Source organism: Deltaproteobacteria bacterium (genome assembly GCA_029210625.1).
Taxonomy (GTDB): Bacteria; Myxococcota; Myxococcia; order SLRQ01; family SLRQ01; genus JARGFU01.
On sequence record JARGFU010000002.1, the window covers coordinates 115,344 to 227,189 of the forward strand.

Sequence of the window (111,846 nt, forward strand, 5' to 3'; positions counted from 1 at the left end):
GCCGTGGGAGAGGCCGACCAGGGTGATCGGGCTCTCCTCTCCGTGGCGCGCGCGGTGGAAGACCGAGAAGAGCGCGGCGCTGGCCAGCCCATCGAAGCAGCGATCGTGGAAGAGCAGGTGCAGCTTCATGCGCGCGGGATCACTTCACCAGGCGAAGCCGCGGGGGGCTGCTCTCACCCGCCTCCCGAGCCTGCTCACCCTCGGTGTCCTCTTCCGTCTCCACCGCCGGCGGAGCGCCGCCGTCGATGACCGAGAGCTTCGGCCGCTCGGGCACGGCCGCCTCGGTGGCGGGCACCTCCGAGATCGCCCCCTCGCCGTCCTCGAGGGCCGCGGCGAGCGCGGCCAGCGCCGAGGGGGGCGCCTCGGTGGGGAAGAAGAAGCCCTCGCCGGTGTCGTGGGAGACCATCGCGTAGACGGCGTCGAAGGGCAGGGCGCAGGCGTAGGGCTCGCCGGAGAAGGAGAGGGTCGCGTAGACCCCGGCCTCGTCCACGGCCAGCGGGCCGGCGAAGCGATAGGAGAGGTTCAGGCCGAGCTCGTGCTCGTCGCGCAGCCCGGGAGGGACGTCCACGCCCGGGTTGCTCGCGTCGAGGTGGATCAGCACCATGCCCTCGGCGAGGAGCGACTCCAGCAGCTCGCGCTTGCTCGGTTGGTTCTCTCGGTCATCCATGCTCGACCTCAGTCATAGCGCATCCGAGCGGCTCGCGCAGTCGAGTCCGGATCGAGGGGAGTCGTCCCCCCTTGACAGCTTCGAGCGGAAGCTACTTGCCGCCCTCGACGACGTAGGGCGCGGCCTGCTCGCCGAGGCCCCGCTCGGTGGCGATGGCGCGCATCGCCTCGAGGACGTCCGCGGGCTGCGGCACGGTGGCGTGCTCGAGGTTCGGGTGGAGGCCCACGCCGGGGACGTTGGCGGCCGCGAGCAGGCGCGGGCGCGCCTCGAGCACGTAGAAGAGCTCGTCGACGATCCGGCGGATGAGGTGCTCGCCGAAGTTGGTCACCTCACTGTCCTCGTTGATCACCAGCACCCGGCGGGTCTTCTCGACCGACTGGCAGATCGCGTCCCAGTCGTAGGGGAAGAGGGTGCGCAGGTCGATGACGTCGAAGGTGTAGCCCTCCATGGCCAGCTGGTCGGCCGCCTTCGCGGCCATCTGGGCCTGCCGCGAGTAGGAGAGGATCGTGGCGTGCTTGCCCTCGCGCATCAGCTTGGCCTTGCCGATCGGCACCCGGTAGAGCTCGAGCTCGGGCCAGTCGGGCTCCCACTGTGCGCCGTCGGCGCCCACCGGTTTGTCGATGCGGCGCGAGAGCTCACGGGCGTCGGCCGGCTCGCCGGGGATCAGCTCCTTGCCCTTCACCCGCAGCAGGCCCTTGGGCTCGAGGTAGAGCACCGGGTTCGGATCCTCGATGGCCGAGAGGAGCAGGCCGTAGGCGTCCAGCGGCGTCGAGGGGCAGACCACCTTCCAGCCGGGGAGGTGAGTGGCGATCGTGTCGAAGGAGTGCGAGTGGTAGATGGAGCCGTGGATGCCGGCGCCCACCGGCGTGCGCACCACGATGGGCAGGTCGAACATCCCGCGGGTCGCCCAGTGGATCATGCCGGCGATGCGGAGGTGATCGATGGCGTTGAGGATGTAGTCGGCGAACTGGATCTCGGCGACGCAGCGCTGGCCGGTCAGGCCGATGCCGATCGCCACGCCGATGATGCCGCGCTCGTCGAGGGGAGAGTTCCAGGCGCACTTGATGCCCTGGGTGCAGGTGAAGGCTCCCCCCAGGGGAGGGCCGACGTCCTCTCCGAAGACGTCCTTGAGCTCGAGGTGCTCCTCCGCCATGTGGAGGGCCATCCGGATCGCCTGGGCCATGTTCGCCATCGTCTCGTCCTCTCTTCTCTCTTCTCTCTCGCTGCCTAGGCGTAGATGTTCTCGTAGATGGTCTCGGGCCGCGGGAAGGGCTCCTGCCGTACCTCCTCGAGGTCCCGGGCGGCCTGCTCGCGCTCCTCGATCCAGGCGGCGGCGAGCTGGTCGGCCTCGGCGACGCCCCGCTCGATGAGCTGGGCCTCGAAGGCGAGGATCGCGTCCTCCTCGTCGTGGGTGCGGGCGGCGCCCGAGGCCGACGAGTGGCCGTGGAGGCGGGAGACGTTCGCCTGCAGGGCGTAGGGCTTCCGCTCCCGCCGGCAGTAGGCGATCGCCTCGTGGAGGGCGTCCCAGGACTCGAAGAAGTCGTTGCCGTCGATCATCTTCCAGGGGATGCCGAAGGGCTCGGCCCGGGAGATGAGCTCGCGCATCGGCCACTGGGTCTCGCGGCGGGTGCTGATGCCGTACTCGTTGTTCGTCATCAGGATGAGCAGGGGGATCTCCTGCTGCGGCCGCGACGACCAGATCAGCGCGGTGGCGAAGTCGCCCTCCGCCGAGCCGGCGTCGCCCCCCGTCACGATCGAGATGCCGGTGCCGCCGTGGCGCCGCTGCACCCAGGCGGTGCCCGGGGCCTGGGAGTACTGGGTGCCGATGGTCGAGGTGGTCGGCATCCAGTTCCAGTCGCGCACCGCGATGTGGTTCACGAAGTTGCGGCCGCCCGAGAAGGGGTCGGTCGCCGTGTTGCGCATCTGGCGCATCAGGTCCTTGGGATCACCGCCCAGGGCGAGGTAGGTCGCCGCCTGCCGGTAGTGGAAGTGCAGGTAGTCGTGGTCGGGGCCGAAGCCCCGGTCGATCTGCAGCCCCAGGGGCACGTTGAAGGCCTCCTCACCGGGGCCTCCGATCCAGAAGAAGCCATCACCCCGGCGGTAGAGCGAGATGACGCTCTCCTCGGTCACCCGCGCCCGCACCATCACCCGGTGGGCGTGGAGGAGCTCCTCCGCCGTCAGCTGGTCGGCCCTCTTCTCGCGAATCTTCTCTCGGTCCATCACTCACTCACCTTCGACGCAACGCGTTGAAATCACGAGGCTTTGCCGTATCGAGACCGCAACTTGGGTCCGGCCTCTCCGATGCGCAAGCCCCCGCGCCGGGTGGACCGGCGCCGCGGAGGGTGGACCGTGGTGAATCTCGACACCCGGCCGCCCCGATCCCACGCCCGCCCGGCCCGCAGACCTCGAAGACGGGCCGCCAGGGCCCGATCCGCGAGGGGAGGGAGCAGGCCCCCGCCTTGCAGTGGCGAGGGAGTGTAGCCCGTCGGCAGGCAAGAGGCCTGACCGCGAGGGCTGCAAAAAAAAGGAGGCAGCTCATGCGCGCCAACTCTCCGCTCCTGCGAGCCGCCCGGATCACCGGGCTGGCCGTGGTCTCCCTGCTCATCGTCACCCTCGTCGTCCTCCCCAGCATCCTGATCGGCGCCTTCTTCCTCCGGCCGCTGGGGCTGCTCCTGGCCATCGTGGGCATCGTCGCGATCGCCGCCAGCCCGGGCTTCCGCCGCTGGTTGGGGCTGGAGAAGGCCGAGCACCCGGTGCCCGAGGGCCTGAACCTGCCGGTGGACGTCGCCATCCACCCCCACCACGCCTGGGCCGCCCGGGTCGACCGGGACCGGGTCCACGCCGGGGCGGATCATCTCCTGCAGCGCGCGCTCGGCCCGCACGAGAGCATCGCGCTGCCCCTGCCCGGCACCCGGGTGGAGCAGGGACAGACCCTCTTCACCCTCGCTCGCGGAGATCGACGCGTCGACGTCCAGGCGCCGGTCTCCGGCAAGGTCCTGCGCACGAACCCCGAGCTGCAGCGGAGCCCGGACCTCCTCGAGGCCGACCCCTACGTCGACGGCTGGGTGGTCGAGCTCGAGGCGCCGCACTTCGAGGAGGAGCGCGTCACGCTGCTGCGTCACCCCGACGCCTGGTCCTTCCTCGCCCGTGAGCAGGAGCGCCTGATCCACCTGGCGCACGCCTTCAAGGGCCAGCCGGTCCTCCTCGCCGACGGTGGCGAGCTGGTCGGCGGCTTCCACTCCCGGATCGACGACCGGGCCTGGCGAAAGATCCTCGTGCGCCTCTTCGGGGCCGAGGCCTGACCCCTCTCTTCTCTCGTCTCGAACGAAGGAGCCCTTCCCATGAAACGCCGCACCTTCCTGTCCTTCGTCGGCCTGGCCGGGGGCACGGCGCTCGCCAGCAAGCTCGCGAGCGCCCGGCCCTCGACCGGCGAGGCCGCGCCCGATCCCGAGATGAACGGGATCCTCATCGACACCACCCGCTGCGAGGGCTGTCACACCTGCGAGGAGGTCTGCGCCGAGGCGCGGGGCTTCCCGGAGCCCGACCTCTCCGACGAGGCCCTCGCCAGTGTGCGCGACACCACCACGAAGAGCCTGACGGTCGTGAACACCTTCGAGGTGGACGGCGAGGAGATCTACGTGAAGCGGGGTTGCATGCACTGCTCGCAGCCCGCCTGCACCTCGGCCTGCCTGGTGAACGCCATGCACAAGGATCCCACCGGGCCCGTGACCTGGGACTCCCGTAAGTGCATGGGCTGCCGCTTCTGCATGATCTCCTGCCCCTTCGACGTGCCGAAGTTCGAGTACGACGAGGCGGTCCCGAAGATCCTCAAGTGCACGATGTGCCTCGATCGCCAGCAGGCGGGCGAGGTGCCCACCTGCGTGGAGAACTGCCCCGGGGAGGCGCTGAAATTCGGCAAGCGCCGCGAGCTGCTCGAGGAGGCGCGCCGGCGCATCTACGGCAGCCCGAAGGGGACCTACTTCCCGCACATCTACGGCGAGCACGAGGCCGGCGGCACGGGGGTCCTCTACCTCTCCGCGGTGCCCTTCGAGAAGCTCGGCTTCCCCACCCGGATCGGGAACGAGGCCTACCCCGGCTACAGCCGCGGCTTTCTCTACTCGGTCCCCTTCATCTTCATGGTCTGGCCGCTGGCCCAGCTGGGCTTCCGCCAGGCCGCCGTCGCGCGTGAGGAGGAACAGGAATGAGCCCCCCGACCCAGACCCTCGCTGGCACCCCCGGCTCCCTCCTCGGCTTCGTCGGCCGGGAGCTCAAGCCCAAGGGGAAGATCTTCACTCCCTTCAACCTGATCTCGGCCCCCCTGATCCTCCTGGGCCTGGTGCTGATCGTCATCCGCTTCGCCTACGGGCTGGGCTCGGTGACGAACCTCTCCCAGGCCTACCCCTGGGGCCTGTGGATCGGCTTCGACGTGATCACCGGCGTCGCCTTCGCCGGCGGCGCCTACGTGCTGACCTTCATGGTCTACATCCTGGGGATGGAGAAGTACCGGCCCATCGTGCGGGCGACGGTGCTCAACGGCTTCCTGGCCTACGCCTTCTACGCCGGCGCGCTCCTCCTCGACCTCGGCCGCCCCTGGAACATCGTCAACCCGATCATCGGCAACTCCTTCGGCTACAGCTCGGTCCTCTTCCTGGTGGCCTGGCACTTCCTCCTCTACATGGCCGCGCAGTTCCTCGAGTTCTCGCCGGTCGTGGCGGAGTGGCTCGGCCTGAAGCGCGCGCGGAAGATCCTCGCCGGCCTGACCGTGGGGGCCGTGATCTTCGGCGTCACCCTCTCCACCCTCCACCAGTCCGGGCTCGGCGCCCTCTTCCTGATGGCCAAGGGGAAGATCCACCCCCTCTGGTACTCGGAGTTCATCCCGGTGCTCTTCTTCTGGTCGAGCATCTTCGCCGGGCTCTCGATGGTCATCATCGAGGGGTCGATCAGCCACCGTGTCTTCCACGACCGGCTCTCCCCGGACGTGAAGCGCTCGAACGACGCGATCCTCGTGGGCCTCTCCCGCATCTGCGGGGTGGCGATCTTCGGCTACCTCTTCATGAAGGTGCTCGTGCTGATCCACGACGGCGGCTTCGCCGAGCTCGCGAGTGGCTGGGGCGGCTGGTTCCTCCTCGAGGTCGTGGGCTTCGTCGCCGTGCCGATGGTCCTCTTCCTCTGGGGCGCCGCGAAGCGCGGCCTCTGGATGATCCGGATCGGCGCGGGGATGACCCTGATCGGCATCATCCTCAACCGGCTCAACATCTCGGTGATCGCCTTCAAGTGGTACGAGGTGAACCGCTACGTCCCGAGCTGGGAGGAGATCGCGGTCACCCTCGCGGTCATCCTGGCCGAGATCTGGGTCTTCCGGTGGGTCATCCGCCGCATGCCCGTCCTCTCCGAGTCCCCGAGCTGGGCCCAGGAGCAGGGCCACTGATTGCACCTCCAAGGAGCCAACCCCATGGACGCCTTCCACTACATCGACATGTTCGCCACCAAGGGGGTCGAGTACCTCCTGGTCATCGCCTTCCTCGCCGCGATCGTCCCCTTCTGGATCTGGCTGCAGCGCTCGAGCAGCGAGGAGCGGCCCCGCCGGCTCGTCCTGGAGACGGGCGCCGGGCTGGCGCTGATGCAGCGCCCCTTCGCCCCGGCCGACGTGCTCATCGACGCGGGCCACACCTGGGTGCGCCCGGCCCGGGCGCCGGGGCTGCTGGCGGTGGGGATCGACAACCTGGTCACCGAGGTCCTCGGGGATCTCGACGCCATCGAGGTGCCCCCGGCCGGCACCCCGCTGAAGGTCGGGGACCCCCTCTTCACCCTCCGGCTGGGGGAGCGCGCCTGGGTGCTGCCCGCCCCCGTCGACGGGGTGGTCGCCAAGATCGACGACGACGCCATCGCCCGGCCGCGCTCGATCATCGCTGACCCCTACGGCGGAGAGTGGCTGACCCTCGAGCCCGGAGAGAGCACCCCCGAGCCCGGGAGGCTGCGGGAGGGCGAGCGGGCCAACGCCTGGCTCGACGACGAGTTCGACCGGCTGATCGACCTGCTCACCTCGCACCCGGCCCAGGCCACGCCCTACTTCGCGGACGGCGCCTACCCGGCGGTCGGCGTCCTGGCCCGGACCGACGACGCCCTCTGGCAGGCCTTCCAGGATCACTTCCTGACCCAGCAGAGGAACGAGTGATGAACGCCACCTCCCTCATCCTGGCCCTCGTCGCCCTCGGCCTCGCGCTCCTGGCGCTCGTCTTCCTGCTGCCGCGCCGCAACCTCCTGCCGCGGGCTCCCGAGCCCCGGCCGGGGGTGCCCGGGATGCGCCCCCCCCACCTGCCGAGCGGGACCTTCCTCGACGCCGGGCACACCTGGCTGCGGATCGCCCCCGACGGCTCGCTGCGGATCGGGGTGGACGCCTTCCTGGCGGAGGCCCTGGGGCGGGTGGAGCGGGTCCACCTGCCGGCGCCGGGGCGCTGGGTCGGCCGGGGTGAGGCGCTGCTCGAGCTCGAGCTGGGCGGGCGGCGCCTGCGCCTCTTCTCACCGGTCGAGGGGGAGGTGCAGCGGGTGAACGAGGCGCTCGAGGAGCAACCCGGCCGGCTGACCGACGATCCCTACGGCAACGGCTGGGCGCTCACGATCTGGAGCCGCAACCACAAGGCGGCGATCCGTCCCCTCAAGATCGGCCCGGTGGCCGTCTCCTTCCTGCGGCGGGAGCTCGAGCACCTGCTCGACTTCCTCCCCCGCACCGAGGGCCGGGCGGCCTCACCGCTGCTGGCCGACGGAGGCCTGCCGCGGCGGGGGGTGCTGGCCGAGCTCGGGGAGCGGGGTTGGCCCCTCTTCCAGCAGGAGTTTCTGGATCCGGTGGTCCGTCGCGCCTCTCCTCCCTAGGTTGGGAGGGAAGGGCGGTGCAACATGCGGCGACTCCTCGCCAAGCTCCGCTGGGACACCCTCGCGAGACACCTCTCGGGCACCCTGATCGTCTCGGTGGCGTTCCTCCTGGCGGCGCAGGCGATCATCCAGATCCAGCTCCAGGACGGCTACGCCCGCCGCAGCCTCCAGGACAGCGCCCTGCGCCTCTCGGACGTGCTCTACAGCGCGCTGCACAGCGCCATGCTGGCCAACGACCGGCAGCGCCTCCACGACGACGTGCACGCCATCGCGGAGCGCTCACCCACCACCCGGATCCGGGTGCTGAACAAGGAGGGCGTGGTCGTCTTCTCCTCGGCCCACGGCGAGGAGGGGAGGGCGGTCGACCTGAGCTCCGAGGCCTGCATCCGCTGTCACGGCGACGAGCAGCCCCTCTCCGAGCTGGCGCCCGGCGACCGCGTCCGGCGCTTCGCCTACGAGGGGCTGCCGGCCATCGGGGTGATCCGGCCCATCGACAACGAGCCCGCCTGCGCCGTGGCGGGCTGCCACGCCGGGCCGGAGAAGCAGCGCCTCCTCGGGGTGCTCGACGTGACCCTGCAGATGACCGAGGTCGAGCGCCGGCACGAGCCGACGGTGCTGCTCATGGGCGGGACCGCCACCCTGGCCCTGGTCTTCATCGTGCTCATCGTCCTCGCGGTCGTGCGCAACGCCGTCCACCGCCCCCTGGGGAGGCTGATCGACACCCTCGATCGCATCGGCAAGGGCGACTACACCGCCCGCCACACCCCAGAGCGAATCACCGAGTTCGACCGGCTGGGCGACGCCGTGAACCAGGCGGCCCGCGACCTGGAGAAGGCCAACGCCGATCTGGTGGTCTGGGCCCAGTCCCTCGAGCGGCGGGTCGACGCGAAGACCGAGGAGCTGCGCGTCGCCCAGGAGCAGATGCTGGCGGTGGAGCGGATGGCCTCCCTCGGCCGCCTGGCCGCGGTGGTCGCCCACGAGATCAACAACCCCCTGGCCAGCGTGCTGGTCTACTCCCGCCTGCTCCTCAAGCGGGTGAAGGGGCGCAGCGCCTCGCCCCGGGTGGGGGAGGAGGACCTGGAGATCCTCGATGGCATCGCCTCGGAGTCGGCGCGCTGCGGGGAGATCGTCTCGAACCTCCTCACCTTCGCCCGGCAGGGTGACACCCGGATGGAGCCCACCGAGATCAACCCCGTGATCCGCCGGGTGGTCTTCCTGCTCAAGCACATGATGGACCTCGAGGAGGTCGAGCACCGGCTGGAGCTGGACCCCGAGGTGGGGGAGGTGCTGGTCGATCCCTCCCGCTTCGAGCAGGCCCTCCTCGGCCTCTGCGTGAACGCCATCGACGCCATGTCCGGGGGCGGCGTCCTCACCCTGAGCTCGCGGCCCGAGCCGCCCTCGGGGGTGCGCATCGAGATCCGGGACACGGGGGTGGGGATCCCCCAGGGGATCCTCGACCGGATCTTCGAGCCCTTCTTCACCACCAAGGATCACGGCGACGAGCGCGGGCTCGGCCTCGGTCTGGCGGTGGTCTACGGGATCGTCCAGCGCCACGGCGGGACGATCGATGTCGAGAGCTCGGTGGGGCAGGGCACCCGCTTCGTGCTGGTCTTCCCCGGCCGTCCCACCCCCGACCTGGAGTGAGCCATGGAAGATCCGATCCGGCTGCTGGTCGTCGATGACGAGGCGCACGTCTGCATCTCCCTGGAGGGCTGGTTCCTGGAGGAGGGCTACGCCGTGAGCACGGCGCGCTCGGGGCTCGAGGGCCTCGAGGTCGCCGCCCGGGAGCAGCCGCAGATCATCCTGGTCGACTTCAAGATGCCGCAGATGGACGGCCTCACCTTCCTCACCCGCGTCCTGGAGGTGCTGCCGAACGCGACGGTCGTGCTGATGACCGCCTTCGGCTCGGTGGACAGCGCCGTGCAGGCGCTCAAGGAGGGGGCCTACGACTACATCCTCAAGCCCTTCGATCCCGAGCAGCTCTCGCGCCTGGTGGCCAAGGCGGCGGCTCGCTACGCCACGCCGACCGCGGCGCGTGCGGTGGAGGAGCGCCTCGAGGCCGCCTTGCCCCCGGTGATCGCGGCCGAGGGCGGGGAGATGGCGCAGGTGCTCGAGCAGCTCGAGCGGGTCGCCGGCTCCCGGGCCTCGATCCTCCTGCGGGGGGAGAGCGGCACCGGCCGGCGGCTGCTGGCCCGGCGGATCCACGCCCACAGCCCCCGGCGCTTCGGCCCCTTCGTCACCGTGGACTGCTCCTCGGTCTCGGCGACCGACGTCGGCTGTGATCTCTTCGGTGACGGCGAGGGGCGGCAGGGCGGGATGGAGCTGGCGCGAGAGGGGACCCTCTACCTCGCCTCCCTCGACCGGATGATGCCGCGGATCCAGATCGAGCTCCTGCGCCGCCTCGAGGCGGCGCGGGAGGCTCCTTCCGAGCTGCGGCTGATCAGCGCCACCGAGGGCGACCTCGAGCTCGAGGTCGCGTCCGGGCGCTTCCGGCGGGATCTCTTCCTGCGGGCGGCCGTCTTCACCGTGGACCTGCCGCCCCTGCGCGAGCGGCCGGAGGACCTGCCCCTCCTGGCCCGGCACTTCCTCGCCGGGCTCGGAGAGGGGCGCGCCCGGCCCGTCGAGAGGATCAGCGAGGCCGCCCTCGAGCTCCTGCTCCACCACTCCTGGCCGGGCAACGTCCGAGAGCTGCAGCAGGTCATCGAGGCCGCGGTGCTCCGCTGCGAGGGCGCCGAGCTGAAGGCCGAGCACCTGCAGCTCGCCGATCCCCTCGCCACCCGGGACCTGCGCCTCGCCACGGCGGAGGCGCGGCACCTGCGCCGCGTGATGCTGCTCTGCGGGCACGACGTGGATCGGGCCGCGCGGGAGCTGGGGCTGGAGCTGCCCGCGCTGCTCGAGAAGCTTCACCATCACGGCATCGCGCAGCGGTGAGGATCGACCTCACCCTCATCGGGCGCGTTCCCCGGGAGGCCGCCGAGGAGGTGCTCGCGCGCCTGCCGCCCCCCTGGGTGGCGGGCAAGATCGTCCCCTCCCGGCTGGTGCCCGACGACTTCCTCGATCCCGGGCGGGGGCAGGTGGACGCCGGCCAGCTCCTCGAGGCCCTCCCTCCCTCGCGGGCGGGGGTGCTGGTCGCCCTGACCCACCAGGACCTCTTCCTGCCGGTCATGGCCCACGTCTGCGGGCTCGCCCCCCTCGACGGGGCGCGGGCCGTCGTCTCGATCGCCCGCCTCGATCCCGGCGCCCGGGAGGGCCGGCGGCGGGAGAAGCTCCTGCGGCGCCGGATGCTGGTCGAGGTCGTCCACGAGGCCGGCCACGCCCGGGGGCTGGTGCACTGCCCCGTCCCGGCTTGCGCGATGCACGCCTCGCTCACCCCCGAGCTGATGGATCTGAAGAGCCCGCGCTACTGCCCGAGCTGCCTGGCCGGCCTGCGGCCGGGGGAGCCTCAGGGCTCGCCACGTCGCAGCCCGTAGCGCTTCATCTTCGCGTAGAGGGTGGTGCGATCGATGCCGAGGATCCGGGCGGCCTGGGTGACGTTCCCGCAGCCGGCGAGCACGCGCTCGAGGTGGGCCGCCTCGATCCCGGCGAGGGTGAGGTCCCGGTGGTCCTCGCCGAAGGGGAGATGCCGGGCCTCGATCCTCCCCTCGGGGCAGAGCACCACGGCCCGCTCGATGACGTTCTGCAGCTCGCGGACGTTCCCCGGCCAGCGGTGGGAGCAGAGCAGCGCGAGCGCCTCGTCGCTGAAGCCCTCGGCGCGGCGGCTCATCTGCCGCGAGAAGCGCTCGAGGAAGTGCCCCGCGAGGAGGGCGACGTCGCCCGGCCGATCACGCAGCGGGGGGAGCCGGATGCGGAAGACGTCGATCCGGAAGTAGAGGTCCTGGCGGAAGCTGCCCTCCTCCACCATCGCCTCGAGGTCCCGGTGGGTGGCGCAGAGCAGGCGGAAGTCGACCTCGACCTCCTGGTTGCCGCCCACCCGCCGCAGCTGGTGCTCCTCGAGCACCCGCAGCAGGTCGATCTGCACCTTCGGCGGCACGTCGCCGATCTCGTCGAGGAAGAGGGTGCCCCGGTGCGCCTCCTCCAGGCGGCCCTTGCGCTGGTGGCCGGCGCCGGTGAAGGCGCCCTTCTCGTGGCCGAAGAGCTCGCTCTCGAGCACGCCCTCGGCCAGCGCGCCGCAGTTCACCACGATCAGGGGGGCGAAGGCGCGCTCGCTGGCCGCGACGATCCGCCGGGCCACCAGCTCCTTGCCCGTGCCGCTCTCCCCGGTGACGAGCACGCTGGCCGTGGTCGGGGCGACGAGAGCGATCTGCTCGAGCACCTCGGCCATCGGCCCCACGCCCGCCGTGACCAGGGTCGGCGCCTCGGCCTCCAGCCGCTCCTTCAGCTGCCGGTTCTCCCGGCGCAGCCCCTGCCGCTCCGCCGCCTTGCGGACGAGCCGGGACATCGCCTCGGGCTCGAAGGGCTTGACGATGTAGTCGTAGGCGCCCTCCTTCATCGCCCGCACCGCGGTGCCGACCTCCCCGAAGGCGGTCATGATGATCACCGTCGCCGCGGGCCGCTCTCGCGCCAGCCGGCGCTGGAGCTCGAGTCCGTCCATCCGCGGCATCTTGATGTCCACCAGCAGGACGTCGGCGCCGTCGGCGAGCACCCGCTCCAGGGCCTCCTCGCCGTCGGCGGCGGTGGAGACCTCGTAGCCTTCGTCCGTGAACCAGGCAGAGAGGGAGTGGGAGAGGCGCGGGTCGTCGTCGACGATGAGGAGCCGGATGGGTGAGGGCACGAGGAGACCTCCTCTGCCCCCACCCTAGGAACGCCGCCCTAGAAGTCGACCACGCCGTTGATGTGGGTGGCCGGATCGTCGGGGAGGAAGCCCGTGAAGGGGTGGCAGCCCGAGCAGTCGGTGCCCGGGACCACCGGGTGGACCCCGCCGGGGGGCACCGCGTGGCAGGCGCCGCAGACGTCCTGGCTGCCGTCGACCTGGGTCCAGATCGGCGTCGGCACGGTGCCCCCGGGGATCAGGGTCTGGCCGTGGCAGTAGTTGGAGCAGGTGGCGCCATCCCAGGCGGGGACGGCCCCGTCCGCGTTCGCCAGCGGACCCCAGGTCAGCTCCGCGGGCAGGTCGGTGTCCATGTGGCCCGGGTCGCCCTCGGCTGTGGGCAGCACGTGGCAGGCGTCGCAGGGGATGTTCGCCCGCCAGTTGGTGGGGGCGCCGTGGCGCTGGTGCGCGCCGACCCCGGTCGCGGTGGTGAGGGCGTTGCCGGAGGTGTCCATCGGCGGCGCGATGTTGCTCGGCGAGCCGTGGCAGGTGTTGCACTGGAGCGGCACGCGCTGCACCACGCCGTCGATGTGCTGGGCCGGCGCCGAGAAGGTGAGGCCGGGAGCGGCGTCCGGGTGGCAGCTCTCGCAGTCGGCCCGCCGCACGTGGGGGAAGGCGGGGGGCAGGCCGTGGCAGGTGCCGCAGGCAGCCTGGCTGCCGTCGACGGTGGTCCAGGTGGGGGTGGTGAGGCTCCCGCCCGGAAGGAGGGTCTGGCCGTGGCAGTAGGTCTGGCAGGTCCCACCGCTCCACTGCGCCGCCGCCCCGTCGGCGGTGGCCACCGCGCCCCAGGTGAGCTCGGCCGGCAGCGGCGTGTCGTCGTGACCCGCCTCGGTCGGCGTCGAGGGCACGAGGTGGCAGTCGGCGCAGACCACCGCCCGGTGCCAGGTGCTGTCCCCCGCGAGGTGGCTCTGGTGGGCGCCCACCCCGGTGGCGCCGGGCAGGAGGTTGCCCAGGGTGTCGGCGGGGGGCGCGGCGCTTGCCGCCGAGCCGTGGCAGGCCGTGCAGCTGAAGGCGAGATCGACGACGCCGTCGACGTGGCGTGCGGGATCGTCGGGGATGGTCCCGGTGAAGGGGTGGCAGCCCGAGCAGTCGTCGGACGCCACCGCCGGGTGGACGCCGCCGGTGGGGGGCAGGCCGTGGCAGGTGCCGCAGGCGGCCTGCGATCCGTCCACGGTCGACCAGCGCGGGGTCGTGAGGCTGCCTCCGGGGAGGAGGGTCTGGCCGTGGCAGTAGTTGGTGCAGGTGCCGGCGGAGTGGGTGGGCGTCGCGCCGTCGGCGCCGGGCAGCGCGCCCCAGGTCAGCTCGGCGGGGGGCAGGGTGTCGGCGTGGCCGGGATCGGAGAGGGCGGCGGGGACCACGTGGCAGTCCGGGCACTGCCCCTGCCGGTGCCAGGGGCTGGCGGCGAGGTGGCTCTGGTGGGCGCCGAGGTCGGGGGCGGCGTTCAGCGCCGAGCCGTGGCAGGCGTCGCAGGCCAGGGGGAGCAGATCCAGCGCGCCGTCCACGTGCCGGGCCGGCTCGGTGAAGCCCACGCCGGCGCCCATCGTGGGGTGGCAGCTCTCGCAGTCGCTGCGGGCCGGGTGGGGGAGGGAGGGCGGGACCGCGTGGCAGGTGCCGCAGGCCGCCTGGCTGCCGTCCACCGTGGTCCAGGTGGGGGTGGTCTCGCTGCCGCCCGCGCTCAGGGTCTGGCCGTGGCAGTAGTTGGAGCAGGCCCCGGCGGTGTAGCTCGCCGTCGCGCCCTCCGCCTGTGGCAGGGCCCCCCAGGTGAGCTCGGCGGGGAGCAGCGAGTCCATGTGCCCCGGCGCCGCCCCCGCCGTCCGGCTCGCCACCGTCGCTCCCCCCGTCGGGATCACCGCCGTCGGGGAGGCCGCCGTCCTCGGCGCCCGCGTCGGGCGGGCGCACTTCCTCCTGCCAGCCCTCGCAGCCTCCGGCCGCGAGGATCAGGCAGGCAGCGAGAGCGAGGGGGAGCAGCACCTCTCCAACCTACGCGAATCCTCGGGACGGAGTCAGTCCCCCGGGCCGGTGAACCATCCCTCCGGGATCGTGCCGGCGAAGCAGGAGATCGTCCGGGGCTGCCAGGGCGCCGAGACCTTCGCCCGGCGGGGGTTGCCGGGATCGCCCTCGGCCAGCCCCTCGGTGGGGGACCAGTGCGGGGCCTCACCGGCGCGCAGGCCGTGGAGCCCGCTCTGCCAGAGGTGGATGACGAAGGTGTGGCCCGCGGCGCGGCCGCCGAAGAAGTCGGTGAAGGCGCGGGCGAAGTCCTGGCCGGGGAGGGCGCCGAAGGTCTCGCAGGTGCGGAACCACCAGAGGGCGTCCCCGGTGAGGCGCTCGCGCACCGCCTCGAGGTGCGGGCGCAGGCGGTGCCCCGCCGCGAGGCTGCCGCGATCGAGGAGCTCGCTCCCCACCCGGGCGTCGCCCCAGCGGCCGTGCCCCCAGAACTGGATCTCGGCGAGGGGCCGCTCCGCTTCGTGGGTCGCCAGGAAGCGCAGGCCCTCCTCCCAGCTCTCGATCCCCCTCCAGGCGTCGAGGCGGGCGAGGCCACCGTAGAGCCGGCCGCCCGCCGACCAGGTGTGGGAGAGGCCGGGCAGCCCCGGCCGGCCGCGGCAGGTGCGGTCGAAGATCATCAGGCGCAAGGGGCGAGGCGTCACCTCTGCCAGGCTACCCCAGCGCTTGCGGGGCCGGGGGCGCGGGCTTTGCGTGAGGCGGATGCGAACCCCCCCTGCGGTCCTCGTCCTCGCGTCCTCTCTCTCCCTCCTCGCCGGCTGCGCCGCGCCGCAGATCGGGGTGATGCACTTCGCCGAAGGTCAGGTGCAGCACGCCATCCACGCCGGGGACATCGCCTGGAAGCCCTGCCCTCCGGGCCTGCCCGAGGGCTGCGGCATGGCCGTCCTCGAGGGCGACCCCCGGGGCGAGGGCCTCTTCACCGCCCGCTTCCGTGGTGACGGCAGCAACACCGCCGTCGTCCCCGCCCACTGGCACCCCAAGGACGAGCGGGTGACCATCCTCGAGGGCAAGGCCTACGTCGCCTTCGGCGAGGGCGCCACCCGCGAGGACGCCACCGAGTTCGGCCCCGGCGACTACTACGTGAACAAGCGCCACGCCATCCACACCGTCTGGATCGACGGCGACTGCGTCCTGCAGATCACCGGCCTCGGCCCCTGGAAGGCCGTGCCCATCAGCCAGCAGGCGCCTCCGACTCCCTAGGGGGACTCGAAGCTCTCCACGTCCCGGGTCCACCGCTCGACCGGCCCGGGGGCGGGTGGACCGGGCTGGAGCAGGGGCTCGGCGCTCAAAGGCCGCACCGGCTCCTCCGGCTCGGGCTCGTCGAAGCAGTGGCCCGGCAGGGGCGCGGCCCCCTCGAGGCTCTCCTCGAGCGGCGCCAGGGCGACCCGGCCGAAGTCCATCCTGTCCCGGTCGGGAGGAGGCGCGCCAGGGGGCCAGTCGCGGGGATGGTGGGAGCAGACCACCGAGCGCAGCGCGTACGCCGGGTGGTGGAAGCGCAGGGTCTTCATCGGCGGGAAGTGCTCGGCGATGAGCACGTGCACCCACTGGCGCTCGTAGGTCGGCGGCGTGTCGAAGCGCCCCTCGGCGTCGCTGCGCAGCGCCCGGCCCCCGGACCAGGCGGTCTCCTCCACCACGACCCCCTCGATCGGCTCCCCCGAGCGGGCGTCCAGCACGGAGCCATGCAGTCCCATCGAGGTCCGCACCTGCATGGGGCAGATGCAGCAGCCCGTCGCCGAGACCGCGAGGAGAAGGAGCAGCACCGCGCTGGTCAAGACCCGGATCACCCCCCGAGTCCGCCACGAGCGTGTCTTGCAGGCAAGCTGCATGCGCGATTCAGAGGGGCCTGTCGCGCGCCCGGAGGGTTCGACTCCGCACGGCGCGAAGCGCCGCCTACCGGCAGAGGGCGGAGAAGCCGCCTTTCCATGCGGAGCGAGTCCCGATGCCGAGGGAGATGCCTGGGAACCCGTCGATCCTGGAAGTACATCTGCGCGCCCGGAGGGACTCGAACCCCCGACCCTCGGATCCGAAGTCCGGTTCCAGTGGTGCAACGTCTTGGAATTGCTGTCCTGAGTGTGCCGAACGATGCAGGAGATTGCACGGGAATGCAGGGGGTTCTGGTGAGCCCCCGGCACAGGCAACCGGCACAGACGGTACCGTGAGGCGGAAGAGCGGGGGAGGGCGCAAGTGACGAGTGACACGCCAGCCCACACCTGCCACCGCTGCCAGGCTCCCCTCCCCCTCACCAAGGCGGGACGACCCCGCCAGGGCGCCAGGTTTTGCTGCACGGCCTGCCGCCAGACCCACCACACCAAGCGCCGTCGCCGAGCCCGTCAGCGCCTGCCAGAGGCCCTGGCCTCCCTCGACGCCAGCCTGCGGGAGGTCAGGGAGCTGCTGGCCGTCCTGGGGCAGCCTGGCGGTCTGGGGGAGGTGGAGGACGGGAAGACGTCCGGCGAGGGGCCTGTGGAGCGCTAGGAGGCGTGCTGCACGCCTTCGGAGCCCGGTTGGCTGTCGGCGGTCCACCAACAGGACCTGGACGGTAGACGGAGGGTAGACGACCTCAGGGCTCCAGCAGAAGAAGTTGCTCCCCTACCACTAGGGCTCGCGCCCCCCCGCTGCCAGGTCACAGACCTCTCTGAGTATCTCGCGGGCTATTTCCGGAATCGCTTGCTCGTCGATCCTCTCTGCAAGGACAGCTGCCATTCGAGGCTTGCTGCCCTCTCCGACCTCCGCCTGGATCGACTCCATCAGTTCGCGCTGACCTGCTGACACCATCAACTCCTCAAACTCCGCTCCCCAGTACCTGAATCGGTCCAGGTACTGCTGCGGAGCGCCGCCTCCTTCTTGGTCGCGCTGACAGAGGTAGGGGATTTGGAGGCCCTCCAGAAACCTGATCCACGGAGCGTAGTTCGACTGCCCAGACACATCGATCACGCTCACACCTGCGGCATCCAGGTCCATGCCGATTCTAGGGGCGATACCGCAGAGGAAAGCTGTCTCTGTTGGGCCCTCTACCAGAAGAGCCGCGCGCGCAAACGGAAGTTCTCGGTAGCGAGGATCGGCGAAGCGACGCTCGAACATGACTTGCTCCCCAGGCGTCTCCGGCACTAGGGCTCGGCAAATGCTGGACCCCTCGACGCTTGGAGCGATTCGATACAGGAAGCGCAAACTGGATTCCTCTATCAACCCAGGATCGTGCGTTATTAGAAGCACTTGGTTCCGCTCCGCTGCATCCCTGATGGTGCGACGCAAGCGACGCTGTGCCTGCGGATGCAGGTGCAAACCAGGCTCCTCAAGCACCAGCACTTTCCCTTCATGGTGTGCCAGGTTGGCCAGAATCGTCAGCACCTCGACCACGCCCATGCCGATTCTCTGGTGAGGAATCGGCGTTTCGCTGCCAGCCCGATAGAACATCAGCTGGGCAGGGGTCCCCTGTGACCCCATGGTTTCAAACTGCAGATCGGGAAAGAAGTGCGAGAACTCTTTCTCCACCGCTTCTAGGCGCTGTCGCCCTGGGCGCAAACCATTTGCAAGGTTGTACAGAAGGGTGGCCAGGGCGCCCCCGTCGAGGGCATCCCGTACACCTTTCCCATCGTCAACAGCCACCGTTTCGGGGCGTTTTCGGATCTCCCCCAGCACCACAAACGCGTTCATGAGAACACCGTTCAGCCACTGTCGAGGATCTTGACCCAGAGCGAAGGCCCCACTGGAGGCCCTCAGGTCCTCAGCAGAATCCGTCCGACGAAAGGCCTTCGCGAGGTGTACGGTATCTGCAACCGCTTCTCCCCCGTTGAACCGGATGGCCGTTCGACCCAAGTATACGTGGTACCCGTCACTATGGCGTATCCTGATCTCCGACTCATTGGTCTTGGGCGGGAAGACGGCTTCACCACAGAACATCCCCGAGAACTTTGAGCTAATCTCCTCGGCCAACGGCCGGCCAGACTTGCGCTCCACCGCCGCAACCTGCCTCCACATCTCCATGCGGATCGTGCTGTCATCCTCTTCGTCGAACTCGATCTCCACCAGAACCTCTGCTTCTCGGTCTGGACGGAATCGCTCCGCCTGTGGAGGCAGGTATTGGCTGGTCCTCGTAGCCGCCTGCAGAGCCGCGATGATAGATGATTTTCCAGCGTTGTTTTCGCCGAGGATCTGCGTCAAACCCGCAGAAAGCTCGATCTCCTGCCTCTCCCGGTAGCACCGGTAGTTGTCAAAAATGATCTTGCGGACCCTCATTCGTCTCCTCCACGACCAGCCCTAGGTCCCAACGAAATCCTTCAAGGGCGGCAATTCGGCTGCGGCCAACTGGGTGAGCTACTGCCTCCCATTTCGCACTCTCCGTGCATCAAACCTTTCGACCTCGCCACGACGAATGGCGGAGTTGAGTGCACTCTTGAGAGCCTTCTGCGACGGTTGCGAAAGCCGAGCGAAGCCGAGGTGCTCGACCACCAGGCGGAAGACCTCTTCGCGCTCGTAGAGGCGCCCCTTGGACATCGCCGAGCCGATGGCTTTCCGCAGCACCTCTGGCTCCATGTCCGACAGCCGGGCCGCCGACAGGAAGTAGACGCCGTCTTCGCTCTCCAGGATTCCTCGACGGACGGCGGCACGAACGTGGCCGGATAGGGCCTTCTTGATGTTCTTGCCCAGGCGCAGGTAGCCGAGCGCATTGGCCAGGTCCCGCAGCAGATCGTCCCGCTCATGCCCTGCGCGGGTCGCGATCTTTCGGATGAGCGCCATCGCTGCGGCCTGGGTCAGCTCCTCAGGCGCCTGCTCAGGCGCCTTCGATGTCTTGGGCTTCCGCCTCGCAGTAGCCTTGCCCTTCTTCGGCTGGTCGGCGAAAGGCTCGGCTCGTGGCTCGGCCTTCGAGTTGCGCTTGCGCCGAGCATTCTTCTTCGGCGCCTGCGCCTCTCGCTCGGCCCTGATTCGTTCCAGCAGCACGCTGGCGGGCTCGTCGTTCGGGTCCTGGGGGACGAGTTCACCACGGAAGGCCTTAGCGAGAGTCGCCTGCTGGAGGTTTTCCAAGTCCCTATTGAGAGAGGCAGATCGCTCTTCTGCTATCTCAATGAACTCAAGCATGTCGTTGAGTTTCGTGACGAGCACTCGCTGTTCGGCGATTGGAGCCAAAGGCATCGCGAGACGCTTGATCTTTCCCTGGAAGAGGTTGCTCTGCGCCGTCTGAGTCTTCGCTCGGTCCATCTGCGATTGGAGCACCGGTGCCCGAAAAGCCAGCGACTCGAAGTGGTCATCAACGAGAACCGGTCGAACTACAGCAACGCTCCGAACGAGCGAGAACCGTAGACCTTCGTCGACGGTGCAGGATCTACCCACAGTGCCCGAACAGGAAAGAAGAACGTCGCCTTTCTGAACCCTTAGACGCTTCGAAAGGAGGCGATGAGTCTCCTGCGAGATGTAATCTACTTTCGCGAGGCTCAAGTGCCCGTTTCGGACATTCCTGGCGGAGAGCAGAAACACGCCGCTTCCGGTTCGCTTCGGGGTGGCGTGTTCACCGTCAGTCACGAAATCGCTGGTCTCCTCAACGCTTGCCCAGCACCACCCGTCCGGCAGCTCAGGCAGCCCCTCTCTATCGACGGGCTCCGGCTCCCGGTACTTCTTGGCTGCCTTGGCTCGTTCCTTCTCCAGCACGGCCGAATCGTCATCATCGGACCAGGGCTTCCGGGCGCTCCTTGCCTTGGCTTCGGCCTTGGCGCGGGCCTTCTCGGCGGCGTCTTCGATCCAGCGGGTGCGGCGCTCGGTGCGGATGCGCTTGAGCAGCTCGGAGGCAGGCTCGACGTCGGGGTTCTGGGCGCGCCAGGCCTTCGTCAGGTCGCCGCGAAAGGCTGCGGCCAGGACCGACTGGCGGAATTTCTCCAGCAGCGGCGGGATGGCGTCGAGTGCCTCTTTGGCGGCCTCGGAGCGAATCTGTAGGGACTCGATCTTGGCGACGATGCGCTTCTGCTCGTTGAGGGGGGCGACTGGCACCAACTTCGTTGCGAGCGCCTTCTGATTAATCTTCGGCAGGACTGTACGGCCCTGGCTCCTTGAGACCTGGGCGGTGAACATTGACGAAATCAACCACTGATGGAGAAACACCGCTTCGATGTAGCCCCTAACCGGGTACATGTCGGCGCTGCACAGACCCTCGAAGTTCGCCAGGACCGCCTTGGCCAGATAGGGCCGGATCTTCGAGTAGAGGATCTGCCCGGCGTGAAACCTGTGCTTCGGGCTGGTTACGCCATCCTCAGCAACCGTTCGGTAGGGCAAAAGCCTGCCAGTGCCCGACTCGATGTGGTTCGGCGCAATATGCGGCTTCTCCGGATGGCCGGAAGGATCAACCAGATCGGACTCCACCGCCGCCACATCCGCGAATGCTGCCCAGTTCCACGACCCAGGTAGAGAGTGGTGCTCATCGCTCATTCAGCGACCTCAGCCGTGACTCCATTCCCATTCGGATCGAGCATCTCCATGAGCGCCTGCATCTCCTCGGTCGCGGTCTGCAGGTGCACGAGGATCTCGGCGGCGACCTCGTCGGGCTCGGGCAGGTCCTCGGCCCGATCTACCGACTCGTCCCGCAGCCAGGTGATATCGAGATTGTCGCCGCGCTTGGCGATGAACTCCCGGTCGAACTTCCGGAAGCGCCCTTCCTCGCCCTCGTCTTTGCGCTTCGAGCCGCCATTCGGGTCCTTGCCGTAGGCATCGACGAAGGGCTGCAGGTGCTCCCTCGTGAAGGGCGTGCGCTTGCCGAAGGAGGGCATGTTCGCGCGCAGGTCGTAGATCCACACCGCCTTGGTGTTGCCGGTGTCCTTCTTCTCGCCCCGCTGAAGGAAGAGCACGTTGGTCTTCACACCCTGGGCGTAGAAGATGCCGGTCGGTAGCCGCAGGATCGTGTGCAGGTTGCACTTGTCCATCAGGTCCGAGCGGATCTGCTGGCCGGTCTTGTCCTCGAAGAGCACGTTGTCCGGAAGCACCACGGCGGCCCGGCCGCCCGGCTTCAGGTTCCGATAGATGTGCTGCAGGAATGCCAGCTGTTTGTTGCTGGTCGGGAAGGTGAAGTCGTCCCGGGTGGGCTTGCCGCCGCCCTTCTTGGTGCCAAAGGGAGGGTTCGTCAGGATGACGTCCGACCTCGGTACGCCGGAGCCGAGGGGAGAGAGCGAGTCCCCGAGCAGGATGTCGCAGTCGATGTCGTGCAGCAGCGCGTTCATCAGCGCGAGACGCTGCGTGTCGGGGACTAGCTCGATGGCGTAGTAAGCCTCCTTGCGCTGGAAGACCTGCTCGGCCTCCGAGAGGTCGAAGAGATCGTCCGTGGCCGCCTTGACGTGCCGGTCGGCGGCGATGATGAAGCCCAGGGTTCCGGCCGCCGGGTCCGAGACTCTCTCGCTCGCCTGGGGCTTGATGATGTCCACCATCGCCTCGATGAGCGGCCGGGGCGTGAAGTACTGGCCCGCCCCGGACTTCTTCTCGTTCGCGTTTTTTTCCAGCAGACCCTCGTAGAGGTCGCCGAGGCCCTCCTGGCGGGCGCTGTACCAGTCGAGAGAGTCGATGCTGCTGACGAGCTTGGCGAGGTTTCGCGGCTGGCGCAGGGAGGTGTTGGCGTTCGCGTAGATCGCCTGGATCTTGCCGCTCACCTCCGTGCCCAGGTGGATGAGCAGCTCACGGTAGAAGGTCAGCTGCTCGGTGCCGTCCTTCGAGATCAGGTCACTCCAACGCCAGCCCTTGGGCAGGCTCTTCTCGGTGCCCGTCTCCTGGGCCATCTTGAGGAAGAGCAGGTAGGTCAGTTCGGTGACGTACTCGTGGTAGGTGATGCCGTCGTCGCGCAGCACATGGCAGAGATTCCAGAGCTTCGCGACGATGTCGTGCGTGTTGGTCATGCTGCGTCTTTCCAAACTTCTTCCTGGAGGTCGCCGAGCAGCTGCTCGAGTTTTCCTCCGAACACCTTGTTCATGCGGGCGAAGCCGCCCTGGGCCTTGAACTGGCCCCGGTCGAGGGCCTCACGGTCCACGATGGTCTCGACCTTCAGTTGCTTGCCGATGCGTTCCAGCCACTTCTTCTGTGGCGGCGTCCACTGCTGCATCGCCATGATCTTCTGCAGGGCCCGGTCCACCCGCTGCTCGTAGGGCACCAGAGGTGAGCCAATGGCCTGCTGCCGGATGAAGCCGATGATCGAAGCCGCGATGTCTTGGTTCTTCACCTGTGAGTACGCTGTCCGCAGCTTCGTCTCGCTGTAGCCAGCCTCGTCGAGCTTGAGCTTCAGCTCGCGCAGCTGCTGCCGGGTGAGGTCGCGAGGCCGCTGGGTGACGACCTTCAGCGCCTCGATGGCGTTCGCGTTCTCCTCGATGTAGGCCCGGAAGCCATCGAGGTAGTCCTCCGGCTTCGCGTTGCCTTCGCCGTAGCCTCGCCCCGTCTCGATCAGCTCGTCATCGTGGTCGGAGTAGAGGACGTTCCGTCCGCTGCTGGTCTTGAACTTGTCGAGGAAGGCCGCGACACCTTGGTGCTCCTCGAAAAAGGCCACGACCTCGGCCACATCGCCGGTCTGGAGCAGCTTGCTCACCTCCGCCGGATCGGCGCCCGCCAGCGTCTCGAAGGACTCCAGGTGCTTGCCCTTGATGCGGCCCTTCTTGGCCTGGAGCTTGGCGGTGATCTCGTCGATCACGCCCTTCTTGTGCCCCTCGTCCTCGACCGTCACCAGCTCCTCGACCAGCTGCTCGAAGGTGATGTGCGGACGGGTCACCACCGGCTTCATCGAGGTGTAGGGCTCCAGCGCCGAATACAGGTCCACGGCGTCGTAGATGCGGAAGACCTCCTTGCCGATGTCGGGGCACAGCCGGGTCGCTCGCCCCATCATCTGCTCGTAGAGAATGCGGCTCTTCACCCGCCGGATGAACACGAGGTTCGTGATCTCGGGGACGTCGATGCCGGTGGTCAGGAGGTCCACGGTCACGGCGACCTTGGGCAGCCGCTCGTTCTTGTAGCGGCGGATCTTGTCCAGGGGCTTGTCCGCCGCCCCGGTGATCTTCTGTACCGCGTCGTCCTCGACCTCGCCGTAGGCCTCGGTGAAGGCCTCCTTGAGCAGGTCCACCACCATGTCCGCGTGGGCGTCTGTAGCGCAGAAGATCATGGTCTTTCCGTCGAGCGACGGGTCGATCTGCTCGGCCAGGACCTCGCAGACGACCCGGTTGAAGCTCTCGGTGACGACCTTCGTGTTGAAGCCCTCGACCTCGATGTCGATCTCATCGGGGGTGTTGAACATCTGCAGCTGGCCCGAGGCCGTGTTGTAGACGCCGACCTCCTCACCGGTCTTCCAGTGGATGCCCTCCTGGCCGAGCTTCGTGACGATGCGGATGGGCGGCTCGTGGTCCACGAGGTAGCCATCGATCACCGCCTGCCGGTAGCCGTACTCGAAGATGGGCTTGCCGAAGATCTCGGTCGTGTGCAGGGCTGGCGTGGCGGTGAGCCCGATGCGGATCGAGTCGAAGTGGTCGAGCACCCTGCGGTACTTGCTGATGTACTCGGCCTCCGAGCGGAACTCGATCTCCGAGTCCGACATCTCCCGGTCGAGGTTGTAGCCCCGGTGGCACTCGTCCACGACGATGCAGTCGTACCAGTCCACCGGCACTGCCTCAGCGTCGTCCGAGGCGTACATCAGCCGCTTCACCATGCCCTGCACGGTGGCGACGTGGAGACGGGTGTCGGGCTCGGGCTTCAGGTCACCCAGCCCCTTCACGTCGTAGATCTCGGTGAGGCTCTGGAGGTTCTCCAGGCGCACGTCCTTGAAGGCATTCTCGGCCTGCTCCCCGAGGGCCGAACGATCCACGAGGAAGAGCACGCGGCGGAAGCGCCCGGCCTTCAGCAGCCGGTAGATGAGGCAGAGCGCCGTCCGGGTCTTGCCCGTGCCGGTTGCCATCGCGACCAGCATGTCCTGCTGGCCCTTCGCGATGGCCTGCTCGACGCTCGCCAGGGCGTCGTGCTGGTAGTCGCGGAGCGGCAGGTAGTCGGAGGGCTCGGTCTTCAGCTTGTCGTCGGCCTTCCCGTGGTCCTGGCCGAGCAGGTCGATGAGACCCTGCGGCGTGTACCAGCCTTCGAGTGGGCGAGGATGGTTCGTGGAGCGCCGGGCATCGAGGTACCAGATCCCGCTCTTCGTCTTGAGTTGCCGGAGGAAAGGCCGTCCGTTCGTGGCGAAGAGGAAGGGGATGACGTAGTCGCCCCAGGGCGAGCCCTCGGGCACATGCTCCTCGGTGGCCTTGTAGTCGCGGCTGTAGCGCTTCGCCTGCTCGATGGCGCCCGCCACGTCCTTGCGCTTGCGCTTGGCCTCGACCACAGCCACGGGGGTCAGGCCCACGAAAAGCACGTAGTCGGCGGGACCGGAGGCCGTCGGCCACTCGGCAATCGCCATGTTGCGACCCTTCGCCGGGCGGGCGCCTGCCTTGTAGGCAAGTGCGACGGTGTCGGCCTCCCAGCCTGCCTCTCGCAGCTGCTCGTCGATGAGCAGCCGGGTCTCGGACTCATCGAGATCGAGGTCGTCAGCGGCCTCCTGGGCCTGCTGGATGGCCGCCTGCACCGTCGCCCTGGGGGCAGCGGCGGTCTCGGCCTGGAGGGCCTCCATCTGCTGCGCGTGCTCGGCGTGCATCGCCGTGGCCCGCCCCTCGGCCTCGCCCGCAAGCTCAAGGGCGGCGGCGGCCTCTTCATAGGCAAACCGGGCGCGCTCCTCGGCCTCGACTCGCAGCTTCGCCTCCTGCGCAGCCGTCGCCTTCAACTTCGCGAGCTTCGCCTGCTGCTCGACCTCGCGCTGGCGCATCTCGGCAAGCTCGGCCTTCAGTGCGTTTCCGGCCTGGACCGGGTCGGGCGGCGGCACGAAGGGCCCCGACTTGAAGGCCTTGCTCTTGAACGCCCGCTGGAACCACACGCCGAGGCGCCAGGCCAGGCGTAGCTGGTGCAGAGCCTCCCGCTGTGTGCCCTCGACGTCGTGCACGGCCCGATTCCCGGCCTTTCGCAGCGAGTGGAAGAGGTCGCCGACCTCATGGTCTGTCACGCCGGAGTCTCGCAGCCGTCGCAGGAGGTCGATCTGCGCCTCCTCCGACGACGTGTAGATGCCTGTGCGTGCTGCGGCCTCACGAGCGAGCACCTCGCCGAGTTGCCGAAGCTTGATCAGGGCGACGCCAGGGTCCTCGAAGACGTAGCGCTCAGCACGGGCTCCTAGCTCGGCGAGCAGCGGATCGACGGCCGCAAGATGGCCGAAGTTCGGCGACGCCTTCGCTCCGGTCCCCGGTGCTTTGCCGCCCTGCCCCGCCATGATGCTCCCCGATTCCCGCGTGTGGATCGTCAGCCCGAAGACCCAAGGTATTCGTCAAAAGCCCGGGGGGAAACCCCACCAACGCGCTCGATCGCGGCCGAATGTCAGTTCAGGACAGAGGCGAGGTGCCAGGACCATGAGCGGGCAGCCTGCCGTCAGTTAGTCGGCCACCACCTTGGTGATATGTGGCCCGCCCCTCATCCTCAGGGCATGAGCATGCACTCGCGTTCCGAGGCCGCCGACCTGCTCGGCATCTCCGTGTCCAAGCTTCGCCGCCTACAGGCAGATGGCGACATCGAGTCCGAGGTCGATGACAGCGGCCGACACCACTTCGACCTCGACGACCTGCGTGAGCTAGCCGACGAGCGCGGCTTTGACTTCGCCGAGCCCGACGAGGAAGACGACGACGACGAGCCCGAGGTGCTCTCGCCGCCCAGCCCGACCCTCGAGCCACAGCCAGCACCCGTGGCCGGTGACCTAGCCGCCCGGGCCTTCAGGCTCTTCCAGGACGGAGCACCGCCAGTCGAGGTTGTGATCGCGCTGGAGATCACACCAGAGACCGCTGAGGCCCTGCAGGACGCCTGGGTCCGTATGACCGCGCGGGAGTTGCCGGTGTTGGGAGCCGAGGTGCGCCTGGCGGAAGTCGAGGACGACGTGGCCGGGCAGGCCGCGCAGCTGCGGGCCCTGGCGAGCGCTGTGGCCGATGTGCGGCGCGACCTGGAGGCGGTTCGGGCCGCTGCCTCGACCAGACGGGCTGGGTCTCATCCTCTGGGGCCGTGCCAGTGCGGTCGGGGCCTGGTCGTGCCCGCGAAGGTGGCCGTTTGCAGCGGCTGCCACGGGAGCTACTTGATGCCAGGCAGCTGACCTGCCGCCAAGCCTGTCGCGACAGCCGTCCGGCAGGGGCTCAGTCACCCCCCCTAAGGGGGGTGACTGCCACTCATCCGACAGGTGGCTGCCGGGGGTCTTGTCAGTTAGTGGCCAGATCGCTGGACCGATCCAGATCTGCAGCCGACCATGGAGGTACCTCTCGATCGAAAGGAAACCCATGCCCAAGACCCTCGAAGAGATCTACGCGGATCTGATGAACTACAGCCAGGAGCGTGTCGCCTCCTGCGAGACCACGCCCGGCGACGCCTGCGAGGCCGCCCGCCTGGAGGCCGAACGCCTCGCCCAGGCGGCTGCCGTCCTGCACCCGATCCCCACGAACAACGAGGGCGAGTAGTTGCGCCCTCGGGGGGCCGGGGGCGCCAGGCTTCATCGCCAGCTGCAGCCCCCGGCCCCTTCTCCTCCGTCATGCCTCGCCCGGTCCCCTTCAACGTCCCGCGTGACGAAGCGCAGCGCGTCTGCGCCGTGTACCTACGGGTGAGTACGGGCGAACAGAAGCTCTCACACCAGCTGCGCGAGCTTCGGCACGAGGCATTCCGCCGCCGCTGGCGCATCACTCACATCTACCGCGAGCGCCGAAGCGCAGCGAAGGCACGGCCCGCCTGGGAAGACCTCCGCGAGGATGCCAGGCGCCGCAAGTTTGGCGCGGTCCTTGTCTGGGCAATGGATCGCTGGGCCAGAGGCGGCGTCGCCGAGACCCTCACCAGCATCGAGGAGCTTGACCGTAGCAACGTCCGCTTCGCCTCGCTGCGAGAACCTTGGGCGGACACCGACTCGCCCGTGCGCGACCTCCTGCTCGCCGTCTTCGGGTGGGTGGCCCAGCAGGAGCGCCGGAGGATCTCGGAGCGCACCCGCGCCGGTCTCGATGCTGCCCGGCGCCGTGGCGTCCGCCTCGGCCGCCGACCCAAGGACGTAGACGCCGAGTTGATCGACCAGGTCGTCGCCGGGCACACCTCGGTGCGCAAGGCCGCCGCCGAGGCCGGGGTCTCGCGCGATGCCATCCGGCGCCGTGTCCGAGAGGTCCAGGCCGTCGCGCAGGCGCAATAGACCCCCTGGCGGGAATGCGACTGCGGCTGACCCCAGTGGATGGCGCCTACGAGAGCGCTACGGGTACCAAGGAGCGGCCGCCTGGCCCTGTCGGGATACTTCCGATTTGCCGCCCACTCCATTGGGCAAGAATAGAGGAGACGGCCCGCGAGGGAGTCGAACCCTCTTCCTCAGCCTAGCTATGGCCGGGACCTGTCCACCGGGCGGGCCGCCCCTCCCGACCGAGGCCGGTTGGGCCGTCCCTCCTCGTTCACAGCAGACCGCCTCCAACGACAGACTAGCCACAGGAAACCGCGAGTCAATACTTCCGCATTGCGCACACTCTGCAGTCGGCAACCTAGGTGGGCTCCCCTACGGCCTCTCCAATCCGATCTCGTCTTCGATCATCGCCAGGTTCGACGTCACTTCCTCCATCGTCCCGTCTAGATCATGCGCCTGTTGCAACAACTCCCGCGCCTCTCCAAGACGCCCATCCATCCTGTGCCGAAGCGCCTTCAGGTTAAGGACAGCTGCACGCTGCTTCGGGGTGAGATCCGCTGCGAGGATCGCCCTCACCTCGCTGTCTACCATCTGAAATTCGCCAGCGCGGAACAACAGACAGGAATAGTAGATGCGAAGATCCATCCCGCCAGCGACCAGCTTTCCACGCTCGATGCTCTCACCCGCCGTAACTCGAAATATCGGGGCAACGGACTCCGCCGTGAATAGCGGTTGTTCCATCCTTACTGCGGCCACCTTAACCCCGTAAGCGACCAGCTCGATCTCCATGCCGTCTACAACATGAAGGTCACTCCCCTCGTCGATATCGAGCCCGTACATCAGCAGCACCTGATGAAGGAGGTGCTGACTGTTGTGTCTCCTGGCCATCTCCATTTGCCCAATTTCCGAACCATGCGCATTCGCGGCCCTATAGATAGACCGCGCCTCCTCCTCGAACAGCAGGTGGTTTGCGGCGCGCGGAGACACCCTAGCAAGGCGCCTGAAAAGCCGCCCCAACTTTTCATCAGGGTCGCAATGAAAGTGGGCGCTCACTAAGTTCATGAGATGGCGCTCGGTACCGCGCGCGAAGTAGTCAGATAGAAGGAGAGGCTTCTCCTTTCCCGCACTTAGCATTCGGTCACAAATCGTGAGAAACGCCAGTTCGGTTTCGGCAAGACTCGCGGAGCCGCCTGATAGATCTAGCAGACCTCTCCGCGCCAGTTCTTCTGCCGTGGCGTCTACTTCTTCCTTTTCAGACGACAAATTCTCGGCAAGCTCACCGAGCCCTACAACGCCGCCATTCAGCATCGCGTATAGCAGCGCATCGCCGGCCTCTGGAATGGCCGAAAACGACGTGCCCTGCCCCTGCAGCAGCTTGTGCACCTCACCGGAGTGAATAAGCGAAGCCAGGTCATTCTCGATTCGTTCCCCGAGATTCCTCGCGCTGGTGAACTCCTGAAATAGGCTAGTGCCGGACACAGAAGCACGAAACTCAAGCACAGCCGCGAGCTGCTCGTCTGGGTCTTCGACCTCGCTGTTTGGAAGCCGCTTGAAGTAGAGCTTGATTGCCGGCCCTCCCCCACCGTCAAACCTCTCCTTCGCAATCCCATACTCCTCGGCCGTTCCCGATGCCGCTACTCCGTTTGGTGTTCCAAACCGACGCCCCATTAGACCGATAAAGACATCGGCTTGCTCCACGGCCGGGTTGATCAACTCCTGGGTTCGCTCTGCCGTGCCAGCAGGTAGATCTTCCCACCCAATCGGCTCGAACAGCACATCATTTGCGGTCGCCAGGAGCTCGTTGATGCGACGCACCGCCCGCTTTGCTGCCCGCCTCTCTGAATGCAGATCGCCCGGTGAGGCGATGAAGACCTTGATCACTTGCATCCGTTCCCAACCTCCCGGTACGTGCCCTAGGCGTAGAGGACCATGTCGGCAGCCTGAAATAGCTTCAATCCCTCTTTCCCGTGCCGCGCCGCCAATGAGGAGGCATACATCGCCAACGCTCCAGCGATCGCCCCATCGTCGTCGTCCTCAAACCCGATCCAAGCCAAAACAACTTCAGAGTATTCGTCGGCCTCATATCCTCCAACAACGCCAAATGACGCGAGCCGTTTGAATACCCTAGTCCCACGGCCCCTGCTCCACGCCCACATCTTTAGCGTTTCTTCATCCATTTCGACGCGCTCCCCGTTCAGTGCGCCGTAGCGACCAAACACCCAAAGCGCCTTCACTAGCTCCTGCTTGCTTGTTGCTTCTGACTCAATGATCCGAGAGAGCAGCCCATGCAACTTCTTCAAGCCCTCAGTGACCCACGCCTCTTCCTTCGGCTCAGCCTTGATCTCATCTGGAAGCGACAGGAGCTTTCCTGGAAAAGGAATGACATCGCCCATCTCTTCGCTAGAGCCTCCCGACGGGTTCTTGGCTCTGACGATTCCCTCCGAGAAGAGATATACAATATGCGCAAACTGGGCAGTAAGTTCATGGCAAACATCTCCTCCGTTCTCGAACGGCCATATCCAGTTCGACTCGGAGGCAGAATGCACAAGGTCAATGAAATCAAAGACCCGCACATCCTCAACCATGCTCGACACGTTTGCCTTTGCGCTGTCGCGGTAGATCTTCTTTGCTGTTTGAACTTCTTTTTTTACGAAGGTGAATATTGGAATTCTCCGTCTAGCTGCTCTCGTGTACTCCTCGTTCGTAATTGAGTTCTCGTTCCCAATATAGGTGCCGCCCCTTCGGCCACCGATGATCAAGACTAGGTAGTCGGACCGGTCAACCTCATCGAGGCATGCGTTGTGGGAATGTGAAACCGGAGCCACACCAAATCCCGGGTGATCGGAGGCCACAACATCCATCCCGAGATCTTCTAGATGGCGCCGAACCACATCTCGAACCTCTGACAAATCGAAGCAAGTCGAACTCAGGAAGATCCTCGGCTTTGTCACGGGGTGAGTTTCTCCATAGATGCGCCGTAAGCAAGCAAGGCACGTCCGCCCGGCGCGCAGACGCTCGCAGTTGTCATTTCCGCCCGTCGGAACCGAGCCTCTCCGAAAGCAGTCGCAGAATCAACTCCTCCTGGTGCACACAGACGATAACTTCTCGACCGTCCAGTCTCTGAAGACGGTGGCGTAGGATCGCCTTTCTGTCGGGAGGCGCGAGTCGCTCGCATATCTCGCACAGGTATTCGTATGGCTCCGCGGCGGCAGACCGTGGCGACTCGGGTTCGCCTGGTGGCCTCCAACCCGTTTCGCAAGTGGCCGAAAAACCAAGTGGATCGAAATCGCCTCGCAGCAATCGGCCTACGGTCTCTCCACTGTCTTCAAGCTCGTTGCCTGCGACCTCGGCAACGCTCGCGCGCCGGATAGAGGCCTGTTTCGCACGACTGTACGCCTCTGCCGCGACTCGCAACGCCGCAAGCACCCTCCCGCCCGCTCCCTCTTGCACAACCTCTATTTCGCCCGAGGCACCCATGGCCTCTGCAGTTGCGGCCAGGCGCTCCGCCTCAAGTTCTGACTCGCGAAGGCCATCCACTCTTGCGGTCTTCTTCTGGACGCTGCGCGACACTCGCCGGCAAACCTCGGCCTCTGCCCCGAGCAACTGTTGCTCCGCGAAGATCGACTCGACCTCGCCGCGACGATCGGTCGGCCCGTCAAAGGGCGCGCCGACGTCAACCAGATCTGCACCCGCGAGAGCCTCCGAGGCCACACCCAGTGCGCGAAGGAGCCCTTCGGCACCGCTCTCCTGCCGGAGCTTGTTCCACACCCACGACCAGCCCTTTGACCTGAGCAGAGGGCCGAGGATCTGCTTCACCCACCCAGGCAACTTCAAATAGACGCCAAGCCGGACTGCGTCCTCCTTGGACAGCTGCAACCGTCGCCCGTCAGCCCGTCTTCGGTACGCCTCACGGCGAAGGATGTACGCCGAGAGGAACTGGCCAGAAGTTGCTGGCTTGCGCTTCCGCCCGGCTCCTTTCCTGGCGCCGCCGCGACCAGTCTTTGAATTTGTTCCACGGTCCCGAGGCATAGGCAGGAGGTGCGACTCATGATTCGCAGCCACTTGCCCGATCCTAACACCTGGATGACGCCCGAGGAGGTCGCCGCAGCCGCAGGGATCTCCCTTGCCACACTGTGGCGGCGCGTCCGGGCTGGTCAGATTCAGCCGATCCATGCCCGTGGCCGGGCCTGGTTCACGAAGTCCGCTGCCGAGGCCCTGGTGGCCAAGGAGCAGTTCCGGCGGTCCGGCGCGTCGCGCTAGCTCGCCAAAACAAACGGCGCCCGGGTGCGATCCGAGCGCCGTGAACCCTCACATGGAGGAACGTATGTCTGTTTCGAACAATAGCACTGCCTGCACGAACGTGCAGCCCCTCGCATTCCTGGATGCCCTCTTCGAGGACCTCGACGGAGTCATCGAGGTGCGCATCCTCGGTGACTCCGCAGGTGCGGTTGTCCACCGCCGCTGGTTCGACAGCGCGGAAGACCTGGTAGAGGACCTGCCCGCGCTCACCGCGATGGCCGAGAGCGCCGGCGCCGGGATCTTCTTCGGCGTCCTGCCTCGCGGTGGTACCAACCAGAGTCGCGCCGAGCACGCCCTGCCCGGCCGTGTGGTGTGGGCCGACCTCGACTTCGACAAGTACGAGGGTGGCGAGGAGGAGGCGCGTGTGCGTCTGCACCAAGTTCCCTACCATCCTGTCGCCCGTGTGCACTCTGGTCACGGCCTCCACGCCTACTGGCTTCTCAACGAGACTCGGTCGCCGGAAGAACTGGTCGCGTTCTCCCAGACGATCCGTCGCATCCTGGGCAGCGACGCCGTTGCCGATGCGGCCCGCATCATGCGCCTGCCGGGCAGCGTGAACCGCAAGGATCCGGACAACCCCGTCGAGACGCACATCGAGATTTTCGAGTCGTACCAGCACTTCAATCCCGAGGAGTTCCGCGAGGCGCTGGAGGAGACCGCGCCCATGGCCTCCGAGCGGCCCCAGCACACCAGCTCTCCCCCGCCTCCGGTGGAATACGATGACGAGCTCCCCGCCGAGGTCGCCCGGCTCATGGTCGAGGACAACAAGCTGCGCAACCTCTTCCGTGGTCGCGGCAAGACCGGGCGGGACCGGCAGGGCAACCCGCTCGACGAGTCCAGCTCTGGCTACGACTTCAGCCTGGCTCTGCACCTCATCGAGGCCGGTATCACCGAGCCCCTGGCAATCGGGACGACCATCGCGTGTCGGCCCGACGGTGCGGCCTTGGCCAAGGGTGATCGCTACATCGCTCGGACCGTGGCCCGTGCTCTGGAGGCCGCCACCGCCGCCGAGGAGGACGATGCGGACGTCGAGGTCGATGCCGTCACGATCTACGAGTCGGACCCGGTGGTCGTCCTGTTCGAGGTCGAGGGTCGGACCTTCGAGGTCAACGCGTCGCAGCTCGCCACTCCGACGAAGTTCCGGGAGCGCTTCATCAACGCGGTCCACCGTGTGCCGACCTTGCAGAAAGGGCACGCCTGGACCGAGTGGGTGAACAGCGTCCTCGAGAATGCCGAGCGCGTCGAGCAGCCGCCGGAGGCTTCGACCGAGGCGGCCTTGCGCGAGGCGGTCCAGGACTTCATCAGCGGCCTGCCTGATTCGGACGAGCCTACGGCCTTGGACTCGCGGATCTACAGCCAGGACCGCGAGCAGTTCATCAGCCTCAAGATCGTGTTGGACGGCGTCAAGGAGGACCACGACGTCACGCGCACTACGCTCGCCGCGACGATGCGCGGCCTCGGCCACACCGGTGGCCACCGGATCCGCGTGGAGGTCGAGGGTCAGCGCACCCGCCAGGTCCGCGCCTGGCGCCTGGCGCCTGGCAGCAATCGCTCCGAAGCGACGGAGTCGCCCGAGCCGGTGACCGATGCCGGTGAGGAGCAGGAGGCGCAGCCGGACGAGGAGCAGGCCGACCAGGACGACTCCGAGGCGACGCCGAGCGACGGCACGGAGGCCGGTGACGCCTAGACACGCGCGTACGGGTTTTTTCAGTGCACTTCTTCTTCACCAAAAATCAGGTGTCACAGCGTCACAGTGTCACACCTGGCAGCATCTGCCGCCGGGGGGCGCGCGTGTGTGGGGTGATCTTCTTGCAGTTCGAAGACCATCGTGTGCGCGTGTGTTCTCCGGCGGCGCCATCTTCGGAGACCTGCTGATGCCCATGCCGGCCCACACTACGGTCTTTCTCGGACCCCCGGGCACAGGGAAGACCACCCGCCTGGTCGCCGTCGTGGCTGACCTGCAGCGGCGAGGTGTGCCCCTGGCCAGGACCGCCTTCCTGACCTTCACGGTGGCGGCCGCGAAGGAGGCTGTCGACCGGCTCAACCTTTGCGCAGCCGAGGAGGAGCCTCCGCCCTGGTTCTGCACGATCCACGCTGCCGCGAAACGCATTCTGAAGGTGCTTCACCCGGCCATCATGGACGCGGAGCAGTGGCTGGAGTTCGGGCACCTGCACGGCTACGAATTCACGCCCGGCATCTGGAGCAAGCGAGGTGTCGTTGAGGGTGGCAGTCGCCGCATGACCCGCCACGACGAGCTTCGCTACGTCTACGGGTGGGGTCGGGCACGAGGCCTGAATCTGCGGCGCTGCCTCGCGATCTGCCCCACCGTTGTCGATCGCTTCGACGCGGCCGTCTTCGCGCAGCGGGTCGAGCGGTTCAAGGCTGACCGCGACCTCGTCGACTTCCACGACCTGCTCTTTGATGTGCTCGCCTCCGGCACGCAGCTGCCCGTCACTGCTCTCATCATCGACGAGGCACAGGACCTGTCGCCCCTCCAGGCGCAGGTCGTCGAGCAGTGGGCCGCCTGCTGCGAGGAGGTCTACGTCGCCGGCGACGACGACCAGGCCATCTTCGGCTTCCAGGGCGGCGACGCCTCCTGGCTGCGCCGGTGTGCAGAGGGCGGCCACGTGGAGGTCCTTGGGCAGTCCCACCGTGTGCCCCACGCCGCCCACCAGATCGCTGGACAGATCATTCGCAGCAATCGCACACGCATCCCCAAGCGCTATGAGCCTACAGACTCGCCCGGGACTGTCGAGGTCATGACCCTGGATGAGGCCCTCGGCAGCCTAGACGGCCAGCAGCCCACGCTCGTGCTGGCCCGCAACTGGCTCTTCCTCCGTGGTGCCGCGAAGCAGCTCATCGAGGGCGATGTGCCGTTCATCGGCGAGGGCACTGACATCTGGCCGAACCCGTTGGCGAAGACCGGTCTCCTGCAGGCTCTGCGCGCGGCGACCGCCATCGTCTCGGGTACTGCCGTCGCTGCGGCCGACCTCGCCGCGCTCTCGCGGTGGCTGAAGGTGCCTGGTGGCTCAGGGCCCGGCAAGCGCACCCTTGGCGTTGTCTCGCCCGAGCGCGCTGGCGAGCTTCTCGGCCCCGGGCGGGTGTGCCAGCTGCGCGAGCACGGTCCTGCCGTGGTGGCACAGGGCCTGCCCGACCGCGAGTACGCATACATCGGTCGGATGGTTGCCAAGTACGGCGAAGTGCCCGAGCCGTGCATCCGTCTGACCACCATTCACCAGGCCAAAGGCCGCGAGGCCCCGACCGTGGTCGTGCTATCCGACATGACACGCGCGTCCCACGATGAGTTGCTCGACACCCGGCACGGCGGCAACGAGGCCGAGAATCGCGTGGCCTACGTCGCTGTGACCCGGACCAGTGACCGGCTCGTAATCGTTCGGCCGACCACGAGACGCTACTACCCATACCCGGGTCTGGGCGGTAGCGGCGTGCAGCTGGGTAGGGCCCTGCCGTGACCTGGGTGGCTCAGAGCGGCCTGGAGCCCTGCGTGGCCAGCGTTCAGACAGCCCCCCAGGATCAGTGGGCGTTCGGGCGCCGCCGGGGCCCCCAAGAGGGGATTCCGGCGCTCCGGTGCTGCCATGGCAGCGTGGACCCGCGCACCAGCAATGCCCGCCACCAGGCCCGGGTGGCCCGGTCCCGAGGGGCCGTTGTGGTTGGTAAGCGATCCGAGTACAGTCGAGTACATGGCTACTACTGTCATGCTCACCCTTCGCGTCCCGCCCGAGGTGCGCGATGCGCTGGACGAGGTCGCTGCGGACGAGACCCGCAGCCGCTCTCAAGCTGCCCTCCTCATGCTCGTCGACGCCCTGGTGGCTCGGGGCGCGATGAAGGCCGAGGAGGCCAGGGAGGCGCTGCGGCGCGGAGGGCCTCGTGGTGAGGGGCGCCGTGGCAAGAGGGGCGGCAAGTCGTGACCTGGACCTGCGCAGCCGGGGGTGGCGATCTTGAAGGCGCACCCCGATCTGCTGACCCGCAAGGAAGCGGCGGACTACCTGGCCGTGAGCAACTCGAAGCTCGCCCACGGATGGGGTCCACCACCGCTTCCGGGGTACGCGCGGCCCAAGATGTACTCGAAGGCGCACTGTGACGCCTTCATCGAGAGGCAGAAGGAGGAGGCATGGGCAGCAATAGCATCCGCGTCCACGGCGTCTACCTCTACCAGCGTGAAGGCTCGCGGTACTGGTGGGCGCGGTGGTGGGTCGACGGCGTCGAGTACCGGCGGAGCACGAAGTGCATCGATCAGGAAGCGGCTGCGGTCGAAGGTCGCCGACTCCGAGTCGAGTCCGAGCGGCCCCACGCTCGTCGTCGTGGACTAGGCCCGAGCCTGGAGGACGCAGCGGTCCACGACATCGCTCGAAGCGAAGCTCGGCAACACCATCCTGGCTACTCCAAGACGCTTGAGAGTCGCTGGGCAAAGATCATCGGGAAGCTCGGGGCGGGGACCGAGCTTGCCAGCCTCGATGGCGCCAAGCTCGATCGGTACGAGGAGCAGCGCCTCGCCGAGGGCATTCGCGGCCAGACCATCCGGCTGGAGATCGGCTGCTTGAAACGGGTGTGGCGCGCGCTGCTTCCGGGGACGCCCGAGCCGCGATGGCCGGTCGTTCGACGGTCGCCCAAGGATTCTCGGCTTCGTGGCCACCTCCGGCCGCTGGAGGACGTGAAGGCTGTCCTAGCCAACCTCGATCCCTACATTCGTGATCGCGTGCTGGTCGGGCTTCTGACTGGCTTGCGTGACGGCGAACTCGCGCGACTGCGCTACGACTGGGTCGAGCCCGCGCCCCCCGGGATCGGGGTACCAGCCATCCTCCGACTCCCTGACGACGCCACGAAAGATCGAGACGAGCGAATCGTGGGGCTGCCCGGGGCCGCTCTGGCCGCCATCAAGCGCCGCATGGAGGCCGACCCTGGACAGCCCGGGGTCTTTCCGGTTCGCAGCCACAAGCGGGCGCTGGCCACAGCATCGAAGAACGCTGGACTCACCTACAAGCTCACCTGGCGCGACCTGAGGCACACTCACGCGACACTCGCCCTGGTCGCAGGCGGCGACGTGACGGCCGTCAGGGATGCGCTGGGGCACGGTTCGCTGGAGGTCACGGACCACTACCTTTCCTCTACGCCAGCGCGGGTCGCTCAAGCAGCAGCGGCCGTCGAGCTACTCTTGAACGAGGCCGAATCGGCACAGCAAACCGGCACAGCTGACGAAGAGACCGACGACGAAAAGACGAAACCCCCCGACATCGCGGAGGGTTTCTGGCGCGCCCGGAGGGACTCGAACCCCCGACCCTCGGATCCGAAGTCCGATGCTCTATCCAGCTGAGCCACAGGCGCGTGGCCGGGGACTATCTGCGAGGGCCGGGGAGGGGTCAAGCGGGGGTCAGCGATCCCGGGGCAGCAGCCAGGCCAGACGCCGGATCGAAATCCCGAGGGCTGCCCAGAGGAGCGGCCCCCACAGCGGAAACGTGAAGAGGCTCGCTCCCTCGTAGCGGTAGAGCCCCGCCCGCAGCAGCATCGACTCGAGGAGGGCGTCGAGGAGGAGCAGCGCGCCGGCCAGGCGTAGATCGCCGAGCACCAGCCGGTCGCCGGGCTCTCGCTGGAAGACGAGGCGGAAGCCGAGGTAGGCGAGCACGATCAGGGTGAGCCAGCCCTCGGCGGTCGGCAGCAGCGCGGGCAGGAGCACCAGGGCCGCGACCGAGGTGCCCTCGCTGATCAGCAGGTTCAGCGCCGGGGTGGCCGGGCGGGGGGCGTCTCCCTCCAGCCAGGGCAGGGTGGCCAGCAGGGCGACCAGCGCGAAGAAGTAGACCGGCGCGATCCAGGCCGGGAAGCGCACGCCCTCCGGCAGGCTCCAGACGCCGGCCTGCAGGTGCACCCACTCGAGGGCGGCCCCGCCGGAGGCGGCGAGGGCGGCGCCGATCACGAGAGCGCCGAGACTGGGTCGAGGGGCGTGACGCACGACCTCCAACCTAGTCCATTTTGGGATTCCGCCCGAGGGGGCCGGGTCCTATGCTTCCCGCCGAGTATGCAACGCATGGAGATCGAGGTCTTCTCGCCGGGCGAGTTCGATTCGGAGCGGCACTACTACCCCCGCACGCTCAACGCCCAGATCCACCCGCAGGTCGCGGCCTTCCTGAAGATGTCGGTGGAGCGGGTGATCAGCCGCTACACCCACCTCCACCCGCGGGTGGACCCCGAGGCGCTGCGCAGGGTCCTCACCACCGAGCCGCGCCACCTGCGCTGGTCGGGCAGCGACATCTTCAACGTCTCCACCGAGGAGGGCGTGAAGCAGAAGCTCGTCATCGAGACGAACTCCTGCCCCTCGGGGCAGAAGTCCTTCCCTCTCCTCGAGGAGCACCACGAGGAGGGCGGCTACTGGCGCCTGCTCGAGCACACCTTCCTGCCCCTGGTCTCGGGCACCCTGCGCAAGGCGGACCGGGAAGGTACGGATGGCATCGTCGCGGTGCTCTTCGACAAGAACCGGATGGAGGCCTCGGGCTACGCCCAGGTGCTCGCCACCCTGATCGAGCGGCCGGTCCACCTGGTCCCGGCGCTCCTCTCCGACGAGGACCCGCCCCTCGTGGTGCGGGACCGCGAGCTCTACGTCCGGATGGACGGCGCCGAGCGCAAGGTGCTCTGCGCGTTCCGCTACGTCACCCAGCGGCCCTGGACCCGCCTGCCCCTCGACCTGAAGACGCCCCTGCTCAACCCGGTGGTCGCCTGCCTGGCCGGCGGCCGGAACAAGACCACCGCGGCCAAGGCCTACGAGATGTTCAACAGCGAGTACCGGGGCACGGGGCTCGAGATCCTCACCCCCGAGTCCTTCACCAACGTGCGCAAGCAGGCCGTGCCGCTGCGGGTGGAGCAGCTCGGCGGGCGGGCGGTGGTGAAGGTGCCCTACCTCAACGCCGGCCAGGGCATCTTCACGATCGTCAACAAGGAGGAGCTCGACGCCTTCATGGCGGAGAACCACCCCTACGACGAGTTCATCGTGCAGCAGCTGGTGGGCAACCACCGCTGGTCCTCGGAGGGACGCCGGGGAAAGGTCTTCAACATCGGCACCGTCCCCGACAAGAAGTCCCGGATCTACGTCTTCGATCTGCGCCTGATGGTGGGCTGGCAGGGCGAGTCCTTCGCGCCGATCGCCCTCTACGCCCGCCGCGCCCCGCGCCCGATGGAGGAGGAGCTGCACGCGGGAGAGGACTCCTGGTCGGTGCTGGGCACCAACCTCTCCATCCGCCTCGGCGCGGATCAGTGGGACACCGAGCCCGGCCGCCTGCTGATGATGGACCGGCGAGACTTCGCCCGCCTCGGCCTGGGGCTCGACGACCTGATCGACGCCTACGTCCAGGCGGTCTGCGCCAACCAGGCCATCGACACCCTCGCCCGGCGGCTGACGAAGCGCGGCGGGGGGCTGCGCCGGGAGCTCTTCCGCTCCCTCAACAACGATCAGGCGCTCCTCGACGAGATCGCCGCGGGATGAGCATGCAACCGATCACCCCCAAGCCCTCCCGCCGCTCCGAGCCGACCTACGAGCCCATCGACGTCGAGGCCTTCGAGCCCGGGACGCGCGCCGACCTGCGCCTGCCCCTCTACCGGGACGCGCTCGCCGCCGAGGTGAAGGCCCCCTTCGTGGTGGTGCGGGGCGCTCACCCCGGGCCGGTGGTCGGCCTCTGCGCGGCGGTCCACGGGGACGAGCTCAACGGCATCAACATCATCCACCACGTCCTCGAGTCCGCCGACCCCACGCAGATCCACGGCACGCTCCTCTGCGCGCCGGTGGTGAACGTGCCCGCCTACAACGCCGGTCAGCGCCGCTTCCCCGACGACAACCAGGACCTCAACCACCGCTTCCCCGGGAAGCCCGCGGGCACCCCCTCCGAGCAGTACGCCCGGGCCTTCGTGCGGACCTTCCTCGGCCCCTGCGACTACCTCATCGATCTGCACACGGCCTCCGAGGGCCGGGTGAACTCCCTCTACGTCCGCGTCGATCTCCACAACAAGAAGGCGCGCCGGATGGCCCTGCTGATGGGGCCGGACATCATCCTCCACGGCCGCAGCGGCGACGGCACCCTGCGCAACGCGGCGCGGGTGCGGGGCATCCCGGCGATCACCGTCGAGGCCGGCAACCCCGCCGTCTTCCAGGGGAGGATGGCGATGGAGGGCGAGGAGGGCATCCGCGCGATCCTCGCCGACCTCGGCGTGCTGCGGGGCAAGGAGGCCTCGGTGGACGCGCCCCCCGTGATCTGCCGCGCCTCGCGCTGGCTGCGGATCCGGGTCGGCGGCCTCCTCGAGAACCGCTTCTCCCTGCGCGAGAAGGTGAAGCAGGGGCAGGTGCTGGCCGCGGTGCGCGACCCCTTCGGCCACACCATCGCGACCTACAAGGCGCCGGCCGCCGGCATCGTCATCGGCATGAGCCGCTCCCCGGTGGCGGTCCCCGGCACCCGCTTCTGCCACCTCGGCGAGATCGGAGAGCCGCCTCCCCCCAGGAAGAAGGGCTAGGCCGTGCGCCTCTGGATCCTCTCCCACCTGCGGGACTCGCCGGGGGGCGCCTTCGCCGCCGCCGCGGCCCGCCGCCGGGGTCACGAGGTCGAGAGCTTCTGCACCGGTGACCTCGACCTCTACCTCGACGCCGAGGCGCCGCGCCTGCTGCGGGCGAAGGGGGGAGGGGAGCTGACCCTCCCCGAGGTCGCCTTCATCCGCATGGGGGGCTCCGCCCCGGAGGCCGCCTACGGGGTGCCCTGGGCCCTGCAGGTCGCGGGGGTGCCCTGCGTGAACACGGTGGCGACCAGCCGCACCTGCCGGGACAAGGCCCGCACCCTCACGGCCCTCTCCCTGGCCGGCGTGCCGATCCCCCGCACCGTGGTGCCCGGCGGGGAGGCGCGCTGGGAGGACTTCATCGCGCGCGTGCCCGGCCCGCCCTGGATCGTGAAGCCCGCGCTGGGCACCCAGGGGCTGGGGGTGGTGCTGGTCGAGAGCGAGGAGGCCCTCGAGGTCTCCCTCGCCGCCTACCGCGAGGCCGGCCTGCGAGTGATCGTGCAGGAGATGGTCGAGAGCTCCCGCGGCCGGGACGTGCGGGTGCTCGTCCTCGACGGCGAGGCGCGCCTCGCCATGCAGCGCAAGGCGGCGGGGGGCGACTTCCGCTCGAACCTCCACCAGGGCGGGACGGGCGAGCCCTTCGAGCTCACCCCCGAGATCCGGCGGGTGGCCGAGGCCGCGGCGCGCGCCGTGGGCGCGCAGGTGGCCGGCGTCGACGTGCTCTTCGGGCCCGAGGGGCCGCTGGTCTGCGAGGTCAACGGCTCGCCGGGCCTGCGGGGGATCGAGCGGGCCACCGGGGTCGAGGCCTCCGCGCTGGTCATCGAGGTGCTGGAGCGGGCGGCGGCGCGCTCTGCAGGCTGACGCTCCACCGGGCGCCCCGCGAGCGGAAGTCGCTCGAGAGCTCGAGCTCCCAGGCGGCCTCGATCAGGCAGGCGAGGGCCTTGCCCTCCTCCTCGCCGGAGGCCACCCCGCGCGGCGCCACCTCGACCACCTCGTCGAGGGTCGACTCCAGCGAGAGGGTCACCGGCCGCTCGCCGCCGCAGCCGCGCCAGGCGGGCTCGAGGCGCTCGCGCAGCCAGGCCACGTGGTCGAAGAAGACGCCCCCCATCGCGCAGCCCGCGCCGCCGATGCCCATGCCCCGGGCGCCGAAGCCGCCGAGGCCCATCCCGCCGTGCCAGTCGAGGCCCTCGGTGGAGGGGCGCACGCCGGGCTCGATGGCGAGGTAGGAGGTCACCGGTGAGACCGCGCCGCCGCGCATCGCCAGCACCATCATCTCCTCCTCGCCGAGCTCGTCGAGGAGCTCGGAGCCGAAGAAGAGGGCGGACCAGAGGTCGCCCGCCGGCTCGGTCGGCCGCACCATCCGCACCACCGGCTCGGTCCAGAGCAGGCCGCTCACCGAGAGGTAGGGCACCGCCCGGTCGGTGATCTCCAGGTGGGTGAAGCCCTCGCCCTCCTCGAGGCGGCCGTCGAGCTCGCCGGTGAGGCTCCCGCCTTCCTCCACCGCCGGCAGGCCGGGCGCGTGCACCTCGAAGAAGTCGAAGGCCACCGGCCGGGCCAGCTCCTCCCAGGTGTCGCGCAGGTCCAGCTCGTCCGCGGGGTCGGCGCTGGCCCGGGCGTCCCAGACCAGCCCGCCCGTCTCGCCCACCACCTCCGACCAGGCGTGGTCGTCGATCCGCCGGACGCCGCTGCCCTGCGGCTCGACGAGGCCGACGTGGACCAGCGCCTCGCTGCGGGGCAGGAGGGGGTGGGTGGACTGCGGCGTCACCGCCTCGCGGGTCAGCAGGTCGGTGAGCACCAGCACCCGCCGCTCGGCCCGGGCCGGCGCGGCGGCCAGCAGCTCGTCCGCCCGCTTCAGGGCGGCGTCGAGGTGGCTGCCGTTGCGGCGGAGGGGCTCGAGCTCGTCGAGCAGCCGGGCGGCGGCGGGGACGCCCACGAAGGAGGGGGCCCGGGCCGTCGGATCGCGCACCTCCCGGTCGAAGGTGAGCACCTTCACCCGGGCGTCGGGGAAGTGGGAGAGCCAGGCCCGGGCGGCGGCGGCCTGCGCGCGGACGGTCTCCTCGGAGAGCGAGCGGGAGTGATCGAGGATCACCACCAGGTAGGCGCCGCGCGGGACGCGGGAGAGGCGCGGGGCCGCCGTGCTGCGCAGGTGGGTCACCCAGCGGCCGTGGCGGGTGCTGGCCACGGCCAGCTCGCTGTCGAGGCGGGGGACGTCCCGCGGCTCGAGGGAGAGCTCCACCGGGGCGTCGGTGTGGCCCTCGGTGAGCAGGAAGCGATCGTCGGTCTGCAGGGGCTGACCCTCGAGCTGCACCCGGTCGCCGGTCTCGGCCGCCCGGGCCGTGACGACCGCCGGCCGCCCGGCCAGGGTGAGGCCGGAGAGCTCGAGGCGGTAGCGGCCCTCCTCGTAGGGGGTCGGGAGCTCGAGCTCGTACTCGAAGGTGAGCTGCCCGTGGGCGGGCACCGGGAAGACCTGCAGGAGCAGGTTGCGCTGGTCGCGCCAGGAGAGGAGGGCGGGGTCCTTGGGGTAGGCCCCGCCGATGCCGGTGAGCTCGCGATACTTCTCGGCGGCGGCCTCCGCCTCCATCAGCTCACCCTCGAACCAGCGATCCTTGCCCTTCGTCCGCAGGGCCGTGGCCACCGCGCCCTCGGGCAGCTCCAGGCTCAGCAGGGCCTGATCGCTCTTGCCGCCGGGGTTCGCCACGGTGCGCCGCACCCGCAGGTGGGCGTGCCCCCGGTGGAGGGTCACCTCGATCCGGTGCGCCACCTCCGAGAGCTCGAAGCGCGAGCCCGAGAGCCGGTCGGCCGCGGCCCGGGAAGGAAGGAGAAGCAAGGGCCCGCAGAGGACCAGGAGAACCACCCGCCAGTGTCTCATGGGGTCTTCGACCGCCAGAGCGTGGGGAGGTTCCGTCAGTAGAAGAGGTCGAGCAGGTGGATCAGGCCGTCCAGGATCGAGGGCCCCCCCTTGCTCCCCTCCGTCAGGCCGGTGGTCGTCGGGAGGTAGGGGTTGCCGCTGCCGTGCCGGCCCGGCATGAGGGGGACCGAGGTGGCGAAGTCCTGCCGCCCGTAGCACGAGCCGCAGGCCAGGCCGTTGGTGGTGGCGGTGAGCAGGTCCGGGCTGAAGACCTCCCCGCAGCCCACGCAGCGGGTGGTGTAGCGGCTCACCTGGCTCTGGGCCGCGCCGCTCTGGATCTTCTTGCGGGTGGCCGGCTCGAGCTCGCTGCTGTCGAGGTAGACGCCTCCGCAGCCGCCGCAGAGGTCCACCGGCACCACGCCGAGGTTGGCCGCGCCCATGGGGGTGTCCTCGCAGCGGGCGCACTGCCGCCCGAGCCCCCGGCCGCTGCCCGTGAGCGGCAGGGGGTGCTCGAGGATCAGCTCGATCTCCCCCCGATCGAAGTAGGTCCCGCCGCAGAAGAGGCAGTAGTCGACCTCGGCGGTCTCCAGCTGGAGGACCTGCATCAGGCTCTGGCAACCGGGGCAGACGACGCGCTGGGTGCTCATCCCTCCTCTATAGCCCGGCCGGGAGGTCGGGAGGGCAAGACGCCCCTCCCTTGGGCTATGCTGGTGATCGTCTGGGAGGACGTCTTCGATGCGATACCTGCGCCTGCTGCCACTGCTCTTGCTTCTGCTCTCCGCCGCCTGCGGAGAGGACATCGTGCCCGAGTGCAAGTGCCGGGCGGACACCACCTGCCAGGCCGGCCAGTACTGCGAGAACTGCGCCTGCCGCGACTTCTGCACCGACAACGCCGGCTGCCCCGTCGAGCAGCCCAACTGCAACGTCGCGACGGGGCGCTGCTTCGGGACCTGCGCCACCGACGCCGACTGCCTCGATCCCGATCTGCCCGTCTGCGATCCCACCAGCGGGCTCTGCCAGGGCGCCTGCCCGGCCACCGCCTGTCCGTCGGTGAAGCCGAACTGCGATCCCGCCACCGGGCGCTGCGGCGGCCCCTGCGTCACGGCGGCCGACTGCCCCGACCCGGCCTTCCCGGTCTGCGATCCCGACACCGGCCTCTGCCAGGGAGCCTGCCCGGGGGTGGCCTGCCCGGTCGCCCTGCCGATCTGCGATGCGGCCACCGGGGCCTGCCTGCCGCCCTGCACCGACAACGCGGGCTGCCCGGACGCGGCCCAGCCCAACTGCGATCCGACCCCGGGCTCCTGCTACGACGCGTGCACCACCCAGGCGGGCTGCCCCCTGCCGGCCGTCCCGAACTGCCAGAGCTCGGACGGCGTCTGCCAGGCGCCCTGCGCCACCGCGGCCGACTGCCCCGACGCCGCCTGGCCGGTCTGCGATCCCGGCTCCGGGATCTGCCAGGGCGCCTGCCCGGCGACCGCCTGCCCCGCGGCGCTGCCGATCTGCGATCCCGCGAGCGGCGCGTGCCTGCCGCCCTGCACCGACAACACCGGGTGCCCCGACGCGACCGAGCCGAACTGCGATCCGACGCCGGGCGCCTGCTACGCCGCCTGCACCGATCAGGCGGGCTGCCCCCTGACGGCGGCGCCGAACTGCCAGACCTCGGACGGCGTCTGCCAGGGGCCCTGCGCCACGGCGGCCGACTGCCCGGACAGCACCTGGCCGGTCTGCGATCCGGCGACGGGGATCTGCCAGGGCGCCTGCCCGGCCGCCGCCTGCCCCGCGGCCCTGCCGGTCTGCAACCCGGCCACCGGCGCCTGCCTGCCGCCCTGCACCGACAACACCGGCTGCCCCGACGCCGCGGCGCCGAACTGCGATCCGACCCCGGGCACCTGCTACGGCGCCTGCGCCACCAACGCCGACTGCGTCCTCCCGGCGGCGCCGAACTGCGACAGCAGCAACGGCGTCTGCGGCGCCCCCTGCGCCACGGCGGCGGACTGCCCGGCCAACGCCCCGGTCTGTGATCCGACGAGCGGCCTGTGCCAGGGCGCCTGCCCGGCCACCGCCTGCCCGGCGGCGCTGCCGGTCTGCAACCCGACCACCGGCGCCTGCCTGCCGCCCTGCACCGACAACACGGGCTGCCCCGACGCCGCGGCGCCGAACTGCGATCCGACCCTTGGCACCTGCTACGTCGCCTGCACCGACAACGCCGGCTGCCCCCTGGCCGCCGCGCCCAACTGCGACAGCAGCAACGGCGTCTGCGGCCCGCCCTGCGCCACCTCCGCCGACTGCCCGGCCAACCTGCCGGTCTGCGATCCGAGCTCCGGCATCTGCCAGGGGTCCTGCCCCGGCACCGCCTGTCCGGTGAGCATGCCCGTCTGCGATCCCTCCACCGGGGCCTGCCAGCTCCCCTGCTCGGACAACAGCGGCTGCCCGGATCCGGTGAACCCCAACTGCGGCTCCGCCGGCACCTGCTTCCCGGCCTGCACCGCCCACGCCGACTGCACCAACGCCAGCTACCCCAACTGCCAGCTCGATCCGGCCCTGGCCAACCAGGGGCACTGCCTCCTGCCCTGCGCCCAGAACAGCGACTGCGCCGGCACGGCCTACCCCAACTGCGACGTGCCCGCCGGCGGCGTCTGCATCCCGCCCTGCACCACCAACGCCGACTGCCCCGGGGCGCTGCTCTGCGAGCTCGCCACCGGCCTCTGCGTGGATCCCCAGTGCGCCATCGACAGCGACTGCAACCCGCCGACCGAGGTCTGCGAGGGCGGGTGGTGCGTGCCCGGCTGCAGCGCCCACACCGACTGCGCCGCCAGCGACCGCTGCCGCCTGCGCAGCGCGCCCCTCTACCACTGCGAGCCGAGGGACTGCACCACCGACGCCGAGTGCAGCCCGCCGATGACGGTCTGCGACACCGACGGCCTCGTGCAGCCGGCCGGCGGCGGCTACTGCGACCCGGGCTGCGCCGACGACTACGACTGCCCGGTCGGCTACGTCTGCAACGCCGGCACCGGCGCCTGCAGCCCCGGCAACTACGGCGACGTCGGCCAACCCTGCCCCTCGGGCAACTGCGCCAACTGCGCCTCGGGCCGGGGCATCGACGACGGCACCGGCAGCGTGGTCTGCACCGCCTACTGCTGCGAGCAGCGCTCCTGCCCCGCCGACTACGCCTGCCGGCCGGTGGATGCGGGGGGCGTCAACATGTACGTCGACGTCTGCGCGCCCCTCGAGGCGGGCAACGGCAATCGTCGCAAGGGGGCGACCTGCAGCGTGGCCACCGACTGCCGCTCGAACGTCTGCCTCGGCACCCAGTGCGAGGAGACCTGCTGCGAGGACTCCACCTGCGACGTCGGCCGCCACTGCGGCGCCCGGGGCGCGCAGGTCACCTCCTGCTCCATCGGCACGCCCGCCACCGATCTCGGCGGCCAGGGCTGCCTGGTGCCCGTCGGCTCGCCCACCCGGGTCTGCAACAGCCGGATGTGCTTCGGGCGCTTCCAGCCCGACACCGCCTGCACCGACGTCTCCCAGTGCACCGATCAGGCCTACGACTACTACTGTGGGCCCTTCCAGGGCGATCCGACCATCAACGACTGCGTCTACGACTACTGCACCGCCCACTGCTGCACGACCGCCGACTGCGGCGGGGCCATCGACGGTGAGCGCTACTTCTGCGGGAAGCGGCAGTTCGGCAGCGCCGGCGAGGTCAACGTCTGCCTGCTGACCACCACCACCGGCACCAAGGTCGAGGGCGAGGCCTGCGCCGGAGCGGGCGAGTGCCTCTCGAACTACTGCAACGGGGTCTGCCGCGAGCGCTGCTGCACGGACGCCGACTGCACCAACGGCACCTACCCCCGCTGCGGGGTCGAGCTGCTGCCCTCGGGGCAGGGGTCGCGCTACGTGAACGTCTGTGTACCCTGATGGGCTGTGAGCTTCGAGCTTTGAGCCTCGGGCTCGGTAGGCCCGGAATCCCACCTGATTCTCGCTAGTTGCTCGTAGCTCACAGCTCGTAGCTCGCAGCCCGAAACGGCCCGCTTGACGGCCGCGCTCACAGCGCCTACGTACCCGGACTTCGTACGTAAATTCAGGCGAGCGTGGCGGAACTGGTAGACGCGCCAGATTTAGGATCTGGTGACTTGACGTCGTGTGGGTTCGAGTCCCTCCGCTCGCACAATAGGTCCCTCGAGACAGGGGAAGACGAGAGATGACGGCAGCAGAGACTGGATCCCAGATGAAGATCACCGTGGAGGAGCTCTCCCCCATCCTGCGCAAGGTCGAGGTGGAGGTGCCGGTGAGCACCGTCGACAAGGCCCTGGACGCGGCCTACCGGGCCGTGGGCAAGCGGGCCCGGATCAAGGGCTTCCGGCCCGGGAAGGTGCCCCGGCGGGTCCTCGAGCGCTACTACGGCCACGACGTGGCCCACGAGGTCGCCGAGCAGCTGGTCCGCGACACCTGGCCCGAGGCCGTCGAGCACGAGAAGCTCGAGCCGGTCGCGACCCCCGAGGTCGAGGAGCCGGGCCACGTGACGAAGGGCGCGCCCTGGACCTACGTGGCCAAGGTCGAGGTCCTGCCGCCGATCAAGGTGACCGCCTACCAGGGGCTCTCCGGTGAGACCCTGAAGGTCGAGGTCGCCGACACCGAGATCGACGGCGAGATCGACCGCCTGCGCGAGGCCATGGCCCAGCTGGTGCCGGTCGAGGACCGCGAGGAGGTCCAGGAGGGCGACTACGTCGCCGCCGACGTCGAGGCCACCCTCGAGGGGGAGGCCTTCCCCCAGGGCAGCGGCGAGGAGATCGTCTTCGAGGTCGCCGAGGGTGAGGTCACCCGCGGACGCCTCCCCGAGGCCGCCGGCCGCAAGGTGGGCGAGGTCGTGGAGCTCGACCGGGACTTCGAGGAGGACCACCCGGCCGAGGCCGTGCAGGGCAAGAGCGCCCACTTCGCCATCACCCTCAAGCAGATCCGCAAGAAGGAGATGCCGGCGGCGGACGACGAGCTGGCCAAGGACCTGGGCGAGGATGGGGTCGACTCCCTCCTGGCGCTCCGGGGCCACATCCGCCAGCGCCTCCTCGACCAGCGCAAGAGCGCGGCCGAGCGGCGCCTGAAGGACAGCCTGGTCAAGGATCTGGTCGAGAAGAACCCCCTCGACGTGCCGGCCAGCCTGGTCGACCGCACCGCCGAGGCCATGATCCGGCCCTACCTGAGCCAGATGATGCAGGCCGGGATGGACCCCAAGGCCCTCGCCGCCAACCTGGACCTCACCAGCATGCTGGCCGAGGCCCGGCCGAGCGCCGAGCTGGCCGTGAAGGGCTCCCTGCTCCTGCGGGCGGTCGCCGACGCGGAGAAGCTCGAGGTGTCCGACGAGGACATCGAGACGCACTTCGAGGAGCTCTCCAAGAGCAGCGGCCAGCCGGTGGACAAGGTGAAGGCCGCCTTCGACAAGGATCCCGACGAGCGCCGCTCCCTGGAGCGCCGCCTGGTGGAGGACAAGGCCCTGGCGTTCATCGAGGAGAAGGCCAAGATCTCCGAGGTGGAAGTCGGGAAGGAAACCGGCGAAGCTGCCGTTTCCGAGTAAACCAACTCCCCGAGGAAGCGATCATGCCCTTCATCCCGAACCCCATCGTCGTCGAGCAGACCAACCGTGGTGTCTTCCAGTACGACATCTACTCCCGGCTGCTGAAGGACCGCATCGTCTTCCTGGGCACCCCGGTGAACGACGACGTGGCCAACGTGATCATCGGCCAGCTGCTCTTCCTCGACGCCGACGATCCGGACAAGGACATCAACCTCTACATCAACAGCCCGGGGGGCGCGGTCACGGCCGGCCTCGCGATCTACGACACGATGCAGTACGTGCGGTCCCCGGTCTCGACCATCTGCGTCGGCCAGTGCGCCTCCATGGGGGCGGTCCTGCTGGCGGCGGGCGAGAAGGGCAAGCGCTTCGCCCTGCCCAACTCCCGGGTGATGATCCACCAGCCCCTCGGCGGCTTCTCCGGCCAGGCCTCGGACATCGAGATCCACGCCAAGGAGATCATGCACATCAAGAACCGGCTCAACGAGATCCTCGCCAGCCACACGGGCCAGGACCTCGAGCGGATCGCCCGGGACACGGATCGGGACAACTTCATGAGCGCGGCGGCCGCGATGGAGTATGGTCTGATCGACGAGGTCGTGACCGGCCAGGCCCAGCGGGCTGGCGAGTCCGGCAAGGACAAGTAGAGAGTCAGGAGGACTCGTGGCCGAGAAGCGAGAAGGGCAGAGCCTGTGTTGCTCCTTCTGCGGGAAGTCGCAGAAGGAGGTGAAGAAGCTCATCGCCGGCCCGACGGTCTACATCTGCGACGAGTGCATCGGCCTCTGCAACGACATCATCGCGGAGGAGATGGACCGCGAGGAGCAGGTCGACGGGAAGCTGCGCATCCCCCGGCCCTCCGAGATCAAGGCGGTCCTCGACGAGTACGTCATCGGCCAGGAGCGGGCCAAGAAGGTGATGTCCGTCGCGGTGCACAACCACTACAAGCGGATCGAGAGCTCGGTGGAGCTCGACGACGTCGAGCTGCAGAAGAGCAACATCCTGCTCATCGGGCCCACCGGCTGCGGCAAGACCCTGATCGCCCAGACCCTCGCCCGCCTCCTCAACGTCCCCTTCACCATCGCCGACGCCACGACCCTCACCGAGGCGGGCTACGTCGGTGAGGACGTCGAGAACATCATCGTCAACCTGCTCCAGGCGGCCGATCACGACATCGAGCGCGCCCAGCGCGGCATCGTCTACATCGACGAGATCGACAAGATCGCCCGCAAGTCCGAGAACCCCTCGATCACCCGGGACGTCTCGGGCGAGGGCGTGCAGCAGGCCCTGCTGAAGATCATCGAGGGCACCGTGGCCAACGTGCCCCCGAAGGGCGGCCGCAAGCACCCCCAGCAGGAGTTCCTGCAGGTCGACACCACCAACATCCTCTTCATCTGTGGCGGCGCCTTCACCGGCCTCGAGGAGATCATCGACCGGCGCAAGGGCGAGTTCTCCATGGGCTTCGGGAAGAAGGTCACGGTGAAGGGCGAGCGGAACGCCGGCGACATCCTCAAGGAGGTGCAGCCGGAGGACCTGCTCAAGTTCGGCCTCATCCCCGAGTTCATCGGGCGCCTCCCGGTGGTCGCGACCATGGAGGAGCTCTCCGCCGACATGCTGGTGGAGATCCTCACCGTGCCGCGCAACGCGCTGGTGAAGCAGTACCGGCGCCTGATGGAGCTCGACGGCGTCCAGCTGAAGTTCACCGACGAGGCCCTCCGGGCGGTCGCCGAGGAGGCGATCACCAACAAGGCGGGCGCGCGGGGGCTGCGGGCCGTGCTCGAGCGCGCCATGCTGGACGTGATGTACGACATCCCCAGCAACCGGCGGATCCGCGAGGTCGTGATCAACGAGGACGTGATCCGCAAGCGGGAAGAGCCGCTGCTCCTCTACGGCGACGCCGCCTGACCCGGCTCCGAGTCGTCTCTCCCTGAAGCAAAAGAGAAGTCATGAGTGAGAACCAGGGTTCCGGTCGTCTGCTCCCTCTGCTCCCCCTGCGCGACATCGTCGTCTTCCCGCACATGGTGGTGCCCCTCTTCGTGGGCCGGAAGAAGTCCATCGCCGCCCTCGAGGAGGCGATGGCGCACGACAAGGAGATCCTGCTCTGCGCCCAGCGGCGGGCGAAGGTGAACGACCCGACGCCCACCGAGATCTTCGGCCTGGGCACCGTGGGCAACATCATCCAGCTGCTGCGCCTGCCCGACGGCACGGTGAAGGTGCTGGTCGAGGGCAAGCAGCGCGCCCGGATCACCAAGTACGTCTCCTCGGAGCCCTTCTTCCTCTGCGAGGCCGAGCTCGTCGAGGAGCAGTGGGAAGAGACGGTGCAGCTCGAGGCGCTGGTGCGCAGCGTGCACACCACCTTCGAGACCTACGTGAAGCTCAACAAGCGGATCCCCCCCGAGATGCTGATGAGCGTCGCGACCATCGAGGATCCCGCGCGCCTGGCCGACACCATCGTCGCCCACCTCTCGCTGAAGCTGAACGACAAGCAGGAGATCCTCGAGATCGAGTCTCCGGTGACGCGCCTCGAGCGGCTCTACGAGCTCATGCAGGGCGAGATCGAGATCCTCCAGGTGGAGAAGAAGATCCGCACCCGCGTGAAGAAGCAGATGGAGAAGTCGCAGAAGGAGTACTACCTCAACGAGCAGATGCAGGCGATCCAGAAGGAGCTCGGGGAGCGCGACGAGTTCAAGAACGAGCTGCAGGAGCTCGAGGCCCAGATCGAGAAGAAGAAGATGCCCGAGGAGGCAGCCGACCGCTGCCGCAAGGAGCTGCGCAAGCTGAAGATGATGTCGCCGATGGCCGCCGAGGCCACGGTGGTGCGCAACTACATCGACTGGATGCTGGCGCTGCCCTGGCTGGAGGACACCGACGACAACGAGGACATGGACCACGCCGAGGCGGTCCTCGACGAGGACCACTACGGGCTGAAGAAGCCCAAGGAGCGGATCCTCGAGTACCTCGCGGTGCAGGCCCTGGTGGACAAGATGAAGGGCCCCATCCTCTGCCTGGTGGGCCCCCCCGGGGTGGGCAAGACCTCCCTGGGTCGCAGCATCGCCCGGGCGCTCGAGCGCAAGTTCGTTCGCGTCTCCCTGGGCGGCGTGCGAGACGAGGCCGAGATCCGCGGCCACCGCCGCACCTACATCGGCGCCCTGCCGGGCAAGATGCTGCAGATGATGAAGAAGGCCGGCTCGGGCAACCCGGTCTTCCTCCTCGACGAGGTGGACAAGATGTCCGCCGACTTCCGGGGGGACCCCTCCTCGGCGCTGCTCGAGGTGCTCGATCCCGAGCAGAACGACACCTTCAACGACCACTACCTCGACCTGGACTATGACCTCTCCCGCGTGATGTTCGTCTGCACGGCGAACACCCTCCACGGGATCCCGGCGCCCCTGCAGGACCGGATGGAGATCATCCAGCTCGCCGGCTACACCGACCTCGAGAAGCTGGCGATCGCCAAGAAGTACCTGGTGCCCAAGCAGATCGAGGCCAACGGCCTCTCCCGGGTGAAGAAGCTGACCTTCACCGACGGCGCCCTGCTGCACATCATCCACCACTACACGCGCGAGGCGGGGGTGCGGAACCTGGAGCGGGAGATCGCATCCGTCTGCCGGAAGATCGCCCGCGACGTGCTCAAGAAGGGCGGCGACCGCACCTTCCGGGTGGACGAGCGGCGGGTCGAGAAGTTCCTGGGCGTGCCGAGGTTCCGCTACCGCAGCACCGAGACCGAGGACCGGGTGGGGCTGGTCAACGGCCTGGCCTGGACCGCCTACGGCGGCCAGGTCCTCACCGCCGAGGTCTCCACCATGCCGGGCAAGGGCAAGCTGCTGCTCACCGGCAAGCTCGGTGAGGTCATGCAGGAGAGCGCCCAGGCGGCGATGAGCTACGTGCGCTCGCGCGCCGAGCGCTTCGGCCTCGACCCGGCCTTCTACGAGAAGGCCGATCTGCACATCCACTTCCCGGAGGGCGCGATCCCCAAGGACGGCCCCTCCGCCGGCACCGCCATGGCCACCTGCCTGGTCTCGGCCCTCACCGGCATCGCCGTCCGGCGGGACATCGCCATGACCGGCGAGATCTCCCTCCAGGGGCGGGTGCTGGAGATCGGCGGCCTCAAGGAGAAGGCGCTCGCCGCCCACCGGGCCGAGCTGCGCAAGATCCTGGTGCCCAAGGAGAACGAGAAGGACCTCGTGGACATCCCGAAGAAGATCCGGGACGCCCTCGAGATCGTCTGCGTCGAGCACATGGACGAGGTCCTGACCCACGCCCTGGTCCTCGACGATCCGGGTGAGCTCTTCCGCAAGGCCCCGGCGGCGGTCAGCGAGGCGGCCGAGGCCGAGCCCGGCACCGTCGAGCACTGAAGCAGCGGGCGCGCGAGAGCGAAGGGAGGCCCCCCTCCGCCCTGGTGGGCGGGGTGGGGCCTTTTCCGCTAAGCTGCGCCCCCGTTGTTCTGGATCCCCGATAGGAGGACGCGATGCGTTGGGCCACCCTGGCGATGGCGGTGCTGATGGCGAGCTGTGCGACGAAGGGGGCCAAGGCCCCGGAGAACGACCCCACCGCGGTGGCGGCTCCGAAGTACGACTACCCGGCGGCCCGCCGGAGCGACGTGAAGGACACCTACCACGGCGTCGAGGTGGCGGACCCCTATCGCTGGCTGGAGGATCCGGACAGCGAGGAGAGCCGCGCCTGGATCGACGCCGAGAACGCCATCACCTTCGGCTTCCTCGAGAAGGTCGGCGCGCGCGACGCCATCCGCGAGCGCGCCCGGGCGCTCTGGGACTACGAGAAGTTCGGCGTGCCGGTGGAGGAGGGCGGGCGGCTCTTCTACGAGTACAACCCGGGCCTGCTCAACCAGGAGCAGATCTTCGTGAAGGACTCGGCCGACGCCGAGGCCCGACTCCTCCTCGATCCCAACACCCTCTCGGCGGACGGCACCGTGGCCGTCTCGGCCTGGTCGGTCAGCCGGGACGGTGAGCACCTGGCCTACGCGCTCTCCTCCTCGGGCTCGGACTGGAAGACCTGGAAGGTGCGCAAGGTCGACGACGGGACCGACCTCCCGGACGAGGTGAAGTGGAGCAAGTTCTCCGGCGCCGCCTGGGCGGCGGACGGCTCGGGCTTCTACTACGGCGCCTACGACGCGCCGAAGAGCGAGGAGGAGGAGAAGCAGGGGGCCAACTTCTTCCAGAAGCTCTACTTCCACACCCTGGGCAAGCCCCAGTCCGAGGACCGCCTGGTCTACGAGCGCAAGGACCACAAGGAGTGGGGCTTCGACGCCCAGGTGACCGAGGACGGCACGACCCTGGTGATCCACGTCTGGAAGGGCACCGCGCCCGAGAACCAGCTCTTCACCCTCGACCTGAAGGACGCCAGGGCCGAGGTCATCGAGCGCCTCTCGGGCTTCGACGCCCTCTACCACTTCATCGGCAAGGCCGGCTCGACCGTCTTCCTTCGCACCACGAAGGACGCGCCCCGGGCGCGGATCATGGCCTTCGACCTCTCCGCCAGCGAGGTGAAGCTCACCGAGGTCGTCCCCCAGCGCGAGGAGCCGCTGGAGTCGGTCGCCCACATCGGCGGCCGGCTGGTGGCCACCTACCTCTCGGACGCCAAGCACAGCCTGCGCCTCTTCGAGCCAGCGGGCCTCGGGGCGGCGAAGGATCTGGGCGAGCTGGCCCTGCCGGTGCCCGGCACCCTCACGCCGCCCCAGGGGCACGCGGACGCGCCCACGGGCTACTTCGCCTTCACCTCCTTCACCTACCCGACGACCGTCTTCCGCCTCGACGTCGCCAAGGCCAGCCTGGAGATCTTCCGGCAGCCCGAGGTCGACTTCGACCCGGGCGCCTTCGAGACCAGGCAGGTCTTCGTGAAGAGCAAGGACGGCACCAAGGTGCCCGCCTTCATCACCCACAAGAAGGGGCTCGCGCTCGACGGCGCGCGGCCGACCTACCTCTACGGCTACGGTGGCTTCAACGTCTCCCTGACCCCCTACTACTCGACCTCGAACCTGGTCTGGATGGAGATGGGAGGCGTCTACGTCTCCACCAACCTGCGGGGCGGCGGAGAGTACGGGGAGGCCTGGCACCAGGCGGGCATCCTCGAGCGCAAGCAGAACGTCTTCGACGACTTCCACGCCATCGCCGAGTGGCTGAAGGCCAACGGCTACACCCGCACCGACCGCCTCGCCATCGGCGGCGGCTCGAACGGCGGGCTGCTGGTGGGCGCCTCGATCACCCAGCACCCCGAGAGCTTCGGCGCCGCCATCGCCGCGGTGGGCGTGATGGACATGCTGCGCTACCACACCTGGACCATCGGCTGGGCCTGGGCCAGCGACTACGGCACCAGCGAGGACGCGAAGGTCTTCCCGGCGCTGCTGGCCTACTCCCCCCTGCACAACGTGAAGGAGGGGACCCACTACCCGCCGACCCTGATCACCACCGCCGATCACGACGACCGGGTGGTCCCGGCGCACAGCTTCAAGTTCGCGGCCGCCCTGCAGCACGCCCAGGCGGGACCGGCGCCGGTGCTGATCCGGATCGAGACCAAGGCCGGCCACGGGGCGGGCAAGCCCACCGAGAAGATCCTCGACGAGGTGGCGGACCGCTGGGCCTTCCTCCACGCCACCCTCGGCGGCCTGGAGGCGCCGGCCCCGGTCGAGTGAGTGGAGCGATCAGATCCTGAACGGATCTGGGCTCCGTCCACGATCTGATCGCCTGCCGCAGCGCGGCATTGGAAAAAGGCCAATGAATTCAAAGGCCTGATCCCGGAGGGTGAGGCCCGATCCGGCCTCGATCCTGGCACGAAGGATGCTCATGGGGCTCCCCGAGATGACTCGAAACGGGAGACCCGAGATGCTTCGCAACCACGCCACCGCGCTCTTCGCCACCCTCCTCCTCACCGCCGCCTGCGGTGGGGGCACCTACGCCACCGGGCAGGGCAGCGGCAGCCAGTACGCCACCGGGAAGGCCGACGCCTACGGCACCTGCGAGACCGGGCGGGCCCTCGACTTCGTGAACGCCGCGAGCACCACCGACGAGACCCTCCAGAACCTCGGCGCCCGCAGCCGCGCCCGCAAGAACATCCTCGCCCACCGGAACGGCCCCGACGGCGTGCTCGGCTCCAGCGACGACGATCTCTTCGACTCCCTCGCCGAGCTCGACGCCATCCCCTACGTCGGCCCCGTGACCCTCGACGCCATCGTCGCCCACGCCCTCGAGACCGGCGCCCCCTGCGTCGCCTCCAGCACCGGCACCGTCGAGGTCGTCTTCTCGCCCCAGCCCTGGCACCTCTCCCACCTCGCCCGGGTCGTGGAGCGGATCGAGGCCGCCGACCAGACCATCGACGTGGCGATGTACAGCCTCTCCGACGGCACCGTCTTCCAGGCCCTCGAGGACGCGGCCCGCCGCGGCGTCTCCATCCGCCTCCTCTACGAGGGCGCCTCCGAGGACCGCAAGGGCCCGGCCGGCACCCGCTCGGCCCGCCTCGAGGACGCCGGCATCGACGTGCGCTGGATCAACAAGATCATGCACCACAAGTTCGCCATCTTCGACGGCCCCCGGCGGGATCCCGCGAAGGCCTCCACCGCCAAGGTGGTCTCCGGCAGCGGCAACTGGTCCTACTCGGCCGGCACGAAGTACGACGAGAACACCCTCTTCATCGACGGCAACACCGAGCTGACCCTGCGCCTGCAGGCCGAGTTCGACCACCTCTGGAACAACTCCCGGGACCTGGCCTGGAACACCTCCCTCGAGACCGAGTTCGGCGCCGCCGTCGACGCCGAGGCCATCGCCGCCGCCGACACCCCGGCCGTGGACGCCGCCTTCACCTCGGCCAACTTCCGCACCTCCATCTCCTCCCGCTACGGCGCGACCTTCAGCGTGAACCGGGGCGAGAACGAGATCGCCGACCGCCTGGTGGCCCTGATCGAGGGCGCCCAGCGGCAGATCCTCATCGCCTCCGGCCACCTGCGCTCGCGCCCCGTCGCCGAGGCCCTCATCGCGAAGCACAAGGCCGACCCGAGCGTCGAGATCCGCGTGCTCCTCGACAACCAGGAGTACCTCTCGGTCTCGACCCACGAGAACCAGGTGCGCGACCTCGAGGCCTGCCTGGCCGGCGCCACCACCGATACCCAGACCGCCGCCTGCCTCGATCGCGGCTTCCTCTTCGGCTACCAGGTCCACGCCGAGGGCATCGACGTCCGCTTCAAGGCCTACGCCTACCGCTGGCACTACAGCTACGCGGTCCAGATGCACCACAAGTTCATGGTGGTGGACGGCCAGACCCTGGTGACCGGCTCCTACAACCTCTCGGACAACGCCGAGCACAACACGATGGAGAACATGCTCTTCTTCGACGTGCGGACCTACCCCGAGCTGGTCGAGGCCTACGTGCTGAACTTCGAGCAGATCTGGAACCTCGGCCGCTCCGAGGGGCTCTTCGCCTCCCGGATGGACGAGATCGAGAACGGCACCGGCAGCCGCATCGACATCGTCTTCGAGCCGATGACCCTCGACTGGCAGCAGGTCACCGACCTGAAGGGCGCGCTGCGCGACCACTGCAGCGACATCAACGACACCGACTTCCGGGCGCACCCCGAGAACCACCGGACCTGCACCCGCAACTGATCTCGACTCTCTCTCCCGATTCGAGGCGCCCGGTTGGCTCGAGCCGACCGGGCGCTTTGTTATCCGCGCGAGGGTGGAGTAAAGGAGCCTGCCATGAAGGGCGGCCGACACTTCTTTGCCACCTGCGCCAAGGGCGCGGAGGGGCTCCTGCGAGATGAGCTGCTCGCCCTCGGGCTGCGCGGCGTGAAGGGAGAGCGGGGTGGCGCCCGCTTCACGCTCACCCTCGAGGACGGACTGCGGGCGACCCTCCGCACCCGGATCGCCGAGCGGGTCCTGCTGGAGATCGGCCGGGGACCCGCGGGCAGCGCCGAGGAGCTCTACGAGAGCGCCCGCGCCATCGAGTGGGAGGAGGAGATGACCGTGAAGCGGACCTTCGCGGTCCGTGCCACCGGCCGCGCGCCCGGGCTGGACCACTCCCGCTTCATCGCCTTGAAGGTGAAGGACGCCATCGTCGATCGCTTCCGCGATCGCGAGGGGCAGCGGCCGAGCGTGGAGACCCGGCATCCCGACTTGCAGATCGCGGTGCACCTGCGCCAGGAGGAGGCGACCTTCTTCCTCGACGTGGCGGGGGTGCCGCTGCACCGCCGGGGCTGGCGGCGGGAGAAGGGTGAGGCGCCCCTGAAGGAGACCCTGGCCGCCGCCCTCCTGGCCTGGGACGGCCTCGACGCCGAGCGCCCCCTGGTCGATCCCCTCTGCGGCTCGGGGACCATCGTCATCGAGGCCGCGCAGATCCTCTCGGGCCGCCCGCCGGGGGTGGGGCGCCCCTTCTCGGCCACCCGCTGGGTGAGCTCGGGACGGACGGCCCAGTCGGTGCTCGACCGGATGCTGGCCGAGGTCGAGAAGCAGGCGCCGCCCGACCTGCCCCGGATCATCGGCCGCGATCACGACGGCAAGGTCCTGGAGGTCGCCCGCCGCAACGCCGAGCGGGCCGGGGTGTTGCCCCTCATCGACTTCCAGCGGGCGGACGCCCGGCGCCTGGGCGATCTGCCCGCCGACGCTCGCCTCGTGACGAACCCGCCCTACGGTCAGCGCCTGGGCAAGGCCCGGCTGCAGCTGGAGGGCTTCGTCCGCACCTTCGGTGAGGCCTGGGCCGCGGCCTCGGATCCGCCGCCTCCCCTGACGGTGATGGCCGGGATGCATGGCTTCGCCAAGCACTTCGGCGCCCGCGCCCACCGCCGGCACACCCTCTTCAACGGGCCCCTGGAGTGCCTGCTGCTCCACTTCGGTCCGCCCGCCCTGCGCGCCAGGCCCGGAGCCGAGGAGGCATGAGCCGCGAGGCGCCCGAGCGCCCGATCACCGAGGGAGCCGCGCTCTCCCGGCGCGCCCGCGAACTCTGCGAGGTGGCCGAGCTCATCGACCTCCACCTCGACACCCTGATCTGGCAGCGGATCTTCGGCTACGACCCGCTCCTGCGCCACGAGGGCTACCTCGGCGGCCGCCTCCTGGGTCACGCCGATCTGCCGCGCCTGCTCGAGGGAGGGGTGAAGGGCGCCCACTGGTCCATCACCACCAACCCCCTGCGCCGGCAGACCGGGCGCAGCCAGGCGTTGCTGCGCAACCTCCGGGGGCTGCGCGACCTGGTCGAGCGCAGCGAGGGGGCGCTGCAGATCGCCGGCAGCCTCGGCGCCTACCGCGAGGCCCGGGCCGCGGGCGCCCACGTGGTCCTCCCGGCGATCCAGGGGGGCAACGCGCTCGCGCCGGCGCCGAGGAGCGCGGCCCTGCCCGATCCCGATCTGATCCGCGTCACCCTCGTCCACCTGACGAGCTCGTGGATCGGCTCCACCTCTTCGCCCCTGCGGCTGCGGCCGGGGGCCGGCCTGAGCGAGGCGGGCAAGGAGCTGGTCCGCCGCCTCGACGCCCACCGGGTGCTGGTGGACCTGGCGCACATCCACCCGCGGGGCTTCTGGGACGCCGTCGACGTGCACGACCCCTCGCTGCCGCTGATCTGCACCCACACCGGCGTGAGCGGCGTGACCCCGCACTGGCGCAACCTCGACGATCGTCAGCTGGAGGCCATCGCCGCCACCGGCGGGGTGATCGGCGTGATCTTCCAGGAGACCTTCCTGGAGAGCCCCGGCGGCGCGCAGGACGCGAACATGGTGGTCGATCACCTCGACCACATCATCTCGGTCTGCGGCGAGGACCACGCCGCCATCGGCACCGATCACGACGGCCTGGTCACCCCGCCCCGGGGGCTGCGCTCGGCCTCCGGCTGGCCCCGCCTGGTCGAGACCATGCTGGTGCGCGGCTACTCCGAGGCGCGGATCCGCAAGATCCTCGGAGAGAACTTCCTCCGGGTCTTCGGTGCCATCCGGCCCTAGGACCGGGCCCTACTCCAGCGCGTCGATCTCGAAGTAGGTCTTCAGGGCGGCGATCATCTGCGGGTGGTCGGCGCTGCCGCCCAGCTCGCGGATGGAGTGCATCGAGAGCAGCGGGTTGCCCACGTCCACGGTGCGCAGGCCGAGGCGGGCCGCCGAGATCGGGCCGATGGTCGAGCCGCAGGGCAGGTCGGCGCGCATGGCGAACTCCTGGCAGGGCACCCCGGCCGCGCCGCAGAGGCGGCGGAAGATGGCGCCGCTCTCGGCGTCGGTGGCGTAGCGCTGGTTGGCGTTGGTCTTCAGGCAGGGGCCGCCGCCGAGCAGGGGCTGGTGCCGGCCGTCGTGCTTCCCGGGGTGGGCCGGGTGGAGGGCGTGGGCCATGTCGGCGCTGATCAGGAAGCTGCGGGCGATGGTGCGGGCGCGGCGCTCGGCGTCGCCGCCGCAGAGGCGGGTGAAGACCGACTCGATCATCGGCGAGCCGGCGCCGCGGTGGGTCTGGCTGCCGATCTCCTCGTGGTCGAAGAGGACCGCCACCCGGGTGCTCGCGTGCTCGGCCGGCGCCGCGAGGAGCGCGGTGAGGGTCGCGTGGCACATGGAGAGGTTGTCCTGGCGGGGCGCCGCGATCATCGCCTGGTCGAGGCCGATGAAGGCCGAGGGCGAGAGGTCGAAGAGGCAGAGGTCGTGCCCGCGGATCTGCTCGGGCTTCACCTTCAGGGCGTCGGCCAGCAGCTGCCGGAGGAAGACCTCGGGGTCGTCCTTGCTCTCCCAGGGCCCGAGGTGGGGCACGAGGTGATCGTGCTTGTCGAGCTTCAGGCCGCTCTCGTTCACCTCGCGGCCGAGGTGGATGGCGAGGGTGGAGACCCGGCTCGCCGGCGACGCCAGCCGCACCAGGCGGCGGTCGAGGCGGCCGGCGTCCTCGACGGTCACCCGGCCGGCGAGGCCGAGATCCCGGTCCGCCCAGGTGGCGACGATGGCGCCGCCGTAGACCTCGACGTCCAGGAGGAGCTGCTTCCCGCCGCTCTTGGCCAGCCGGGGCTTGGGCCGCAGGTTGGGGGAGTCGGTGTGGGCGCCGGTGAGGCGCACCCCGACCTCCTCGGGGGGCCTCGTCCCGACCCGCAGGGCGAGGAGGGCGCCGTCGCCGCGGGTGATCACGTAGGCGCCGCCCGGCGCCAGCTTCCAGGCCTCGGCCTCGTCGAGGTGGGTGAAGCCCGCCGCCTCGCAGCGGCGCAGGGCCTCGGCGGTGGCGTGGAAGGGGCTCGGGCTCGCGTCGATGAAGGAGAGGAGGTCGCGGCTCTCGGCAGGGGGCTGGCTCATCCCCTCCAGGTAACAATTCGCCAGCCTCGGGTCGAGTGCCGTATGATCTCGGGCGGGAGGCACTGGCGATGAAGCTACCTGGCACCCTTTCGCTCCTCGCCCTCGCGGGCATCCTCATGACCACCGGCTGCGACTGCGGCGGGGCTGGCGCCGGCGGCGTCGATGGCGCCGTGGACGCCGACGGGGGCCTCGACGGAGGCCTCGACGGGAGCTGGGCCGGCGACGGCGGCTGGGGCGGGGACGGCGGTGGCGGCGCCTGCGTCCCCGTGATCTGCCAGGGCGGCACGCCCTACGCCTGCGCCAACTGCCTCGACGACGACAACGACGGGCTCATCGACTTCTACGATCCCGACTGCCTCGGCCCCTGCGACAACAACGAGGAGGGCTTCGCCACCGAGATCCCCGGCGGCCACAGCCCCGGCTGCGGACGGGAGTGCTACTTCGACAAGGACAACGGCGGCGGCAACGACAACTGCGCCTGGTCCACCGAGTGCGATCCCCTGGCGCCCGAGGCCAACCTCGGCTGCGACTACGACCCCACCATGGTCGGCGGGAAGGACTGCGAGGATCCCCAGGTGCAGCTCTGCCACGACGTGTGCGAGCCCTTCACCCCCAACGGCTGCGACTGCTTCGGTTGCTGCGAGCTGCCGGCCGGCTCGGGCCTCTTCGTCTTCATCGGGACGGGCGTCTCCACCGGCGCGCCGACCTGCGTGCTCGACGACGTGATGGATCCGGCGGCCTGCGCCCCCTGCACCCCGATGGCGGATTGCCAGAAGGGCTGCGGCCGCTGCCAGCTCTGCATCGGCAAGACCGAGGTGCCCGAGGACTGCTTCGTGCCCTCCACCGACGGTGGCTTCCCCGACGGTGGCGGCGCCGACGGCGGCGCGGGCGACGGCGGGGTGGTGAACCCCGATCAGTGCCCCGGGGGCGAGCAGCCCTGCGGCCTCGCCGGCCAGGCGCCCTGCCCGGAGAGCTACTACTGCGTCACCGGCTGCTGCCAGCTGGTCATTCCCTAGGCCGAAAGCCGCCCAGGGAGGGTAGGATGGGCGGCCGTGACCCATCCTGCCTCCACCCCCATCCCCCCCGAATGGGCGCCCCACCGCGCCGTCTGGCTGGCCTGGCCGGCTCACCCCGAGCTCTGGGGTGAGGCCCTGCCCGAGGTGCAGGAGACGGTGCGCCGGCTGGCCCACTACCTCGCCGAGCTGCCCGGCAGCGAGCGCATCGAGATGGTCGTGCGCGACGCCGGGGCGCGGGCGCAGGCCGCCGCCGCCCTCGCGGGCCTCGATCACCGCCTGCACGAGCTGCCCTACGGCGACATCTGGCTCCGGGACACCGCGCCGATCTTCCGGGGGGCGTCGCGGGGGGCGGTCGCCTTCACCTTCGACGGCTGGGGCGGCAAGTACCGCCTGCCCGGCGACGCGGAGCTGGCGGTGGGCATCGCCGGCCGGGCGGGGGAGGCGCTGCAGCGCGATCCCCTGGTCCTGGAGGGCGGCGCGGTGGACGGCGACGGGGAGGGCACGGTCCTCACCACCCGCCAGTGCGCGCTGAACCCGAACCGCAACCCGGGGCTCGGCGAGGCCGAGGTCGAGGCGCGGATCGCGAGCCTCCTGGGCGCCCGCAAGGTGATCTGGCTAGACGAGGGCCTCTCCGGCGATCACACCGACGGCCACGTCGACAACCTGGCGCGCTTCGTGGCCCCGGCCCGGGTGGCCTGCGGCCGGCCCGCCCCCGGGGATCCGAACACCGCGGTGCTCGAGGCCATCATCGAGGCCCTGCGCGCCGAGCGGGACGCCGAAGGGCGTAGCCTCGAGCCCGTCCTCCTGCCCTCGCCGGGCCTGGTCCCGGACGAGGAGGGCGCGCCGTCGCCGGCCACCCACCTGAACTTCCTGGTGGGCAACCGGCGGGTGGTCGTGCCCACCTTCGGGGGCGCCTCCGACGCGGAGGCGATCGAGATCCTCGCCGACTGCTTCCCCGGCCGCGAGGTGGTCGGCCTCGACGCCCGGGTGCTGCTCCCCGGCGGGGGAGCGATCCACTGCATCAGCCAGCAGGAGCCCGCATGAGCTCGAAGTCGAACGTCACCGTCGCCGTGATCCAGGCCCCCTTCGCCGACGCCCTCGAGGTGAACGTGGAGCGCGCCGAGGGCCTGGTGCGCCAGGCCGCGGGGGAGGGCGCAGAGGTCATCCTCCTGCCCGAGCTCTTCGAGGGCCCCTACTTCCCCCGGGAGGAGAAGGGCGCCTTCTTCGAGTGGGCCCGCCCGGTCGAGGGGCACCCCACGCTGGAGCGGATGAGCCAGCTCGCGGCCGAGCTCGAGGTGGTGCTGCCGATCTCCTTCTTCGAGCGGGACGGCAACGCCTACTACAACAGCCTCGTCGTCCTCGACGCCGACGGCACCTCCCTGGGGCTCTACCGAAAGAGCCACATCCCCGAGGGCCCCGGCTATCAGGAGAAGTTCTACTTCCGCCCCGGCGACACCGGCTTCAAGGTCTGGGAGACCCGCCACGCCGCCCTCGGCGTGGGGATCTGCTGGGACCAGTGGTTCCCCGAGGCGGCGCGGGCGATGGCGCTCGCGGGCGCCGAGGTCCTGCTCTATCCCACCGCCATCGGCTCCGAGCCCGCCGAGCCCGAGCTCGACACCCGGGACGCCTGGCAGCGGGTGATGCAGGGCCACGCCATCGCGAACCTCACCCCGGTGGCCGCCGCCAACCGGGTGGGGGACGAGGAGGGGCAGGTCTTCTACGGCTCCTCCTTCCTCACCGACGGACTGGGGGAGATCCGCGAGGTCCTCGACCGGGAGGAGACCGGCGTGGCGCTACGCGAGTACGACCTCGCGGCCCTCCGCGCTCAGCGCGCCTCCTGGGGCTTCTTCCGCGATCGCCGGCCCGACCTCTATGGCCGGATCGTGGGGTGAGCGGTCAGGGGCAGGTGTAGATGCAGTTGAGGCCGCTGCCGCCGCTGGCGGCGTCGTCGCAGATCATGCCGGTGCCGAAGAGGACGCAGTCGGTGTCCTGCTGGCAGAAGGGGAAGAAGGGCGGCTCGTAGCAGCCCCTCCGGCCCGAGGCCAGGGTCTGGCAGGTGGTCCCCGCGGGGCAGACCACGCAGGTGCCGTTGTCGCAGACCGGGGCCGAGCCGGGGCAGTGGCTGTTGCTCAGGCAGGACACGCAGGTGGGGCCGCTGGTGTCGCAGTAGGGCGTGGCGCCACCGCAGTGGAAGTTGTCGGTGCACCGGACGCAGGAGCCGTTGTCGCAGGCCGGCGTGGCGCCGCCGCAGTCGCCGTCGTTGCGGCAGGAGACGCAGCTGCCGGTGGCGTCGCAGACCGGGGTCGCCGGCGGGCAGTCGGCCGCGGAGGTGCACTCGGCGCAGGTCCCGGTGGAGCGATTGCAGCGCTGGCCCGCGCAGTGGGCGTCGGAGCCGCACTCGGCGCAGAGGGCGGGGCTGACCCAGGTGTTGCAGTGACCGCGGCCCCAGGCCGAGGGGCAGTCGGCGTCGTTGGAGCAGGTGATCTCGAGGCCCGCGTCGTCGCAGGTCATGCCGAAGAGCCCGTCGGGGATGGACTCCCCGGGGACACAGCAGAAGTAGGAGAAGGAGCTGCCGAGCATCCCGTTGCCCAGGCCGCAGAACTCTCCGGCGCCGCAGCAGGGGCCCGCCGGGGTCGAGCCGCAGGGGGTCTCGTCGAGGCAGGCGCCGCCGCCGGTGAAGCCCAGCAGGCTGCACTCCATGTCCCCGGTGCAGGAGGCCCCGTCGGTGCAGGAGGCCAGGCGGTTGCCGGCGTTGTAGGTCAGGCAGGCCTGGTTCGGGTCGATGCAGGTCGAGCCGCTGCAGACCTGGCCCCCGGGGCAGGGGCGGTTGCAGGCGCCGCAGTGGGAGGCGTCGCTGGAGGTGTCCACGCAGGCGGTGCCGGTGCAGTCCTGCTGCCCCGCCGGGCAGACGCAGGTGTGGGTCGAGGTCTGGCAGGTCTGGTCGAGGCGGCACTGATCGTCGCTACCGCAGCCCGGCATGCAGACGCCGTTGGTGGTGTCGCACCAGGTGAAGCCGGTGCAGCCGTCGGTGCGGCAGTCCGGCGGTGGCTCGCAGACGCCGCTCACGCAGACCTCGCCGGTGGGGCAGGGGCGGTTGCAGCCGTTGCAGTGGTCCCGGTTGGAGAGGGTGTCGACGCACACGTCGTTGCAGAGGGTCTCGCTGCCCGGGCACTGGCAGTCACCGCCGATGCAGCTGGCGCGGCTGTCGCAGGTCCGCTCACAGATGCCGCAGTTGAAGGGGTCCGAGAGGATGTCGACGCAGGCCCCGTTGCAGATCAGGGTGCCCCCGGGGCACTCGCAGAGGCCGCTCTGGCAGGAGGCGGTGGCCGGGCAGACCGTGTCGCAGTCGCCGCAGAACTCGGGGTTGGTCTGGGTGTCGACGCAGGCGAGGCCGCAGCGCTCGGTGCCCGGGACGCAGTCGCAGGCGTGCACCGAGAGATCGCAGTACTCGCCCGGCGGGCAGTGGCCGTTCTGGCTGCAGCCAGGCATGCACAGGCCGGTCGCCTCGTCGCAGTAGGTGACGCCGATGCAGGGCTCCTGGCGGCAGTCGGCGCCGGTCTCGCAGTTGCCGCCGACGCAGACCTCGCCGACCGCGCAGGTGTTGGTGCAGGTGCCGCAGGTGCGCGGGTCGTCCAGGACGTTCACGCAGACGCCGCCGCAGAGATCCCAGCCCGCGGCGCAGCCAGTGCCGCCGCCGTCGGTGGTGCCGCCGTCGGGGCTGCCGCAGTCGCAGTCGGCGTAGCTGCCGTCGTCCTGGCAGGTGCGCGTGCCGGCGCTGTCGTCCGCGCAGACGCAGGCGATCTTCTTGCCCGGCTCGCAGTCGTCACCGGAGCCGCGGAAGCAGCCGGTGGAGAGCAGCGCGGGCAGGGCGACGAAGAGGGCGGCGAGGGACCAGCGGTGGTGCGTGCGAGACATCTTCCCCTCCAGGAAGGCCAGAAACCTCAAGTCTAGCAGCCCGGAGGGTCACCCCTCCAGGGCGACCTTCCAGCGGGCGAGCAGGGTCCCGTGGAGGGGCTCGCGGGCGACCAGCCCGGTCCCCTCGCCGAGGTCCTGGGTGCCCCGGGCCGTGGTGAAGACCGCGCCGGCCTCCCGGGCCAGGATCGGGAAGGGCCCCAGATCCCAGGGCTGGACCCCGGCCTCCAGCCAGGCATCGGCGTGGCCGTCCAGGAAGAAGGCGAAGCTCGCCAGGTCTCCCGGGCAGCGAACGCAGGCGGCCTCGGCGATGAGCTCCCGGACGGCGGCGCCGCCGGGATCGGCCAGGAGGGGGCGCAGCTCGCCCACCACCAGCGTCGCCCGCTCGAGGGGCGGCGGGGCGGCCAGGGCGATCCGCTCGTCCCCCCGCCAGGCGCCCATCCCCTCCGCGGCCCAGTAGTGGCGCCCCCGGACCGCGAGCGCCATCCCCCCGGCCCGCACCACCCCCGCCTCGGCGGCGGCGATCAGCGGACCCCAGGACTCGCCGCCGCGGACGAAGCCGCGGGTCCCGTCGATGGGATCGATGGTCCAGGCCCAGCCCCCGCCGGCGTGCTCGCCGGTCTCCTCACCCAGGATGGCGTCTCCCGGGAAGGCCCCCTGGATCACCTCCAGGGCGGCGGCCTCGGCGGCGCGGTCGGCGGCGGTGACGGGGGAGCCGTCCGACTTCGTCTCGGCCTCCCGGGCTGCGGCGAGGCGCTCCAGGGCGGCCCCGGCGGCGGCCTCGAGGGCGGCGCGGAGGACCTCGGCGACCTTCTCGATGGTGCGTTCGGACATGCGCGGCAGTCTACCCGCGGGGGTGAATTAGGGGGTTGTAGACCCGGTTCAGGGTCCCTAACTTTCGATCATGATGTTCAGGGGGCAGAAGACGAGGCGCGGGATCGGGACCGGGGCGATCCTCTCGGTGGTGCTCTTGCTCGGGCTCCCGGCCGACGCCCGGGCGCTCGGTCCGGACGAGGCCTCCGAGCTCGCCGGCTGGGTCCAGGCCTTCGCGGCGAGCTTCCGCTTCACCGGCGGTGACCGGGAGGACGCCGCCCGCCTGGAGGCGATCGACGAGTGCGTCGACGAGATGCTCTTCGTGGCGCGGCCCTTCGCGCGCTCGCGCCTGCGCTCGGCCACCGTCATCAGCAAGGAGATCGCCTTCGACGTGAGCGAGGCGGTCCTGGCGATCCGCGACGCCGGGGAGCGGCCCCTGCTCGTGCCCCTCGAGGGCAAGCCGGTCCAGCACGTCAGCAAGGCGGGTGACGAGCTCGAGACCACCCTGAAGCGCGACGGGCGCAAGCTGGTCCTGCGGACCCTCAACGAGCGCGGCGGAGAGGAGCGGGTGCTCACCCTCTCGCCCGACGGGAAGAAGCTCACCATCGAGGTCACCATCTTCGCCGATCCCCTCCCGCTCCCGATCCGCTACCAGCTCTCCTACCGGCGGCTCACACCCCCGGCGCGCTAGCCCGATCTTCGCTATGCTCGGCGGGTGACGCCGAGGGAGAGCCAGGCGGACTCGCAGCTGGAGCGGGCCCGCGCCAGCGCTTGCCGGGAGATCGCCCGGCAGGCCCACGTCTTCGGGACCCAGCCCGCGAGCCTGCTCGCCCCCCAGGCCAGCGGCGCCCGGCATCGCCTGGGGGTCACCGAGATCGACGCCCGCTTCCCCTTCGCGCTCGGCGGCGGCTGGCGCCGGGTCTGGGAGCAGGCGCTGGCCGAGCTCGCCTACCTCTACGTGGCGCGCAACCGCGACGTCCTGGAGGAGGGGGCCTACGACCGGATGATGCTCCGGCAGGAGAGCGTCATGCCCGACCTGCCCCCGGTGATGCTCGCGCCACCGGCGGGGGTCAGCCAGGCGGCCCTGCGCGAGTGCATGGCGGCCAGCGCCGCGATCCTTCCCGGCCTCGACGCCGGCCTCCTGGTCGCCTGGTGGGGCAGCCAGGGGAGGGGGCGCCCCCTGCTCACGGAGTGGAGCCGCCTGATGGCGCGGGCGGCCGCCGAGATGCGCTCGACGGGCGGCGCGGAGGACACCGTGGTCCTGGTGCAGTGGATGTGCCGCTTCGGCTTCGCCCTCGTCCCCCGGGCCGTCTCCGGCCAGGGGCTCGACGGCGCCGTCGCCCAGGAGGTGCAGGCCGCCCTGGCGACGGCCCTGCACCTCTCCCACCGGGTCGTGCTCGCCGGCACCGCCGAGAAGATGGGCGAGGCCCTCGAGAGCCGGAAGCAGGCGCTCGCGCGCTGGCGGGCCCTGGTCGCCCCCGAGCTCGCCCTCCAGGCCGCCACCGCCCGCCCGGGTCACGCCCACTTCCACGCCTTCACCGGCGAGGCCCGGCCCCTGATCCCCGACACGCTCGCCCGGATCGCCGCCCTCGGTGAGGGGCAGGCCACGGCCGACCTGATCGCGCTGCTCTCGGGGGACCGGGCGTTGAAGGAGGCCGCGCTGCAGCGGATCAGCCGGCACCGGCTGGTGCGGGCGTGCACCGACGCGCTCGTCTGCAGCCTCGAGCCGGGCGGCGGCGCCCTGCGGCGGGCCGTGCTCCAGCTGCGGCGCCGGCCCGAGAAGCTCCTGCCCATCGTCGAGGATCGCAAGGCGCGGGGGGAGTGGGTGAAACAGCTCGAGGCCGGCGCGAAGGCCCTCGAGCGGCGCGAGGCGCAGGAGGCGGTGCTCGCGCTGGCCCGGGCGCTGAAGAAGGCGCGCGCGGATCGGCCGCCGCCGGTGGAGGGTGAGGACGATCCCCTGCGCGAGGCGGCCGGGGCGATGATCCTGCACGCCGGGGGGCTCGAGGCCGCCCGCGCCGCGGCGGGCGCGGTGAAGCGCCTCGATCAGCGCAGCGGCTCGGAGAGCGATCGCAGCCTGCGGGAGGAGCACGCCGCCGGCCAGCTCTACCTCGTCGAGCTCGGCGAGGCGCCCATCCTCGATCACACCGCCGAGGCCGCACCGGTGGGGCACCTCTTCACCGACATGAAGGACTTCACCCGGCGCACCTCGGATCTGAAGGAGGCGGTCACCGCCGAGTTCCTGCGCACGGCCTTCTACGGACCCATCCTGGGGATCGCGCGGGAGTACTTCGCCGGCCTCACCCAGCTCTCGGACCGGGGCGGCGTCTACCTCAACAACCTCCTGGGCGACGCCGTCTCGCTCTCCGGGGACGTGCAGTCCCTGGTGGCCATCGCCCGGCGGATCCGCGAGCACCTGCGGGCCTACGAGGCCGACATCCAGAAGCGGCTGGGGGCCTACGACGAGGCCACCCGCTCGAAGGCCGAGCTGGCGGCCGGCACCTTCATCGCCCACGGCGCGCCCCCCTCGGTGGTGACCTTCGACGACGAGCTCTGGGGTGGGGTGCGGGTCTCGATCGCGGAGAAGATCAACGAGTCCGCCCGGGGCTGCGCGCGCACCGCCGCGGTCCACACGGCCATCACCGCCGAGCTGACCTTCCTCCAGCGCGTGCACCAGAAGCCCGGGCTGGTGCTGCCCTTCCAGGTCTACGTGCGGCGGCCCGACTCGCTGCCCCTCGACCCCGCCCAGGCCCTGGCGCTCGCCCGGGCCCGGGAGAGGGGGGACCGGGAGCGCTACCTCGAGATCTACCGGATCGCCGCCGAGCGGCAGGCCGACGCCGCCCTCACCGGCGGTGACGAGGAGGACGCCCTCGAGGCCTCGGTGGGCGCGCTCTACAACGCCGGAGAGGCCATCAGCGGCGAGGCCCTGCAGGCCTACCGGGAGCAGGTCGGCGCCACCGGCGCGATCAGCGAGGCGCGGATCGAGGTGCGCCACCTGGAGAAGGCGCTCCTCGATCGCTTCGCCTTCCTCGAGCCCGAGCTGCGCCTCTGTCTGATCCTCGATCGGCAGGGCCGACCCTCGCTCTTCCGCCACGCCGGCCGGGTGCGCTTCAAGGGCCTCGAGGCCGGCCCGCCCACCGAGATCTGGGAGCTCGTCGATCTGCAGAGCGCGGCGGGACAGGCCCTCTGGGGCTCGCCCCGCGTGCGCAAGCTGCTGGGCTGAGGGCGCGAAGGCGCCTGCCCCCGGGAGGGGGAATGCGGTAGCCTCCCCGCCGCCGCGGGATCCTTTTCACGAGAGGAGCCACACGATGGGAAAGACGCGCGTCTCGGTGATCGGAGGGGCCGGCTACGGCGCCGCCGAGCTCCTGCGCCACCTCCTCGTCCGCGAGGACGTCGAGGTGCTGCGCATCGCCTCCAAGGACTACGTCGGCGAGCGGGTCGACAAGGTGCACCGCACCCTCGTCGGCTTCGCCGGGGATCGGATCCTCGAGGACCTGCCCCCCGAGGTGGCGGCCGAGGGCGCCGATCTCGTCTTCCTGGGGATGCCCCACAAGATCACGGCCCAGGTGGCGATGCCGCTCCTCGATCTGGATCTGCGCATCGTCGATCTCTCGGGCGACTTCCGCCTGCGCTCGCTCACCGACTACAGCCGGGACTACCACCCCGACCACCCCTGCCCCGAGCGGCTGGGGACCTTCGTCTACGGCCTGCCCGAGCTGCACCGCGAGGCGATCAAGGGCGCGAAGCACGTGGCGAGCCCCGGCTGCTTCGCCACCTGCATCGCCGTGGGCCTGCTCCCGCTCGCGAAGGAGGGGCTGCTGAAGGACCTCGCCGTGCGCACCGTGGCGATGACCGGCTCCTCGGGCTCGGGCGTGCGCCCCTCCGAGGGCACCCACCACCCCGTGCGCTCCCGCAACCTCAAGCCCTACAAGGTGCTCCAGCACCAGCACCGCTCGGAGATCCTCCAGACCCTCGGTGACGCCGGAGCCAGCGGCGTGAGCCTCGACTTCGTGCCGGTGAGCGCGCCGCTGGGGCGGGGCATCCTGGCCATCTCGCAGCTCGACCTGCCCGAGGGCCACGACGCCGCGAGCCTGCAGGCCGTCTACGAGAAGCACCTCGGGGACGAGCCCCTGGTGCGGGTGCGGCCGGCGGGCGCGGTGCCCGAGGTGGCGGCCGTGGCCGGCAGCGCCTACCTCGAGGTGGGCCTCGCGGTTCGGCACGACGAGGAGACCGGCCGGGCCACCCTCTGCTGCATGAGCGCCATCGACAACCTGATCAAGGGCGGCGCCGGGCAGGCCATCCAGAGCTTCAACCTGATGGTCGGCGCCCCCGAGGGGCTGGGGCTGGCCGCCCCCGGGCTCTGGCCGTGAGCCTGCGCCCGGTCGTGGTGAAGGTCGGGGGGGATCTCCTCCTCGAGGCGGAGGACCGGCGGGCGCTGGCCGCCAACGTCCGCGCCCTGCGCGAGGCCGGCCACCCGGTGGTGATCCTCCACGGGGGCGGTCCGCAGGTTTCGCGCCTGCAGGAGCGCCTCGGCCTGCCGGAGAACAAGGTCGCCGGCCGGCGGATCACCTCCCCGGAGGATCTGGTCGCCGTGCAGCAGGCCCTCTGCGGCGAGGTGAACGTCGCGGTGGTCACCGCGCTCCTCGCCGGGGGGGTCGAGGCCTTCGGCCTCCACGGCGCCTCCGGGCGGACCATCGAGGCCCGGCGCCGCCCGCCGCGGATCATCTCCGGGGGAGGGGAGGCGCCCATCGACTTCGGCGAGGTCGGCGACGTGGCGGCCATCCACACCCGGGGTCTGAACGCGCTCCTCGAGGCGGGCTTCGTCCCGGTGATCGCCACCCTCGGCGTGAGCGCGGCCGGCGAGGCCTTCAACATCAACGCCGACACCACCAGCGTGAAGCTCGCGCCGGCGCTCGGGGCCCGGGCCCTGCTGATGGCCACCCGGGTCGGCGGCGTCTTCCGGGACCTCGGAGATCCCTCGAGCCGGCTCGCCGCCCTCGACGAGGCCGAGGCCCGGCGCTTGATCGCCGAGGGCGTGATCTCGGGTGGGATGATCCCGAAGGTGGAGGAGGCGATGACCGTCTTCGAGACCGGCGTGGAGATCATCGCCGTGGTGGGCGTCGATCCCGACGACGCCTTCCTCCGGGTCCTGGAGGACGAGCCCACCGTGGGGACGGCCATCCGGCCCTGAACCCGCGGTGCCCTGGAGAGGCCGTGCACGTGTACGTGTACGTGTACGGCGCTCGCGTCAGTCGGCCACCGATGGCTCGACGGCACCGAGGCCCGCCGCCACCTCGGCCACCGGCATCGCCACCGGCGTGATCGCCGGATCCAGCGCGGCCGCGCCCGCGGTCACGCCGGTCTCGTCCCGCAGCCTCACCGGCCCGAAGAGCTCGGGGTGCAGGCCCCGCTTGTCGCCGTAGTAGGCGCGGAAGCGATCCATGTCGGCCTTCACGTCGCCGGTGAGCTCGAGGGTGGGGCCGAAGCCGCCCTCCTTGCGGGCGTAGTCGAGCACCCCGCAGGCCACCGGCACGCCGGCCGCCCGGGCGATGTGGTAGAAGCCCGACTTCCAGTGCTCGCGGCGGGAGCGGGTGCCCTCGGGCGAGATGGCCAGGATCATCCGCTCCGAGTCCCGGATGAGCGAGGCGATGTACTCCACGGTGTCGTTGCGCGCGCGCCGGTCCACCGGGATGCCGCCCAGCTTGCGGAAGAACCAGCCGAAGGGCCCCTTGAAGATGGTGTGCTTGCCCATCCAGCGGACCTTCATCCCGAAGAAGAAGCCGAAGAGGAGCATCACCGGGAGATCCCAGTTGGTGGTGTGGGGCGCCGCGATCAGGACGTAGCGGTCCGGGGTGGGCACCTCACCGGTGGGCTTCCAGCCCGCGAGGCGCAGGACGAACCCGCTGAGCCATCGCATCATGATGGCAGTCCTCTGGAGGCCCCGCACATGGGTACAGGGTAAGCGAGCGGATCGCGATCCCGTGTCAGGATTCCGTCACGAGCGCGATTCGCCGGCGACGCTCTGCGTCATTCACGCAGGCCCAGGCGGGCGGCGCGGCGTCCGAGGGTGGCCGGTGAGAGGCCGAGGCTGCGCGCCGCGCGCCGGAGGACACCCCCGCTCTCCTCGAGCGCGAGGCGGATCAGCTCCCGCTCGTGGTTCTCCAGCTGGTCCTTCAGGGAGCGCGCCTGCGTCCCCTCGCGGCCCTCGCCCCGGTTCGCGATGCGGGCGGGCAGCAGCTCCACGCCGATCACCTCGCCCGGCGGGCAGAGGAGCACGGCCCGCTCGAGCACGTTCCGCAGCTCCCGGATGTTCCCGGGCCAGGGATAGGAGAGCAGCCGCTCGAGCGCCGCCGCCGAGAGCCCCCCGACGCGGCGTCCCAGGGCGCTCTGGAAGACGTCCAGGAAGTGGAGGGCGAGCACCTCGATGTCGGTGATCCGCTCGCGGAGCGGCGGGATGTCCACCACGAAGGTGTTGAGCCGGTAGAAGAGGTCGGCGCGGAAGGTGCCCGCCGCGACCTCGGCAGCCAGGTCGCGGTTGCTCGCCGCGACGATCCGGACGTCGACCTTGTGCACCTGGGTGCCACCGATCGGGCGGACGGTGCCCGTCTCGATCACCCGCAAGAGGTTCGCCTGGAGCTTGGGGGTGGTGTTCTCGATCTCGTCGAGGAAGATCGTGCCACCGTCCGCGAGGACGAAGAGGCCGGGGTGATCGTCGATGGCGCCGGTGAAGGAGCCCTTCACGTGCCCGAAGAGCTCGCTCTCGAGGAGGGTCTCCGGGAGCGCGCCGCAGTCCTGGACGACCAGCGAGGACATGGCGCGGTCGGAGAGGTCGTGCAGGGTGCGGGCCAGCACCTCCTTGCCGGTCCCGGTCTCGCCCTGGAGCAGGACGCCCACCTTGTGAGGGGCGACGGCCCGCACCAGGCGGAGCACCTCGACCATCTGCGGGCTGCGGTGGACGACGTTCTCCTCGACCAGGGCGTCCAGCTTGCTCTCGGGGCGGGCCCGGGCCTGCTCCCGGCGGAGAGCCCGGCCCAGGGCCTGGGCGCTGCGGCGCTGCTCCGTCCGCTCGCCGAAGTCCTGGCAGCCCCGCAGGACCTCGGTCCGCAGCCGGTGCGGGCTGACCGGGGGGCGCAGGGAGCGGAAGATCTCCCCGGCGTTGAAGTGGGTGACCAGCGCCGCGGGGTTCATCCCGCCGTAGTGGATGATCCGCACCGCGAGATCGCGCAGGGGGTGGTGCTGATCGAAGCCGCCGGCGGAGCCCCCCGGGAAGGACTGCTCCACGACCGCCTCGAGGATCGCCTCGTCGCTGCCGCAGGCGATGATCACCGCGATGTCACCGCGCCCGAGCAGCTCGTGCAGCTCGCCGAGAGAGTCGGCGAAGTGGAGGGCGACCCGATCCTCGAGTGCCTCCCGGATCAGGGCTTGCTCGGCCCCGAGGGCGAAGACCGCGCAGACGTGGAAGCGGTAGTCCTGCAGGTAGCGGGAGAGCTCCACCCGGTCCGTGGGGGGGACCCAGGTGAAGCGGATGCCCAGGGAGACGGCGATGTCACCGCCCGTGGGCTCCTCGGTGTCGTGGCGCCAGGCCACCTCCCCCCGGGCGCGGATCGTGAAGCCGTACTCCGGGAGCGAGAACTCCAGCTCGAGGGACTCGCCCTCGGCGGGCAGGACCTGCCCCTCCTTGCGGCTCGCGACCAGGCCGATGCCCGAGTCACTCAGGTTCACCGACCAGCAGCCGGGCAGGGTGGGGGTGGAGATCACGGGGACGAAGAGGGGCAGGCGGGCCTGGCGTTCCTGCTCTTCGTGGGAAAGGCGTTTCATTTGTGAATCATATGTACCAAAAATGAATCATCTTCTCAACTGTCCGTGATTGCTTGCTTTTTCGAGTGAGCCTGCCCGCGGGCTCCTCCCCGGGAGGGTGGTGGTGGTAAGAACCCCACCTGTTTTCAGTGACTTGGACCTTGGCAGGGGGAATGCAGCCCCTCTCCCCCAGTGAGGAAGGGACCGTCCGTCCCCGCCCCGGTAGGACACCATGGAGCACGAACACCCCAGAACCCGGAACCCGGGCCCCGCGCAGGAGACGGCGAGCGTCGACCTCCTGGTGTTCGGCGGGGGAGCCGAGGCCTCGCTGCTGGCGGCGGCCCTGGCCGCCGAGGGCTGGTCGGTGCTCTTGCTGGAGCCCCGCGGCACCGCCTCGGCCATCTCCGCCCAGCGCCTGACCGGGCTCGCCGCGCAGACGATCCTCGAGCTCTCCCTGGGGGAGGAGATGGCCAGCCGCCGCTTTCCCCGGGCCGAGCGGCTGCAGATCTTGGGTCGAAACGCCGAGGAGTGCTTCGAGGTGCCGATGAGCTCGGCCGCCTGGCACGTGCGCAAGGCCGATCTGGAGCAGGTCCTGCTCCGGCACGCGCTCTCCCGGGGGGTGATCCACCGGCGCGGCCAGGCGCTGCGCCCGCTCACCGAGGGGAGCCGGGTCGTGGGCCTGGTGTGGGAGCCGGCCAGCGTCGGGCGCGCACCCGAACGGCAGACCCGCTGCAGCACGCTGGTGGACGCGAGCGGCAGCGAGGCCTTCCTCTCCCGGCAAGCGATCGCCGGTCCCCGCACCTTCGGTGAGGGGCAGCAGCAGGTGCAGGTGCAGGGGCTCTTCCGCGCGGACGGCGTGCAGCCCGGGGTGGCGCGCCTCTTCCACGACGGCCCCGGGCACTGGGCCAGCTGGACCCCCCTGTCGACGGAGCTCGTCGCCGTGTCGGTGGCCGTGCCCCAGGCGACCTACCAGCGCTTCGCCCGCACCCCGGCCCAGCTGCTCGCGTGGGGGCTCGAGTCGATCCACCCCGAGCTCCAGCAGGCGCTGGGGAGCGCGGCGCCCGCCGGAGACGTGGAGCTCGAGCGCCTCGTCCCCTACCGGGTGGAGCCCCGGGCGGGGGAGGGGTGGCTCTGCCTCGGCGCCGCGCACCGGAAGGGTGATCCGGTCCTGGACCTCGAGCTGCTCCTGGCGATGGCCGAGGCCTCGGATGTGGCGGCGACCCTGCGCGAGGCGCCGACCCGCCGGGTCGGGGAGCAGGTCCTCGAGGGGCTGGTCGCTCGCGCGGAGGCGGCCTGGCGCACGGCCGCCGAGCTCACGAGCTACTTCTGGCGATCGCCCGGCTTCTTCCGCCAGCTGGTGCAGGGGCGGCTGGGGTCGCACTTCCTGGATCTGCTGGAGGGGCGCAGCCTGCTGGCTCCCGAGCCGGAGGTGCTGCGAGTGGTGCGCGGGAACCTGACCGCCCGCTCCCTCGAGGGGGATCCCGACCTGCGCGCCGAGGCCATCGCCCACCGGGTGCGGACCCGCTGCTCCGGGGACCGGGAGGTCGAGGCCGCCTTCCTCGAGCTCGGGGAGAACGGGGCGCTGCTCTCCCTGATCGTCGGGGAGGGCGCGCAGGAGAACCTGCTCCACGACTTCGAGGAGTCGCTCTACGCCGAGTTCGGACGCGAGTTCCTGGTGGTTCTGCGCTGGTCCGCCGCTGAGGGCGGCGCCCTCTCCGCCCCCGACTTCCCCGGCGCCCGGCGGATCTTCGACCGGAGGGCCTCCTGATGGTCTCCCGCCGCTACGCCCTCCAGGGGATCGGTGCGGTCACCGGGCAGCACGTCCACGAGCAGGCCGCCCTGGCCCGCTCCCTGGGGGCCGACCTCGCCCCCGCGGCGCGAAACCTCGTCAAGCAGGTCTTCGAGGCTTCCGGAGTGCGAGAGCGCCACCTCGAGCTCCCCCGGGACCTCGCGGCGAAGGAGCGCGGCAGCCTCGCCGAGCTGGTCCAGGCCGGCCGCACCCTCGCCACTCGTGCGCTCTTCGAGGCCCTCGGAGAGGTCGAGCTCGATCCGCGCACCGCGCTGCTCGTCTGCACCGACGCGCCTCCCTGCCTGCATGCCGGTCTCGCGGCGCACCTCGTCGAGCAGCTGCAGCTGCCCAAGGGCGGTATCGTGCGGGAGCTGCACGAGGCCACCCTGCGCCCGGGCCTCGTCTTCGGTGCCCGCCTGCTCGAGGCGCGGCTGGCCCGTGACGTCGTGATCGTGGCCCTCTCCACCCGGGGTAGCCTGGTGCTCGGGGAGCCCCTCCCCGCCGAGGTCACCTTCGACGAGGTCCGCGAGTGCTGCGCCGCCTCGGACGGTGCCGCGGTCCTCCACCTCTCCAGCCTGGGGCGGCCCGGCGCCCTCCTCCGCTATCAGCGGCTCCGTGATCTCCCTCTCCTGCAGGCGGACGGGGCCTCGCTCTCGCCACCGGCGGCCGCGCCGCGGGGGGAGCGAGAGGGGCTGCGGCGCTGGCGTGGGGATCTGCGCCGCTGGCTGGAGGAGGACGCGGCCCGGCGGCCCACGCTGCTGGTCTCGGGCGGCATGGCGCTCCCGGCCCTCCTCGCCGAGCCGGCCGCCGCCGCCGGCTGGGGACCCTTCCTCGCCCTCTCCCGGCAGCTCTACCGGGACCGCGGTGACCTCGGCGTCACCTCGATGATCTTCGCGCTCGAGCGCGCCCTCGAGGAGGGCCTCGACTTCTCTCCCGATCTTCGCTTCGTGGCTCTCGAGCCCGGCTCACCCGCGAGCGTCGTGCTCCTCGGCGGGGTCGAGCTCGAAAAGGACGGGGCGGTCCACGCGGTGGCCGCCCGGAGGATGCAGAACCCATGAACCAATTCAGGCTCGACGAGCTGGTGATCGAGGCCCGCCCCCTCAAGATGGAGGGCAAGCTGCGAGTGGACTGGAGGGGCAAGAGCAGCGCGAGGGAGCCGACCCGGGTGCTCCTGCCCTTCTTCGAGAGCGTCGCTCGCGACGCCGCCGCGTCGAAGGCGTCGATGGAGATGCACTTCGAGGGCATCGAGCACTTCAACTCCTCGACCATCACCGCGATCATCCACCTCATCCAGCTCATGAGGAAGCAGGGCACGCCGCTGGTGCTCATCTACGATCCCGAGCAGAAGTGGCAGCGCCTCTCCTTCGAGGCCCTCCGGGTCTTCGAGAAGGGAGACGGCCTCCTGCGGATCGAGACGGTGAGCTGATGGCCTTCATCAACTTCCAGATCCAGGTACCGATCACCTCGAGCTGGTCGCACATCGAGCTGCTGCGCTCCTCGGTGCTCAACTGCCTGGCCACGATCTTCAGCGACAACGAGTTCTGTCACTCGGTGGGGATGATCACCAGCGAGCTGCTGGAGAACGCCGTCAAGTACGGGGACTGGAACTCGCTGGAGCGGGCCGAGTTCCAGCTCCACGTGGCCGGGGACGAGACCCAGGTCGAAGTCACCGTCTCGAACCCCGTGCGTGAGGGCGGCAGCGAGGTCGAGCAGCTCTTCCGGACCGTGGACTTCATCCGCTCCCAGGAGAGCGCCGAGTCGGCCTACCGGTCACGCCTCTCGGAAGTGGCCCGGGGGCAGAGCAACGGCGTGAGCCGCCTCGGGCTGGCGCGCGTCGCCTACGAGGGGCACTGCGAAGTGAAGGCCCGCATCGACGACCGCTCCATTCTCCACGTCACCGCCATCTCCACCTCTCGCAGATGAGCGCCAGCCGACAGGACGCCGGCGCGAGCGCGGGCAGGAGCGAGCGGCCGGCCAGCCTCGTCTCGAGCAGCTACACCCTGCGCCTCGACGAGGCCGAGGGCGGCTGGCTGACCTCCAGCTGGCTCGGAAGGATCGGCGATCGTCACCCCTCGGTCTCCATCCAGCCCTACCTCGAGAGCTTGATGGACCACGCCTTCGAGGGCGGCCTGGGGCTCCACTTCAGGCTCGAGGAGCTGCAGCACTTCAACTCGTCCACCATCGCGGTGCTCGTCCGGCTGATCCACCGGATCCCGGAACGCCAGGGGAAGCTCCGCATCACCTTCGACCCCGACAAGAGCTGGCAGCAGATGTGCTGCGATGTCCTCGCCCGCTTCGAGGCGAGCGTGCCGGGGCTCGAGGTCCGGGAGATCCGTTCATGAGCGACGCGCGCACCCAGAACGTTGGCTCGATGCGGCTGGCCGACGGCTACCAGCACGCCTTGAAGGCCGCGGACATCCTCTTCGGCGGCTTCATGTTCCTGATGGTGGGGCTGGCCGGGATCGGTGTCCATCAGGGCGTCGCGCCGGTCACCGACCTCATCCTCATCCTGGGCTTCCTGGTGGTGAACATCGTCGTGGGGGAGGTGGGGCGCCGCCTCGATCGTCCCTTCCTCATGGAGGGCGTTCGGGTCTGCGTGGGCGGCGGGACGGCGCTGGCCGCCTACCTGATGGTCGCCGGTCCGCTGGGTCCCTGGTGGCCCGGCTTCGTCATCCTCTCGCTCGGCGGCTCCATCGGCTTCGGCCTGCTCACCCAGAAGCCCCACGGCGGCAGGGCCGTGGTCGCCGTCTACTTCTTCGCCTACCTCTTCGCCTCGATCGCGATGCAGTCGCCCATCGACTGGTACCAGATCGGCATCGAGGGCGGCCTGATCGCCATGCTCGGCCTGATGTTCGCCGAGATCATGTCCCTGCTCGGCCAGACCCTGCAGCAGGAGCACGAGCGCAGCCTCGATCTCCAGGCCGCCCGGGACGCCCTCTTCGCCGAGGTCGAGGTCGCCCAGGCGATCCAGACCCTGCTCCTGCCCCGGGATCCGAAGATCCCCGAGCACGAGGTCGCCGGCCGGATGGTCACCGCCACCGAGGTCGGGGGCGACTACTACGACGTCATCGACACGAGCAGCGGCCGCAGCCTGGTCGCCATCGGGGACGTCTCCGGGCACGGGGTGACCTCCGGGCTGACGATGATGATGGCGCGCACGAGCCTGGTGGGAGCGGTCGAGGCCATCCCCGACGCGCCGATCCCCGTCCTCTACCGGGTGCTCAACCGCTGCATCCGCCAGAACCTGGCCCGGATGAACCTCTCCATGTACATGACCTTCGCTCTGCTCGAGCACCACGGACGAGGCCGCTTCACGGCGGTCGGCCGGCACCTGCCGCTCTACATCTACCGCCGGGCGAGCGAGGCCATCGAGGAGATCGAGCTCTCGGGAATGTGGCTGGGCATCCTCGACGATCTCGAGCCCGATCAGCTCCAGGAGACCCACTTCGAGCTCGCCCCGGGCGATCTCCTCTTCCTCTTCACCGACGGCATCGTGGAGCAGTTCGTCGGCGAGGAGATGTTCGGCTACGACCGGCTCCGGGAGCTCGTCCGCCAGCACGGCGCGGCGGGCTCCAGCCAGGTCATCGACGAGGTGCTCGGCGGCCTGCGGGCCTTCTCCTCCGAGCAGGAAGACGACGTCACCATGCTCGTGGTGACGCATACCGGTGACGTTCAGCAGGCGATGGCCCTGAGCAACGGCGCAGCGGCCTGACGATACACCCCAAGGAGGTCGACCATGAGAACCCGAGGAACTCGATACGGACTGAAGCTCGCGCACGTCGCGCCGCTCCTGCTCGGTGGGCTCCTGATCCTGCCGCTGCCCGCCCTGGCGGACGACGATGGGGCGGGGTGCCGGCCGGTCTCCGGCCGCTACACCGCCAACCCTCTACCTCCCTCGTCCTGCTTCTCGCCGGTCGGCTTCTGCACGGCCGGTACCCTCACCGGGGGGCTCCACGGGAGCTACACCTTCACGATGAGCAGCGCCCGATCCGCGGAGGAGCCCACGGCGCCGGGGATGACCTTCTACACCGGGGTGAGCCTGGTGGAGGCGCTGGGAGGCTCGCTGGTGGGGACCGACACCGGGACCGTCGATCTCTCCCCCGTGGGCACGGGCCGGCAGGCGGCGCTGATCACCCTCACCGGCGGCGCGGAAGGGCTCGAGGGAACCACCGGCTACCTGACCCTGGTCGGGGAGCTGAGCCTGATGACCGGCGAGGTGCAGGGCCGCTACAGCGGCGAGCTCTGTGGTCCCGCGATCCAGGACCGTCACAGCGGGAGGCGATGAGCAGGCTGCTCGATCTCTGGGCCCCGGCCATCCCCGCGCGGCGGCCGGTGGGATACCGGCTCCCGGCCCTGCAGGGCGCCGTGCGGGTCCTCGACTGGCGGGAGGGCCTCCGCCTCGTCCGGCTCTCGCCGGTGGATCTGACCTGCCGCTTGCCGGGGACGCTGCCCGTGGTCGCCGGTAAGCTGCACCAGGTCCAGATCGTCTTCCAGGATCGCGTCCAGGCCACGCTCCAGGGGCTGGTGACGGGGGTGCGGGTCGATCCGGAGAGCGGCCAGCAGGAGGTCGACCTGAGCTTCACGCCGCTCACCCTCGAGGCGGGGCGCCGGATCCTGGCGGGGCTGCTGGCTCACCTGGGTGACACCGGCGGGGCGCCGGAGAGCGCGCCCCCGGCCTCCGGCGGGATCACCGAGCTGATCCGCGAGGCGCGCCGCATCCGGACCCTGCTGCGGGGCCTGATCGACGAGCGGCCCCGGGGTCGGGTCGTCTCCGAGGACGGCCGGCGAGGGCAGGTCGCGCTGCTACCCCTCGCCGAGGGCGGCGGGGCGCCCCTGCGCTGGTCGGCCGACGAGGACACCCCCGAGCCCCCCTTCCAGCTGGAGCTGCAGGGCTACAACTCGATCTTTCACGTGCAGGTGAGGACGGCCCGGCGGGAGGGGGGACACTTCCTCGCGCCCTTGCCGACGATGATCGTCCGGCGCCGCAACCGCCTCCACCGGAGAGTCGAGGTCGACGCCGGCGAGGTGAGTCTGCGTCACCCGGTCTGGCCCGGGCACTCGGTCCGGGGGCGCATCGTCGATCTCTCCCACGAGGGGCTGGCCTTCGAGGCCGACCCGGTGGAGGACGTCCTCTATCCGGGCCTCGTCCTGCCCCGGCTGGAGGTGGCGCTGCCGGGGGAGCCACCGATCACCTGCTCCGCGCAGGTCCGCCACCTCCTCCCCGCCGGTGAGGCGCAGGCCGGGCGCTGTGGCCTCTGGCTCTCCCCGAGCTCGCCCGTCGATCGGGAGCGATGGATCGCCGCCCTCGCGCGGCGCCTCTACCCGGGCTCGGAGGTGGCCCGAGATCGAGCCGGTGAGCTGTGGGAGGTGTTCCGGGACTCCGGCTACTTCGGGCTCTCCGATCAGCGCGAGGCCCACTTCGTCCAGCTGCGAGAGAGCTTCACGCACTTCTGCCACAAGCTCGGCCGGGCCCCGGGGGTGGGCTACCAGGTGGTCCACCGCTTCGACGGAGTCGCCCGGGGAACCGTCACCATGGTCAAGCCCTACGCCGGCACCTGGGTGGGCTATCAGCTGGCGAGGAGGGACGTCAGCGGTGACGACGCGCGCCAGGCGCGGCGGGTGCTGCGCGAGGTCGTCCTCCATGGCTACGAGCACGCGATGACCGATCCGGGCTTCCGGTGGTTCGTCACCTGGATCCAGACCGAGGGCCGCTTCTCCCGCCTGCTGATGAACGATCTGACCCGGCGCTACACCCACGACCGGGACCGGGCCTGCCTGCTTCGCTTCCGGGCCTTCCAGGCCGCCTGTGACGAGGGCGAGCCGCGCTTCGAGGTGGGGCCGGAGGTCTCGGAGGCGACGCCCTGGGAGCTGCAGGAGCTGCTCTCGGCGCTCGCCCGGATCCGGCCGAGGCCCTACCTCGAGGCCCACGACCTGGTCGCCGGCCGACTCGAGCTCGGGGAGGCGTCGGCCCGCTGGGGCGCCGCGAGGCTTCAGCGCGAGCGGGCGATCCTGATCGCTCGTCGGCAAGGCCTCCCCCGGGCGGCGGCGGTGCTCGAGGTGGTCGAGGCCGGCGCTCACCTCTTCGGGCTCTTCGATCTGGTGCGCCTCTTTCCTCTCATCGAAGGGGGCGAGCGACACTTCCAGGAGCTGCTCCAGGCGGCCCGGGACTGGTATCGGATCCGGGGGAAGCACCGCTTCACCTACTTCTGCGAGACCCGGGAGACCGCCCACGCCACCGAGCTCGGGATGAAGGATCTGGGGGAGGCCGATCTCACGGTCCTCTCGGCCGAGCTGATGCCCGAGCAGCTGGAGCACGCCTGGGAGGTCACCTTCAGCCCACCCCTGGAGGTGAAGCCATGACCCCGCTCCCCCCACTGCGCGACGCTCCGGCAGAGCCCCGCCCTGGCGCGTGGGCGCCGCTCCGCTTCCCGGCCGACGAGCCGGCGGCGGTCGCCGAGGTGGAGCGCCTCATCGCCGAGCGGCGGGCGATCTTCGTCCACGACACCCTCGATCTGCAGCTCGCCGAGCTGGTCGACTCCCGCACCCCGGGGCACAAGCTCCAGGGCGCGGAGCTCGCTCGAGCGGTGGACGCCTTCCTCGAGGGGCGCCCCTCGGTGAGCTACGGCAACTGGTTCTACTACCCCTGGTCCGGCCGCCTGATCCGGGTGCTCCCCGAGGGGCCCTTCCGGTGGCTGCGGAGCAACCGGAACCGCAACAAGATCACCGAGCCCGAGCAGGCCTCTCTCCGCCTTCGCACCCTCGGGATCGTGGGGCTCTCCGTGGGGAGCGCCACGGCGATGACCCTCGCCATGGAGGGGGTCGGGGGGACCCTGCGCCTGGCCGACTTCGACTCCCTCGATCTGGGCAACCTGAACCGCCTCCGGGCGCCCCTGCACGCCCTCGGTGAGAACAAGGCGGTGATCGCCGCCCGGCAGATCGCCGAGCTCGATCCCTACCTGCGGGTGGAGGTCTTCGCCGAGGGCGTGACCGAGGCGAACCTCGAGCGCTTCCTGCTCGGCGACGGAGCCGAGGGCTGGCCGCGGCTGGATCTGCTGATCGAGGAGTGCGACGACCTCTACCTGAAGGTGGCTCTGCGCGAGCGCGCCCGGGCGGCGCAGATCCCGGTGGTGATGGAGACCTCCGACCGGGGGCTGGTCGACATCGAGCGCTTCGATCTCGAGCCGGAGCGGCCGCTGCTCCACGGGCTGGTCGGCGACCTGAAGGCCGAGTCGCTCCGCGGCCTGACGACCTACGAGAAGGTCCCGATCGTCCTGCAGCTGTTGGGCGAGGACGCGGTCTCACCGCGCCTGGCCGCCTCGATGGTCGAGATCGACAGCACCCTGAAGACCTGGCCCCAGCTGGCCTCGGCGGTCTCCCTCGGCGCGGCGCTGGGCACCGACGTGGCGAGGCGCATCCTGCTCGACCAGCTGCGCATCTCCGGCCGCTTCTACGTCGATCTCGAGCAGGCCATCCCGGACTCGCCGGGCGAGGCCGGGGCGCCTGCCTCGCGACCCGCAGAGCGCGAGGGGGCCGACGCCGCGCCCGCGCGCACTCCCGGGCCGCCGCGGGTCGAGAGCCGGGGAGACCTCGGGTCGATCCGGTCGCTGGTGGCCTTGGCGGTGCTGGCCCCCTCGGGGGGCAACTGTCAGCCCTGGCGCTTCAGCTGGAACGGCGAGCGGCTGCGCTGCCACCACGACCGCGCGCGCTCGGCCTCCTTCCTCGACTGGGAGGACAAGGCGGCGCACCTCGCCCTCGGCGCCGCGGTGGAGAACATGATCCTGGGGGCCGGCGCGCTCGGCCTCGCGCTGAGGGCGGAGCCCTTCCCCCTTCCCGGGGACGCCGCCGTGGTCTGCGACCTCTGGCCCACGGCCTCGCCGGGGGGCCCCGTCGACGACCCCCTGGCCGCCGCCATCCCCCTGCGCTGCACCAACCGCCGCCTCGGTCCACGAGCGCCCCTCGAGCCGCGGCTGCGAGACGCTCTCTCGTCCGCCGCCGGCGCGCTCGGGGTCGAGCTCTCCCTCGTGGAGGAGCCCGCCACGCTCGAGCGCCTGGGGCGGCTGCTCGGGAGGGGGGACCGCATCCGCTTCCTGAACGAGCAGATGCACCGCGAGATGATGAGCGAGATCCGGTGGAGCGAGGAGGAGGCCCGCCGCACCGGCGACGGCATGGACGTCGCCACCCTGGAGCTGACGCCCACCGATCTGGCCGGCATGAAGCTCACCCGCGGCTGGCGGGTGATGGAGCTGGTGGGCCGGGTGGGGGGCGGGCGAGCGCTGGAGAAGCCGAGCCGCAAGGCGCTCGCGGCGGCGAGCGCGGCCGGCCTCGTCCGGCTGCCCGGGCGAGGGCCCGGGGAGGCCTTCCTCGGGGGGCGGGCCATGCAGCGGGTCTGGCTGGCGGCCACCGCGGCGGGCTGGGCCTTCCAGCCGATGACCGCGATCACCTACCTCTTCGAGCGGCTCATCGACGGAGGAGAGGGGCTCTCCCGCACGGAGCGCGCCGAGCTCGAGCAGCTCTGGCTGGAGCACCAGGAGATCTTCGGCACCGGCCCCGGGGAGACCCAGGCGATGCTCTTCCGTCTGGCCCGGGCCGAGCCTCCCACCGAGCGCGCGCTGCGGCGCCCGGTGGAGGAGGTCTTCTCGATCGAGTAGCGGGCGCTTACCGGCGGCCCGGCCGGTCGTACTTGGCGTCCCGCTGCTCGATGATGACCCGCTGCACGTCGAGGGGGTTCTCCGGCGCGTTGTCCGCGAACCAGTCGACGAGGCGGTTGTAGTTCTTCTCCATCTTCTTGCGGATGAGCTTCTCGGTGGGCAGGCAGCGGGCGGCGTAGGCCTTGTTCTCCTGCTGCTCGAGGCGGTCGAGCTGCGCGTTGGCCTGCTTCACCTCGTGGATGTACTTGGCGTTGTCCTTCTTCTTGTTCGCCGCCCGGTACTTCGGCGCGAACTGCTTGTAGAGGGCGTCCTTGCACTGCGCGAGCTTGCGGGCCTGGGCGTCGTGGGAGCCGTCGAGGCCCCAGCAGCCCTTGAAGGCCCAGGCGTTGCCGAAGGTGCGGGCGGCGGGGGCCACCGAGCTGATGCTCTTCCACTGCACGCGGCTGTCGCCGCCGTTGAGGGTCTTCACGGTGAGCCACATGTCGTCGTCGCTGCTGCGCATGAGCGGCTCGTTGCCCGCGTAGACGGGGGCGCCCGGCACCGGCCGGGTCCAGTACTGGAACTTGTGCTCGGGGCTGCAGGGATCGGGCGCCGAGACGCCCATCCGGGTGGCGATGGCCATGGGGAAGTCGGCCCGCTTCCACTTCACCAGCGTCCAGTGGATCGAGTTCTTGGTGCCGGCGAAGGTGAGGCTGCCGGCGCGGGTGGCCTTCAGCGCCTTGTTGGCGCAGAAGCCGGAGATGCGGCCGACCGGGCTCTTCCAGAGGCCGAAGCCGAGGCCGTGGGTGGGCAGGGTGTACTTCCAGTCGAGGTCGGTCTTCTCCGACCCGCTGTCGGTCTTCCACTTGCCGAGCATCGCGTAGCACTCGCCCTCGGCGGCCGGGATGGAGACCGTCATCTGCTTGCCGACGGTGTCGCCGCTCTTCACGTGCTCGGCGCCCATGGCCGCCGCGATGGCCGCGCCGTCGCCGGTGAGCCAGGCGTTGTAGACCCGCACGTACCAGAGGTGCTCGCCGTACCAGGCCTGGGCGGTGGGCTTGAAGCCGTTGACCGTCGCCAGCACGCCCTCGAAGTCGGCGATCTGCTTGTCGTCGATCGGGGCCTCCTTCTTCTGCATGATGCCGTCCCAGTACTTCAGGGTCTTGTCGAGCCAGTCGAGCTGCTGGCTCTGGGCCTGCATCTCGGCGGAGCTGGCGGCCTTCGCGGCCTTCAGGGCCCCGGACTCGGCCAGCTGCTGGTTGCGGGTGAAGGCGGCGGCGGCCTGCTCGGACATCCACTGGGCGTCGCGCTGGGTCCAGTCGGCGGCGCCCGCCAGGTAGGCGTCGGTGGCGGCCTTCAGCTGCTGGAGGGCGGCGTCCTCGACGACCTTGCCCGAGTCGTGGGCCATCTTCACCGGCTCGTAGGCCTGGCAGACCGGCAGCTGGAGCTTGCCCTGCTGCACCTTGGCGTCGAACTCGGCCCAGTAGCGCTCCACGTTCTGCCAGGCGTCGAGCTTCATCAGCTTCTCGTCGATCTTCGCCGAGAGCTCCTGGTGGATCTGCAGCGCCTCGGCGAAGCGGGCGCCCTTGGACTCGCAGCCCTCGCGCCAGGAGCTGGCGACCTTGTTCGAGCCCTCCTGGGAGCGGCGGTTCACCTCCGAGAGGGTCTCCCGCTGCTCCTTGGAGGGCTTGCGGGGATCGAAGGAGCCGAGGTCGACCTTGCTCGAGCCGCCGCCGAGCTTGATGCCGAACTGGGCGGAGGCCGCGCCGGGCAGGAGGAGGGTGAGCGCCAGGGTGCAGGGGACGAGCGAGGCGAGGAGGCGGTTCATGGGATCTCCGGAGAGGAGCGGGGGGAGCAGGGGTGAGCCGGGGTTTTGTCCGCCAGGGCACGGAGAGGGTCAAGTGAGCGGGATCACTTGCGGCAGGGATCCCGGCGGGGTCCAATGAAGGGCAGGAGGAGGGTCACCATGCGCAAGACCGTGCTGGGCGTCGCCGTCGTCCTCTCCGTCTCCGGCTGTCTGGAGCGCCCGGGAGGCAACCAGAGCGACTGGGACGTGAGGGGGAACTACGATCTCACCTATCAGGATCAGATCGACCTGAAGCTGAACATCGCCGGGGCCATCCGGGAGGCCACCGCCACCGGCTACGGTGGGGTGGTGGACTTCGGGATGCACGAGGGCAACCCGCTGACCCTCGACCTCTCCGCGCACTGCGCCAAGGAGGAGGTCGTCTGCCCGAACGAGTCCTTCTGGGACAAGGTGGCCATCGATCAGGTGAACGCGGACCGCAACACGGCCCTGCACTCGATCATGGTCGTCGACGACACGGTCCACGACCTGCCCGAGGGGACGAACGCCGAGTCGCGGGGCGGCATCGTCAACCAGGATCGCAACAACCGCTTCCTGGTCGGCCTCGGCCTGGCCGGCGCGGCGCAGGGGGCCTGCGGCGCCCTGGCGGCCTCGGTGGCGGTGGGCCGCTTCACCCACGCGGGCGAGTCCATCGAGACCGAGATCGTCTACCGGGACGAGAGCGGCCAGCCCTGCGTGCCGGGGGAGGGTGACGGCGGCACGGCCGACGGCGGCGCGGTGGTGGACGGCGGTGACGGCGCCACCGGGGGCGAGTGCCTCGAGGTGCTGGCCGAGCGGCTGACCTGGCCCGCGGGCGCGGCGGTCGATGGCATCGAGGACGGCCGGGTGATCATGGCCTGGGCCGGCGGCTGCGCCTTCGGCCCGATCCTCGTCGGCGCCACCCTCACCATGCAGGTGCGCTACGACGGCGTCCGCACCGGCGACTACGACCCGCCCCTGGGCGTCGACCCGCCGATCACCGTCGAGGGCGAGGTCCCGCCGGACGAGCCCATCGCGGCCGAGGGCGGCTGAGCGGCCATAACGTAAAATTTAATTGCCAATAAGTTTCTTGGTGGTCATAATACTGACCATCATGCCCCGAAAAAGCGCTACCCCTTACCCCGCTGTCCGCCGCTTCCTCGCGGAGCTGGGTGAGAACCTCCGTCTGGCCCGGCTGCGTCGTGGCTTCTCGATGGAGCTGGTCGCCCGGCGGGCCGGGATGTCCCGGGTCACCTTGCGCGCGGTGGAGCGGGGTGAGCCGGCGGTGACGCTCGGCTCCTACGCCAACGTCCTCCACGTGCTCGGGTTGCACGAAGATCTGGGTCTTCTGGCCCGGGACGATCTCCTCGGGCGCAAGCTCCAGGATGCGGGGCTCCCGACCCGGCGACGGGCCCCGAGACGCTCGAAGGGCGGGTCCGACTCCGAGGCAGGCACCCCGGAGGAGAGCGAGTGATGGCCGGGCGCCGCATCATCGAGGTCGTCGCGGACTGGGCTGCGCTGGGGGGGGCGCGGACGATGGGGTGGCTCACGGCGACCCCCGCGAGGGGCAAGGAGGTCTTCGCCTTCGAGTACGACGAGGACTGGCTCGGCTCGGCCGCCCGGATCCAGCTCGATCCCTCGATGTCGCTCTGGGAGGGTCCGCAGTATGCACCTCGCGATCGAGAGACCTTCGGGGTCTTCCTCGACTCCTCGCCGGACCGCTGGGGTCGGGTGCTCATGCGCAGAAGGGAGGCCCTGCTCGCCCGGGCCGAGGGGCGCACCGAGCGCAACCTCCTCGAGTCGGACTACCTCCTCGGCGTGCACGACGGGCACCGCATGGGCGGGCTGCGCTTCCGGGTCGAGGGGCGCTTCCTCGACGACAACGACGAGCTCGCCTCGCCACCCTGGACCTCGCTGCGAGAGCTCGAGCACGCCAGCCTCCAGCTCGAGCGTGAGGGAGTCGAGGAGGATCCCGACTACGGTCGGTGGCTGAAGATGCTGATCGCGCCCGGCGGCTCCCTCGGTGGTGCCCGCCCGAAGGCCAGCGTCCGGGACGAGCGTGATCACCTCTGGATCGCCAAGTTCCCCAGCCGCGGAGACGACGAGGACGTGGGGGCCTGGGAGCAGGTGGCCTGCGACCTGGCCCGGCGGGCCGGCGTCGTCGTGCCCGAGACGCAGCTGCGCCGCTTCGGCTCCGGGAGGGGAGAGGACCGGGGGCATCACACCTTCCTGAGCCGGCGCTTCGACCGGGTCGGCGTCGGCCGCCTCCACTTCGCCTCGGCCATGACCCTGCTCGGCCGGATCGATGGGCAAGGCGCCGGCGAGGGGGTGAGCTACCTGGAGCTGGCGGAGCTGCTCATGCGCCTGGGGTCCCGGACGGGAGAGGATCTCGAGCAGCTCTGGCGGCGCATCGTCTTCTCGATCTGCATCTCGAACACCGACGACCACCTGCGCGACCACGGCTTCCTGCTCGAAGCGGAGGGGTGGGCGCTCTCCCCGGCCTACGACCTCAACCCGGATCCCGCAGGTGAGGGTCTGCAGCTCAACGTCTCGGAGTCCGACAACCGCCAGGACCTCGAGCTCGCGCTCTCGGTGGCGGAGGTGTTCCGGCTGAAGCACGAGCGTGCGCGGGAGATCGTCGACGAGGTGGTGGCGGCCGTGCGGACCTGGCGGGAGGTGGCGGCCGGTCACGGCCTCTCGCGGGCCAGGCAAGATCGGATGCGGCGGGCCTTCCGGAAGGCCGTCGGGGGCGACTAAACCAGAGCGCCCCGCGCCCTTCGCCTCGACCCGACGATTGCTGCTAGCTTCCGCTTCCATCCACCAAGGGGGAAGCGATGCAGAAGCAGGAGTACGTCCAGCAGATCGTCTCGAAGTCCTACGAGCGGGCCTCCCGGGATCCGGTCTTCCTCGACAAGCTGATCAGCGACCGCCAGGCCGCCCTCGAGGAGGTCTACGAGGAGATCCCCGGGGAGGACGGCACCGAGCGGCCGACCCTCGCCGAGAAGAAGGAGGTCTTCGCCAAGGCGGGCACCTACCTACAGACGGCGCCCATCCTGAAGCGCGCCGAGATGGAGCGCCTGGTCGGCCAGCTCATCGACGACTCCCGCACCGCCTACCTGCGGACCATCGTCCAGAGCCAGGCCCTCTTCTGGGTGGGCGTGTTCCTCGCGCTGGTGACGGTGGGGGTGGAGCTCTGGGGCCTGATGACCCAGGTCGCGCAGGGCTCCCTCGAGGAGGCCACCCGGATCAGCGACGCCCTCGGGCGGGCCGCCGAGGACTCGGCAGCGCGGATCGAGCGCTACTGCGAGTACCGCAGCGGCGACTCCCGCGTGCCGCCCGCCGCGCCGCCTCCGGTGCCCTTCGCGCCGCCTCCCGGCCAGCCTTCCTGAGGCTCGGCGAGCTTCCCGGTCTCCGGGGCCATTACCTCCGCCACTCCACTTGCCGAGCCGCCCTGTCGTGGGTATGTTTTTTCCGGTAGATTTAATACGGAGATCGATATGGGAGTCGTCGCGAAGCCCGAGCTGGAGCCCGGAAGGGCCTATCGCACCCGCGAACTGCGACGGTGGAGCGCCAACCCGACCCGGCTGGCGCGACGCCTGGTGCGAGAGGGGGTGCTGCGCGAGGCGGCCCATGGGCTCTTCTATGCGCCCGTCCCCAGTCGGTTCGGACCGGCGCCGGTCGACGACGAGGAGCTCCTTCGCGCCTTTCTCGAGGGTGATCGCTTCGTGATCACCGGCCCACCGCGCTGGAACTCGCTCGGCCTCGGTTCGACCGCGATGTTCGCCGAGACCCTCGTCTACAACACCCGGCGCACCGATGAGCTGGTCTTCGACGGGCGGCCCTTTCGACTGCGCAGGGTCTACTTCCCGGACAAGCCGACCCCGGAGTGGTTCGTCGTGGACCTGCTCCAGCACCACGAGCTGGCGGGGGTCTCCCCCGAGGAGCTCGAGGCGAGGCTGAAGGCCACGATCCGCGAAGGGCGCTGGGACGTCGAGCACTTGGTCGAGATGGCCGAGGCGTATGGCACCAAGGCGACGCTGGCGCTGGTCGAGGCCAGTGTCGCGGAAGCGAGTGCCGTCGCCCGCCCATGACCTTCGTTCACCAGGACCCCGAGTTCGATCGCCTCCTGCGAATCGTCGCCCAGGATCGCGAGATCGACGTCGCGCTCGTCGAGAAGGACTACTGGGTGACCCACTCCCTCTGGGCGCTGCACCAGACCGGGCTGGACCTCTGGTTCAAGGGCGGCACCTCGCTGTCGAAGGGCTTCGGCCTCATCCAGCGCTTCTCCGAGGACCTCGACCTGATGATCGAGCCGGGCTCGGTCCCGGGGATGCCGAGGCCCGGCAGCGTGAAGAACAAGAAGATGGCCGCAGTCGAGAGACGCCACGCCTACTTCGACGCGCTGGTGGGCGCGATGGTGATCCCCGACGTCCAGGTTGAGCGAGACCGGAGCCGCCTCGACGAACAGGCCCGGGGCGCCGAGTACCTGGCCCGCTACCCTGGCAGGTACCTGGGCCACCTGGCGCCCGCGATGCTCCCCTTCGTCAAACTGGAGGTCGGTCAGGCCAGGGTCGTTCCCTGCGTCGCCCGGCCGCTGGGCTCCTTCGTCCACACCTACCTGGAGACGAAGGGCCAGCTCGGGGCGTTCTCCGACAACCGCCCCGGGTCGGTCAGGTGCGTGCACCCCGTGGTGACCCTCTTCGAGAAGCTCGACGCGCTGATGCGACGCTACCCCAGAGAGGTGATGGAGCCGGACACCTTCGTTCGCCATTACGAGGACGCCGCGCAGATCGTCCGGTCCATCGATGGGCTGCCCGATCCCGGGCGGACGCCGGCCGAGCTCATGCAGGAGATGATCGAGAGCGGGGACCTCCAGAGGGCGCCGACCCCCGAGGAGCCCTCTCTCGTCCTCGAGGATCCGGAGAAGCGCCGGAAGATCGCGCAGGCCTACGTGCGGATCTCACCCATGTACTGGGGGCCGCGGATGGGACTCGAGGAGGCCTGCGAGGTCATCCGGGGTTGGCTGGGAGGCTGAACCAAAAGGAAAGGGCCCGCTCCCGGGAGGGAGGGGCCCTTTTTGGCGAGGCGTACCGGACTTGAACCGGTGACCTCCGGCGTGACAGGCCGGCGTTCTAACCAACTGAACTAACGCCCCGTATTCGGAAATCTGTATTGGGCGGAACTGGGTTCGAACCAGTGACCCTCGGTGTGTAAGACCGATGCTCTACCGCTGAGCTACCCGCCCGAGGCGGGCGAGAGCGAGTATTTAGTCGGGGGCCCCCTGGGGTGTCAAGCCTTCCTTTCACCGATTCGTCAGGGCCTCCCGAATGCCTTCCCCGGGGGGCTTTTGGCGGATATCCTCACGAATTCATGGGAAACGAGCAAGGCGCCTCCATTCTGGGCATCCGTTCGGCCTCGCTGGACGAGGGCGCCCTCGAGGCCCTGCTGACCGCCGACGGGCACGAGGTGCGCTGGTGCAGCCTGGACGAGGCCCTCCGGCGCCTGGGGCAGGAGCCCCTGCCGGACCTGGTGATCGGCTACCACGACGACGAGACCCAGGAGATGGAGCGCCTCTTCGTGCACCTGCGCGAGGGGAGGCACCAGGATCGCTTCGTCCCCTGCCTGGTCCTCTGCCCCAAGGGGAAGACCCGGGCCCGGGTGCAGGCCCTCCAGGCCGGCGCCGACGAGTGCATGGACCGGGAGGGTGAGCCCTCGGAGATGATCGCCCGCATCGGCGCGCTGCTGCGGATCAAGTCCATCCAGGACCGGATGGCGAAGTCCCGGCGCGAGCTGCAGCGCCGGGTCGCCACCGATCGGGTCACGGGCCTGCTCAACCGCGCCAACTTCGAGGTGCGCTGCAGCCAGGAGCTGGAGCGGGCCCGCCGCTACCAGGAGCCCCTGGCCCTGCTGGTGGTCGACCTCGACGGCTTCCGGGAGTTCAACCGGCAGGAGGGGGAGGGGATGGGAAACTCCGTCCTCACCGAGACCGGGCAGATCCTCGAGGAGGTGGTGCGCGAGGTCGATCTGGTGGGGCGCCTCTCGGCGGACACCTTCGGCGTCGTCCTGCCCAACACCCACGTCACCGGCGCGGTCACCGCCGCCGAGCGCGTCTGGCGCGCGGTGGGCGGGCGGACCTTCGTCCACGAGGCGCGGACCGCGAGAATGACCTGCTCGGTGGGCATCGCCTTCTTCCCGGCGCGGGGGGTGCGGGTGCCCGAGGACCTGCTGCGCCGCGGCCGCGAGGCCCTCTACCGGGCCAAGCAGGAGGGCCGGAACCGGATCTGCCTCTACCAGGCCGCCCACTACCTCTACGAGCCGGGCGAGGCCCAGGACGAGAGCGAAGTCGAGCCGAACCATGGCGGCGCCTGAAGCCCCTCCTCACCAGATCTGCCTGGTGGTGGACGACAGCCTGACCGTCCGGCGGGGCCTGAAGCTGGCCCTGCAGAAGGCCGGCCTCTTCGGGGAGGTGCTGGAGGCGGACGACGGGGACACCGCCCTCACTCTCGTCGAGGAGCGGCACGTGCGGGGCCTGCCGGGGGTGGACCTGGTCCTGGCCGATCTGGTCATGCCCCGGATGGACGGCTTCGAGTTCCTGGCGGCCTTCAAGCGGGATCCCGGCCGCGCCATGATCCCGGTGATCGTGCTGACCGGCCAGGAGTCGACCAAGAAGAAGGTCCGCGCCCTCGACGCCGGCGCCGCCGACTACCTGGTGAAGCCCTTCGACAACGCCGAGCTGATCGCGCGGGTGAGGGTGCACCTGAAGGTGAAGAACCTGCAGGACGAGCTGCGCGAGCTGAACAAGCGCCTCCAGGCCCTCTCGACCGTCGACGCGGTGACGGGGCTGCCGAACCGCCCGGCCTTCCTCGAGACCCTCGACCGCGAGCTGGCCCGGGCCCGCCGCCACGGCACGAAGGTGGCGCTGCTCACCATCGAGATCGATCACCTCTGGTCCTTCGCGGCGGCGCACGGGAAGGAGCTGGCCGACCAGGCCCTGGCCGAGCTGGCGGCGCTGCTGAAGGAGACCCTGCGCAAGACCGACTCCCTGGGTCGTTACTCGGGCACCGAGCTGGTCGCCCTCCTCCCGGAGACCGCCCGGGTCGAGGCCGCCGCGGTGGGCGAGAAGCTCCGCGCGGTGGTCGCCGCCCGGCCCGGAGCGGCCGAGCCCCACCTCACCCTGAGCGTCGGCGTCGCCTGCTACCCGGATCAGCAGGTGGGCGATCCCCGGACCCTCCTGCGGGCCTCCGAGCTGGCCCTGCAGCAGTCCCGTCAGCTGGGCCGCAACCGGGTGGCCATGTGGATGGGTGAGCTCGGCATCCCGGCCTCGGTGGCCGTCCAGGTCTAGGCATGAGGGACCGGCTCCGCCTCGGCGCGCTCGCCTGCCTCGCCACCCTGGTGGTCACGCCGGGCGCCCGGGCCGCCCTGCGCGAGGACATCGCCGCCGACGTCGCCCGCACGGCGGTGCACCAGGGCCTCCTTCGCCAGGGGACGCAGACCGCGGCCGATCACGGCGACCTCGACGGCGACGGCCGCCACGAGGGGGTGGTGGCCTACAAGATCCGCACCCCCGACCGGACGCTGTGGGGAGTGCTGGTGATCTACCAGAGCTTCGAGGCGGTCTACCGCGAGCGCAGCATCGTGGCCTGGAAGGGGGCCTGGCCCGAGACCCTGGGCGTCGCCATGGAGCGGCTGGAGGTCGGCTTACGCGCGGGCGAGGGCGAGGAGGCCCGCGGCGGCCAGGAGGTCCTGCGCTGGGAGAAGGATCTCGACTGGCAGCGCGAGCGCGATGGGAGGCTGCGGGACGTGAAGCCCTGGGCGAGCTCGACCCTCGACGGGCGCAAGAGCCGCGGGGGCAAGACCAGCGCCGAGCACCTGGTGGACGACCGGATGGACACCGGCTGGGCCGAGAGCGCCCTGGGCACCGGCATCTCGGAGCGGGTGCGCCTCTCCTTCACCGGGCCGGTGGACCTGGCCCTGCTGGGCCTGGCCGGGGGTAACGGCGCCTCGGACGAGGCCTTCGAGCTCTCCAACCGGGTGGGGCGCTTCGAGCTGCGGGTGCTCACGGCCTCCGACGAGGGCGACCCCGCCGCGGGCATCGACTACACGGCCATGGGCCTGGCCTTCAGCGGGCAGAAGGAGCACTTCGACCTGCGGGACGAGCCCGGGATGGTCTTCCTGCCGGTGGACGTCACCGAGGTGAAGCACCTGGAGCTGAAGATCGAGTCGGTCTTCCTCGGGGACAAGTTCGACGACTGCTGGATCTCCGAGCTCGTGCCGGTGCGGCAGAGGCCCACCCCGGCGCTCGAGCTCCTGAACCCGCCGAAGCCGCCGCCCCCGCTGACGGGCTCGGGCCCCGGCTAGTTCGCGTCCTCGGTCCAGACCTTCACGCCGCGGACCCCGCCGTCGTAGAAGGCCACCGCCAGGCGGCCGTCGGGCAGGAGGGTGGCGGCGAGGTAGCTGGCCATGGCCCCGCGGGTGCCGAAGTTGCGCAGGGTCCAGCCCTCGTCGCCGGCGCCCGCCGGGCGGGTGAGGAGGCGCAGGCGGGCGTCGGCCATGCCCACCCCGGGGAGGTGCTCGTGAGGCAGGTGGAGGGCCCCCTTGGCGGTCCCGACGAGGGCCATGGTGTTGGCGCTGCCCACCAGGTGCTGGTGCTTCCACCCCTCGCCTCCCTCGGCCCGGGTGGCCAGGATCAGCCGCCGGTTGCGCAGGGTGAGGTAGGCGATCTGCGGGTGCCCCTTCGCGTCGAGGACCAGGCCGCTCTTCCAGCCCGCGTTCGCCGGCGTGACCAGGGTCTCGCTCTGCCACGCCTCGGCCCCCGGGGCGAGGGTGGCGTAGCGCAGCTGGGAGTCGAAGACGGTCCAGTTCGCGTAGGAGGCGTGGAGGGTGCCGTCGGGCCCCTGCAGGAAGCCCACCTCGATCGAGTGCGAGCCGCCGGCCTTCTCGTCGACGGTGCGCCGCTTCCAGTGCTGGTGCTCGCCGGGGGCGCCCGCGGGGCGGGCGAGGTGGATGAGCTTCTCCTTCGCCGTGTAGTAGAGGGCGTGCACGGTGCCGTCCGGAAGGGCGCGCAGCTGGGAGGCCATGCCGACCTCCTCGCCGTCGTCCACCACCTCGAAGAGCCAGTCGGGGTGGCCCTGGAAGGGGCGCCGCCGATCGTCGGAGTCGATCTTCTCGGCCCCGACCCGCGTCGCGTAGTAGAGCCGGCTCTTGTCCTGGTTGTAGTAGAGCAGGTGCGGGCGGCCGCTCCCGTCCACGGCGATCGAGGGGTACTTGCCCACCGCGCCGTAGGCGTCGACGACCGTGATCTCCCAGCCGCCCTCCTTCTTCGCCTGCGCGTGGTGGAGCTCGCCGTTGAAGGCGTCGGTGTAGGCGAGGTGGAGGGTGCCGTCGGGCGCGGCGGCCAGGTCCACCCACCAGCCCAGGTCCCCTTCCCGGGGCGGGACGGTGAGGTCCGAGCCGTCGGCGGTCGGGGCGGCGCCCCCCTCGGGGTTGGCGGCCTCCACCAGGGAGAGGGTCCCCTTCGCCTCGGCCTCGGGCCAGGGCTTCAGGTCGGGCTCACAGCTGCACCCGCCCCCGATGAGCCCCGCGAGGAGCCCGAGGACCAGGGCCTTGGACCGATAGGCGTCGCGCATGGCGGCTACCCATACCATCTTGACGCCGGCCGGACACGCCTCTAGGAGGGGCCCCATGAGTGAGAGCGAGAACGGCGGAAGCAAGGGCGGGGCCGGCCCCGACAAGATGAAGCAGCAGCTCGACCGGATGGTGAAGACCACCGTCGAGGGGCTCGAGGAGCTCAAGGAGGTCCTCCTGCGGGCGTCGCAGAACGCCAAGGTGAAGCTCGACGCGACGCTGCTGCGGCGGGAGCGGGATCGCCTCTACCAGACCCTCGGGGAGCAGACCTACCACCTGGTGGAGGACGGCACCCTCAAGGCCCCCGGGGCCCTCCGGGACACGATCGACCGGATCCACGCCCTGGTGGAGCAGCTGGCGGCCGAGGAGGCGTCCATGGACGAGGGAGAGGGCGGCCCGGACGACGAGGAGACCGATTCCTGACCCCCGGGCCCGGGTCGATTTCGGGCCTTGACGAGGGGGGGCTGGCGTTCGTATAAACCCGCTCCCGGTCAGGTCCACGAGGCCTCTCGGGCGACAACGAGAATATGGGGATGTAGCTCAGTTGGGAGAGCGCGTGAATGGCATTCACGAGGTCGTCGGTTCGATCCCGTCCATCTCCACTCCATAAAGGGCCTGGCTTTCATCGAAGCCGGGCCCTTTCTTTTTCCGGTCAGGGAGGACCGCGATGCGCTACACCCACCACGTCTTCATCTGCGCTCACGAGCGGCCCCCCGGCACGCCCAAGGGCGACTGCGCCAGCAAGGGCGCCTTCGATCTCATCAGCCTCTTCAAGGAGGCCCTCCACGAGCACGGGCTCTCGGGATCGGTGAGGGCGCAGAAGGCGGGCTGCCTCGACCTCTGCGGTCAGGGGCCCTCGGTCGTCGTCTACCCCGAGGGGGTCTTCTACGCCCGGGTGAAGCCCGAGGACGTGAAGACGATCGTCGAGGAGCACCTCGTCGGGGGCAAGCCGGTCGAGCGTCTCCTGGCCGTGCTCTGACGCCGCGTCAGCGCCGCCGGAAGAGGGGCAGGATCAGGCCGAAGAGGGCCACCATCAGCCAGCTGGTCCGCCGGGCGCGGGGGTCGCCGGCTTGGCCGCAGCCGAGGCAGGAGGCCAGCACCCCCGGCTTCTCCTCGTTGCGCTGGAGGATGAAGCTCTGGGAGGCGTCGTTCGCCACGGCGAGCTCCAGGCTGGCGCTCTCGTAGCCGTTGTGGCTCGCGGTGAGCCGGTAGATGCCCGGCTGCAGCCCGTCGAAGGAGAACTCGCCGGCGCCGTTGGTGTTGTCGCGCCCGGAGGTCCCGGGCCCCTCGATGTCGACGCGGCTGCCGCTCCAGCTGCCGGTGCTCTCGTCGGAGAGCTGCACCACGCCGGAGAGCACGAAGCCCTGGCCGCCCTCGGGGCTGAGCTCGACGTCGTGGGTGGTCGTGACCCGCACCTCGAGGGCGCTCTCCTGGTGGGTGGCGTAGCCCGCCGCGCTCACGCTGAAGGCGTAGGTGCCGGCCGCCACGCCGCCGAAGACGTAGTTGCCCAGGGCGTTGCTGTGGGTCACCTGGGTGGCGCCGCCGGTGGTGGAGGCCAGCGTGATCTCGGCGTCGGAGACCGGCACGCCCAGCCCCGACACCGTGATCTGGCCTCGCAGCACCAGGGCGTTGGAGGCCTGGACCAGCTGGATCGGCGGCAGGACGACGTCGGCGTCGACCACCGTGAGGACGATGGTCTGGGGCGCGTAGTCGGTGGCGCCGGCCTGGAGCTCGTGATCTCCCGGGGGCACCAGGGTGAGCACGAAGTCGCCCGCGGCGTCGGCGGTGGCGACGGCCCCGAGGGCGTCGATCTCCACCCGGGCGCCGCCGAGGGCCTGGCCGGTGGTGGCGTCCTCGATGTGGCCGGAGACGGCGTAGCCGACCGGGATCGGGGAGAGGACGAGGACGATGTCCGTGACGTCGGTGGAGGGGGAGAGGGTGATCCCCCGGGAGGTGAAGCCGTCCTTGATCGCCGAGACCCGGACCTCGACCCCCTGGGGGACGTCGAGGAACTCGAAGGTGCCGTCGGTGGCGGTCAGCACCTCGTCCATGCGCACGAGGTCGGGAGAGGTCAGGAGCCGCACCCGGGCGTCGGCCAGGGGCCGCCCGTCGGCCCGATCCACCCGGCCCGCGAGGCGGACGCCGGGGATCCAGGCCAGGTCGAAGTCCTGGGTCTGGTGCCCGCCCGCCAGGGTGAGGGCGGCGCCGCCGTCGACGTAGTGCCAGAGCTCGGCGGCGAGGGTGTAGCTGCCGTCGGGCAGGGGCAGGCGGTAGAAGCCGGAGGCGTCGGTGGTGGCGGTGTCTCCGCCCGGCGTCGCGGTGATCACCGCGCCCTCGAGGGGCGCGCCGGAGCTCGCGTCCCGCACGATCCCGCTCACCGAGAAGGAGAAGCCCGGAGGGGGCGCGCCCGGCGTGGGCGCGGCGGCGGCCTGCCAGGTGGTGTCGAGGGGCTCGCTGGTCTCGTCGTGCCGCTCCCCGCCGGGCTCGGTGACGCCGTTGGCGGCCGGGTCGCGCGCCTCGCCCGACTCGAGGAAGTCGATCCGCTCGATCGTGGTGTCCGCGGGCGCCGGGGTGGTGTTCACGCCCATCGCGTCCGTGCCGTAGGTGCTCGCGCCGACGGTGTGGCCGGACTTGTCCGGGGCCTCGTCCCCGGCGGCGGGGGCGCCCCAGACCAGGAGGTCGAGGTCGACGACCAGCTCGTCGCCGGGCTGCCAGAGGAAGAGGAAGAAGCTCTCGCCCACCAGCTCGAGGGCGGCGCTGGCGTCGATGGAGCCGGTGAAGCTCGCCGGCAGGCTCGAGAAGACGAAGTCGGGGGCGACGCCGTGAACCGTCGAGAAGGTGGCCGCGTCGATGAAGGCGACGCTGGCGAAGGCCCCCGGCGCCAGGGCGGCGCCGGCGGGGAAGCGCACCAGGAAGTCGCCGGGCGTGGCGGCGGTCGGTGAGGCGCCGAGGTCGAGGTAGGCGCCGTCGTCCCCGAGGTGAATCCCCGAGAGGGAGAGGGGCGCGGGCGAGGGGTTGTGGAGCTCGACGAAGGGGGCGGCGGAGTCGAGGGAGAGCTCGGTGAGCAGGGGAGGCTGCACGGCCCCGGGCAGGGCGACGACCCGGGCCATGCCTCGCTGCAGGCGGGCCTCGATCCGGGTCCGGGTGAAGGCGGGGGTGTCGACGGTGTAGGGCGTGCCGGTGTTCAGGGTGCCGGAGAAGTCCCAGCCGTCGGCGCCGAGGCTGAGCGTGCCCGGATCGCTGGCGATGCGCAGGCCGCCGGTGAGCGGGATCGCCGCCACGAGGTCGAGGGTGTCCACCGGATCGACCGCGCCGAGGGAGGTGGCGGGGCTGTTGGCGCTCCAGGGGGTGCCGCCGAAGTGGGCCTGGAGGTCGCCGACCACCCCGAAGCCGCCCTGCAGGTTCCAGTCGTCGGCGACGCCCGGGATGGGGCCGTAGCCCTTGCAGGAGAGGATGGTCGCCGGATCGGTGCAGGTGGCGGTGAGGGGCTCGAGGGGGTCGGCCTCGGTGCCGTAGAAGATCCGCACCACCCGCGCTCCGCCGTCGGGCAGGGCGAGGACCATCGGGCCGCCGCCCGCGGCGCCCACGGCGCTGGTGAGATCTCCCCCGGGGGGGACGACCACGTAGTGGAGGGTGCGCGGCGCGGTGGGCGCTGCCGCGTCGGCGGGCAGGGAGAGATCGAGGGAGTAGAGGCCGTCGCCCGCGCTCTGATCGCCCGAGGTGCCGTCGTCGACCAGGGCCACCGCCGTGAGCAGGTCGAAGGCCGGCGTGGCCGCGTCCTTCCAGACCACCTGGGGCTGGGCCGAGGCCAGGGAGGGCGCGAGCAGCAGGGGCGCGAGCGCGAGCAGCAGCTTCTTCATCACTCTTCCTCCACCTCGGTGGTCACGAGGTAGTCGGCCGCCATGTCCGAGTAGATCTCGAGCAGGTGGTCCCCCGCCTCGGGCAGATCGAGGTGGAACTCGATGATCCGGTCGTCGCCGGCGTACTCGAAGAGATCGATGTCCTCGGGGCCATCGACCACCACCTGCTCCATGGAGACGTCGCCGCAGTCCGGGCTGAAGGCCTGCACCAGGATCTCGGTCCCCGGGTAGACCATCTCCACGAAGAGGAGGCGGACGATCAGGCGGGCGTCCCGGGTGATGGAGCGCACCACGATCCGCTGCTCGCCGGGGAAGACCCCGCGGGTGAAGTGCTCGTCGTCGAGGACGCAGCCCGCCTGCTTCTTGCAGGAGGGCACCACGCCGTTGCAGAGGTCCTCGATGCGGCCCTGGGTGAAGAGGGTCTCGTCGGTGCAGCCCAGGCCCGCGAGGACCACGACGAGGGCGAGCATTGGCCCCCTGATCCTGCTAAGAAGCCTTCTGGGATGGCGGCGCGAGAGAAGAGAGGGCGAAGCGGGCACCGGCGGCTGGCCGCCGCGGCGCTCTCCCTGTCGCTCGTCGCCGGGCCGGCCCTCGCAGCGGAGCCGGTCGAGCCCGCCGTGGTGGGGCTGCGGATCTTCCCGGTGGGTGAGGGCGAGCCGGCGGGTGGGGTCACGGGGGATCTGCACGCGGCGCTCCGCTTGATCGAGGGTGAGGGGTTCGTGCTGCGGCGCCTGCCGCTGGCGGCGCCCGCCGAGGACGGTGGGCTGACGCCGGAGGACCAGGTCCAGGAGGACCGGGCCCGTTCGCTGGAGCTCTCCCTGGAGTTCCGGGAGGCCGCCGGAGTCTGGGCCGGGCTCCTCGAGCAGGTGCTCTCTCGCCCCATGCTGCTGCTCCAGCCCCAGCAGGTGGCGCGGATCCAGCTGGCCCTGGCCGCCGCCCAGGCCGAGGGCGGGGAGCGCGAGCTGGCCCTCCTGGGCTTCCGCACGGCCCTGGCCCTGGACGCGAACGCCCGCCTGGGGCCGGCCTATCCGCCGCGGGCGCGCGCCCTCTTCGAGGAGGCGCTCCAGCGGGGCCCCCTCCTGCCGCCGACCCCCCGCCCGGCGCTCCAGCGGCAGGTGGCGCAGGCCCGGAGCCTGGAGGGCATCGTCTGGATCGCCCTGGGGCGGGATCAGGTCGGGGAGGTGCTCCTGCGGGGCTTCACGCCCCGGGTCTCGGAGGTGGACCTGCCCGAGGTCCGCCTGACCCTCCCCGCCGAGCCGGCCGCCCGGCGATCGGTCCTGCGTCAGGAGGCCCTGGCGCTCCAGCGCCTGCTCCAGCGCACCTTCCCGGGGCCGACGCCGGCCACCCCCTGGTACCGACGAGGCTGGGTGCTGGCCACGGGCGGAGGCCTGATCGTCGCCACGACGGCGACGATCCTCCTCGCCCGCTTCCTCTCCCCGGCGCAGGTCGACCTGGTGGTGCAGCATTGAGACGCCCCTCCCGCATGGCGTACCCACGCAGCATATCGCCCCGCCCGGGGGCGTTCCAGCGCTGCCTCCGGGCCCTGCTGGGGGCCGCCCTGCTGCTCTTCGGGGAGGCGGGCTGCGCGCGGGACGTGGGCGATCTGAACCTCCTGATCGTCCGCTCGCCCGTGGTGCAGGAGGAGCCCCTGGATCCGGAGCTGGTGAAGTGGCTGGGGATCCGCGCCGAGGGGCCGGGCATGGGTGTGCGGACCCTGGAGGAGCCCTTCGTCCAGGGGGAGACCAGCCGCCTGCCCCACGTCGAGGTCGGGCCCGAGCGGACCCTCCAGCTCGAGGGCCGGGTCAGCGAGGGGGGCGCGGTGGTCAGCCGGGGCCGGAGCGTTCCCCTGGAGATCCTCCCCGGCCGGACCGAGGTCGAGCTCTTCGTCGGGCTGGTGGGGCGCTTCTCCACCAGCAGCGGCGGACCCCTCCTCGAGCCCCGGGGCGAGGCCCACCTCCTGCCGGTGGCGCCGGGCCTGCTCTTCCTGGTGGGGGGGCGCGAGGCGCCGGGCGGCGCGCTCCCGGGCGCCCTGGAGGCCTTCGATCCCACCCGGGGTGAGCGCACGATCTCCGGCGACTGCCGGGGGGGAGGCTTCCTCTGCCTGCGCTGGCCGCGCACCCACCACGCGGCGCTGCCGGCGGCCGACGGGGTGCTGGTCCTCGGGGGCGCCGACGACACGGGCCTGATCGGCGAGATCGAGCGCTGCACGGTCGCCGGCTGCTCGGTCTGGGGGACCCTCGACGAGCCCCGGAGGGATCCGGCGGCGGCCCCCTCCGGCGAGGCCCGCGGGGGCGGCGGTTTCCTGGTGGGCGGCGAGGGCTCCACCGGCCCGCTGCCCTCGGTCGACCGGGTGGTGGCCGACGGCCGCCTGGTCCCGGCGCCGCCCCTGCCGAGCGCGCGGACGCGGGCCGCGGCGGCGGTGGCCGGCGACGGCACCCTGGTGGTCTTCGGCGGGCTGGGAGCGGCGGGCACCGCCCTGCCCGGCGCGGTGCGGTTGCGCGCCGACGCCACCAGCTTCGAGCTGGTCGAGGGCGCAGCGGACGCCGGCCGGGCCGACGCCGTCGCGGTGACCCTCCCCGACGGCCGCGTCCTCTTCGTGGGGGGGCGCCACAGCGACGGGACGCCCTCCGACGAGGTCGATCTCTACGATCCCGAGGCCGGGGCCATCTGCCCGGTGGGGACCCTGCGGCGGCCCCTGGCCGACCACTCGGTCAGCCCGCTGCCCCACGGCGGAGCGCTGGTGGCAGGCGGCCTGGGCGCCGGGGAGGCCGTGACCAACGAGGTCAGCCGCCTCGACACGCGCTTCGTCCCCTCCGGCGCCACCTGCGCGACGGTGCGGGACACCCTGGAGGTCGCTCCGGCCGGAAGACTACGGCACGCCCGTCATCACCACGCGGCGGCGACGGCTGCGAACGGCCTCGTCGTGGTCGCCGGCGGCTACGGGGAGACCGGCGAGGGCGTGGGGACGATCGAGGTTTACGTTCCGTAGCGGTCCCTACCGTTCACGTACACGTCCACGTGCACGTACACGGCCTCACCCTAGTTACACAGGGAGTCGTCCCGGGCACCCTCTTCGATGTTGACCGGGGTCTCACAGTCGAAGTCGGAGGCGCTGCCCACGTCCGCCGGATCGATCATCCGGCCGCACATCGGCACCACCAGGGTGGGGAAGTTCTCGGCGCTCGACTGCACGATGAGGGCGATGTTGTCGACGGTGCTGCTCGTGCTGTCGTGGTCGTAGGTGATCCGCACCGCCGCGTCGTTGTCCGGGTCGACCGTCGCGGGCTCGGGACCCTCGACGCTGAAGGCGTTGCGGGTGTCCCCGACGATGCAGGTCTGAGTGACCTCCACCGGCTCGGTGCCGTAGCTCTGCAGGAGGAGCACCCACGAGCAGGGGGCGTAGCGCCCGCAGCCGGGATCCAGATCCGCGCTGGCCTGCAGCGGGAGGTTGCCGAAGTTCACCGGCGAGAAGTGGGGGCGGATCAGGGCGCCGCTCTCCTCTCCACCCGGGCCGCAGGCCGTCAGGACGAAGCTCAGCGCAGCGAAGATCGCGATCCGGTTCATGGTTCCCCTCCTCGGTCCTTCTGATAGAGGCCGTGCTTCTTGAGCAAATCGTAGAAGTACTTCCGGTTCAAGTGGGCTTCTCGCGCCGCCACGGCGATCTTCCCGCCGGCGCGCTCGAGCAGGCGCTCGAGGTACTCGCGCTCGAAGGCCTCGAGGAGCGACTCCTTCGCCTCCTTGAAGGGGCGCAGGTAGTCGGCCTCGCTGACCGTGCCGCCCTCGCGGGCGGCCGCGGCGGGGCCGCCCAGGGCCACGCCCTCGGCCTCCTGCAGGCCGAGGTAGCGCAGCCGGTCGAGGATGTTGCGCAGCTCGCGCAGGTTGCCAGGCCAGGTGTGGGCGCCGAGCTGCTCGCGCAGGGTAGGGGAGAGGCCCTCCCAGGCGCCGGCCTCCCCCAGGAAGCGATCGGCCAGCAGCGGCAGATCGTCGGTGCGATCGCGCAGGGGGGGCAGATCGACCCGCACCACGGCCAGGCGGAAGTAGAGATCCTCGCGGAACCTCCCCTCCTTCACCGAGACCTCGAGGTCCACCTTCGAGGCGGCGATCACCCGCAGGTCGAGCTTGCGGGGCTTGTGGCTGCCGAGGCGGCGGACCTCTCGCTCCTCGAGGACCCGCAGCAGCTTGGGCTGGAGCTCGAGGGGCAGATCGTCGATCTCGTCGAGGAAGAGGGTGCCGCCGTCGGCCTCCTCGCAGGCGCCCGCCCGGGCGGCCACGGCGCCGGTGTAGGCGCCCTTCTCGGCGCCGAAGAGCTCGCCCTCGATGAGGGTGGGGCTCACCGCGCCGCAGTCGAAGACCACGAAGGGGCCGTCCTTGCGATTGCCGTGGTCGTGCACCGCCCGCGCCGCGGCGCCCTTGCCGGTGCCGGTCTCGCCGGTGAGCAGGAGGGTCGCGTCGGTGGGGGCCACCCGCTCGAAGAGGCCGAAGATCTGCCGCATGACCAGGCTCCGCCCGACGAGCGACCCGAAGGTGGTGGCGTCGGAGGGGCCGACCTCGGCCGAGGCGTAGATCGGCTGGAAGAGCAGGACGACGTTGCCCACCTTGATGCGGGCGCCGATCCGCAGGAAGGCCTCGGTGATCCGGATCCCGTCGACGAAGGTGCCGTTGGTCGAGCCCAGGTCCTTGATGCGGTGGCCGCTCTCGGTGGGCTCGAGCACGCAGTGGCGGCGGGAGACCGCGGCGTCGGGCAGGGTCAGGTCAGCCGCCGGATCCTTGCCCAGGACCAGGGGGGCCTCGCCCACGGTGACCCGCTGGCCAGCCAGCGGGCCCTCCACCACCAGGAGGGTCAGCTCCCGCCTGCCGGCGACGGGCCGGCCGGTGGGGAGGACGTCCGTGCGATCGCCCGCGCTCACTTCGTGACCCAGAGAACCTCTCCGCGGCCGCCCAGCTTCACGAACTCGGCGAAGGCCCTCCACCACTCGGCCTCGACCTTCTCCAGGGTCAGCTTCTCGGTCTCGAGCTCCTTGGCGATGCTCTCGATCTCGGCGCGGTAGCCCTTCACCCGCTCCTCGAGGGGCGCGAGCTCGTAGATGGCGATGTCGTGCCGCATGGCGGTCTCGGCCATGACCAGCTCCCACTTGGCCAGGGCGAGGTCGAACTGGGTCTCGGCCTTGTCCCGCTCGAGCTCGGCGATGGTGAGGCGCTGGTCCGCCAGGGTGTCGATCGCCTTGCGGGCGGCCGCCGACTTCTGGGGCCACTCCATCCAGGCGACCACCTCGTTCTTCCAGCGTCGGGTGTCGGCGTGGTGGGCGCGCATCTCGTCACGCCAGGCCCGGGCTACGATGATCTGATCGTCGGCGTCGGCCACCCAGCGGCGGGAGTCGGGAGGGAGGCGCTCGTCGAAGATCGAGAGGGCCTTCACCTGCTTGCCGCCGCAGGCGGCAGAGAGGGAGAGGGCGCCGAGGAGCGCGAGGGCGAGGAGGGTGGGGATTCTCGGCTTCATCTAGAGCGCTCCTCCGCCACCGGCGCCGGGCAGCAGGCGGCCGCCACCGTCGCCCTCGGGGTACTTCTCCAGGGCCTTGGTGGCCGCGTCGGCCAGCCCGAGCTTGCGCAAGCCCATGGCGATGTTCTGCCGTCCCGCCTCCAGCCCGCCCTCGGCGGCCTGGGCGAAGGCCTCGAGCGCGCCGGTGCGGTCGCCGGTCATCCAGCTGGCGATGCCCAGGAGGTTGGTCTCGAGCGGACCGCCGCCGCTGGCCGCCGCCTTGGCGAAGACCAGCCGGGCCGCGTGGGGATCACCGCCGTCCAGCAGCCTGGTGCCCAGCTCGCGGAGGGCGTCCAGGTCCTCGGGGTTGCGGGAGAGGGTGAGCCGCAGCTCCTCCAGGCCGGGGATCTGGGGCGCGGTGCGCTCCACCAGCGGCTCGGAGGGGACGGTGGGGGTCTTGGGCAGGTCGCCCGAGAGGCACCAGCGGATGGCGACGTTGAAGACGTGCCCGGCCCAGGCCTGCTCGGCGCAGGCGGCGACCGCCTGGTCGGCCTGGGCGCTCATCTCCTTCGAGCGGCTCTCGAAGGCGCCCTTCACCTGGGCGACATCCTCCGCCGAGAGGCCCTCGGGGATGGTCATCCGGGAGAAGCGCTCGGAGGTCGTCCGCGCCATGTGGGCGTAGCGAGAGAGGGCGACCGCGGTGTAGACCGGCGAGCCCTGGCGGGCGGCGTTGAGGTAGCTCTGCTCGGTGACCTCGACCAGGGCGATGAACTCCTGGATGCCCATGACGTCGCCGGCGGGCTCGTAGGAGACCAGCGCGGCGTTGAGCACCTCCGCCATCCCGTAGTGAGCCCGGGCGATGGCCTCGCCCGAGGCCCCGCTGGTGGCGTCGAGGACGCCGGCGAGGGAGCCCTCAGCCTCGTCGACCTTGCCCAGCGCCAGCTGCGCCAGGCCCAGGCGGGCGAGCACCTCGGGGCCGGCGTCGGCGCCGAGCTTCGAGAGGCGATCGACGATCTCCTTGGCGTCACCCTTCTTCTCGAGCAGGATGGCCAGGGCCGAGGCGGGGCCCTCCCGGGCCGGGCCGTCGGCGGCCTTCAGGGCCTCCTCGTAGTAGGCCTCGGCGGCCCTCAGATCGGCCAGCTCCTCCTTGAGGGCGCCGGCGGCGGTCATCAGCTGCACCTTGTCCTGCGGGTTCGCGTCCGCGGCCTTGCGGAAGAACTCGATGGACTTGTCGTACTCGTAGCGGGCCGCGGCGGTGCGAGCGAGGGTGGAGAGCACGCCCGGGAGCTGCTCGCTCTTGGCGTACTTCTGGCCCAGCTCGTCGCCGAGGCGGTAGAGGGCGTCGCTGTCGCCGGCGGCGCGCGCGGCCACGAAGGTGTTGAGGAGGGCGCGCTCACCCAGGTCGGTGCCCTCGTAGCGGGCGGCGAACTTCTCGAGCTCCACCAGCCCGCCGCCCTCGTCGCCGGCGGCCTTCAGCGAGAGCTCGTCGAGGCGCCGCTGCTCGGCGGCGACGACGATGGGCTTGATCTCGCCCTGCAGGGCGGCGTCGGCCGGGCTGCCCTCGGCCAGGAAGCGGTGGCCAGCGGCCATCAGCCCCTCGAAGTCGTTGATGGTGTTGAACGAGTCGAGGACCATGTGCACCGAGGCGCGCGCCTCGACCGTGCCCGGGTACTCGTAGGCCACGGCGTTGAGCAGATCGATGGCCTCGCGGTGGCGGCCCTCGTCGTAGAGGGTCTTGGCGATGGCGAACTTCACCTTCCGGGCGCGATCGGGGGTCGTCTCGTGGCCGAGCAGCTCGGTGCCGGCGCGGCGCAGTCCCGAGCGGGCGACCACCCGCTGCACGTGGGTCTGCTCGCTGGCCTTCTCCAGGGAGGTCTGCAGCTGCACCACCGCGTCGTAGAGGGCGTCGGCCTGCTCTGCGGGCTCCTGGATGCCGGTGGCGGCCTCGATGTAGCGGCGGCCGGCGGTGAGGGGGCGGCCGAGCTCGGCCTGCATGTCCGCCAGGTTCAGGAGCATCTCCGGGCGGTGCTCGGTGTGGGGGAAGGCGTCGAGGTAGGCGGTGTAGGCCCGGGCGACCTGGTTCTTGAAGGCCCGGGTCGAGCGCTTGCGCAGGGCGCGCTTCTGGGCGCGGGTGGCGAGGTCCCGGGCGTAGGCCTCGAACTCCTCGAGGAGGCGATCCCGCGACTCGGCGCTGCGCCCCGGCCGGTGGGCGCCGCGGATGGCGACGCGGGTGAGCAGGCGGATGTCGTCGCCGATCTCGTGGAAGCGGCGCGAGCGCTTCAGGGCGCCGTAGAGCATCCGGCCGTCGTCGAGGCGATCCTCGGTGTCCGGGGCCAGGGAGAGGAGCTCCCGGCCCACCTCCATCGCGCCCACCGACTGGTTCATGATGCTGTAGCGGGCCGCCAGCTTCTCCAGGGCGGCGATGTAGGCGTCCCGGTTGAAGGCCAGCTTGCGCACGTAGTCGACGGCCTGGTCGGGCTTCCGCTCGCGGCTGTAGCAGTAGGTGAGATCGACCAGCGCCTCGCGGCGGACGTCGATGTCCTGGTCCGAGACCTTGCCCGAGGACTGGGTCTTCTCGGAGTAGGTCCGGGCAGCGGCGATGGCCCGCTCGAAGGCGTCGAGGGCCTTCTTGCAGTCGCCCTCGTTCACGTGCACCCAGGCCAGCTTGTAGAGCGCCAGGCCGGTGACCTTCCCCGCCTCGCCGGCGAGGATCTTGGCGTAGTACTCGGAGGCCTTGGGCAGCTCGTTCTTGTCGAAGTAGTAGTCGCCCATCACCAGCCGCGCCTCGCCGGCCAGGGGGTGCGTCGGGTGCTTGTCGCCCAGCTCGTCCAGGGCCTTCTGCATCTCCTCGTACTCGCCCAGCTCGCGGTACTCGTGGCCGATGTTGAAGAGGATGCGGGGGGCCAGGGGGGTCTTGGGGAAGCGGCGCAGCACCATGCGGTAGGTGCTGATGGCCTGCTCCTTGAGCAGCCGCACCTGCGGCACGTGGAGGGCCTTGGTGCTGCGCTGCTCGCGCTCGTAGGCGACCCGGTAGTGGTACTTCGCCTCCTCGGAGGTCAGCTCGGCGAGGCGGACGTAGAGCTCGGGGAGGTAGGGCGCGCCCTGGGAGAGGGAGATGGTGCGCCGGGTCTCCATCAGGGCGTGGCGCACCTTGGTGATGCGCACCCGCAGCTGCTCGACGTAGGGCGGATCGCGCACCTCCTTCTTCGCGGTGGTGCAGCCCGGGCCGACGATCAGCGGGACGAGGAGGGCGAGCAGGGCGAAGGGCGTCAGTCGATGCATCGGTCCTCCGCGTAGACGACGAAGTCATCGAGCTCGTCGGTCCAGAACTCGCCCTCGAAGCGGTAGAAGACCTGGTCGCCGCCGGTGGGGATCTCGACCGCGGTGGCCTCGGTGGCGCCCTCGGGAGGGCGGCGGCCGCGCAGGAGGGCGACGCCGAGCTCGTGGAGGATGAGGCGCACCCCCTCCTCGGCCTGCAGCAGGGCGTCGGCGAGCTCGTCGACCTCGAGGGCCATCATCTCCGCCTCCCGCCGCTTCGCCTCGGCGATGCCGGCGTCGTAGATCTTGTGCAGCTCGTTGGCGAGGCCGGCGCCGATGGTGCCCTGGACCAGGGCGATCCGCCCCTTCTCCTCCTCCAGCCGCTTCCGGTAGAGGGCGATCTTGCGGGTCAGGCCGCGCTCGGCCGCGGCGGCCTGCAACACCTTGGACTGGCCGAGGGGCACGCCGCTGTAGATGTCACCCACCGCGTCGCCGTGGCGCTGCGCCAGGCGGATGGCCGCGTTGCGGGCGGGGCCGAACTGGCAGAGCCGGCGCAGGCAGAGGGCCTCGAGGAGGAAGCGCTCGGGGGCGATGAGGTCGGCGTAGACCGGCGCGTCGAGGGCGTAGAGCAGGCCGAGCGCCCGCCGCGAGTCACCCTCGTAGTAGTGGGCCCAGGCCATCTCCAGGAGCAGCTCGGGGTCGCCCGGGGCCATCTCGCGGATGATCTGGTAGTGCTCGAGGGCGTCGTCGTACTTGCCGTTCTCGAAGTGGAGGCGCGCGAGCGAGCGGTGGACGTCGGCCTTCAGCGCCTCGTCCAGGGCATCGAGCTCGAGGATGGCCTCGAAGGCCTCGGCGGCCTCCTTCAGCTTGCCCTTCTTCACCAGCTCGACCGCCCGCACGTACTTCATCCGGGCGAAGTAGATGCTGCTCTCGGGGATGCGCGAGAAGCGATCCGAGGCCCAGTGATCGAGGTCGTTGCGGATCGAGGCGACCCCCTGGTGGAAGTCCACGAAGGCCTGGATGTCGGGCGGCAGCTCCGAGAGCTCGGCCGAGCCGAGGAAGCCGTTGATCAGGACCTCCTCGTCGTGGGGACCGCCGAGGATGATCCGCTCGAGGCCGCGCACGGCCTCGGGGAGGAGGGTGACGTCCCGGCGGGCCTGGGCGATCTCGAGGTACCAGAGAGAGGCGGCGTAGCTGAAGCCCATGCTCTCGGCCGCGCGGGCCATGAGGCGGACGGCCCGGTCGTAGCGCGGGTCGTCCTCGGTGGCCCCCGAGAGGTAGGCCCAGGTGGCCCGGGCCGCGGCCTCGGGCCGGCGCGACTGGCCGACCTCGACGGCGACCGCGAAGGCCGCCTCGCGGTCCCCCGGCTTCAGCGTCGTGCTGCAGCCCGCCGCGAGTACGATCGCGACGAGGCCTGCGGCACTAGATCGACATCCCAAGACCAATCCAGAGCTCATTTTGGAAGTCCGAGAGAGTGAAGAAGGCCATGTCGCGGATATCGATCCGGAAGGAGAGTAGCTCGGAGGCGTAGAGCCTGACCCCGATCCCCACCTCGGCGACCGGGCGGAAGGAGCGGGTCAGGCGGCCGAGGCCACCACCCGCCGAGAGGTACATCTCGCCATACATCAGCGACTTGTTGAGGGCGGCGCCCTTCCAGTAGAGCGGCTTGAAGAGGAAGTTGCTGGTGGCGTACCACTCGACCCGCTCGAAGGGGGTGGGGCGCACGTCGAGGGCCTCGAGGTCCTTCACCAGGTGGGTGTCCACCCCGAAGGAGTAGGCCGCCTGCACCACCTCCCAGCCGATCAGCTCGGAGAAGTGGAAGGAGTAGGAGGCTCCGGCGGTGATGCCCTTGGTGAAGGCGTCCATCGGCAGCACGCCCACCTGGAGGCCGAACTCGTGGCGGTGGTTGTGAGTCCGGTTCTGGACCGCCAGGGTGCTCAGGCCGGAGGCCGGGCCATCGGCGCGCGCGGAGACGCCAGGAAGCAGCACGACCGCGACGGCGACCGCTGCGAGCAGGTTTCGCATGGTTCTAAAAAACCTCGATGTCTGGCGAAGTCAGCCGTGTCAGGAGGACACGCTGCGGAACATGAAGGGGTAGGCGATGACCACCTCACCTCCCCGAGGTTTCGGGAACTTCATACCGCGGATGACCCGAAGGATGCACTGCGACACCTGAGCGTTGCCCATCGTGCTGGACTTCTCCCGTGCGCTGCCGACGCTGCCGGAGGTGCGCACGGTCCACTCGAAGGTGATCTTGCCGGAGAGGGTGGGGTGCTTGGTCAGGGCCTTCTCGTAGCAGCCCTGGATGACGCCCATCTTGCTGTTGATGACCTGCAGCACCTCTTCGCGAGAGAGCTGGCCGGTGACCTTCGCCAGGGCCCGGACGCTGGAGACGCTGCCGCGGACCTTGCCGCGGCCCCGGCCCTTGAGCTTGCCCACGCCGCTGCCGGCCACCTCGGTGCCACCGAGGGTTCCCACCTCGGTGCTGCCGCCCTTCGCGAGGTTCACCCCGCCGCCCGGCAGCCCCGAGAGGGTGCCGGCGATCTTCATCGCGCTGGAGGAGCCGCCGCCCTTGATCGCGTCGATGTTGGACACGACCTCCTTGAGGGTCGTGCCCTCGCCCTGCACCGGAGACTTCAGGGCGTTCAGGATCGACTTGGCGCCGCCGCCCCCCGGAGCCTGCTTGAGGCGCTTCTGCAGCCGCTGACGCAGGCGCTTGGGGATCTTGGCCTTGGCCTCGGTGGGGTCCTGCTTGGGCTCCTTCTTCTTGACCAGCTTCTTCTTGGGCTTCTTCTTCTTGGGTTTCTTCTTCTTGGG

At 70.5% G+C, this 111,846-nt stretch carries 91 protein-coding genes and 5 tRNA genes (1 of these 96 cut by a window edge); 59 read left to right on the forward strand and 37 right to left on the reverse strand.

From position 1 onward, the window contains the following. The 4 genes from P1V51_02675 to P1V51_02690 form a co-directional block, all read right to left on the reverse strand. Positions 1-129: the beginning of a hypothetical protein gene (locus tag P1V51_02675; protein MDF1561919.1), read on the reverse strand. It extends 837 nt beyond the left edge of the window; only the first 129 of its 966 coding nucleotides appear in the window; it begins with the start codon at positions 127-129; its stop codon lies off the left edge, out of view. Between the two features lie 10 nt (positions 130-139). Beyond that, the gene (locus P1V51_02680; protein MDF1561920.1) at positions 140-667 is read right to left on the reverse strand and encodes a ClpXP protease specificity-enhancing factor SspB; all 528 of its coding nucleotides are present in this window, start codon (positions 665-667) and stop codon (positions 140-142) included. Between the two features lie 91 nt (positions 668-758). After that, positions 759-1,859 carry a transketolase C-terminal domain-containing protein gene (locus P1V51_02685; GenBank protein MDF1561921.1) on the reverse strand — a complete coding sequence of 367 codons (1,101 nt, stop codon included), beginning with the start codon at positions 1,857-1,859 and terminating at the stop codon, positions 759-761. Between the two features lie 35 nt (positions 1,860-1,894). Next, complete coding sequence (locus tag P1V51_02690) at positions 1,895-2,887, reverse strand: thiamine pyrophosphate-dependent dehydrogenase E1 component subunit alpha (protein ID MDF1561922.1); 993 nt, start codon at positions 2,885-2,887, stop codon at positions 1,895-1,897. A gap of 317 nt (positions 2,888-3,204) precedes the next feature. Between P1V51_02690 and P1V51_02695 the strand changes: the two genes are divergently transcribed. From P1V51_02695 to P1V51_02730, 8 genes are read left to right on the forward strand one after another with little or no spacing between them, the layout of a single operon-like run. Next, the gene (locus tag P1V51_02695) at positions 3,205-3,969 is read left to right on the forward strand and encodes a glycine cleavage system protein H (protein ID MDF1561923.1); all 765 of its coding nucleotides are present in this window, start codon (positions 3,205-3,207) and stop codon (positions 3,967-3,969) included. Between the two features lie 39 nt (positions 3,970-4,008). Next, positions 4,009-4,872 carry a 4Fe-4S dicluster domain-containing protein gene (locus P1V51_02700; GenBank protein ID MDF1561924.1) on the forward strand — a complete coding sequence of 288 codons (864 nt, stop codon included), beginning with the start codon at positions 4,009-4,011 and terminating at the stop codon, positions 4,870-4,872. Continuing rightward, the gene (gene nrfD, locus P1V51_02705) at positions 4,869-6,095 is read left to right on the forward strand and encodes a polysulfide reductase NrfD (GenBank protein MDF1561925.1); all 1,227 of its coding nucleotides are present in this window, start codon (positions 4,869-4,871) and stop codon (positions 6,093-6,095) included. Before P1V51_02700 ends, nrfD begins: the two co-directional genes overlap by 4 nt. A 24-nt stretch (positions 6,096-6,119) precedes the next feature. After that, positions 6,120-6,842 carry a hypothetical protein gene (locus P1V51_02710; protein MDF1561926.1) on the forward strand — a complete coding sequence of 241 codons (723 nt, stop codon included), beginning with the start codon at positions 6,120-6,122 and terminating at the stop codon, positions 6,840-6,842. Further along, on the forward strand, positions 6,842-7,537 hold the full coding sequence (locus P1V51_02715; protein MDF1561927.1) for a glycine cleavage system protein H: 696 nt from the start codon (positions 6,842-6,844) through the stop codon (positions 7,535-7,537). The genes P1V51_02710 and P1V51_02715 overlap by 1 nt, the downstream gene beginning before the upstream one ends. 24 nt (positions 7,538-7,561) lie before the next feature. Beyond that, a complete protein-coding gene (locus P1V51_02720; GenBank protein MDF1561928.1) occupies positions 7,562-9,181 on the forward strand; it encodes an ATP-binding protein in 1,620 nt (539 codons plus the stop codon). Between the two features lie 3 nt (positions 9,182-9,184). Next, the gene (locus tag P1V51_02725; protein MDF1561929.1) at positions 9,185-10,468 is read left to right on the forward strand and encodes a sigma-54 dependent transcriptional regulator; all 1,284 of its coding nucleotides are present in this window, start codon (positions 9,185-9,187) and stop codon (positions 10,466-10,468) included. Further along, entirely contained in the window at positions 10,465-11,007 is a 543-nt protein-coding gene (locus P1V51_02730) for a hypothetical protein (GenBank protein ID MDF1561930.1), read from the forward strand. The genes P1V51_02725 and P1V51_02730 overlap by 4 nt, the downstream gene beginning before the upstream one ends. Here P1V51_02730 and P1V51_02735 read toward each other — a convergent pair. The 3 genes from P1V51_02735 to P1V51_02745 all read right to left on the reverse strand — a co-directional run bounded on the left by P1V51_02735 (position 10,980) and on the right by P1V51_02745 (position 14,989). Beyond that, positions 10,980-12,308 (reverse strand): sigma-54 dependent transcriptional regulator, encoded by a 1,329-nt coding sequence (locus tag P1V51_02735; protein ID MDF1561931.1) that lies wholly within the window; start codon positions 12,306-12,308, stop codon positions 10,980-10,982. The two genes, P1V51_02730 and P1V51_02735, sit on opposite strands and share 28 nt — an antisense overlap. 38 nt (positions 12,309-12,346) lie before the next feature. Further along, positions 12,347-14,134: a hypothetical protein gene (locus P1V51_02740; protein ID MDF1561932.1), complete on the reverse strand. Its 1,788-nt coding sequence runs from the start codon at positions 14,132-14,134 to the stop codon at positions 12,347-12,349. Between the two features lie 213 nt (positions 14,135-14,347). Further along, complete coding sequence (locus P1V51_02745) at positions 14,348-14,989, reverse strand: hypothetical protein (GenBank protein MDF1561933.1); 642 nt, start codon at positions 14,987-14,989, stop codon at positions 14,348-14,350. A 58-nt stretch (positions 14,990-15,047) separates the two neighbouring features. On the opposite strand from P1V51_02745, the gene P1V51_02750 reads away from it, so the two are divergent. Further along, entirely contained in the window at positions 15,048-15,545 is a 498-nt protein-coding gene (locus P1V51_02750) for a cupin domain-containing protein (protein ID MDF1561934.1), read from the forward strand. On the opposite strand, the gene P1V51_02755 is transcribed toward P1V51_02750, so the two are convergent. From P1V51_02755 to hsdR, 5 genes are all read right to left on the reverse strand, one after another. Continuing rightward, complete coding sequence (locus tag P1V51_02755; protein MDF1561935.1) at positions 15,542-16,129, reverse strand: carboxypeptidase-like regulatory domain-containing protein; 588 nt, start codon at positions 16,127-16,129, stop codon at positions 15,542-15,544. The genes P1V51_02750 and P1V51_02755 overlap by 4 nt on opposite strands. 808 nt (positions 16,130-16,937) lie before the next feature. Beyond that, positions 16,938-18,578, reverse strand: a complete 1,641-nt coding sequence (locus tag P1V51_02760) for an AAA family ATPase (protein ID MDF1561936.1) — start codon at positions 18,576-18,578, stop codon at positions 16,938-16,940. 78 nt (positions 18,579-18,656) lie between these two features. Next, positions 18,657-20,756: a restriction endonuclease subunit S gene (locus P1V51_02765; protein ID MDF1561937.1), complete on the reverse strand. Its 2,100-nt coding sequence runs from the start codon at positions 20,754-20,756 to the stop codon at positions 18,657-18,659. Next, on the reverse strand, positions 20,753-22,207 hold the full coding sequence (locus P1V51_02770) for an N-6 DNA methylase (GenBank protein MDF1561938.1): 1,455 nt from the start codon (positions 22,205-22,207) through the stop codon (positions 20,753-20,755). The genes P1V51_02765 and P1V51_02770 overlap by 4 nt, the downstream gene beginning before the upstream one ends. Continuing rightward, positions 22,204-25,626: a type I restriction-modification system endonuclease gene (gene hsdR, locus P1V51_02775; GenBank protein ID MDF1561939.1), complete on the reverse strand. Its 3,423-nt coding sequence runs from the start codon at positions 25,624-25,626 to the stop codon at positions 22,204-22,206. The genes P1V51_02770 and hsdR overlap by 4 nt, the downstream gene beginning before the upstream one ends. A 210-nt stretch (positions 25,627-25,836) precedes the next feature. Here hsdR and P1V51_02780 point away from each other — a divergent pair, with 210 nt between their 5' ends. The 3 genes from P1V51_02780 to P1V51_02790 all read left to right on the forward strand — a co-directional run bounded on the left by P1V51_02780 (position 25,837) and on the right by P1V51_02790 (position 27,558). Beyond that, positions 25,837-26,490: a hypothetical protein gene (locus P1V51_02780; GenBank protein ID MDF1561940.1), complete on the forward strand. Its 654-nt coding sequence runs from the start codon at positions 25,837-25,839 to the stop codon at positions 26,488-26,490. A 181-nt stretch (positions 26,491-26,671) separates the two neighbouring features. Beyond that, positions 26,672-26,848 (forward strand): hypothetical protein, encoded by a 177-nt coding sequence (locus P1V51_02785; GenBank protein MDF1561941.1) that lies wholly within the window; start codon positions 26,672-26,674, stop codon positions 26,846-26,848. A 71-nt stretch (positions 26,849-26,919) separates the two neighbouring features. Continuing rightward, positions 26,920-27,558: a recombinase family protein gene (locus P1V51_02790; protein ID MDF1561942.1), complete on the forward strand. Its 639-nt coding sequence runs from the start codon at positions 26,920-26,922 to the stop codon at positions 27,556-27,558. A gap of 351 nt (positions 27,559-27,909) precedes the next feature. On the opposite strand, the gene P1V51_02795 is transcribed toward P1V51_02790, so the two are convergent. The 3 genes from P1V51_02795 to P1V51_02805 form a co-directional block, all read right to left on the reverse strand. Next, positions 27,910-29,424: a DUF4062 domain-containing protein gene (locus tag P1V51_02795; protein ID MDF1561943.1), complete on the reverse strand. Its 1,515-nt coding sequence runs from the start codon at positions 29,422-29,424 to the stop codon at positions 27,910-27,912. Between the two features lie 26 nt (positions 29,425-29,450). Then, positions 29,451-30,488, reverse strand: coding sequence for a DUF4062 domain-containing protein (locus P1V51_02800; protein ID MDF1561944.1), 1,038 nt, complete (start codon positions 30,486-30,488; stop codon positions 29,451-29,453). A 73-nt stretch (positions 30,489-30,561) separates the two neighbouring features. Further along, a complete protein-coding gene (locus P1V51_02805; protein ID MDF1561945.1) occupies positions 30,562-31,353 on the reverse strand; it encodes a hypothetical protein in 792 nt (263 codons plus the stop codon). 231 nt (positions 31,354-31,584) lie between these two features. Here P1V51_02805 and P1V51_02810 point away from each other — a divergent pair, with 231 nt between their 5' ends. The 4 genes from P1V51_02810 (at position 31,585) to P1V51_02825 (ending at position 35,765) form a co-directional block, all read left to right on the forward strand. Further along, the gene (locus P1V51_02810; protein ID MDF1561946.1) at positions 31,585-31,797 is read left to right on the forward strand and encodes a helix-turn-helix domain-containing protein; all 213 of its coding nucleotides are present in this window, start codon (positions 31,585-31,587) and stop codon (positions 31,795-31,797) included. Positions 31,798-31,861: 64 nt separating this feature from the next. Then, complete coding sequence (locus P1V51_02815) at positions 31,862-33,523, forward strand: hypothetical protein (GenBank protein MDF1561947.1); 1,662 nt, start codon at positions 31,862-31,864, stop codon at positions 33,521-33,523. A 193-nt stretch (positions 33,524-33,716) separates the two neighbouring features. Then, positions 33,717-35,309, forward strand: coding sequence for an ATP-dependent helicase (locus P1V51_02820; GenBank protein MDF1561948.1), 1,593 nt, complete (start codon positions 33,717-33,719; stop codon positions 35,307-35,309). A gap of 243 nt (positions 35,310-35,552) precedes the next feature. Continuing rightward, on the forward strand, positions 35,553-35,765 hold the full coding sequence (locus P1V51_02825) for a hypothetical protein (GenBank protein MDF1561949.1): 213 nt from the start codon (positions 35,553-35,555) through the stop codon (positions 35,763-35,765). Positions 35,766-37,102: 1,337 nt separating this feature from the next. On the opposite strand, the gene P1V51_02830 is transcribed toward P1V51_02825, so the two are convergent. Further along, positions 37,103-37,179 (reverse strand) — tRNA-Arg (locus P1V51_02830). A gap of 46 nt (positions 37,180-37,225) precedes the next feature. Then, positions 37,226-37,801, reverse strand: coding sequence for a hypothetical protein (locus P1V51_02835; protein MDF1561950.1), 576 nt, complete (start codon positions 37,799-37,801; stop codon positions 37,226-37,228). Positions 37,802-37,876: 75 nt separating this feature from the next. Between P1V51_02835 and P1V51_02840 the strand changes: the two genes are divergently transcribed. Genes P1V51_02840 through P1V51_02850 form a run of 3 tightly spaced genes read left to right on the forward strand, consistent with a single transcriptional unit; the run spans position 37,877 to position 41,241 of the window. Then, a complete protein-coding gene (locus P1V51_02840) occupies positions 37,877-39,325 on the forward strand; it encodes a hypothetical protein (protein MDF1561951.1) in 1,449 nt (482 codons plus the stop codon). After that, entirely contained in the window at positions 39,322-40,344 is a 1,023-nt protein-coding gene (locus tag P1V51_02845) for a succinylglutamate desuccinylase/aspartoacylase family protein (protein MDF1561952.1), read from the forward strand. Before P1V51_02840 ends, P1V51_02845 begins: the two co-directional genes overlap by 4 nt. 3 nt (positions 40,345-40,347) lie before the next feature. Then, positions 40,348-41,241, forward strand: a complete 894-nt coding sequence (locus P1V51_02850) for a RimK family alpha-L-glutamate ligase (GenBank protein ID MDF1561953.1) — start codon at positions 40,348-40,350, stop codon at positions 41,239-41,241. Here the strand turns inward: P1V51_02850 and P1V51_02855 are convergent. Together P1V51_02855 and P1V51_02860 are read right to left on the reverse strand one after the other, a co-directional pair. After that, a complete protein-coding gene (locus P1V51_02855) occupies positions 41,198-43,249 on the reverse strand; it encodes a VWA domain-containing protein (protein MDF1561954.1) in 2,052 nt (683 codons plus the stop codon). The genes P1V51_02850 and P1V51_02855 overlap by 44 nt on opposite strands. A 35-nt stretch (positions 43,250-43,284) precedes the next feature. Further along, positions 43,285-43,875 carry a zf-TFIIB domain-containing protein gene (locus P1V51_02860; GenBank protein ID MDF1561955.1) on the reverse strand — a complete coding sequence of 197 codons (591 nt, stop codon included), beginning with the start codon at positions 43,873-43,875 and terminating at the stop codon, positions 43,285-43,287. An 88-nt stretch (positions 43,876-43,963) separates the two neighbouring features. On the opposite strand from P1V51_02860, the gene P1V51_02865 reads away from it, so the two are divergent. From P1V51_02865 to P1V51_02910, 10 genes are all read left to right on the forward strand, one after another. Further along, entirely contained in the window at positions 43,964-47,146 is a 3,183-nt protein-coding gene (locus tag P1V51_02865; GenBank protein MDF1561956.1) for a hypothetical protein, read from the forward strand. 167 nt (positions 47,147-47,313) lie between these two features. Next, positions 47,314-47,396, forward strand: a tRNA-Leu gene (locus P1V51_02870). A 60-nt stretch (positions 47,397-47,456) separates the two neighbouring features. Further along, positions 47,457-48,797 carry a trigger factor gene (tig, locus tag P1V51_02875; GenBank protein ID MDF1561957.1) on the forward strand — a complete coding sequence of 447 codons (1,341 nt, stop codon included), beginning with the start codon at positions 47,457-47,459 and terminating at the stop codon, positions 48,795-48,797. A 23-nt stretch (positions 48,798-48,820) separates the two neighbouring features. Beyond that, positions 48,821-49,441, forward strand: coding sequence for an ATP-dependent Clp endopeptidase proteolytic subunit ClpP (gene clpP / locus P1V51_02880; protein ID MDF1561958.1), 621 nt, complete (start codon positions 48,821-48,823; stop codon positions 49,439-49,441). A gap of 16 nt (positions 49,442-49,457) precedes the next feature. Further along, positions 49,458-50,696, forward strand: coding sequence for an ATP-dependent Clp protease ATP-binding subunit ClpX (gene clpX, locus P1V51_02885; GenBank protein ID MDF1561959.1), 1,239 nt, complete (start codon positions 49,458-49,460; stop codon positions 50,694-50,696). Positions 50,697-50,737: 41 nt separating this feature from the next. Then, entirely contained in the window at positions 50,738-53,146 is a 2,409-nt protein-coding gene (gene lon / locus P1V51_02890; protein ID MDF1561960.1) for an endopeptidase La, read from the forward strand. Positions 53,147-53,259: 113 nt separating this feature from the next. Continuing rightward, complete coding sequence (locus P1V51_02895) at positions 53,260-55,440, forward strand: prolyl oligopeptidase family serine peptidase (GenBank protein ID MDF1561961.1); 2,181 nt, start codon at positions 53,260-53,262, stop codon at positions 55,438-55,440. 190 nt (positions 55,441-55,630) lie between these two features. Next, complete coding sequence (locus P1V51_02900; protein MDF1561962.1) at positions 55,631-57,403, forward strand: phospholipase D-like domain-containing protein; 1,773 nt, start codon at positions 55,631-55,633, stop codon at positions 57,401-57,403. A gap of 93 nt (positions 57,404-57,496) precedes the next feature. Beyond that, positions 57,497-58,672, forward strand: coding sequence for a THUMP domain-containing protein (locus P1V51_02905; GenBank protein MDF1561963.1), 1,176 nt, complete (start codon positions 57,497-57,499; stop codon positions 58,670-58,672). Continuing rightward, positions 58,669-59,724, forward strand: a complete 1,056-nt coding sequence (locus P1V51_02910; protein ID MDF1561964.1) for a membrane dipeptidase — start codon at positions 58,669-58,671, stop codon at positions 59,722-59,724. The genes P1V51_02905 and P1V51_02910 overlap by 4 nt, the downstream gene beginning before the upstream one ends. Before the next feature lie 9 nt (positions 59,725-59,733). On the opposite strand, the gene P1V51_02915 is transcribed toward P1V51_02910, so the two are convergent. Continuing rightward, on the reverse strand, positions 59,734-61,035 hold the full coding sequence (locus tag P1V51_02915) for a M18 family aminopeptidase (protein MDF1561965.1): 1,302 nt from the start codon (positions 61,033-61,035) through the stop codon (positions 59,734-59,736). 68 nt (positions 61,036-61,103) lie between these two features. Here P1V51_02915 and P1V51_02920 point away from each other — a divergent pair, with 68 nt between their 5' ends. From P1V51_02920 to aguB, 3 genes are read left to right on the forward strand one after another with little or no spacing between them, the layout of a single operon-like run. After that, the gene (locus tag P1V51_02920) at positions 61,104-62,051 is read left to right on the forward strand and encodes a hypothetical protein (protein MDF1561966.1); all 948 of its coding nucleotides are present in this window, start codon (positions 61,104-61,106) and stop codon (positions 62,049-62,051) included. Positions 62,052-62,087: 36 nt separating this feature from the next. Next, positions 62,088-63,095: an agmatine deiminase family protein gene (locus P1V51_02925; GenBank protein ID MDF1561967.1), complete on the forward strand. Its 1,008-nt coding sequence runs from the start codon at positions 62,088-62,090 to the stop codon at positions 63,093-63,095. Continuing rightward, positions 63,092-63,943, forward strand: coding sequence for an N-carbamoylputrescine amidase (gene aguB, locus P1V51_02930; GenBank protein MDF1561968.1), 852 nt, complete (start codon positions 63,092-63,094; stop codon positions 63,941-63,943). Before P1V51_02925 ends, aguB begins: the two co-directional genes overlap by 4 nt. A gap of 4 nt (positions 63,944-63,947) precedes the next feature. Here the strand turns inward: aguB and P1V51_02935 are convergent, their stop codons facing one another. Continuing rightward, on the reverse strand, positions 63,948-65,966 hold the full coding sequence (locus P1V51_02935) for a hypothetical protein (GenBank protein MDF1561969.1): 2,019 nt from the start codon (positions 65,964-65,966) through the stop codon (positions 63,948-63,950). Positions 65,967-66,014: 48 nt separating this feature from the next. Further along, positions 66,015-66,797, reverse strand: coding sequence for an inositol monophosphatase (locus P1V51_02940; protein MDF1561970.1), 783 nt, complete (start codon positions 66,795-66,797; stop codon positions 66,015-66,017). 70 nt (positions 66,798-66,867) lie between these two features. Here P1V51_02940 and P1V51_02945 point away from each other — a divergent pair, with 70 nt between their 5' ends. The 4 genes from P1V51_02945 (at position 66,868) to argB (ending at position 71,964) form a co-directional block, all read left to right on the forward strand. After that, positions 66,868-67,467, forward strand: a complete 600-nt coding sequence (locus P1V51_02945) for a hypothetical protein (GenBank protein ID MDF1561971.1) — start codon at positions 66,868-66,870, stop codon at positions 67,465-67,467. A gap of 24 nt (positions 67,468-67,491) precedes the next feature. After that, positions 67,492-69,996: a hypothetical protein gene (locus tag P1V51_02950; protein MDF1561972.1), complete on the forward strand. Its 2,505-nt coding sequence runs from the start codon at positions 67,492-67,494 to the stop codon at positions 69,994-69,996. Between the two features lie 85 nt (positions 69,997-70,081). Next, positions 70,082-71,143: an N-acetyl-gamma-glutamyl-phosphate reductase gene (argC, locus tag P1V51_02955; GenBank protein ID MDF1561973.1), complete on the forward strand. Its 1,062-nt coding sequence runs from the start codon at positions 70,082-70,084 to the stop codon at positions 71,141-71,143. Beyond that, entirely contained in the window at positions 71,140-71,964 is an 825-nt protein-coding gene (gene argB, locus P1V51_02960) for an acetylglutamate kinase (GenBank protein MDF1561974.1), read from the forward strand. Before argC ends, argB begins: the two co-directional genes overlap by 4 nt. A gap of 57 nt (positions 71,965-72,021) precedes the next feature. Here the strand turns inward: argB and P1V51_02965 are convergent, their stop codons facing one another. Further along, positions 72,022-72,693: a lysophospholipid acyltransferase family protein gene (locus tag P1V51_02965; GenBank protein ID MDF1561975.1), complete on the reverse strand. Its 672-nt coding sequence runs from the start codon at positions 72,691-72,693 to the stop codon at positions 72,022-72,024. A 107-nt stretch (positions 72,694-72,800) separates the two neighbouring features. After that, on the reverse strand, positions 72,801-74,591 hold the full coding sequence (locus tag P1V51_02970; GenBank protein ID MDF1561976.1) for a sigma 54-interacting transcriptional regulator: 1,791 nt from the start codon (positions 74,589-74,591) through the stop codon (positions 72,801-72,803). 211 nt (positions 74,592-74,802) lie between these two features. On the opposite strand from P1V51_02970, the gene P1V51_02975 reads away from it, so the two are divergent. The 9 genes from P1V51_02975 to P1V51_03015 are packed head-to-tail and all read left to right on the forward strand — an operon-like array spanning position 74,803 to position 85,007. Beyond that, on the forward strand, positions 74,803-76,338 hold the full coding sequence (locus tag P1V51_02975; GenBank protein ID MDF1561977.1) for a hypothetical protein: 1,536 nt from the start codon (positions 74,803-74,805) through the stop codon (positions 76,336-76,338). Continuing rightward, positions 76,338-77,417: a hypothetical protein gene (locus tag P1V51_02980; protein MDF1561978.1), complete on the forward strand. Its 1,080-nt coding sequence runs from the start codon at positions 76,338-76,340 to the stop codon at positions 77,415-77,417. Before P1V51_02975 ends, P1V51_02980 begins: the two co-directional genes overlap by 1 nt. Then, positions 77,414-77,785 (forward strand): hypothetical protein, encoded by a 372-nt coding sequence (locus P1V51_02985; GenBank protein ID MDF1561979.1) that lies wholly within the window; start codon positions 77,414-77,416, stop codon positions 77,783-77,785. Before P1V51_02980 ends, P1V51_02985 begins: the two co-directional genes overlap by 4 nt. Further along, positions 77,785-78,282, forward strand: a complete 498-nt coding sequence (locus tag P1V51_02990) for a hypothetical protein (GenBank protein ID MDF1561980.1) — start codon at positions 77,785-77,787, stop codon at positions 78,280-78,282. Before P1V51_02985 ends, P1V51_02990 begins: the two co-directional genes overlap by 1 nt. Beyond that, the gene (locus P1V51_02995) at positions 78,279-78,701 is read left to right on the forward strand and encodes a hypothetical protein (GenBank protein MDF1561981.1); all 423 of its coding nucleotides are present in this window, start codon (positions 78,279-78,281) and stop codon (positions 78,699-78,701) included. The genes P1V51_02990 and P1V51_02995 overlap by 4 nt, the downstream gene beginning before the upstream one ends. Continuing rightward, on the forward strand, positions 78,698-80,071 hold the full coding sequence (locus P1V51_03000) for a SpoIIE family protein phosphatase (GenBank protein ID MDF1561982.1): 1,374 nt from the start codon (positions 78,698-78,700) through the stop codon (positions 80,069-80,071). Before P1V51_02995 ends, P1V51_03000 begins: the two co-directional genes overlap by 4 nt. 24 nt (positions 80,072-80,095) lie before the next feature. Continuing rightward, positions 80,096-80,644 (forward strand): hypothetical protein, encoded by a 549-nt coding sequence (locus tag P1V51_03005; GenBank protein MDF1561983.1) that lies wholly within the window; start codon positions 80,096-80,098, stop codon positions 80,642-80,644. Further along, entirely contained in the window at positions 80,641-82,719 is a 2,079-nt protein-coding gene (locus P1V51_03010) for a hypothetical protein (protein MDF1561984.1), read from the forward strand. Before P1V51_03005 ends, P1V51_03010 begins: the two co-directional genes overlap by 4 nt. Next, a complete protein-coding gene (locus tag P1V51_03015; GenBank protein ID MDF1561985.1) occupies positions 82,716-85,007 on the forward strand; it encodes an Rv1355c family protein in 2,292 nt (763 codons plus the stop codon). The genes P1V51_03010 and P1V51_03015 overlap by 4 nt, the downstream gene beginning before the upstream one ends. A gap of 7 nt (positions 85,008-85,014) precedes the next feature. Here P1V51_03015 and P1V51_03020 read toward each other — a convergent pair whose 3' ends face one another. Next, positions 85,015-86,814 (reverse strand): hypothetical protein, encoded by a 1,800-nt coding sequence (locus tag P1V51_03020; GenBank protein ID MDF1561986.1) that lies wholly within the window; start codon positions 86,812-86,814, stop codon positions 85,015-85,017. A gap of 138 nt (positions 86,815-86,952) precedes the next feature. On the opposite strand from P1V51_03020, the gene P1V51_03025 reads away from it, so the two are divergent. The 6 genes from P1V51_03025 to P1V51_03050 all read left to right on the forward strand — a co-directional run bounded on the left by P1V51_03025 (position 86,953) and on the right by P1V51_03050 (position 91,846). Continuing rightward, positions 86,953-87,864, forward strand: coding sequence for a hypothetical protein (locus tag P1V51_03025; protein MDF1561987.1), 912 nt, complete (start codon positions 86,953-86,955; stop codon positions 87,862-87,864). 61 nt (positions 87,865-87,925) lie between these two features. Beyond that, positions 87,926-88,285: a helix-turn-helix transcriptional regulator gene (locus tag P1V51_03030; GenBank protein MDF1561988.1), complete on the forward strand. Its 360-nt coding sequence runs from the start codon at positions 87,926-87,928 to the stop codon at positions 88,283-88,285. Beyond that, positions 88,285-89,568 (forward strand): HipA domain-containing protein, encoded by a 1,284-nt coding sequence (locus P1V51_03035; GenBank protein ID MDF1561989.1) that lies wholly within the window; start codon positions 88,285-88,287, stop codon positions 89,566-89,568. Before P1V51_03030 ends, P1V51_03035 begins: the two co-directional genes overlap by 1 nt. 77 nt (positions 89,569-89,645) lie before the next feature. Beyond that, entirely contained in the window at positions 89,646-90,200 is a 555-nt protein-coding gene (locus P1V51_03040; protein MDF1561990.1) for a hypothetical protein, read from the forward strand. Positions 90,201-90,308: 108 nt separating this feature from the next. Continuing rightward, positions 90,309-90,902, forward strand: a complete 594-nt coding sequence (locus P1V51_03045) for a hypothetical protein (GenBank protein ID MDF1561991.1) — start codon at positions 90,309-90,311, stop codon at positions 90,900-90,902. Further along, the gene (locus P1V51_03050; protein ID MDF1561992.1) at positions 90,899-91,846 is read left to right on the forward strand and encodes a nucleotidyl transferase AbiEii/AbiGii toxin family protein; all 948 of its coding nucleotides are present in this window, start codon (positions 90,899-90,901) and stop codon (positions 91,844-91,846) included. The genes P1V51_03045 and P1V51_03050 overlap by 4 nt, the downstream gene beginning before the upstream one ends. A gap of 43 nt (positions 91,847-91,889) precedes the next feature. Here the strand turns inward: P1V51_03050 and P1V51_03055 are convergent. Further along, a tRNA-Asp gene (locus P1V51_03055) sits at positions 91,890-91,966 on the reverse strand. An 18-nt stretch (positions 91,967-91,984) separates the two neighbouring features. Then, positions 91,985-92,056 (reverse strand) — tRNA-Val (locus P1V51_03060). Positions 92,057-92,181: 125 nt separating this feature from the next. Here P1V51_03060 and P1V51_03065 point away from each other — a divergent pair. The 3 genes from P1V51_03065 to P1V51_03075 are packed head-to-tail and all read left to right on the forward strand — an operon-like array spanning position 92,182 to position 95,169. Then, positions 92,182-93,180: a diguanylate cyclase gene (locus tag P1V51_03065; GenBank protein ID MDF1561993.1), complete on the forward strand. Its 999-nt coding sequence runs from the start codon at positions 92,182-92,184 to the stop codon at positions 93,178-93,180. Continuing rightward, complete coding sequence (locus tag P1V51_03070; GenBank protein ID MDF1561994.1) at positions 93,167-94,153, forward strand: diguanylate cyclase; 987 nt, start codon at positions 93,167-93,169, stop codon at positions 94,151-94,153. The genes P1V51_03065 and P1V51_03070 overlap by 14 nt, the downstream gene beginning before the upstream one ends. 2 nt (positions 94,154-94,155) lie before the next feature. Further along, positions 94,156-95,169, forward strand: coding sequence for a hypothetical protein (locus P1V51_03075; protein ID MDF1561995.1), 1,014 nt, complete (start codon positions 94,156-94,158; stop codon positions 95,167-95,169). Here the strand turns inward: P1V51_03075 and P1V51_03080 are convergent. After that, positions 95,166-96,437, reverse strand: a complete 1,272-nt coding sequence (locus P1V51_03080) for a hypothetical protein (protein MDF1561996.1) — start codon at positions 96,435-96,437, stop codon at positions 95,166-95,168. The two genes, P1V51_03075 and P1V51_03080, sit on opposite strands and share 4 nt — an antisense overlap. A 55-nt stretch (positions 96,438-96,492) precedes the next feature. Here P1V51_03080 and P1V51_03085 point away from each other — a divergent pair, with 55 nt between their 5' ends. The 3 genes from P1V51_03085 to P1V51_03095 all read left to right on the forward strand — a co-directional run bounded on the left by P1V51_03085 (position 96,493) and on the right by P1V51_03095 (position 97,414). Beyond that, complete coding sequence (locus P1V51_03085) at positions 96,493-96,858, forward strand: hypothetical protein (GenBank protein MDF1561997.1); 366 nt, start codon at positions 96,493-96,495, stop codon at positions 96,856-96,858. 106 nt (positions 96,859-96,964) lie between these two features. Continuing rightward, positions 96,965-97,037 (forward strand) — tRNA-Ala (locus tag P1V51_03090). 65 nt (positions 97,038-97,102) lie between these two features. After that, positions 97,103-97,414 carry a (2Fe-2S) ferredoxin domain-containing protein gene (locus P1V51_03095; protein MDF1561998.1) on the forward strand — a complete coding sequence of 104 codons (312 nt, stop codon included), beginning with the start codon at positions 97,103-97,105 and terminating at the stop codon, positions 97,412-97,414. A gap of 7 nt (positions 97,415-97,421) precedes the next feature. Here P1V51_03095 and P1V51_03100 read toward each other — a convergent pair whose 3' ends face one another. Together P1V51_03100 and P1V51_03105 are read right to left on the reverse strand one after the other, a co-directional pair. Next, on the reverse strand, positions 97,422-100,295 hold the full coding sequence (locus tag P1V51_03100) for a carboxypeptidase regulatory-like domain-containing protein (GenBank protein MDF1561999.1): 2,874 nt from the start codon (positions 100,293-100,295) through the stop codon (positions 97,422-97,424). Beyond that, on the reverse strand, positions 100,295-100,765 hold the full coding sequence (locus P1V51_03105) for a hypothetical protein (GenBank protein MDF1562000.1): 471 nt from the start codon (positions 100,763-100,765) through the stop codon (positions 100,295-100,297). Before P1V51_03105 ends, P1V51_03100 begins: the two co-directional genes overlap by 1 nt. 33 nt (positions 100,766-100,798) lie before the next feature. Between P1V51_03105 and P1V51_03110 the strand changes: the two genes are divergently transcribed. Beyond that, on the forward strand, positions 100,799-101,764 hold the full coding sequence (locus tag P1V51_03110) for a hypothetical protein (protein MDF1562001.1): 966 nt from the start codon (positions 100,799-100,801) through the stop codon (positions 101,762-101,764). 14 nt (positions 101,765-101,778) lie between these two features. Then, positions 101,779-103,284, forward strand: coding sequence for a kelch repeat-containing protein (locus P1V51_03115; protein ID MDF1562002.1), 1,506 nt, complete (start codon positions 101,779-101,781; stop codon positions 103,282-103,284). Between the two features lie 50 nt (positions 103,285-103,334). Here P1V51_03115 and P1V51_03120 read toward each other — a convergent pair whose 3' ends face one another. From P1V51_03120 to P1V51_03150, 7 genes are all read right to left on the reverse strand, one after another. Next, complete coding sequence (locus tag P1V51_03120; protein MDF1562003.1) at positions 103,335-103,859, reverse strand: hypothetical protein; 525 nt, start codon at positions 103,857-103,859, stop codon at positions 103,335-103,337. Next, positions 103,856-105,202: a sigma 54-interacting transcriptional regulator gene (locus tag P1V51_03125; GenBank protein MDF1562004.1), complete on the reverse strand. Its 1,347-nt coding sequence runs from the start codon at positions 105,200-105,202 to the stop codon at positions 103,856-103,858. The genes P1V51_03120 and P1V51_03125 overlap by 4 nt, the downstream gene beginning before the upstream one ends. Beyond that, a complete protein-coding gene (locus P1V51_03130; GenBank protein MDF1562005.1) occupies positions 105,199-105,792 on the reverse strand; it encodes a hypothetical protein in 594 nt (197 codons plus the stop codon). Before P1V51_03130 ends, P1V51_03125 begins: the two co-directional genes overlap by 4 nt. Continuing rightward, positions 105,793-109,053 carry a tetratricopeptide repeat protein gene (locus tag P1V51_03135; protein ID MDF1562006.1) on the reverse strand — a complete coding sequence of 1,087 codons (3,261 nt, stop codon included), beginning with the start codon at positions 109,051-109,053 and terminating at the stop codon, positions 105,793-105,795. After that, entirely contained in the window at positions 109,041-110,468 is a 1,428-nt protein-coding gene (locus P1V51_03140; protein ID MDF1562007.1) for a tetratricopeptide repeat protein, read from the reverse strand. Before P1V51_03140 ends, P1V51_03135 begins: the two co-directional genes overlap by 13 nt. Continuing rightward, on the reverse strand, positions 110,452-111,054 hold the full coding sequence (locus tag P1V51_03145; protein MDF1562008.1) for an outer membrane beta-barrel domain-containing protein: 603 nt from the start codon (positions 111,052-111,054) through the stop codon (positions 110,452-110,454). The genes P1V51_03140 and P1V51_03145 overlap by 17 nt, the downstream gene beginning before the upstream one ends. 39 nt (positions 111,055-111,093) lie before the next feature. Continuing rightward, positions 111,094-111,846 (reverse strand): AgmX/PglI C-terminal domain-containing protein (locus P1V51_03150; protein ID MDF1562009.1); only part of this gene is annotated, 753 nt, incomplete at its 5' end.

What these genes read in the sequence shown, in the direction of transcription:
- P1V51_02680 (MDF1561920.1), bottom strand. Translation starts at nt 667, where the DNA reads ATGGATGACCGAGAGAACCAACCGAGCAAGCGCGAGCTGCTGGAGTCG.
- P1V51_02685 (MDF1561921.1), bottom strand. Translation starts at nt 1,859, where the DNA reads ATGGCGAACATGGCCCAGGCGATCCGGATGGCCCTCCACATGGCGGAG.
- P1V51_02690 (MDF1561922.1), bottom strand. Translation starts at nt 2,887, where the DNA reads ATGGACCGAGAGAAGATTCGCGAGAAGAGGGCCGACCAGCTGACGGCG.
- P1V51_02695 (MDF1561923.1), top strand. Translation starts at nt 3,205, where the DNA reads ATGCGCGCCAACTCTCCGCTCCTGCGAGCCGCCCGGATCACCGGGCTG.
- P1V51_02700 (MDF1561924.1), top strand. Translation starts at nt 4,009, where the DNA reads ATGAAACGCCGCACCTTCCTGTCCTTCGTCGGCCTGGCCGGGGGCACG.
- nrfD (MDF1561925.1), top strand. Translation starts at nt 4,869, where the DNA reads ATGAGCCCCCCGACCCAGACCCTCGCTGGCACCCCCGGCTCCCTCCTC.
- P1V51_02710 (MDF1561926.1), top strand. Translation starts at nt 6,120, where the DNA reads ATGGACGCCTTCCACTACATCGACATGTTCGCCACCAAGGGGGTCGAG.
- P1V51_02715 (MDF1561927.1), top strand. Translation starts at nt 6,842, where the DNA reads ATGAACGCCACCTCCCTCATCCTGGCCCTCGTCGCCCTCGGCCTCGCG.
- P1V51_02720 (MDF1561928.1), top strand. Translation starts at nt 7,562, where the DNA reads ATGCGGCGACTCCTCGCCAAGCTCCGCTGGGACACCCTCGCGAGACAC.
- P1V51_02725 (MDF1561929.1), top strand. Translation starts at nt 9,185, where the DNA reads ATGGAAGATCCGATCCGGCTGCTGGTCGTCGATGACGAGGCGCACGTC.
- P1V51_02740 (MDF1561932.1), bottom strand. Translation starts at nt 14,134, where the DNA reads ATGGACTCGCTGCTCCCCGCCGAGCTCACCTGGGGGGCCCTGCCACAG.
- P1V51_02750 (MDF1561934.1), top strand. Translation starts at nt 15,048, where the DNA reads ATGCGAACCCCCCCTGCGGTCCTCGTCCTCGCGTCCTCTCTCTCCCTC.
- P1V51_02760 (MDF1561936.1), bottom strand. Translation starts at nt 18,578, where the DNA reads ATGAGGGTCCGCAAGATCATTTTTGACAACTACCGGTGCTACCGGGAG.
- P1V51_02765 (MDF1561937.1), bottom strand. Translation starts at nt 20,756, where the DNA reads ATGAGCGATGAGCACCACTCTCTACCTGGGTCGTGGAACTGGGCAGCA.
- P1V51_02770 (MDF1561938.1), bottom strand. Translation starts at nt 22,207, where the DNA reads ATGACCAACACGCACGACATCGTCGCGAAGCTCTGGAATCTCTGCCAT.
- hsdR (MDF1561939.1), bottom strand. Translation starts at nt 25,626, where the DNA reads ATGGCGGGGCAGGGCGGCAAAGCACCGGGGACCGGAGCGAAGGCGTCG.
- P1V51_02780 (MDF1561940.1), top strand. Translation starts at nt 25,837, where the DNA reads ATGAGCATGCACTCGCGTTCCGAGGCCGCCGACCTGCTCGGCATCTCC.
- P1V51_02785 (MDF1561941.1), top strand. Translation starts at nt 26,672, where the DNA reads ATGCCCAAGACCCTCGAAGAGATCTACGCGGATCTGATGAACTACAGC.
- P1V51_02790 (MDF1561942.1), top strand. Translation starts at nt 26,920, where the DNA reads ATGCCTCGCCCGGTCCCCTTCAACGTCCCGCGTGACGAAGCGCAGCGC.
- P1V51_02795 (MDF1561943.1), bottom strand. Translation starts at nt 29,424, where the DNA reads ATGCAAGTGATCAAGGTCTTCATCGCCTCACCGGGCGATCTGCATTCA.
- P1V51_02810 (MDF1561946.1), top strand. Translation starts at nt 31,585, where the DNA reads ATGATTCGCAGCCACTTGCCCGATCCTAACACCTGGATGACGCCCGAG.
- P1V51_02815 (MDF1561947.1), top strand. Translation starts at nt 31,862, where the DNA reads ATGTCTGTTTCGAACAATAGCACTGCCTGCACGAACGTGCAGCCCCTC.
- P1V51_02820 (MDF1561948.1), top strand. Translation starts at nt 33,717, where the DNA reads ATGCCGGCCCACACTACGGTCTTTCTCGGACCCCCGGGCACAGGGAAG.
- P1V51_02825 (MDF1561949.1), top strand. Translation starts at nt 35,553, where the DNA reads ATGCTCACCCTTCGCGTCCCGCCCGAGGTGCGCGATGCGCTGGACGAG.
- P1V51_02840 (MDF1561951.1), top strand. Translation starts at nt 37,877, where the DNA reads ATGGAGATCGAGGTCTTCTCGCCGGGCGAGTTCGATTCGGAGCGGCAC.
- P1V51_02845 (MDF1561952.1), top strand. Translation starts at nt 39,322, where the DNA reads ATGAGCATGCAACCGATCACCCCCAAGCCCTCCCGCCGCTCCGAGCCG.
- P1V51_02855 (MDF1561954.1), bottom strand. Translation starts at nt 43,249, where the DNA reads ATGAGACACTGGCGGGTGGTTCTCCTGGTCCTCTGCGGGCCCTTGCTT.
- P1V51_02860 (MDF1561955.1), bottom strand. Translation starts at nt 43,875, where the DNA reads ATGAGCACCCAGCGCGTCGTCTGCCCCGGTTGCCAGAGCCTGATGCAG.
- P1V51_02865 (MDF1561956.1), top strand. Translation starts at nt 43,964, where the DNA reads ATGCGATACCTGCGCCTGCTGCCACTGCTCTTGCTTCTGCTCTCCGCC.
- tig (MDF1561957.1), top strand. Translation starts at nt 47,457, where the DNA reads ATGAAGATCACCGTGGAGGAGCTCTCCCCCATCCTGCGCAAGGTCGAG.
- clpP (MDF1561958.1), top strand. Translation starts at nt 48,821, where the DNA reads ATGCCCTTCATCCCGAACCCCATCGTCGTCGAGCAGACCAACCGTGGT.
- lon (MDF1561960.1), top strand. Translation starts at nt 50,738, where the DNA reads ATGAGTGAGAACCAGGGTTCCGGTCGTCTGCTCCCTCTGCTCCCCCTG.
- P1V51_02895 (MDF1561961.1), top strand. Translation starts at nt 53,260, where the DNA reads ATGCGTTGGGCCACCCTGGCGATGGCGGTGCTGATGGCGAGCTGTGCG.
- P1V51_02900 (MDF1561962.1), top strand. Translation starts at nt 55,631, where the DNA reads ATGCTTCGCAACCACGCCACCGCGCTCTTCGCCACCCTCCTCCTCACC.
- P1V51_02905 (MDF1561963.1), top strand. Translation starts at nt 57,497, where the DNA reads ATGAAGGGCGGCCGACACTTCTTTGCCACCTGCGCCAAGGGCGCGGAG.
- P1V51_02910 (MDF1561964.1), top strand. Translation starts at nt 58,669, where the DNA reads ATGAGCCGCGAGGCGCCCGAGCGCCCGATCACCGAGGGAGCCGCGCTC.
- P1V51_02915 (MDF1561965.1), bottom strand. Translation starts at nt 61,035, where the DNA reads ATGAGCCAGCCCCCTGCCGAGAGCCGCGACCTCCTCTCCTTCATCGAC.
- P1V51_02920 (MDF1561966.1), top strand. Translation starts at nt 61,104, where the DNA reads ATGAAGCTACCTGGCACCCTTTCGCTCCTCGCCCTCGCGGGCATCCTC.
- aguB (MDF1561968.1), top strand. Translation starts at nt 63,092, where the DNA reads ATGAGCTCGAAGTCGAACGTCACCGTCGCCGTGATCCAGGCCCCCTTC.
- P1V51_02935 (MDF1561969.1), bottom strand. Translation starts at nt 65,966, where the DNA reads ATGTCTCGCACGCACCACCGCTGGTCCCTCGCCGCCCTCTTCGTCGCC.
- P1V51_02940 (MDF1561970.1), bottom strand. Translation starts at nt 66,797, where the DNA reads ATGTCCGAACGCACCATCGAGAAGGTCGCCGAGGTCCTCCGCGCCGCC.
- P1V51_02945 (MDF1561971.1), top strand. Translation starts at nt 66,868, where the DNA reads ATGATGTTCAGGGGGCAGAAGACGAGGCGCGGGATCGGGACCGGGGCG.
- argC (MDF1561973.1), top strand. Translation starts at nt 70,082, where the DNA reads ATGGGAAAGACGCGCGTCTCGGTGATCGGAGGGGCCGGCTACGGCGCC.
- P1V51_02965 (MDF1561975.1), bottom strand. Translation starts at nt 72,693, where the DNA reads ATGATGCGATGGCTCAGCGGGTTCGTCCTGCGCCTCGCGGGCTGGAAG.
- P1V51_02970 (MDF1561976.1), bottom strand. Translation starts at nt 74,591, where the DNA reads ATGAAACGCCTTTCCCACGAAGAGCAGGAACGCCAGGCCCGCCTGCCC.
- P1V51_02975 (MDF1561977.1), top strand. Translation starts at nt 74,803, where the DNA reads ATGGAGCACGAACACCCCAGAACCCGGAACCCGGGCCCCGCGCAGGAG.
- P1V51_02980 (MDF1561978.1), top strand. Translation starts at nt 76,338, where the DNA reads ATGGTCTCCCGCCGCTACGCCCTCCAGGGGATCGGTGCGGTCACCGGG.
- P1V51_02985 (MDF1561979.1), top strand. Translation starts at nt 77,414, where the DNA reads ATGAACCAATTCAGGCTCGACGAGCTGGTGATCGAGGCCCGCCCCCTC.
- P1V51_02990 (MDF1561980.1), top strand. Translation starts at nt 77,785, where the DNA reads ATGGCCTTCATCAACTTCCAGATCCAGGTACCGATCACCTCGAGCTGG.
- P1V51_02995 (MDF1561981.1), top strand. Translation starts at nt 78,279, where the DNA reads ATGAGCGCCAGCCGACAGGACGCCGGCGCGAGCGCGGGCAGGAGCGAG.
- P1V51_03000 (MDF1561982.1), top strand. Translation starts at nt 78,698, where the DNA reads ATGAGCGACGCGCGCACCCAGAACGTTGGCTCGATGCGGCTGGCCGAC.
- P1V51_03005 (MDF1561983.1), top strand. Translation starts at nt 80,096, where the DNA reads ATGAGAACCCGAGGAACTCGATACGGACTGAAGCTCGCGCACGTCGCG.
- P1V51_03010 (MDF1561984.1), top strand. Translation starts at nt 80,641, where the DNA reads ATGAGCAGGCTGCTCGATCTCTGGGCCCCGGCCATCCCCGCGCGGCGG.
- P1V51_03015 (MDF1561985.1), top strand. Translation starts at nt 82,716, where the DNA reads ATGACCCCGCTCCCCCCACTGCGCGACGCTCCGGCAGAGCCCCGCCCT.
- P1V51_03020 (MDF1561986.1), bottom strand. Translation starts at nt 86,814, where the DNA reads ATGAACCGCCTCCTCGCCTCGCTCGTCCCCTGCACCCTGGCGCTCACC.
- P1V51_03025 (MDF1561987.1), top strand. Translation starts at nt 86,953, where the DNA reads ATGCGCAAGACCGTGCTGGGCGTCGCCGTCGTCCTCTCCGTCTCCGGC.
- P1V51_03030 (MDF1561988.1), top strand. Translation starts at nt 87,926, where the DNA reads ATGCCCCGAAAAAGCGCTACCCCTTACCCCGCTGTCCGCCGCTTCCTC.
- P1V51_03035 (MDF1561989.1), top strand. Translation starts at nt 88,285, where the DNA reads ATGGCCGGGCGCCGCATCATCGAGGTCGTCGCGGACTGGGCTGCGCTG.
- P1V51_03040 (MDF1561990.1), top strand. Translation starts at nt 89,646, where the DNA reads ATGCAGAAGCAGGAGTACGTCCAGCAGATCGTCTCGAAGTCCTACGAG.
- P1V51_03045 (MDF1561991.1), top strand. Translation starts at nt 90,309, where the DNA reads ATGGGAGTCGTCGCGAAGCCCGAGCTGGAGCCCGGAAGGGCCTATCGC.
- P1V51_03050 (MDF1561992.1), top strand. Translation starts at nt 90,899, where the DNA reads ATGACCTTCGTTCACCAGGACCCCGAGTTCGATCGCCTCCTGCGAATC.
- P1V51_03065 (MDF1561993.1), top strand. Translation starts at nt 92,182, where the DNA reads ATGGGAAACGAGCAAGGCGCCTCCATTCTGGGCATCCGTTCGGCCTCG.
- P1V51_03070 (MDF1561994.1), top strand. Translation starts at nt 93,167, where the DNA reads ATGGCGGCGCCTGAAGCCCCTCCTCACCAGATCTGCCTGGTGGTGGAC.
- P1V51_03075 (MDF1561995.1), top strand. Translation starts at nt 94,156, where the DNA reads ATGAGGGACCGGCTCCGCCTCGGCGCGCTCGCCTGCCTCGCCACCCTG.
- P1V51_03080 (MDF1561996.1), bottom strand. Translation starts at nt 96,437, where the DNA reads ATGCGCGACGCCTATCGGTCCAAGGCCCTGGTCCTCGGGCTCCTCGCG.
- P1V51_03085 (MDF1561997.1), top strand. Translation starts at nt 96,493, where the DNA reads ATGAGTGAGAGCGAGAACGGCGGAAGCAAGGGCGGGGCCGGCCCCGAC.
- P1V51_03095 (MDF1561998.1), top strand. Translation starts at nt 97,103, where the DNA reads ATGCGCTACACCCACCACGTCTTCATCTGCGCTCACGAGCGGCCCCCC.
- P1V51_03100 (MDF1561999.1), bottom strand. Translation starts at nt 100,295, where the DNA reads ATGAAGAAGCTGCTGCTCGCGCTCGCGCCCCTGCTGCTCGCGCCCTCC.
- P1V51_03105 (MDF1562000.1), bottom strand. Translation starts at nt 100,765, where the DNA reads ATGCTCGCCCTCGTCGTGGTCCTCGCGGGCCTGGGCTGCACCGACGAG.
- P1V51_03110 (MDF1562001.1), top strand. Translation starts at nt 100,799, where the DNA reads ATGGCGGCGCGAGAGAAGAGAGGGCGAAGCGGGCACCGGCGGCTGGCC.
- P1V51_03115 (MDF1562002.1), top strand. Translation starts at nt 101,779, where the DNA reads ATGGCGTACCCACGCAGCATATCGCCCCGCCCGGGGGCGTTCCAGCGC.
- P1V51_03120 (MDF1562003.1), bottom strand. Translation starts at nt 103,859, where the DNA reads ATGAACCGGATCGCGATCTTCGCTGCGCTGAGCTTCGTCCTGACGGCC.
- P1V51_03130 (MDF1562005.1), bottom strand. Translation starts at nt 105,792, where the DNA reads ATGAAGCCGAGAATCCCCACCCTCCTCGCCCTCGCGCTCCTCGGCGCC.
- P1V51_03135 (MDF1562006.1), bottom strand. Translation starts at nt 109,053, where the DNA reads ATGCATCGACTGACGCCCTTCGCCCTGCTCGCCCTCCTCGTCCCGCTG.
- P1V51_03145 (MDF1562008.1), bottom strand. Translation starts at nt 111,054, where the DNA reads ATGCGAAACCTGCTCGCAGCGGTCGCCGTCGCGGTCGTGCTGCTTCCT.